Here is a 115,343-nt window from a genome sequence, read left to right on the forward strand (position 1 = left end):
GTTTAGAACAGGAACACGCAGAGCAGGAACGTCTGGCACAAGAAGCTGAAGCTCAACGCCTTGCGCAAGAAGAAGCCCAGCGCCAAGCGGAACTTAAAGCAGAGCAGGAACGTTTAGAAGCGCAACGCGCAGAGCAGGAACGTCTAGCACAAGAAGCCGAAGCTCAACGCCTTGCGCAAGAAGAAGCCCAGCGCCAAGCGGAACTTAAAGCAGAGCAGGAACGCGCAAAGCAGGAACGTTTAGAAGCGCAACGCGCAGAGCAGGAACGTCTGGCACAAGAAGCTGAAGCCCAACGCCTTGCGCAAGAAGAGGAAAACGAACGTCTCGCTATTGCGCAAGCAGAAGCTGAAGATATTGAAGCTTTACGTGAAGAAGTGCTAGCAGATAAAGTTGTTGAACAAGAAAAACCTAAGAAAGAAGGTTTCTTTAGTCGACTGAAAAAAGGTTTACTGAAAACTCGCCAGAATTTAGGTTCAGGATTTATTGGCCTATTTCGTGGTAAGAAAATTGATGATGAGCTTTTTGAAGAGTTAGAAGAGCAACTCTTAATTGCTGATGTGGGAATGGAAACCACGACTAAAATTATCACCAGCCTGACCAAACACGCAACACATAAAGATCTTAAAGATGCTGAAGCCCTTTACGGCAAATTACGTGAAGAGATGGGCGAGATCTTAACGAAAGTTGATAAGCCATTAAATATTGAAGGTAAAAAACCTTTTGTTATTTTGATGGTCGGAGTTAATGGTGTGGGTAAAACAACTACAATCGGAAAATTAGCGCGACAATACCAAGCTGAGGGTAAATCTGTCATGTTAGCGGCAGGTGATACCTTCCGTGCTGCTGCTGTTGAACAGTTACAAGTTTGGGGAGAGCGCAATAATATTCCTGTTGTCGCACAACATACAGGCGCTGATCCTGCATCTGTGATTTTTGATGCAATTCAATCAGCACAGGCAAAAGGTGTCGATGTTCTTATTGCTGATACCGCAGGACGATTGCAGAATAAATCCCATTTAATGGAAGAGCTGAAAAAAATCGTTCGTGTTATGAAGAAATTAGACGAAGAAGCACCACATGAAGTGATGCTGACGTTAGATGCAAGTACCGGACAAAATGCAGTGAGCCAGGCTAAACTCTTTAATGAAACAGTTGGGCTAACTGGATTAACATTGACTAAACTCGATGGTACAGCAAAAGGAGGCGTTATCTTCTCCATTGCTGATCAGTTTAGTATTCCTATCCGCTATATCGGGGTAGGTGAAGGAATTGAAGATCTACGTCCGTTTAAGGCCGACGATTTTATTGAGGCTCTGTTTGCCCGCGAGGAGTAGTTTTAATGATCCGCTTCGAACACGTCAGCAAGGCTTATTTAGGTGGAAGACAAGCATTGCAGGGAGTTGATTTTCATCTTCGCCCTGGTGAAATGGCTTTTTTAACAGGTCACTCTGGTGCCGGTAAAAGTACATTGCTTAAATTAATTTGTGGAATAGAACGACCCAGTGATGGTGCTATTTGGTTTGCTGGTCATGATATCAGTAGACTAAAAAATAGTGAGATCCCTTTTCTGCGTCGTCAAATTGGGATGATCTTTCAAGATCACCACTTATTGATGGACAGAACGGTTTATGACAACGTTTCTCTTCCCCTGATTATTGCTGGCGCAAGTGAAGAAGATATTCGGCGAAGAGTTTCAGCTGCTTTAGATAAAGTAGGGCTTTTGGATAAAGCCAAAAATTATCCTATTCAACTCTCTGGTGGTGAACAACAACGTGTCGGTATTGCGCGCGCGGTTGTGAATAAACCGACTGTTTTACTCGCAGATGAACCAACAGGTAACCTTGATGGTGAGCTTTCAGAAGGCATTATGCGTCTTTTTGAAGAGTTCAATCGTGTTGGCGTAACCGTGTTAATGGCGACACACGATATGTCGCTGATAGAACGCAGAAATTATCGCATTCTTACATTAGGGCAAGGCAGAATGGTGGGAGGACAAAATGGCTAAAGCAAAAAGTTCCCGTAAATCAAAGCCAACGCCAAGTGCAAAAACCAAGGCGCTAAAAGGGGGAAGACGCGAACAGTGGCGTTATGCATGGCGTAACACGATGGCAGATTTTTTACGTCAGCCGCTCTCCTCTTTTTTAACGGTAATGGTTGTTGCTATTTCTCTCACCTTGCCTAGCATCTTTTATATTGTGTGGAAGAATGTTTCAACTGCGGCAGAACAATGGTATCCAACACCGCAGTTAACCGTTTATCTTGATAAATCTCTTGATGATTCATTAGCTGAAGCCACAATCAAGAAGATAGAAGCTTTAGATAAAGTTGAGAATGTTAACTATCTTTCACGACAAGATTCGCTAGTGGAATTTCGTTCTTGGTCTGGTTTTAGTAGTGCGTTAGATATGTTAGAAGAGAATCCATTACCTGCGGTTGCGATTGTGACACCAGTTATGGAGCCTAGTGATCAACAATTGATGGTGAATTTGCGTGATACAGTAGCGAAAATACCCGGTGTTGATGAAGTAAGAATGGATGATAGTTGGTTTACTCGGCTTTCAACGTTAACTTCATTAGTTGGGCAAATCGCTTTGGTCATTGGTACATTGATGGTTGTTGCCCTGTTGCTGGTAATTGGTAACAGTGTGCGCCTCAATATTTTCAGTCGACGCGATACCATTAATGTGATGAAGCTAATTGGTGCAACTGACGGTTTTATTATGCGTCCTTTCCTTAATTGGGGATTGATCCTTGGTTTTATTGGCGCCGTATTCGCCCTAATTTTTTCAGCTTTACTGGTATGGAAACTCTCAGATGTGGTGACTCAAGCGGCGACCGTGTTTGGAACGTCATTTTCCATCTCAGGATTAGGCTTTGATGAATCTATCATTCTTATTCTTGTTGCTATGATAATTGGCTGGCTGGCTGCATGGTTGACGACAATGCAACATTTGCGTCAATTCACACCCGAATAATATTTTAGCACCTTTTTCCCTTTTTATTACGGCAGGTTGCATTATTATCGCAACCTTGCCATGTTATCACACCACTATCTTTGGCATAATAATGTTCTACACTTAATCTATACTAATTAAGTTCTGTTTTTAATAGATGAATTTGTGGTTTGCTTGGTAAAGTACAAAGATATGTAAACATAGATGCGATATGAACCTTTAGTCTTTATGCTGGTCAAATTACGTTGTAAAACATAATATCTACCTCCGACTATGACCTGTTAAGTGCTATTATAAGGTTCTTCCTACTCGCCATACAGTATTAATATTAATTATCTATTTGATTTTCATGAGGATTTGAATGACAAAAGAAATGCAATCCTTAGCATTGGTTCCGCAAGGCAGCATTGAAGCGTATATACGTGCAGCCAATTCCTATCCGATGTTAACGGCAGAGGAAGAAAAGGAACTCGCTGAACGGCTGCATTACGAGGGTGATTTGGATGCAGCAAGAACGCTTATCCTTTCACATCTGCGCTTCGTTATTCATGTTGCTCGCAGCTATTCTGGCTATGGCCTACCCCAAGCCGATCTTATCCAAGAAGGTAATATTGGTCTGATGAAAGCGGTTCGCCGTTTTAACCCAGAAGTGGGTGTTCGACTAGTCTCTTTTGCCGTACATTGGATCAAAGCAGAAATTCATGAATATGTGCTACGTAACTGGCGTATCGTGAAAGTCGCGACCACTAAATCTCAACGTAAACTGTTTTTTAATCTGCGAAAAAATAAAAAACGTTTAGGTTGGTTTAATCAAGATGAAGTGGAATTAGTCGCAAGAGAATTGGGCGTGTCAGAAAGTGATGTCCGAGAAATGGAATCACGAATGTCAGCACAAGATATGGCATTTGATATGACTGCTGATGATAGTGATGACTCACATCCTATTGCTCCAGTACTTTTCTTAGAAGATAAGTCTTCAGACTTTGCCGACGGCATTGAGGAAGATAACTGGGATAATCATGCAGCGGATAAACTGACGTCAGCAATTGAAACTCTTGATGAACGTAGCCAAGATATTATTCGTGCCCGTTGGCTAGATGATGATAACAAATCGACATTGCAAGATTTGGCGACAAAATATGGTGTATCTGCTGAGCGTGTTCGCCAATTAGAAAAAAATGCGATGAAGAAATTGCGTTTAGCGATTGAAGATTAATCACATTTCAGACCATGTACACGCTCTCATAAAGTAGAGTATGTTATAAAAGCGATATGAAAATATCGCTTTTTTATTGCCCGGAGAATATAACGTGAAAATAGTTATCGCCCCTGATTCATTTAAAGAAAGCTTAAGTGCGAAAGAAGTTGCAACAGCGATAAAACAGGGGTTTTCACGCTATTTACCAGATGCGCAATACTATTGCATTCCTATGGCTGATGGAGGAGAAGGTACAGTCACTTCATTGATTGATGCAACTCAAGGGCGATTATTTACTACGCCAGTTTGCTCACCTTTAGGTAAGCAAGTGACAGCAACGTGGGGCATCTTAGGCGATAACACCACTGCCGTGATTGAAATGGCACAAGCGTCTGGTCTTCATCTTATTCCTGCCTCTCAACGTGATCCCAATTTAACAACCAGCTATGGTACGGGTGAATTAATTAATGCCGCACTTGAGATGGGTGTTAAAAAAATCATTTTAGGATTAGGGGGAAGTGCCACCAATGACGCTGGTGCTGGCATGATGCAAGCACTTGGTCTTGGACTTAAAGATAAATTAGGCTCCTCTTTGCCTTTTGGTGGACAGGCATTAACACAGCTCCATTCTATTGATATCACAACGCTTAACCCTAAACTTAAGCAAGTCGAGATCGAAATTGCTTGTGATGTAACAAATCCGTTGTGTGGAGAAAAAGGGGCATCAGCTATTTTTGGTCCTCAAAAAGGCGCGACCAAAGATGATATTGCGCAACTTGATAAAGCCTTACGTCATTTTGGTACCTATCTGGAGAAAATGACGCAACGCAATCTTATTAATATTGCAGGAAGTGGTGCAGCGGGCGGGTTGGCACTACCGTTACTTGCCTTTACGCAAGCAACGCTTTCGCCGGGGGTTGAACTGGTTGCTAAAGCGGTTCAACTAGAAAAATATTTTATTGATGCTGATTTAGTTATCACTGGAGAAGGTCGAATGGATAGCCAATCGGCGCAAGGTAAAACACCGACAGGCGTTGCTAAATTGGCAAAAAAATACCACCTTCCTGTTATTGCGTTGGTCGGTGGTTATTTACCTGACTATGATGTGGTTCATCAGCAGGGTATTGATGCCGTTTTCTCTATTGTACCGGGCGTTTCTACACTGGATGATGCACTTCATAATGCGCAAAAGAATCTTAGTGAAACGGCTTACAACGTGGCTAGACTTTATACTACTTGTCAAATATTGAGAACATAGAGATCAGATTGTGGCGATGGGCTAAATTGATGGTGTACTAAAAAAGCGTGTGCAACATCATATCCATTTTCTTCTGCGGATAAGCTTATTGCCTGCCAATGGCAAATATCAGGATAGGCAGATAAACATTGTGTCAGTAAATAATGCCCAACACCGCGACGACGAGTTACTTCTCTGACCATAAAATCAGTAATAACCGCTTTTTTATCTGATAATTTAACCCAGCAAGCCGCTAATAATCGCTCATTAAATCTCGCCACAAAGAGTACATTCTCGTTGTTTATCTCATTTGTTAGAGCTGATTGATAACGTGGATCTTGCCAAATTTTGCCTAAATCAATACGGTCTTGTTCAGAGAGCTGTGCCAGTTTTTCAATGGTTAATTTCATTAGATATCCTGTTAGTTTGCAGTTTGTTTTTTTTCTTTTAATGAAGACATTAAGGTCTTAATGGTGAAACACAATGCCAAACTCGTTAAGATCACACAAGAATAAAAGACATGCTCATAGTTATTGTCAGTCACAAAATAGACCGAAATTATAGGGCCAGCCGCCATTCCACAATAACGAATAAAGTTATAAATCCCCATTGCAGTTGCCCTCATTGAGCCAAACTGACTTGCTAATAATGTAGTGTGCGTTGGCATGGTTAAGCCTAAAGAAAGCCCGTATAACACAGTTAAGCCAAGCATGACAGGTAATGAGATTTGCCAAAAGAGTGCAAATAACGTCAACATAGTCAGGTTGATACAAGAGGTAATAATCACACCATATTCAGCGCTAAATAGATGGCAAATTCTACGGTAAAGATAGCTACCTAAGACAAGTGCTATCGACATAGGCATATATAATCCACCTATTTCAGTGCTGTTAAGTTGATAGAGATGAAAGGCAATTAAGGGTAAGAAAACCAGTAGACAAAAATAGTTATAAAACACCATAAAACTCATGACAAATACAGATTTACCCTCAGGCGCTATAAGCACTTGTTGCATCGCTGATAAGCTTTTAAAGGTTTCCTTTTGCTCCGGACGTGTTTCAGGTAAATAAAAGAGATGTGTGATCAGTAATAGGATACCGATAACAGCCAAAAAAATAAAAATACCTTGATATTGATAATGTTGCGCTAAATATCCACCTAACAAAGGGCCACAAGCTGGTGCTAGTGCTAATAGCATTTGGTACGATCCCATTGCTTTTGCGCGATCGTTTCCTTGGTAAAGATCGCCAAGAATAGTTGCTGCAACTACGGGAATGGCTGCAATACCGATAGCTTGGATCACACGCCAAAAAATCAATAAGCCAATAGAGTCAGACCAAACACAACCCAATGCACCCACAATAGAAATGGCTAATCCACTGAGTAAAATTGGCTTTCTTCCCCATTTATCAATCAATGAACCATAAAATAGTTGCATAACAGCCATAGCAAAAGTAAATGCAGATACCGTCAGATTAACCAGTGATAACGTGGTATTAAATTGCTGCTGTATCAAGGGAAGTACAGGGGTATAAATATTTTGTGCTAAAGAGCCTAATAGTGCGCTAAAGCAAATGAGATAAAACAAACTGCGGATTGATAATTTCATTATATAGTCTCTCTTTATCTATTTTGTTTCCATGGAAACAAAATAGATAATAGCGACATTTTGATTGTTGTAAATACTTTTGGTACTATTTTTTAAAATATTTTTTCCAAGGAAACAAAATGACAAAAGAGAATGTAACAACACAAGACTTGTTAAAAGGGTTAAGTGATTTCTTGCATCTTAAAGATGAACATGTCAATGAGGAGCATAAAAAAGTATTAGAAGAGAAGGGGTTAGAGAATTATTCACTCACAGAATTGCATGTTATTCATTGTATTGGTGAGGAGAGCATGAGAAATCTAACGACTATCAGTGAATATATGGCAATGACTCGAGGAGCGGTCTCAAAAATTTGTAGTCGATTACAAAAAAAAGGTGCGATTGAAAAAATAAAATTGGCAGACAATCAAAAAGAGATCTTTTTTATTTTAACCGATCAAGGAGAGCTGCTTTTTCATGCACATGGGGTACTACATCAACAATCTCAAGCAAAATGGTCTGCATTGTTTGAACAATATGATCAGCAGGAAAGGCAAGCAATTAAACGTTTTTTTGCCGATGTTGTGGATCGTTTTCGTCATTCATAACCGATAAGCCTGAAAAGAAAACCCCCATATCATGAGATATAGGGGCGAGGTCATTATTTTTTATCTGCAGCGATGCGATTACGGATATTATCAGCACGCTCTTTTGATGGTGGGTGAGAATCAAACATACTTGAATCACCACCACCTAATTTAGCGAGCTTCTCAAAGCCTGTAACCAACCCTGCTGTATTAACGCCACGTTTTGTTAGCAGATCATAAGAGAAATTATCTGCTTCAGTTTCTTGATGTTGTGAGAATTGAGCATTAATTAATTTCTGACCCATTTCAGCTAATTGTGAGCTGCTTAATTGTGCTGCAACGCCACCCGCTGATGCTGCTGCCGTACGTGCAGCAACTGTTGCGTGAGCAACTTGAATTGCTTTACGGGTATGGCCTAAAGCAACATGACCCATTTCATGACCTAAAACGCCCTCAACTTCGTTATCTGTCATCATGTCCATTAAACCACTATAAACACGAACACAACCGTTAGCCATAGCCCATGCGTTCACATCTTTAGTCATGTAAACTTTGTAATTTACCGGAGTGCCATTAACTTCATTACCTAACGCTTTAGCGATATTATTCAAACGTTTGGTGTAAGTGCTATTGGCTGGAGCGACTTTATTTTGCGCATCCATTTCTTTACATGCATCATTTGTTAGTGCTTTGATATCATCATCGCTTAATGTTGCAGCTTGGAAAAGTTGGGTTCCTGATTTAGTCAGCATATCGGTATTGAGGTTTTGACAACCTGAGAGTAGTGCTGCTGATACCATCACTGTAGCAAGTAATTTAATTTTCATTTTTTAATTAAGTCCTTTTCTGCTTGGCAGTTTCTATAAGTGCAGATCAAATTCGAGCAGAAGAATAACAGTGCTTATCTATTGGCGCAATATAGGTATTTTATGAAAAAATATATCTCCATATATGTTTTTTTCTTTCCTTAGCAAAAATGTATTATTATTTCTTTCCTTAACATGAGTAAAAAATGGATTAATAAATTTAACTTGTTTAAAATTAAGATAATTAATTGGTAGGCTAAGTTTAAAAAGATAAGCTTTGTTGGTTAAATATTATATAAAACATTTAATTATACTTATTTTAAGTGTAAGTGATGTTGTTTTTTATTTATTTGGAATAATATCAAAAGAACACGGTATTTAGTACGGGTTTTTATTTGTTTAATTCTGACAAAGTTTATATTTTTGATATTTATTGCTTTGTTTTAAATAAATAGCGATGCTCAACACATCGCTATTCAGATTAAACTGAAAATGAAAAAAACGATATCAATATCTTATGAAACCATTAATTCACTGATGATCATAAAAGGGCGATTAATACGTTTTCCTGTTTGCTCATCAAAGAAATGTAGGTTTTCCGGATGAATAGTAAGACCTATTTTGTGACCAATATTCACACCATGATCGTTCGGCGCGCGAATAACAACAGGTTGTTTTTGTTTATCACAGGTTGTGGCATAAATTAAAACATCAGCACCTAATGCTTCAATAAATTCAACATCAACATGGAACATAGGATGCTGGTGGCTAATGAGTAAATGCTCAGGGCGTAAACCTAATTTAATCGCTTGATAAGGAAGGTGCTGAGATGAAACAGCAATGTGCCCATCAGCGACTTCAATTACACCATGATTAATGGAAGTTTCTAAAATATTCATTGCAGGAGAACCCATAAAGGTAGCCACAAACACCGAAGCTGGGCTTTCATAAATATCTAACGGTGTGCCTACTTGTTCTATATTTCCTTGATTTAGCACCACCAACTTATCGGCTAATGTCATAGCTTCAACTTGATCGTGTGTAACGTAGATCGACGTTGTGGAGAGTTTTCGTTGTAGCTTTTTTATCTCAAGGCGCATTTGTACACGTAATTTTGCATCAAGATTAGAGAGTGGCTCATCAAATAAAAAGACTTTAGGTTTACGGACAATGGCTCTGCCCATTGCCACACGTTGTCGTTGCCCACCTGATAGCTCTTTAGGTTTTCTATCAAGTAAATGGCTGATTTCCAGCATTTGAGCTGCATTTGTGACAAGTTCTTCAATCTTTGCTTTTGGTGTTTTTCGATTACGCAAGCCATATGCCATGTTGTTATAAACCGACATATGGGGATAAAGAGCGTAGTTTTGAAAAACCATGGCGATATCACGCTCACTGGGTTCGTGTTCATTAACACGCAAATTATCAATAAGTAAATCACCTTGTGTAATGGTTTCTAATCCCGCAATCATTCGCAGTAATGTCGATTTACCACAACCGCTAGGGCCGACTAATACCACCATTTCGCCTTGCTCAATAGAAAGATTTAATTTTGAAATGGCTTGATGACCATTTGGGTAACGCTTTTCTAAATCAGTGAGAGTGACGGTTGTCATGTTATTTCTCCGTATCAATAAAGCCTTTTACAAAGGCTCTTTGCATCAGAATGACGATAAAGACAGGAGGCAACATCGCAATTAATGTGGTTGCCATAATTTTATTCCATTCAATAACACCATCGGAAACCGCAACCATCTGTTTAATCCCCATCACAATAGTGTAATAGTGGGTATCTGTCGTGATAAGCATTGGCCAAAGATATTGGTTCCAGCCATAAATAAATGTGATAACAAACAAGGCGGCTATATTGGTACGTGAAAGAGGAAGTAAGATGGTGAAAAAGAATCTTATCGGGCCTGCGCCATCAATTTTGGCTGCTTCAATAAGCTCCGGGGTAATAGTAAGAAAGAATTGTCGAAATAAAAAAGTAGCGGTAGCGCTGGCAATTAATGGAATGGTTAATCCTGCATAAGAGTTCAGCATATTAAGGTTAGTAACAACCTCAAATGTCGGCATAATACGAACTTCAACGGGCAGCATTAATGTAAAAAAGATGGTCCAAAAGGCAAGCATACGGCCTGGAAAGCGAAAGAATACAACCGCATAGGCTGATAAAATTGAAATGATTAATTTTCCGATAGTGATCACTAACGCCATGATTAATGAATTCAACAACATACTGTTAATTGAGATCGCACTATTTTGTGTTGTACCCACTTGTGACAATAGGGTTTTAAAAATACTGAAACCTTCAGTGCCGAACCAAAGCGGCGATCCTGTGGCAAATTCGGTATTTTGATGTGTTGTAGCGACAAGCGCTATCCATACAGGAAATGCGACAGAAAGAATGCCAACAATGAGGATCAAGTGGCAAAAAGCGTGAAATAAAGGTCTGCGTTCAACCATCAGTAAGCCACCTTTTTCTCAACATAACGAAATTGAATAATGGTTAATATCGCGACGATAAACATTAAAATAACGGATTGTGCAGCAGAGGAGCCTAAATCTAATCCCACAAAACCATCGTTATAGACCTTATAAACCAGTGTTGATGTACTACTGCCAGGGCCACCTTGTGTCATGGCATGGATAATCGCGAATGTATCAAAAAAGGCATAAGCAAAATTCACGACCAGTAAGAAAAAAGTGGTCGGTGAAATAAGCGGAAAGCTTATTGTTATAAAGCGTTTAATAGGTCCACTGCCATCAATAGCGGCTGCTTCTAATAGTGATTTAGGTACAGATTGCAAGGCTGCGAGGAAAAACAGAAAGTTATAACTCACTTGTTTCCATGTCGCCGTTAGAATCACCATCCACATAGCATGATGGGTATTCAGTACGGGATCCCAATTAATGCCTATCTGTTTTAATAATTGGCTTAATACACCAATCGTAGGATCAAGCATAAATAACCAAAGAAAACCCGCGATAACTGGCGCAATGGCATAGGGTGAAATTAAAATTGTGCGATAAAACAGTTTGCCTCGTAAAATTTGCTCGGCAATGCCGGCCAAAACAAGTGCAGATAACATAGAGAGAAAGACAACACTGGTGCTAAAAATCAATGTGGTGATTAAACTGTCAAAATAGTAACTATTGCTAAATAAACGCTGAAAGTTTTCGAGACCAACAAACTCGCTACTCAGGCCAAACGCATCTTCTAATTGAAATGACTGAAAGAAAGCTTGCCCAGCAGGCCAAATAAAAAAGATAAGTGTGATAGCTAGTTGAGGAAAAATCAGCGCTAGAGGTAACCATTTTTGTTTAAAATAAATGGATTGAGAAGCCATACAGTATCCAGTAAATCGATAAAAACAGAAGGCGAGCACTTGGCTCGCCTAATATAAATGATTATTGTTGAGTACGTTCAAAGCGGCGTAATTGCTCATTTCCACGTGTGACAGCATTATCCAATGCAGCTTGAGCACTCTGTTTTCCTGACCATACTTTTTCTAACTCTTCATCAACAATTTCGCGTGTTTGTAAGAAATTACCAAAGCGTAATCCTTTAGAGTTTGCAGTCGGTTCTGAGGTTGTCATTTGTAATATTGCGGTGTCAGCCCCTGGATTTTGCTGATAAAAGCCTTGTTGTTGCGTCAATGCGTAAGCGGCTTTAGTAACAGGAAGATAACCGGTAGCTTGGTGCCAATCAGCTTGTACTTCAGGGCTTGAAAGATAAGTGAAGAATTTCGCCACACCGTTATATTCCGCATCTGGACGCCCTGACATAACCCATAAAGACGCACCTCCAATAATGGTGTTAGCGGGTTTTTGTACCAGCGTATCGTTATAAGGTAATTGGCTAACACCAATATCAATGCCTTTCATATTCTCTTTAATACCAGCAAAACCAGCGGATGATTCCATCACCATGGCGCACTCTTGAGTATAAAATAGAGGCATTGAATCGGATTGGCGCCCACCATATTTGAAAATACCTGATTTAGACCAATCTGCCATTTGTTGAATATGAGCCACGAAAGGGGCTTTATTAAATAGAAACGTCGTATCTAAGCCATCAAAACCATTATTTTTTGTCGCAATAGGTAAATTATTACGTGCCCCAAAGTTTTCTATTTGAGTCCATGATTGCCATGTGGTGGTAAATCCACATTTCACTCCAGAATCGAGCAGTTTCTGAGATACAGCTTCCATCTCTTTCCATGTTTTAGGCGGTTGCTCTATACCTGCTTTTTTAAATAGAACCTTGTTGTAATAAAGCACGGGGGTTGAGCTATTAAAGGGCAGTGACATCATTTTGCCATCGCTGGTGGTGTAATAGCCCGTCACAGTAGAGAGATAACTATTAGGATCAAAAGGCTCGTTAGTTTTTTCCATTAATTGATAAACCGGGAAAACGGCTTTTTTAGCGCCCATCATGCTGGCTGTACCGACTTCAAAGACTTGCACAATAGCAGGTTGGTTTTTAGCACGAAACGAGGCTACTGCACTGGTCATCGTTTCAGCATAAGTGCCTTTATAAACAGGCTTTATCTCATATTCAGATTGGCTTGCATTAAAATCAGAGGCGATTTGATTAACTTTCTGACCGAGCGCACCTCCCATTGCATGCCACCATTCAATTTGTGTTTTTGCGTGTGTAGGAGAAGTAAATAACGCCATTGCAACAGCAAGACCTGTTATTGATTTTATCGACATGCAGAATTTCCTTTTTAATCGAAAGTTAAAGGTGCAATCTAATCTGCGAATTACCCTAAATGTTGTTTATGACAAAGGGGTGACAATTAAATGAAGATATATTGATGGTATGACTGTCAAATTGCTGTCATAAATGGTTGTCATGATGTCGGCACAAATGAAAAGGAGAGAGAAATGAAGATAGCTGCTCACCGAGGTTTTTCTGGAAAAGCCCCTGAAAATACATTGGCTGCGTTTAAAATGGCAATTGATTTCGGGTGTGAATGGATTGAAACGGATGTGCAATTAACCGCGGATCATGTTCCTGTGCTTATTCATGATAAAACAGTTAATCGTTGCACAAATGGGCAAGGTGCTGTGCGTTTTCATACCTTAGATGATTTGCATCGTCTTGATGCAGGAAGTTGGTTTAGCTCACTCTATCAAGGTGAGAAAATTCCTTCTTTAAGACAAGGATTGCAATTAATTAAGCGTTCAGGAACAAAGCTTAATATTGAGTTGAAGACATGGCCTGATGATGATGTTGAGCGTTTATGTTTAGCGGTTTCTGATATGATAAAAAGTGCAGATATTCCGAATGAGCAAATTTTATTTTCTTCTTTTGATACGCATGCACTTACTGTTATGAAACGATTCCTGCCTTCTATTCGCAGAGGCCAATTATGGGATGAGATCCCTGATAATGCGTTAGAAACACTAAAAGCGATTGATGGTTTTAGTGTGCATTGTAATTACAAGTATCTTACACAAGAACAAGCACAATTGTTAAAACAGGCAGGCTATGAAATTTATTGTTATACCCCGAATAATCCTGAAGAAGTGAAAGATTTTGAGCAATGGGGTGTTGATATGCTAATTACCGATATGCCGGATGTTTATCAACCGGATATTTATGATGTAGCAAAATGAAAAAGAACTAACCATCCCGCTTACTGTATTGAATAAGGTGTTATCGATATGTTTGATGGCGCCTTTCCTCCTTTTCCTTTCGTATTTTAAGAGAAACGTTGAGTAATAGATGTTTTATTTACATTCTCTGCTATCATCCTGCGCAATTAATGAATAGATATTGTTCAACACGATAATGTTTATCTCATTAAAAATAAAAATGGGGAAAATGGTTAGCGATATGGCGACCTTATTAACCCAACCTCTAAGAGTAGAGGTGAGTTATTTCTACTTTAATTGCCAATAATATCATTGAGAGTGAAACATGAAAGAACTCGTTGTTGTTGCCATTGGAGGCAACAGTATTATTAAAGACAATGCAAGCCAGTCTATCGCTCATCAAGAACAAGCAGTACAAGAGGTTGCAGCCCATATTAGTGACATGGTGGCTGAAGGGTATAATATTGTTTTAACTCATGGTAATGGGCCACAAGTAGGGCTTGATTTACGCCGTGCGGAAGTTGCACATGTACAAGAAGGTTTACCATTAACACCATTAGCCAACTGTGTCGCAGATACACAAGGAGGTATTGGTTATTTAATACAACAAGCGTTAACCAATAAGCTTCGTGTTCAACACAATAAACAAGCAATTACCCTTATTACACAAGTTGAAGTAGATAAAAACGATCCCAACTTTGTTTCCCCAACAAAACCTATTGGTGCATTTTTCTCTGAACAAGAGATGGCACAATTAAAGCAAGAAAACCCTCAATGGCATTTTGTTGAAGACGCTGGTCGTGGTTATCGTCGAGTTGTTGCCTCTCCTGTTCCACAGCATGTAATTGAATCTAATGCAATTAAATCATTGTCAGAATGTGGCTATGTTGTTATTGCTGTCGGAGGCGGTGGCATTCCGGTCATTAAAAATGAGCAAGGTAATTACCAAAGTGTTGATGCCGTTATTGATAAAGATCTGTCATCAACGTTACTGGCAAAAGAATTACATGCAGATATTCTGATTATTACAACAGGGGTTGAAAAAGTCTGTATTCATTTCGGCAAGCCAGAACAAAAAGCGTTAGGTGAAACCTCTGTGACAGAAATGACACAATATATGCATGAGGGACATTTTCCTCCAGGCAGTATGCTTCCTAAAATCGAAGCGAGTTTGTCATTTTTAGCTGCGGGTGGAAAAAGAGTGATTATCACAACGCCAGAAAAACTGGCTTCAGCCTTAAAAGGTGAAACAGGAACACATATCGTTGCTTAATCATCTTCATAAGTAGTGTTCGATTATTATCATTGTTCAGCGCCTTATTTGTAAAAAGTAAGGCGCTTATTTTATGTGTATATTTTTATGATGATTAAATAGAATGATTGGCGGGATAGGCTTTTGCGTAATGGCGAGGGTTTAATCGTGCAAATAATCCTATCGTAATAATCACTAAAATGGCATGAAATGCCCATGCATAAGTAAAGCTTCCATCAGGTTGGCGTAATAGCACAGCAACTAATGGGCCAAAAGCGGCAATAATAAAGCCACCACCTTGCATTAAGGCTGACAGAGCACCCGCTTGCGCTGGATCTGGAATATGATCAAGCGCGACAATCATCATCATGGAAAAACATCCTCCTAAGCCACAGCCTAAGAAAATACTCCAAAGATAAGGCGAACTCATGGGGATCGTCATGATTGCGGCAAAACCGATAAATTGGCTTATTAATGTTATTGTAAGCCAAAAACGCCTGTCGTGATTTTTAGCCGCTAAGAAAGGAATAATCAACGCGGCAGAAGCTTGAAAAAGGGAAAGGATAGCGACTAGAGAGCCACTTTGGGCGCTTGGCATTCCTAACGATTGATAGAAAGGTGCTAGCCATGTTACCACTGAAGCATATCCTGCATTAACACAACCAAACCCTAAGATAAGTAACCCTGTTCTAGGACGCCAGATTAAGGTATTGAGTGATATTTTATTGGCAGAGGTGGCGCTATTTTTAATAGAAAAAAGAATAGCAACAAATGCAAAACCAGCAGGAAGTGCAAACCATGCTAAAGCATTTTGCCAATGACCATCAGGGGCGGTAAGAATAGGGGAAAGTTGAGCACCTAGTGCGCCTCCTCCCATTAACATGGCAGAATATAGTCCCATCATGATAGGCGTTCGATTTCCAAACCATCCTTTAATAATGCCAGGAAATACCGCTTGAATATAAGCGACACTTAAACCGCAGAAGAGGGCGGTCAATAATAGCTGATTGCCATCAGAAACATAAGCTCGAGAAAATGAGCCAATAAGAAGCATCAACATTGCGACTAACAGTCCTTTACGTACTTGAATGTAAGACTGTAAGAAAGGAACGACTAATGCCCCTACTCCCATTAAAAGCATAGGTAATAGTGTGAGTAATGAGACTTGGCTATAACTCATTCCTGTTGAGGCAATAATATTGTCAATAACAGGGCCAGGGCCAGTTAAGAAGGGGCGTAAGTTTATCCCCACTAGAATAATAGTGAGGACAATCTGCCATGTTTTTTTTCGTGGTAAGGCAGTCATTGTCATTCCCTGATAAAAATAAATATTACCATACTTTATGGACAATGTTGATATAAACAGATGAGGGATTTTATATCAACATAAATATCATTAGGTATTTTAATTAATCATCACACTATTTAAGAGATGTATTTTAATTTCCACTGTTTAATCTGACTTTTGGGATTAATTAACACAAACTCATAATGTTCAAAATGAGAAAGTACCTTTTTAAATTCCAGAGTTGCTTTATCTAAATCCCACGATTTAGGGAAATAAAAGCCATCAAAAGAAATATTTTCTAATCTTGCAATAAATTGATGAGTAAATTCATCAAATCCCGCATAAGTCAGTGCAATTTTACCTGTCCAATCAATATTAAAAGTATTATTGGATTGGCGTTGGAAAGTGATTTGATGATTTTTACATGCATCATGACCTAATAAGTAAATACTGAAAGCGGGGACCTCTGCTCTTTCTTCATCCTCATCGGTATCACTATCGATTTGAGGGGCAATATCAACATTAAATTGATGATTAATAAAGTTATCAAAATCAAACGGTGTATTTCCTGTGCTGAGCAAAATACCTTGGTCGTCAGACCAATAAGTTGAGGAGAGTGTACAGCAGTGATAATTATCCCAAACGATTTGAGCTTGCCAGTGTGCAAGGCTGGTATATTCTTCCTCATCATTTAATTCATCTTCATCTATATCATCAAGATAATCCTCACCTTCACTTAAATAGTAACTGTTACTTCTAAGGTGCAGATCAAACCAAAGTTGACCGTGTTTATCTAATCGACCAGACCAGACAAACTCTTTGATTGCATGCGGTTTAGGATAAGCACTATCAATAAATGTAATGGTACGTACTGGTGTGGTCATGGTTTGTTTTCTTTTTAATATAGGTTTGTTTACTAGGGTAATAGAGTGATAACTATCAGCATGATTATGATAAAAGTGATACTCACTCTAAAATACCATACATTACACAGTGTAATAGAACTCAAATAAGTGAGATAGTGATGTTAACGGCATTAAATCAGCAACTACCTATTCCTTCTGCAATACATGAAAATGGAAAAGAAGAGAAATGGCCATTAATTGATAACAAATATGCCTTTCCCAACGATTATATTGCGTTTATCACCCAATATGGATCAGGTCAGATAGCTGATTTTATAACGTTATTTAATCCCTTTAGCAAAAATGAGTACATTAATTTTTTTCAGCAAAAAGAGTGGATACTTGAAGATTTCGATTCATTAATCAATGAAGATCCTGATTACTATTCTTTTGTTCTATATCCAAAATGTAATGGGCTTTTACCCATTGGTGTTACTGATAATGGTGATACGCTTTTTTGGGTTGTTTTATCAGAAAATAGTGAGCTTTGGACAATGGCAATTATTCCCTCTAGAGGATCAGAGGTAGAATTTATTGCAGAAAACCTGACTGGATTTTTAGAGGGAATATTATCAAAACGAATACGTTGCCAGTCATTCCCTGAGGGATTCCCATCAGAAAAAATGATATTTAGCCCAGAAGTTTGATGTGTTATTTTCCTATAGGGAGTTGGGTCACAAAATAGGAAGTAGCAAGTCCAATAAAGATAGATATGCTAAAGCTAATCAGTGTACCTAACATGACATATTCTGTTAGCTTTTTATCTTGATCGTTTTGTAATTCACCAAATCTAAATATTGATTTAGCTGCTAATAGAAAGCCAATCGCTGTAAATTGATTTAAAAGAATAAAAGTTAAGATTAGAGTTCTTTCTAAATAACCAATTGATTTACCAGCTGAAATTAAAGTAGACCCCTCTTCTACAATAGGTGTCCATTTTTTCAGCAACATATAAATAAGAATGGAGACAGGTTTCCAAATAATGATATAGGAAAAAATAAATATCATATACTTGTAATTAATTTCTTTGAAACTTAATTTAACAAAAATCTGTGTATTTTCATTAATAAGAATTAACCATAAAAGTGTAATTATTAAGAAATGAAATATTTGATCGGTAATAAACCATTTTAGAGAATTATCAGTATAAGATTTTGCGAGATCGAATAAATAATGAGTGATAAATATAATAAGGCTGTAAACCAAAATAGCATTGAAATTGACTTTTGCCATTACGATCAGAACGATAAATGTGATCCCACCTTGTAGTAATGAATGAAAGTAAAGCTCTTTAGATTTGTAGTGAAGTGAATTCCGCGCTTCTATCCAGCTTTTAGGTTGCAAATAAAAATCAAAAATAATATGAGCAAGGTAAAGAGAAATAAGAAGCGTGAAATTGTACATATCAATAAGCCTTGTTAATTAAATAATTAAAGTATTGAATATATTCATCTATTAACTGATAGTGGCTAGCGTTTAATAATCTAGTAATATTACTTCTCGATTTTTTTAATTCATCAGCAATAGCATAGTGAGATTTATCTTCATTAACCATATATTTAAGTAAAACTTGCGCTTGTGCTCGAGTTATTTCTTTAAGTTGTATATCTAAGTATTTAGTCACTAAAGTAATGTTTTTTTGAAATTCTTTATCTGATGCGGATATTGTTAATATTTCACTTTTCATCTTATCTAATCCTTCACCCGATAAGATAAAGGCCTCACCCGTTGATGTTCTAATATCATTACGTAATGAATTAATTTGACCGATACCAATACTTTGACGAGCACAGATGTCTAGTTCGGACGTTTTCAATGCTAATTGAATGACAATAGCAGCTTTAATGGCATCACAAGCGTGTAAGCAAACAAGTTGGAAGGAGTCACCGCGATATCTGTCATATTTAAGTGGTAGTTGTTCTGAGAGTAATTGAACCGTCTGCTCCAAGGTATAGAGCATAACATCATAGTTTTCAGGTGTGATGTTTCTAGAGTTTATGATATCACCTGTAATCACACTTACGATGTCTTTATTCATTAGCTTGCTCTTATCATTTTGTGAGAGAAATAGAATGAGTATAGTGATCTTTTATTCAGTTATTTAATTGAAATACCAAAGAGAATGTTACTATATTTGGTAACATGATCAAATGTTACCATATTTGGTAACTTAATAATTTATGTTATAGAGCAAGCGTGAAAAATAGGCAACAAAAAAGCCTTTTCTGGAAACCAGAAAAGGCTTTTTATAAAAATAGACCTAACTGACTAGGATCAGTTCATGCCGTATTTTTTCAGTTTCTTACGCAGTGTACCGCGGTTAATGCCCATCATTTGCGCTGCACGCGTTTGGTTGCCACGGGTGTACTGCATTACCATGTCCAACAATGGCTGTTCAACTTCAGCCAATACTAGCTCATATAAGTCATTAACATCTTGACCGTTTAATTGAGCAAAATAGTTCTTCAGTGCTTGTTTAACTGAGTCACGTAAAGGTTTTTGGGTCACCTGATCTTGTGAATTTACGGTGGCAACTGTTAGTACGTCTGAATTTACGCGTTGTTCGAACATAGTTCTGTCAGCTCTTTTATTTATTTACGCAAAAAATTTTCGAAATATGCTTCCAACGCCTCCAGCTGTTCGCTGGCATCCTCTATGGCGTTGAAGGAGCGCCGAAACTGGTCATCAGGGGCATGTTCCTTGAGATACCAAGAGACATGCTTGCGTGCAATGCGAGTTCCTTTGCCTTGACCGTAAAAGTCGTGCAACTCACGCACATGCTTTTGCATTATTTGTTGTACCTCTGCAATCGGCAGAGGGGGCAACAGTTCACCTGTGTCCAGATAGTGCTGGATTTCCCGAAAGATCCAGGGTCTTCCCTGAGCAGCGCGACCGATCATTAAAGCATCGGCTCCAGTGTAGTCTAATACTGCTCTGGCTTTTAGCGGGTCTGTTATGTCTCCATTCGCAATAATGGGAATAGAAACATTCTGCTTAACTGTCCGAATGCTGTCGTATTCGGCTTCCCCTTTGAACAAACACTCGCGTGTACGTCCATGAATAGTAAGAGCCTGAATACCACAACGTTCAGCCAATTTGGCAATCTCTACACAGTTACGTTCATCAGGTGACCAGCCAGTACGGATCTTGAGAGTAACAGGTACATCTACCGCGTTAACCACAGCAGAGAGGATCTCTGCGACAAGGTCAGGATGACGAAGTAGTGCTGAACCCGCTAGCTTTTTATTCACCTTTTTTGCAGGGCAACCCATATTAATGTCGATAATTTGAGCGCCACTATCTGCGTTTATTTTCGCAGCGGCCGCCATATCAACGGGATCACTTCCTGCAATTTGTACGGAGCGGATCCCCAATTCATCACTATGTACCATTCGTAACCGAGACTTGTCAGTCTGCCAAACCTGAGGATTGGAAGAAAGCATTTCAGAAACTGTCATACCCGCACCCATATCATAGCAAAGCGACCGAAAAGGTCGGTCTGTAACGCCAGCCATGGGAGCCGCGATAAGGCAATTTTTTAACTGATACTGTCCGATTCGCATAGATGAAAAGAGGGCCAAACTGTGACTGCAAGGGCGCGTATATTACGCATTTTTTGCCAGATATGAAAGGACAAAGTTTAACCAAATTGCGAAAAAAAGTTACTCATTTATACTTGATTTTTTATAAATTGATTATTTAATTAATAAAAACATAGTCTTATATGTTTTTAAAAAATTAAAATTTGATGATGTAGAATTGATAAACAAGTGGAACTAAGTGGAGTTTATCAGGCAAAAGTGTGATTAATGCCTGATAAACAATAATTAAGTAAAATTTTAACGTAATGAGATTATCTCATTTTGGTTAATATTTGTTCGGTGTTATTTTTTCACACCGGTAATACGGCACCACTCTTCTTTTTCGGCAACAGGATCTAAGTTAAATAGCCCTTCATAGGCAGCAGCTACACCTTCTGCTTGTGTCGCTAACACACCAGAAAGCCCTAGATGTCCACCTTGACGAGGCAATGTACTGATAACAGGTGCAAGTTCACGCAATGGACCAGCTAAAATATTCGCGACCACAACATCTGCAGTGAGGTTATCAGGCTGGTCTTTTGCAAGATATAATGTGAGGGCGTCAGAAACGCCATTACGTTGCGCGTTATCACGACTTGCTTGGATAGCTTGAGGATCGATATCAATACCAATTGCTTTAGCTGCACCTAATTTTAAGGCTGCAATGGCTAAAATCCCAGAACCACAACCGAAGTCAATAACCGTTTTACCCGCTAAATCTAAACCATCAAGCCACTGAAGGCACAATGAGGTAGTAGGGTGGGTACCTGTACCAAATGCCAGACCAGGGTCTAGCATGACGTTTACAGCGTTAGGATCGGGTACTTCACGCCAGCTTGGGCAAATCCATAAACGTTCGCCAAAACGCATTGGATGGAAGTTATCCATCCATTCACGTTCCCAATCTTTATCTTCGAGTTGTTCAATTTTGTGTAGGAAGCCCTGACCGAGTAATGGCGTGTTTTCTAACATTGCCACAACGATTTTCATGTCAGTTTCTGCATCATATAAACCGATAACGTCAGTATCACCCCAAAGACGAGTTTCACCCGGTAAAGGTTCAAAAATAGGCGTATCGTGACTATCTTGGAAAGTCACTGAAACGGCACCGCTTTCAACTAATTCATCACCAATAGCTTCTGCATTAGCGGCGGTTGCATTAAGTCTTAATTGTATCCAAGGCATAATTTGTCTCTTTAAAAACGAATTCACTGTAATGATGCTGATTGAGGCAGAGTATGCTCTCCAAATCGATTAGCTACAAGAAACGCGGCTAAGCTTAATAACAGTGATGGAATAATAGGATGGAATCCGGCTATTTGGATATTAAATGTCGCTAAGGTGGCATAGAGCGTGGCACCTGTGATCATGCCAGCAATAGCACCATAACGGTTAGCTTTCTCCCAATAAAGCCCAAGAACTAGAGGCCATAAGAAAACGGCTTGTAGGCCACCAAAAGCGAGTAAGTTAAGCCAAATAATCATTGATGGTGGGTTCCATGCGGCAAACAGCAGTAGTACACCTAAAATCAAGGTTGAAAGGCTCGATAAACGAGAGATTCGTTTTTCATTAGTGATCGCATGCGGAGCGATATTGAGATAGAGATCTTTGACCAACGTTGCTGACGATTGTAACAGTTGCGCATTTATCGTCGACATAATGGCAGCCATAGGTGCCGCAAGGAAAATACCAGCTGCAATTGGCGGTAATACTTCAACCATCAATGTTGGAATAACCTGATCAGGAACAGTCAGATCAGGAATGATCGCTCGACCTAATGCACCAGCAAAGTGCATACCAAACATTAATAATGACATCACGATTGTGCCAATAATGATCCCTTTATGCATGGCTTTACTGTCTTTGTAAGAGATGCAACGTACCGCAGTATGTGGTAAGCCAATAACACCAAAACAGACTAGTACCCAGAATGATGCCATAAACGGGCCACTTAAAATCCCATCAGCCCCTTGAGGGGAGGTTAATGCAGGATCGATGGTATTGAGTTTTTGTATCGCAATATCTAATCCACCTGCTTTATAGATAATGGCAAACAGGAGAATAAATGTACCAAGCAGCATGACAAGGCCTTGTAAGGCATCGTTTAATACGCTAGCCCTAAATCCACCAATTGCGGTGTACAGCGCAATCGAGACTCCAAAAATAAGTAAGCCAAACTCATAAGGGATACCAGCTGCGGTTTCTAATAAACGTGCACCGCCGATAAATTGCACTGTCATGGCACCGATAAAAGCGACTAACAGGCTTAAACTGGCAAACCAGACGAGAAAACGGCTTTTATAACGCGCATAGAGCATGTCGTTTAAGGTAACGGCATTATAACGACGCGCTAAAATAGCAAATTTTTTCCCTAAGACCCCCAGAGAAAGCCAAATTGCAGGTAGTTGGATCATCGAAAGCAATACCCAACCAATACCATATTTATAGGCAGCACCCGGCCCACCGATAAAGGAGCTTGCACTAACATAAGTTGCAGTGATAGTCATGGCTAGCACGAAGCCACCCATTGAACGGTTACCCAAAAAATACTCGTTAAGAAACTCGCCTTTCTCGCGTTTGCGATAAGCATAAGCCGACAGCAGAAAGACCAGCAGAAGGTAGCCAATCAGTGGCACTATGACCTCAGTTTGCATCGTCATGCTCATCTCCTAACGGCATATCTTTGAAAAAATAGCGTACCATCAGATAGCACAGCAGAAAAAACAAAACAGGTAGGAATAAGCATGAAAGCTCAAACCAAAGCGGTAAACCAGTAATGCCTTGTGTGTTATCTGGTAAATAGGCGGTAATTAACCAACCCAACAAATATATAAAAGTTAAAATTAGGGCCCAAAGGGCTTCTTTGTGGGCCTGAACAAAACGTTTGTCCATCTGTTCTCCCAATCTTAATAGGGTTAAAAATGAATGGGAGGATTGTACGGGAAAGTGAGTATTGATTCAGTGAAAATTAATCACAAAGTTATAGGCTAGATTTGAGATGTGTTTATCTTATTGTTTTTAAACGTAAATAGGAATAAGCGAGGTGCGGGTTTTTAATCAAAAGACGGATCATAGGCAATAAAAAAGGCATAGTGATTAAACTATGCCTTTTCTGGTTAAGTGAAGAAAATTACTTCTCAGCTAAACCTAAACGTTTTTCAAGGTAGTGAATATTTGTACCACCTTTTTGGAAATTCTCATCATTCATAATGAACTGGTGCAGTTCAATATTGGTTTTAATACCATCAATGATAAGTTCCGCCAACGCATTTTTCATACGAGAGATCGCGATTTCACGTGTTTCACCATAAGTGATCAATTTACCAATCATTGAATCATAATGAGGTGGAACAGTATAACCTGCGTAAATATGCGATTCCCAACGTACGCCAAATCCACCTGGTGAGTGGAAGCGGGTAATCGTACCTGGGCTTGGCATGAAAGTTTTTGGATCTTCTGCGTTGATACGACACTCAATTGCATGACCATGAACGTTAATTTGATCTTGCGTTACTGATAAAGGTAAGCCAGATGCAATGCGTAACTGTTCTTTGATTAAGTCGATGCCTGTGATCATCTCTGTTACTGGATGTTCAACCTGAATACGGGTGTTCATCTCAATAAAGTAGAATTCACCATTTTCATACAGAAATTCGAATGTACCTGCACCACGATAGCCGATTTCAATACATGCGTTCGCACAGCGTTCGCCGATATTTTTACGGATTTCTGGGGTAATACCCGGTGCTGGTGCCTCTTCAACCACTTTTTGGTGACGACGTTGCATGGAGCAATCACGTTCAGCCAAATAGATTGCATTACCTTGACCATCAGCCATAACTTGAATTTCAACATGGCGTGGATTTTCAAGGTATTTTTCCATGTATACCATGTCGTTGCTAAATGCCGCTTTTGCTTCCGCTCGCGTCATTGTGATGGATTGTTCCAGCTCTTTTTCAGAACGAACAACACGCATACCGCGTCCACCACCGCCACCAGAAGCTTTGATGATAACTGGGTAGCCAATACGTTTAGCAATTTCAATATTTTTTGCAGTGTCGTTACCTAAAGGACCGTCTGATCCTGGTACACAAGGAACACCTGCTTTTTTCATCGCTTCAATAGCAGAAACTTTATCACCCATTAGGCGGATGGTTTCAGCTTTGGGGCCGACAAAAATAAAGCCTGAGCGTTCAACTTGCTCTGCGAAATCAGCATTTTCAGACAGAAAACCGTATCCTGGATGAATGGCTTGTGCGCCACTGATCTCAGCCGCTGCAATAATTGCAGGGATATTTAGGTAACTTTTTGCTGAAGCAGCGGGACCAATACAGATAGTCTCGTCTGCCAGCAGAACGTGTTTTAAATCACGGTCTGCTGTGGAGTGAACGGCAACTGCTTTGATCCCAAGCTCTTTACATGCTCTTAGGATACGCAGTGCTATCTCACCACGGTTGGCAATGAGGATTTTTTCTAGCATGGACCTGCCTCGTTATTCGATAACAAAGAGTGGAGCGTCAAACTCAACGTTGTCGCCATCTTGGCAAAGGATAGATTTAACAACACCCGCTTTGTCAGATTCAATCTGGTTCATCATTTTCATTGCTTCAACGATGCACAGAGTATCGCCTACATTGACTTGCTGACCGACTTCAACAAATTTCTTAGCTTCAGGGCTTGGTGAGCGATAGAACGTTCCGACCATTGGTGAACGAACAACATGACCGCTGATTTCTTGCGTTGGTGTAGCCGCTGGTGTTTCTGGCGCTACGGGCGCAACTGCATTTGCTAATGCAGGTTGAGGAGCCGCTGGTGCCGCAAAATATTGCTGAGGAGCCATTTGACCCTGAATACCAGAGTTACGACTAATACGTACTGACTCTTCACCTTCAGAGATTTCCAGTTCAGAAATGCCAGACTCTTCGACTAGCTCGATCAGTTTTTTAATTTTACGAATATCCATGAGTTGATTCCGTACTCTTTTTGATGTTTTTTATTAAGACAAACGGCTGACCGCTGCCTGTAAAGCAAACCGATAACCTTCTGCACCTAATCCACAGATTACGCCTGTTGCGATATCAGAGAGATATGAATGGTGGCGGAAAGGTTCCCGACTGTAGACATTGGACAGGTGAATTTCAATAAATGGAATATTCACCCCTAATAATGCATCACGCAGTGCAACACTGGTATGCGTGAAAGCTGCAGGGTTGATTAATATATAATCGACATTACCCCGAGCTGCATGAATTTTATTTATCAGCTCAAATTCAGCGTTAGACTGAAAATGACTGAGTTTCACATTTAATGCCTGAGCATCTGCTGACAAACTTTGAACGATATCATCCAGAGTTAAGTGTCCGTAGGTTTCCGGCTCTCTTGTTCCAAGCAGGTTTAGATTCGGACCATTCAGGAGCAAAATATGAAAATTTTCCGACATTATGCTTCTATCTCCGTCAATTCGTCAACGAAATGACAAAATAACCTGTGCTTTTCGTTTTGTCATCTTTTATTGTATCCAATGCTACGATACATATCACAAAGTCCGACATTATAGACATTTCACAGAAGATAACAGCAAAATACTGGTCTAATCAGGGAATGAAGGGTTTATTTTGATGAAAAGTTAAAAGTTTTTACAATATTGTAAACGTGAGAAAGCAAAATAAATAGGTGACTAAAAAATAATCATAACATCACGTTATTTATTGATGTCACTGGAAATCTGAGCTTCTTTGATGCTAGTCATCAATATATGTCATAAATGTGATTCAGATCACAATTTAACATCAGTTCGACACACAAAAGCGCTTATTCTGGCACTAATTAATGCGAATTAATGCCAAAAATAAGCAGACAAAAACGGGAGAATTAGAGTTTTACTAAGGTGCGGCCTGTCACTTGATTATCCATAATCATCTGAGCATAACGTGGAACTTCATCAAGTGTAATCTCTGTCATTGCTTGTTGATAGAACGTTTCTGGTAGTAATTTTAATAAACGTTGCCAAACTTGAGCGCGTTTTTCTGCTGGGAAATAAACAGAATCAACACCTTGTAAACGAACATTACGTAAAATAAAAGGCATGACGGTTGTTGGCAAAGAAAAACCACTCGCTAATCCACAAGCTGCCACTGTGCCGTTATAGTTTGTCTGTGACAAAATATTAGCAAGAATTTGCCCACCTACGGTATCAATTGCACCCGCCCAGCGTTGTTTATCTAAAGCTCTGCCCGCGGATTCAAACTCTTCGCGAGTGATGATATTTTTGGCACCAAGTTTGCGTAAATAGTCATGGTTGCTGGCTCTGCCACTTAATGCAGTAACTTGATAGCCTAATGCTGTTAGCAAACTAATGGCAGTACTTCCTACACCACCACTGGCTCCAGTGACTAAAATATCACCGCTTTCAGGTGTGATACCGCCTTGTTCTAAGGCCATCACACAAAGCATGGCAGTAAAACCCGCAGTTCCAATGATCATGGCATTTTTTAAAGAGAGTCCTTCTGGTACAACGGTTAACCAATCACCTTTTACACCAGCCTTTTGTGCAAGACCTCCCCAGTGATTTTCACCTACTCCCCAGCCAGTTAATAAGACATGTTGACCAATGTGGAAACGAGGATCTTCGGTGTGATGAACAATACCTGAAAAATCGATACCTGGTATCATTGGGAATTGACGCAGGATTTTTCCTTTTCCGGTGATAGCAAGCCCATCTTTATAGTTAAGCGTTGAGTAATGAATATCGACAATAACTTCATGAATAGGAAGTGTTTTTTCATCAATGCTTTGTATGCTGGCACTGAGTTTTTTGTCATTTTGTTCTACTAATAATGCTTTCATTTTGACCCCTCACCGATTTCTATTTGTGTCATGATAGGTGATTTTTTAGATTTCGTCGTGATTGTGGACAATATCTATTGTAATAATGAGACAAATAATCCTTTTTTAGTGTATAAACGGGGAGTTCTACGTTTGTTGAAGCAGAGATTATTCTGAGTTTTATATCTTGGTAATTAGATAACATCGTTAATGGGGTACGATTGGATAAAAATTAGCATTTCTCTTTATTGTTCGAAACAAAGATAATGTGTTGCCTTAAAAGTATTCGAGGTGGGTACTTTGGTTGTTATCTCAGTCAACTTTGCCAATGAAATACCATTTAATATCAATAGAGTGATTGAGCTTATATAAATGAATAAATTTTATTTGAACTTGCAACGAGACTTTTGAGTCACAGTTTGGCAACGAAGTGAGATTTTTCTTTATTGATATGAACGTTGTTTGTATTGTTACATAAGTTAAATATGAACGGCGTAGGATCGAAATTATGCGTTAATCGTTCTAATTAGCCCCTTTTTATGCAGTTTTTTTCTGCTCCAATTGGGAAAAGTAACGTAGAATATTGTGCCTTTATGATTATTTACGTGTCCACTTTAATTTAAGTAGTGAATCGCGCCTTGTCGCTGCTTATTGTGGTTGATAGAGTAGACGGATTTTTCCGTCCCGGCTTGCAGGATTATCCTTTCGTATGTTTAAAAAATTTCGTGGCATGTTTTCCAACGATTTGTCTATTGACTTGGGTACCGCCAATACCCTTATTTATGTCAAAGGGCAGGGTATTGTTCTCGATGAACCCTCCGTTGTCGCTATTCGTCAAGATCGCGCTGGCACATCAAAAAGTGTTGCAGCTGTAGGGCATGAAGCGAAACAGATGTTAGGGCGTACACCCGGGAATATCGCTGCTATCCGTCCAATGAAAGACGGTGTGATTGCTGATTTTTATGTAACCGAAAAAATGCTTCAGCACTTCATAAAACAGGTTCATAACAATAGCTTTATGCGTCCAAGTCCTCGCGTATTAGTCTGTGTACCAGTAGGAGCCACTCAAGTAGAGCGCAGAGCTATTCGTGAATCAGCATTAAGTGCGGGGGCGCGTGAAGTGTTCTTAATTGAAGAACCTATGTCTGCGGCAATCGGTGCTGGTTTACCTGTTTCTGAAGCAACAGGTTCAATGGTTGTGGATATCGGTGGTGGTACAACAGAAGTTGCCGTGATTTCATTAAACGGTGTTGTTTACTCTTCTTCTGTTCGTATTGGTGGTGACCGTTTTGATGAAGCGATCATTAACTATGTGCGTCGTAACTACGGTTCACTGATTGGTGAAGCAACCGCAGAACGTATCAAACACGATATCGGTTCAGCTTATCCTTCTGACGAAGTCAATGAGATTGAAGTTCGTGGCCGTAACCTTGCAGAAGGTGTACCTCGTAGCTTTACATTAAACTCCAATGAAATCCTTGAAGCATTACAGGAGCCATTAACAGGTATCGTAAGTGCAGTCATGGTTGCATTAGAGCAATGTCCGCCAGAATTAGCCTCTGATATTTCAGAGCGCGGCATGGTGTTAACAGGCGGTGGTGCATTATTACGTAACTTAGACCGTTTATTAATGGAAGAAACAGGTATTCCTGTGATTGTTGCTGAAGATCCACTGACTTGTGTTGCTCGTGGTGGTGGTAAAGCATTAGAAATGATCGATATGCACGGTGGCGATCTGTTTAGCGAAGATTGAGACTAATTCTAACAAGGGAGAATGGATTCCCCCTTGGTGAGAATATTAACGCCTGTTCTTTTACTTCTCCGTGTGAGTGATCTTAGAGTTTATGAAGCCAATTTTTAGTCGGGGCCCTTCCCTGCAACTAAGATTAATAATCGCCGTGGTTGTCGCTATTTCTTTATTGATTGCTGATAACCGTATTGGTGCATTTTCTAAAGTCCGCCAGTATCTTGATACTGCTGTTAGTCCCTTCTATTTTCTTGCAAATGGCCCACGTCGTTTCCTTGATCAAATTTCAGAAACATTTGCCACACGTGAGCGTTTACAATTTGAGAATCAAGCGTTAAGAAAAGAGTTATTAGTTCGTAGCGGAGAAAGCCAATTACTAGAGCAATTTAAGCAAGAGAACGCCCGTTTACGAGAATTACTTGGTTCACCACTGCGCCAAAATGAACAAATGACAGTAACACAAGTACTGTCTGGTAATAGTACGCCGTATCGAGACCAAGTGGTTATTGATAAAGGAACCAACAATGGCGTCTATGAAGGGCAACCTGTTATTAGTGATAAAGGTGTTGTAGGACAAGTCATTGCCGTAAGTGAGCTTACGAGTCGTGTGCTATTAATATGTGACACTTCTCATGCATTACCTGTACAAGTTTTGCGTAACGATATTCGTGTTATAGCTTCTGGTGCGGGCTGTGCCGATGATTTATTGTTAGAAGCATTACCTGCCAATATTGATATCCGTGTAGGCGATGTTTTAGTGACATCAGGATTGGGGGGGCGTTTCCCTGAAGGATATCCTGTTGGTGTAGTATCTTCAGTTAAAGTAGATAATCAGCGAGCTTATTCCGTGATCAATGTTCGACCTTCAGCAGAGCTACAACGTTTACGCTATTTGCTTTTGTTATGGAATACATCAGATAAAACGGGAGAGCCTCCTCTGCCTTCAGAGGTTTATCACGCGGCGAATGAGCGTTTAATGCAACTGATGCCTCAAGTTTTACCTAATTATGAACAAGCAGGGCCTCCGCTTCCTCGTTCTATGTCTCAAGAGCCGTTAAGTAATACAGCTGAAGAAACTAACGGAACTGTGACGCCAGCGACAAATACGCCAGCCAATACCAATAATACAAGAAGTAGGTAGACACGATGAATCCATATCAAAGTCGTGGGCGTTGGGTTGTTTGGCTCTCTTTTCTTGTCGCATTAGTTTTACAAATTATGCCGTGGCCAGAACAGTTGGAAGTCTATCGACCTATTTGGCCCATGTTATTTCTTATTTATTGGGTAACAGCTATTCCTCACCGTGTCAGTGTCGGAACCGCATTTGTTTTGGGGATGATTATAGATTTAGTCCAAGGAACTACCTTGGGAGTCAATGCATTGGCCTATACTTTAGTGAGTTATGTCATCGCCTTTAAATATCAGCTTTTTTGTAATCTAGCGTTATGGCAACAAGCCTTAGTGGTGATGTTAAGTATTGTCGTTGTCGATCTTGCTGTATTTTGGGCGGAATTTTTACTTTCACCAGTGACTTTTCACCCTCAAGTATTCTGGAATAGTCCAGTCAGTGGTATTCTTTGGCCATGGCTTTATTTTTTGCTTCGCAAAATCCGTCACCAGTTTTTAGTTCACTAATTTATTGGATCATGGCGGTCTCTTTTGCGTTACCGTCATGAGGACATTATCTGTGACCACGCTTTACCTTGCTTCCAGCTCACCAAGAAGACGTGAACTTCTCGCGTTATTAGATGTTGAATTTAGTATTATCACGCCAGCAATTGATGAAATTTGGCAACAAGGTGAAAAACCAGAAGAGTATGTTCTTCGTTTGGCAAAAGAAAAATCACAAGAAGGTGTAAGACAAGCACCTTATGATTATCCCGTTTTGGGCTCTGATACTATTGTGGTTCATGATGGTCATATTCTTGAGAAACCTCGGGATAAATCCCATGCTGCGCAAATCCTACGTTCATTATCAGGCGCAACACATCAAGTGATGACAGCAATTGCTATCTCTAATAGAACACACACCTTGAGTCAATTAGTCGTCACACATGTCACTTTTAGAGAGATGACAGAGAGTGAAATTAGCGCGTATATTGAGTCAGGGGAGCCAATGGATAAAGCTGGCGCTTACGGTATTCAAGGAAAAGGAGGCCGTTTTGTTCAACGGATTGAGGGAAGTTATCATGCTGTTGTCGGATTACCTCTTGTTGAAACCGAAGCCTTGATAACTCAATTTTCGTCTCTAGCTAATGAGAAGGATATTTCATGACAGCAGAGTTATTAGTGAATGTGACGCCATCTGAAACTCGAGTTGCTTATATTCGTGGAGGCATACTTCAAGAAATTCATGTCGAAAGAGAAGCGAAACGAGGTATCGTCGGAAACATCTACAAAGGTCGGGTAAGTCGCGTATTACCCGGGATGCAAGCTGCATTTATTGACATCGGGCTAGATAAAGCCGCTTTTCTACATGCTTCTGATATTATGCCTCACACGGAATGTATCGCAGGTGAAGAGCAGAAAAAGTTTAATGTTCGTGATATTGCGCAACTGGTGCATCAAGGACAAGACTTAATTGTACAAGTGGTTAAAGATCCTTTAGGAACAAAAGGCGCTCGCCTGACCACGGATATTACATTACCTTCTCGCTATTTAGTCTTTATGCCTGGTGCATCTCATGTCGGTGTTTCTCAACGAATTGATAGCGAAGAAGAGCGCGAGCGTTTAAAGCAACTCGTTGAAGAGTATTGCGATGAAAATGGGGGGTTTATTATTCGTACAGCCGCCGAAGGTGTTGGCGAGCATGAAATTAAGCAAGATGCCGCTTTTCTTAAACGCTTGTGGAATAAAATTATTGAGCGTAAGAAAAGAAATAAAACCCGCATTCAAATTTATGGTGAATTAGCTTTAGCGCAGCGTATTTTACGAGATTTTGCTGGCTCTGAATTAGATAGCATACGTGTTGATTCTAAATTAACTTATAATCAACTACAGGAATTTATTGGTGAATACATTCCTGAATTAACCGCTAAACTTGAATTGCACCAAGGGAATCAGCCTATTTTTGATCTCTATGGCGTTGAAAATGAAATTCAACGGGCTTTAGAGCGTAAAGTTGAATTAAAGTCAGGCGGTTACCTCATTATCGATCAAACAGAAGCAATGACGACGATTGATATTAATACGGGAGCTTTTGTTGGTCATCGAAATTTAGAAGAAACCATTTTTAATACTAATATTGAAGCAAGCCAAGCTATTGCTCGTCAATTACGGTTACGTAATTTAGGCGGTATCATTATTATTGACTTTATTGATATGAATAATGATGAACATAAACGCAGAGTATTGGCGTCACTAGAACAAGCGCTAAGTAAAGATAGAGTGAAAACAACGATTAATGGTTTTTCTCAACTTGGCTTAGTGGAAATGACGCGTAAAAGAACGCGGGAAAGCCTCGAGCATGTTCTTTGTGATGATTGCCCAACTTGCCAAGGGCGAGGTACGGTAAAATCAGTTGAAACGGTTTGTTATGAAATCTTGCGTGAAATAGTACGTGTACATAAAACAATTGATGCAGATCGTTTCTTAGTTTATGCCTCCTCAGCAGTTGCAGAAGCCTTAAAAGGCGATGAGTCGCATGCATTAGCTGAGGTTGAAATTTTTGTTGGTAAACAAGTGAAAGTGCAAACTGAGCTACTTTATAGTCAGGAGCAATTTGATGTGGTGATGATGTAATGGATTCGCCTTCCTAATGAATATGATGGCAGAAAGGAGACAAAAATGAAGCGGCTGCCTAAATACCTGTTAGTGATAACAGTTTTTTGCCTCATCGTTTTTGCCTTGGTGTTAAGCGGGTTTCGCTATTTTCTGCCTCGTTTAGATAATTATCGCCCTGAAATAGAAACGTATTTAACAAAACAACTTAATAGCCCTGTTTCAATAACGAAAATTAATGGGGAATGGCAGAATTTTGGCCCTGATATTCAAGTAAAAGGGCTTAATATTAAGAATAAAGATGTCAACGTTAGCGCAGAAAAAGTGACTTTTTCTTTTGATGTGTGGCGTTCATTATTGACCCTCCGTCCCCATTTTCGTGAGCTGACCTTTGATCAATTAGATGTCAATTACCAACGTCCTATTTTTACTGGGCAAAGTGGCGATATTACACTAACTGCACCTGATGATATTTCTTCGCTTTTTCTTGAACAATTCGATCACTTTAAGCTAGTCAAAAGCCGTTTTATTTTTCTAACGCCTTCAGGTGATACCAGTACATTACATATTCCTGAGTTGATGTGGCTGAATCAAAAAAAACGCCACCGTGCTCAAGGTGAAGTTACCCTTGATACACCGATTAATCACTATGGTGGTTTAAAAGTTCGCCTCGACCTCTATACCACGAATGAAGGCTTAATTGATAATGGTAAGGTGTTTCTTACCGCTGATAATATTGATATTTCACCTTGGCTTAGCCAATGGGTAAAAAATAATAGTGGATTAGGTGAAGCCAAAGCCAGTTTGTCTAATTGGATTGAAATTACTCAAGGGCGTATTACTGGCAGTCAGTTGCAAATTCATCAAGGTGAAATGGACTGGCGTAGTGAAGGCACTTCACATGTATTAAATGTTGAAGACTTAATATTACGTATGAGAAGGCAAGAAAATGGTTGGCTTGCGGATGTTCCTTATACTCGAAAAATTACCATGGATGGTGAAGAGTGGCCTGATGGTTATTTAGCGGTTCTTTATCAACCAAAAGAAAAACAGCATGATGAAGCATGGCGTATTCGTGCCAAAAATATTGAGTTAGATAGGTTATATGCTGTATTGCCACTGTTCTCTTTTTTAACACCTGATTTTGTTCGTCAATGGCAGTATCGGCAATTTTCTGGTGTGGTTAATGATTTTGCCTTAGATCTCACACCGGAAAACTTTGAGCAAAGTGCAATTAATCTTTCTTGGAAAAATGTGAGTTGGAAACGTTGGCAAGAGATCCCATCAGTGCAACATTTCAGCGGGCAATTAAAAGGGAGCATGCAAAGTGGTGAACTTAACTTTGCCCTAGCGGACAGTGAAATAGACACCGGTAAATTGTTTAAAGCCCCCCCTGAATATTGAAAAAGGGAAAGGTACGATTTATTGGACTTATTCTGGAGATGACTTATCTCTTTGGAGTGAAGGATTAGATATCCAAGCCACATCAGCGTGGGTAGCGGGTGATTTTCGTTATGAGAAACAAGGTGAGGATCAGCGGCTTTCTATACTCTCAGGTGTAAGAGTGACCAATGCGGGAGATACATGGCGTTATCTGCCAGAAGAGTATGTTGGTAAAGCGTTAACACAATATCTCTCGGATGCAATTATTGCGGGTAATATCGACAATGGAACCTTTATTTTCCATGGTGATCCTGCCGATTTTCCTTTTGATAACCACAAAGGGTGGTTCCAAGTTTATGCCCCTGTTAAACAGGCTACGTTTAAATTTGATAGTGAATGGCCCGCATTATTTGATCTCGATATTAATCTAGATTTTAAAAATGATGGGTTATGGATGTCTTCTGCTCAAGCGAAAGTGGGTAAAGCAACAGCGACAAATTTAAGTGCAGTCATTGAAAGTTATCGACAAGAAAAGATCTTAATTAATGCGGATATTCAAGCCACAGGCGATGAGCTGAAAGAGTATTTTTTAGATTCTCAAATGGCGAGTATTGGTCATACGCTTGAAGAACTGAATGTGGCAGGAAAAATTAATGGTACATTGAAACTTGATATCCCATTTGATGGCGGTGAGGTTGTGGCTTCAGGTGATATTAATTTGAAAGATAATGATGTCACTTTGAATTTTATGGATACTACGTTAAAAGGTGTGAGTGGACAGTTTCGTTACCATAATGACAAACTTGAGAGCGATATATTAACGGCTAATTGGTTTGGGCAGCCTCTCGCTTTCTCATTTACCAGTCACAATGATATAGATAATTATCAGGTTGATGTTGACTTAAAAGGCCAGTGGGATATTCAAAAAATCCAAGGGTTACCTAGCGATATTCAACAGAAATTTAGTGGTGTATTTCCATGGAATGGCAACGTTAATGTTAAGATCCCCGAAAAAGGTGATGTTGATTATCAAGTTGATTTAACCGGAAATATCAATGCATTAAGTAGCAAGTTAACAGCACCTGAAACACAAGATTTAAAAAATTCACCGCCTATTGTTATTTCTGCAAGCGGTAATAGTGAAATGTTAACTGTGAATGCAAATGCTGAAAAACAGTGGAAACTTAATAGCCAATGGGGATTAGGTAAACAGCTTCGTTTATTGCAGGGTAACCTCGTTTCTTCTAGCCTTAAATTACCAGAGTTAAGTTCACAACAACGCTTAACCATAGCGCTTAAAGGATTAGAGGGTGATAAATGGTTGCCAACATTAACCGCATTTTCATCATTAACCCCTTCTGACAATGCAATAAGTTTCCCTGATAATGTGCATATCAGTTTGCCTGATTTAAATTTTGCAGGGCAAAAATGGAATAATCCTCAAACTGAAATTATGCGCGTTAAAGAAGGTGTAAAATTTGCATTTTCAGGAAGTGAACTACGAGGTGATGTATTTATTCCTGAAGTATCAACACCTTGGAAAATAAATATTAATTATCTTTATTTTAATGGTACTTCTATAGTTCAAGAAGAGAAGCCATTAAAAATGGCAAATGTTTCTGATCCCAATATCTCGAAGTTTTCAGTGAAAGATATTCCTTCTATTGATTTTGAATGTCAGGAGTGTTGGGTTAATGGTCTGCTTTTAGGAAAAATTGAAGGTTCGTTAAAACAAAATCAGGGAGCTTTATTTTTAACTGACGGTAAATTAGAAAATAGCAGCGGCGAATTGTCGGTTAATGGAGTGTGGTCTGAAGATAAGAAGGGCAATAATACAACAAAATTAATAGGAAAATTAAAAGCCGGAGAAATTGACGAAATGGCGGCCTATTTTGGTTACATTATCCCGATTATTCAGTCCCCACTTGTCGCTGAGTTCTCATTACAATGGCGTAATACACCGTGGAACTTTGAATTGGCTACTTTGCAAGGTGATATTAAATCAACGTTGGGTAAAGGACGTATAGAAAAAGTCAATGTAGGACAAGCGGGTAAATTACTACGATTGGTGAGTTTTGATGCACTTTTACGCAAATTACAGTTTGATTTTAGAGATACTTTCAGTGAGCATTTTGAATATGATTCGATTAAAAGTGAAATTACGATTAATCAAGGTATTATGAATGCAGAGAGTGTACGTGTTGATGGTGTTATTGCTGATATAGCGATAAGTGGGAAAGTGGATTTACTTGAACGAAGCATGGATCTACAAGTTGTTGTCACCCCTGAGATTTCAGCTACAGTCGGTGTTGCCACGGCTTTCGCAATAAACCCAATTGCAGGCGCCGCAGTGTTTGCGGCATCAAAGGTTCTGGGGCCACTTTGGAGTAAGATTTCAGTTATCCGTTATCATGTGACCGGAACTATGGAACAACCCAAAATTGACGAAGTACTGCGTCAGCTTAAGGAGAATCAGGCGTTATGAAAAAAGTTAATGTCGCACTTTTGCAACTTTGTAGCGGAAAAAACACAAAAAATAATCTGGCGCAAATCGAGCAACAGATTAAGCAATTACCCGATTCAGTGAAGCTGGTATTAACACCTGAAAATGCGTTACTTTTTTCAAACTCTAAAGATTACCATAAACACGCTGAAATTCAGGGTGATGGGCCGTTACAAAATGCGATTGCAAAAATGGCTCAGCGTTACAAAGTGTGGATCTTAGTCGGTTCTATGCCTTTGATTAGTCGAGACTCTCCAGATCAAATTACCAGCAGTAGTTTGGTGTTTGATGATGAGGGGGTTATTCGTGCTCGTTATGACAAAATTCATATGTTTGATGTCAGTATTGATGACGAGCAAGGCGAATATAACGAATCTTCTATTTATCAACGTGGTGAGCGCCTAACAGTCGTTGATACTCCCGTTGGGAAATTAGGTTTAACAATCTGTTATGACTTACGCTTCCCTGGTATTTTCCAAGCATTAAGAGAAAAAGGAGCAGAGATAATCTCTGTACCAGCAGCATTTACCCGTTTAACAGGGAAAGCGCACTGGGAGCCTTTATTACGCGCTCGCGCGATTGAGAATCAGTGTATTATCTTAGCGCCTGCACAAGTGGGTACACATGATACGCGCCGGACTTGGGGCCATACCATGGCGATTGATGGTTGGGGTAAAGTGTTGAAGAAGAACCCTGATGCGGTCAGTGCGTTAACGCTCAATGTTGGTGTTGATAGTTTACACGGTATGCGTGAACAGATCCGGGTCGTGAAACATAACCGTTTTCGCCCGAAACTGACCCACTTAATCAAAAAAGTTAAGGATAAAGAAGAATTATGAGTTTAGCTGTTGTCAGCGAAAGTCTGTTGGAAGCAAACAAACTTAGTTTAGATGATTTAGCATCAACACTAGAGCAGCTTGCACAGCGTCAAATTGATTATGGTGATCTTTATTTTCAGTCAAGTTATCACGAGGCTTGGGTACTTGATGATCAGATTATTAAAGATGGCTCTTACAATATTGATCAAGGTGTTGGCGTTAGAGCAATTTACGGTGAAAAAACCGGTTTTGCTTATGCCGATCAACTCACGCTCAATGCACTGAATCAAAGTGCGCATGCTGCGCGAAGCATTGTTCAGGCTAAGGGTAATGGTCGTATCCATACTTTAGGTGCTATTCAACATTCTCCGCTGTACAGCTTAAACGATCCTCTGCAAAGCCTCTCTCGTGAAGAGAAAATTGCGTTACTGCATGAGGTAGATAAAGTCGCTCGCGCTGAAGATAAACGCGTTAAACAAGTGAATGCGTCATTAACGGGTGTTTATGAACATGTGCTGGTGGCTGCAACTGATGGTACTTTAGCAGCCGATGTGCGTCCTTTAGTTCGTCTTTCAGTTAGTGTGCTGGTGGAAGAAGATGGCAAACGTGAACGTGGTGCAAGTGGCGGTGGTGGTCGTTTTGGTTATGACTACTTCTTGATGAAAGCTGATGGTGAAAGCCACGCTGTGACTTATGCGCGTGAAGCGGTACGGATGGCATTAGTCAATTTATCAGCAATTGCTGCACCGGCTGGAACAATGCCTGTGGTACTAGGCGCAGGATGGCCAGGTGTGTTATTACATGAAGCGGTGGGTCATGGTTTAGAAGGTGATTTTAATCGTCGTGAAACCTCTGTTTTTTCGGGGCGCCTTGGTGAAAAAGTGACTTCTGAGCTTTGTACCATAGTTGATGATGGCTCAATTGAAGGTCGTCGAGGCTCTGTTGCTATTGATGATGAAGGTGTTCCGGGTCAATACAATGTGTTAATCGAAAACGGCATCTTAAAAGGTTATATGCAAGATAAGATGAATGCTCGTTTAATGGGGGTTGCGCCAACAGGCAATGGTCGTCGTGAGTCTTATGCGCATCTTCCTATGCCTCGTATGACCAATACTTACATGTTAGCGGGTAAATCGTCACCAGAAGAGATTATTGCGAGTGTTGATCGTGGTATTTACGCACCAAACTTTGGTGGCGGTCAGGTTGATATCACATCAGGTAAATTTGTTTTCTCAACTTCAGAAGCTTATTTAATCGAGAATGGAAAAATAACGAAACCAATTAAAGGGGCAACACTGATTGGTTCAGGTATTGAAGCCATGCAACAGGTTTCTATGGTAGGTAATGATCTTGCGTTAGATAAAGGGGTTGGTGTTTGTGGTAAAGAAGGACAAAGCCTTCCTGTTGGTGTAGGGCAACCTACCTTGAAGCTTGATAAGATCACCGTAGGTGGTACAGCTTAATTTTTTTTATAGTGATTTATATGTATTCATTAAACTCCATCTTTTGATGGAGTTTTTTATCTCAGCAACAGTAAAGGTGCTAATTTATGGGTAAACGTTTATTACCAGTTATTATTGTTATTGCTGTTTTATTTGGTGTTCTTTATAAAGGTTTACTTCCAGAAACGACAGTATCGTCCTCTTCAACGTCCGTTTCTGTTCCAACATCATCGAGCAATAACAGCAATAAATCAGCGCAAATCCCACTCTCTATTGATGAAAAAACACAAGCTAATGCTGTGGCTAATTATTTACAACGTCATCAACAGTTACCGAGTTTTTATCTCACTAAAAGACAGGCAAGAGAACAAGGCTGGAATGCGAAAGAAGGCAATTTATGTGAGGTTTTGCCAGGAAGAGCAATTGGGGGCGATCGTTTTATGAATCGTGAAAAACAGCTACCAGAAGAAGCGGGACGCCAGTGGTATGAAGCTGACGTGAATTATCATTGTGGTCATCGTGGTAGTGATAGATTGCTCTATTCAAATGATGGGCTGATTTATCTCACTACCGATCATTATCGTACAATGACAAAGGTTGCCCCTTAATGAAACAAGTTGTTTTTGATTTTAAGATGCTGGCAGATAGAGACGCCTTTTATCGGGATTTTGCATTGCAATTTCAGCTAGATGAGCATTTTGGTAATAACTTAGATGCATTATGGGATGTGTTAATGGGAGAAATTGAATTGCCAGTCAGTATTGTTTTTAAGCATTTTCCTCATTATTCTCGTGATTTTCAACCTTTGGTGGAATTGATGCAAGAAGCACAAAATGAGCTTGGTAAAGACGTATTGAGCTTTCATTGTGAGCATAAAATACAAAAGTAATTCAGAGTAGAATTAAGCCCTGAAAATCGCAGTGAGGCTGAGTTTACACTGCGTTTTCAGGATACTCAGGTTTTATGCTGATTCCGATAAATCTTTTAGATATTGAAACAATAAGCGGAATGATTTCGGTGGCTTATTGGCTTCTTTTTCTTTTTTTGCATTACGGATCAGTGTGCGTAATTGTTGGCGATCAGCCATTGGATAAAGCGCAACAACTTCTTCAATCACTTCATTGCCACCTTCGATAAGGCGAATTCGCAGATCTTCAAGTTTATGTAACACTAAGATCTGTTGATTGTGGCGGTTTTTTAGTTTATCGAGCGCTTGGCGGATTGGTTCTTCATCCACATTGCGCAGTAGCTTTCCAATATATTGAATTTGGCGACGGCGTGCTTCACGTTGTACTTTTTGTGCTAGTTGAATAGAAGATAATAATTTTTCATCTAATGGCACACGTTCTAGTTCTTGAGCACTTAATTCAACTAATTCAGTACCCAGTTTTTTGAGTGCTTCAGCGTCACGTTTAATTTCGCTTTTGCTGACCCAGATGATTTCGTCCTCTTCTTCCTCTTCTGACGATGTATCGTCGAATTCAGGATTGAGGTAATGCCACTCTTCAGGCTGCTTTGCCATAATAAAATTCCTGTTGCAGAGTAAGCCGGGAGTGTGATTTGGTGAATGACCAAAAGCCCGACGGGTGATAACATTCATATATCTTCTATTGTAACTGGGAAAATCGCTTGTTGACCACCTGTCAATTGATTTACTTTGCTAAAAATAAGTAAAAAGTGATGTTCTCCTTAGGAAAAATGGTTTTCAATGAATAATTCAGATCAGGTAAAACAGCTTGAAGACGCTGTCTCTCTCGCATTAGAGCTGGCATCAAAACAGTGTGATGGTGCTGAAGTCGCTATTAATAAATCAACGGGGATTAGTGTCAGTACACGTTACGGTGAAGTTGAAAATGTGGAATTTAACAGTGATGGCGCGTTAGGCATTACGGTTTATCAACAACAACGTAAAGGCAGTGCTTCTTCTACCGATTTAAGTCCTGATGCGATTAAACGCGCTGTACAAGCCGCTGTGGATATTGCACGATACACTTCAGCTGATCCATATGCAGGGCCTGCGGATCAAGATTTATTAGCGTTTGATGCGCCTTTCCTTGATCTTTACCATCCTGCCGAAATTACGGCAGATAAAGCGATTGAATTAGCATCAAGAGCAGAAAAAGCCGCGTTAGACAGTGATAGTCGTATTATTAATACTGAAGGAGGCAGCTTTAATAGCCACAGTGGGACCCGTGTATTTGGTAATAGCCTGGGTTTATTAAAAAGCTATTCATCTTCACGCTATTCTATGTCGAGTTGTGTTATTGCCCGTGATGGTGAAGATATGGAGCGCGACTATGCTTACACCATTAGTCGTCGTTTTGATGATCTTGAATCACCTGAGTGGGTAGGTCAAGAGTGCGCCCGTCGTACTTTATCACGCCTTGCACCTCGTAAACTCCCAACCATGAAAGCCCCTGTTATTTTTGCTGCTGATGTTGCGACAGGTATTTTTGGTCATTTAGTTGCAGCAATTAGCGGTAGCATGATTTACCGTGAATCTTCTTGCCTACTCGATAGTTTGGGCAAACAAATTTTTCCTCAATGGCTCAATATTCAAGAGCGTCCTCACTTAATGAGAGGTTTGGCATCAACACCATTTGATAGCGAAGGTGTGCGCACAACTGATGCTGACATTATTAAAGATGGCGTATTACAAGAGTGGTTATTAACTACCTATTCAGCAAGAAAGTTAGGTTTAAAAAGCAATGGCCATGCTGGTGGTATTCATAACTGGTATATCCCAGGACAAGGCCTATCATTTGATGCACTGCTAAAAGAGATGGGAACCGGGCTAGTTGTTACAGAATTGATGGGGCAAGGCGTCAGTACCGTGACGGGTGATTATTCTCGTGGAGCAAGCGGTTTTTGGGTTGAGAATGGTGAAATTCAGTATCCTGTTAGTGAAGTGACTATTGCTGGTAATTTAAAAGAGATGTGGGCAAACATTGCTACTATGGGTGATGATATTGAGATGCGCAGTAATGTTCAGTGTGGATCGTTGTTATTACCAGAAATGAGTATTGCCGGTGAGTAAATTTTAGATACTTATCGCAACCTTTAATCTCAGCCCGCAATGGGCTGAGATATCGCGTTTATCAGTGTGCTTTTCAATTTGAGAAGATAAAAATAAGACGCGAACCTTCAGCTCTGCTTAACGGTGTAATTCACCCGCAGCTTCAGGTTGGTATAGAATTTCTAATACTTTAACCTTAGTTTCAAGGCCATTAGGCAGCTTCCAACTGATCTCGTCATCAATTGCTAAACCCAGTAGTGCAGCACCCATTGGGGCCATGACTGAAAGTTCAGTGGCGCTATCTTTTAATGAAGCGGGATACACTAAAGTACGAGTACGCTCTTCATTATTTTTTAAGTCCATAAAGCGGACTTTGCTGTTCATTGTGACAATATTAGCAGGGATATCAGCTGGTGTAACAATGTCAGCACGATCTAATTCTTCATTCAATGCTTCAGCAATCGGGCTATCTGCAAATGCCGGTTGCTCTAGCAATGAATCTAAACGTTCAGCATCAAGTTCGTTGATGATAATTGTTGGCTTTGTCATACCATACTCCAATTTATTCCAATGCAAAACAACACCCCCACGGGTGAGGTGGGGGTGTTGTTAAACTCATATAAGAGATAATAGGCGGTTCTGTATAAAAAAGAAAGAGACAGTGATCACAGTCTCTTTCTGGTTATTTAGTTAAGAAATGCTAATCTATTGTTTTCTATTATGATTATTCTTCATCAAACCCTGATTCAAATAATGCGATAATAGCATCAATAGCTTCATTTTCATCACTACCAGTCACTTCTATATCAATTTGACTGCCTTGCTCTGAATCTAACATTAGCATAGCAATCACACTATCCGCTTGAGCTTCAACCCCTTCGTTGTTACGTAAAATGACGGTTGATTGAAATGTTTTGACTAAATCAAATAATTTCATTGCAGGTCTTGCATGCATACCGAGCCGATTTTTAATCGCAACTTGTCGATATTGGGTCATTTGCGTTTTTCTAGCGTTCTGTGACGTGATTGTACGTTTTTCCCTCTAGAGCGGAAATAATCGGCGAGTTGCTCAGCAACATAAACTGAACGGTGTTTACCCCCCGTACAACCAATTGCAACTGTCAAATAACTACGATTATTGGTTTCTAACATCGGCAACCAAAGTTCAAGATAGCTTCTAGTTTGATAAATAAAGTTATGAACTTCAGTGTGTCTATCTAAAAATGCCGCAACAGGGCGATCAAGACCTGTCATTGGGCGCAGTTTAGGATCCCAATGTGGATTGGGTAAGAATCGCACATCAAAAACATAATCCGCATCAATAGGAATACCATGTTTAAAACCAAAGGATTCAAAGACCATTGTCAGCTCACGTTCACGTTTACCTAATAAACGAGTCCGCAGCATTTCTGCAAGCTCATGAACTGACATCTCAGAGGTGTCAATGATGAGATCAGCACGTGATCGCAATGGCTCAAGCAGATCACTTTCGGTATCAATTGCCATTTCTAATGAAAGGTTTTTGGTCGAAAGTGGGTGCAAGCGTCGTGTATCACTATAACGACGAATTAAAGTATTTCTATCTGCGTCTAAAAATAAGAGTTGTGGAGAATATTCAGCGGGTAAACTTTCTAGCGCTTTTTCGAAGATCTCCGGCGACTCAGGCATATTTCGGACATCAATACTGACTGCGGCAGCAGAAGCATCACGTTCAGCCAGTGTTTTTGCGAGCTCCGGTAAAAGATCAACAGGTAAGTTATCAACACAATAAAATCCCATGTCTTCAAGCGCACGCAAAGCGACTGACTTACCTGAACCAGAGCGTCCGCTGACTATCATCAGCACCATGAGGTAGCTCCCCTATAATTTCCCAGTGATGAATATCATTCCACTGTATGCTATTCGCGTCCCATTAAACCCATAGGGGTTATTCTGTGATAATCTGATAAAGCTCTTCATCACTTTGTGCGGAGCGTAGTCGGCGACATAAATTTTTGTCTGCCAACTGTTTTGCAATTAAAGACAGTGTGTGTAAATGTTCCTTACATTGTGTCGCAGGAACGAGTAATGCGAACAACAAGTCGACAGGTTGATTATCAATAGCGTCGAAGGCAATAGGTTCGCTTAGGTGAAGAAACACACCAACTACTTTTTCTGTTTCATCACTTTCAATACGTCCATGAGGGATTGCTAAACCACCCCCAATCCCTGTTGTACCGACTTTTTCACGCGTCAGTAAGGCTTCAAATATCAGCGTTTCGGGTAAATTAAGTGCTTTTGCCGCATTTTCACTGATAATTTCTAACGCGCGCTTTTTACTCGTGCAATGTACATCATTATGTGTACATGACAGAGAAAGTACGTCGCTAATATTCATCTTTGTATCGTTGTTCATTGTCTTATTCACTTAGACCAGCAAACCAGATGCCACAAAGTGACATCTGGTTTTTCGTTACTGATATTGATTAGGCGTTGGTTTAAACCGAGTCATAAACAACGCAGTAACTTCGCCGATTGTATCCCCATTTTACAATGGGAAATGAATTAATGTTGTCTCAGTTTATCTTTGTGTTTGGTTAATTGACGAGCCAGCTTATCCATTAATCCATCAATTGCTGCGTACATATCTTCTGCTTCTGCAGAGGCATGTAATTCACCGCCATTAACTTGAATGGTCGCTTCCGCGATTTTATTCACTTTCTCGACTTTCAGGATAACCTGAACGTTATTAATTTTGTCAAAGAACTGAGGTAATTTCGCGCTTTTTGCTTTGACGGTATCACGCAGAGCATCAGTTAATTCAATATTATGACCAGTGATTTGAAGTTCCATAGTGTCTTCCTTCTCAATTATGCTCAAACCAACTCTTTACGTTGATTTGAAGGCGGGATGGATAATGACTCTCTATATTTCGCAACAGTGCGTCGAGCAACTTGTATACCAAGTTCTGCGAGCATATCAGCCAGTTTACTATCACTAAGTGGTTTCGCTGGATTTTCTGCTGCGATGAGTTTCTTCACTAAAGCCCTGATTGCTGTTGAAGAGGCTTCGCCTCCGCTATCAGTATTCACATGGCTAGAGAAAAAATACTTCAATTCGAAAATTCCTCTCGGGCAATGCAAAAATTTTTGCGTTGTCACTCGAGAAATGGTGGATTCGTGCATTTCAACCTGTTCAGCAATATCTGCTAACACAAGAGGCTTCATATGCTCTTCACCCAATTCGAAAAATGCCTGCTGTGTGTCAACAATGCAATGAGCGACTTTTAATAATGTCTCATTACGGCTTTCTAAACTTTTTATCAGCCATTTGGCTTCTTGTAAATTGTCACGAATAAATTTTCCATCGCTTTCATTTTGAGTTGATTGACCCAATGCTGCATAAGTCTCATTTATTCGTAGGCGAGGAATGCTATCTGTATTTAACTCAACTTGCCAGCGTTCACCTGATTTTTTTACCAGTATATCTGGGATAACATACTCTGACTCGCCTGTATCAATACTTAATCCAGGTTTAGGATCAAGTGATTGAATGATCTCAATAACAGATTTAAGTGTCTCTTCGCGTAACTTCGTTTGACGCATCAATTGACGAAAATCACGGTTGCCTAGCAATTCTAAATATTGGCTAATGACTAACTGCGTTTCTTTAAGATAGGGTGTTTCTGTTGAAAAAGCGGATAGCTGAATCAAAAGACACTCTTTTAAATCGCGTGCAGCAACACCAATAGGATCAAAGCGTTGAATACGTTTTAATACGGCTTCAACTTCATCAAGCTCTATCTCATCATCGCCCATTCCAAGCAGGATGTCATCTGTTGTAACAGTTAAATATCCTGTTTCATCAACTGCATCGATAATACTTATGGCAATTGCTCTGTCTGTTTCTGTAAACGGAGTGAGATCCGCCTGCCATGTTAGATAATCTTGTAATGAGGCTGTTGTTTCACCTTGATACAGTGGCAGCTCATCATCCATATAGTCATTACTGGTACCAGAAGGCGTGCCCGCAGTGTAGATTTCTTCCCATTGAGTGTCTAATGGGAGATCGTCAGGCATCTCTTTTTGTTCTAAAGCGTCCAGCGTGTCAAACTCTTCAACGTCGTTTTCAGTTGTTGTTTCTGTTGTAGAGTCAGATTGATTTTCTGTATGAGAGGTATCATCTGAAACGGGATCTTGTTGATCGTCGTCTTGTTCGAGAAGAGGGTTAGATTCAAGCGCTTGCTGAATTTCTTGTTGTAATTCAAGCGTCGAAAGTTGCAACAAACGAATAGCCTGTTGTAGCTGTGGCGTCATTGCCAGTTGCTGACTAAGACGAAGTTGCAAACTTTGTTTCATAATAATGCGATGAGTCCTTTGCTGTTGTCATCCATGACAGAGTAAAAGTGAATCAAAGATTACAGGCGGAAGCCTTCACCTAAGTAAACACGTTTAACTTGCTCATTTTCAAGAATTTCTTCGGGTGAACCATGAGCGATAAGGTGACCTTGGCTGACGATGTAAGCACGTTCACACACATCTAATGTTTCACGAACATTATGGTCAGTAATCAGTACACCTAATCCATAATCACGTAGATGCTGGATAATTTTTTTAATATCTAATACCGAAATAGGGTCAACACCCGCAAAAGGTTCATCTAATAAAATGAATTTAGGGTTTGCGGCCAATGCTCGTGCGATTTCAACGCGGCGACGTTCACCCCCCGATAATGATTGTCCTAAGCTGTTACGTAAATGGCTGACATTAAACTCTTCTAGCAGTTCTTCTGCGCGATCTTTTCGTTCTTCAGGCGTTAAATCATGGCGGATTTCTAAGATCCCCATAATGTTGTCATAAACGCTTAAGCGTCTAAAAATAGATGCCTCTTGAGGAAGATAGCCAATGCCTTTACGTGCTCGTTCATGTAACGGTAACAGCGTAATGTCTTCATCATCAATTGTAATACTACCAGCATCACGAGCGACAATGCCAACAACCATATAGAATGTGGTTGTTTTACCTGCACCATTTGGTCCAAGTAAGCCGACAATTTCACCTGAATTAACGTTCAGGCTTACATCACCGACAACGGTGCGCCCTTTGTATGCTTTTGCTAAATTTTCAGCTTTTAACAGCGCCATAAAGTGTTACTTACCTTTGTTGTTAACACCAGGGCCTTTCTCTTGCAACTGGGAAGGCAGTAAAACAGTAGTCACTTGTTTACCTTTACCGCTAAAAGCTTCCATTTGCTGAGTTGGGACGAGATAAGTGATCTTATCACCGGTGATATTACTGTCTAATTGTTCAAGATAGGCTTTACCCGTTAAGGTCATTAACTCTTTATCCATTTCATAGGTCATCTTGTCGCCACGACCTTTGATTGGTTTGCCATCATCTTGTAACTGATAAAAAGTTACGGGATTACCAAATGCTTCTATAACGATTTTTTTGGAGTCACCACCTGGGCGTGTGACAACAACTTTATCAGCACGAATGTCGATAGATCCTTGTTTGATCACAACATTTTGTGTAAAGGTTGTGACGTTCTTTTCTAGATCAAGCGATTGTTTCTCTGAGTTCACAACAATAGGTTGTTGTGTGTCATCTTTAAGCGCCATCGCAGGTACACTTATCGCTAAAAGTGTGCCGATAATCAGTGTATTACGGATTTTTTGATTCATTAGGGATCTCATAATAGGTGTTTACCTTTTCAATCAGCTCTGCACGTTTCTCGCGCAGATTGCCTCGCATTTTTAAGCCGACTGATTTCAGTCCGACGCCGATAATAGTCACTTCATCATCAGAGGAAACATCCTGTGTGTCCAAATTTGCGATAGCGTTATCTGTGCTTATTCTCTGTAGTTGAGAGTCATCCGTTAAGCTATCAATTTGAACATCGCCATAAAGATAGAGCATTTTACTGTTTGTTAGCTTGGCTTTATTGGCGCGTACCGTCCATGTTGCATCCCCTGTCGGTGAATAGGTGGTTAAGACAGGGTTAGTAAACCACGTAAACTTTTGCTGAGCATAATTTTTGACATCATCAGCAACAAGTTTATATCCGAGTATACCCGTTGGCTCGTAAACAAAAGATATCGATGATTTGGATTGATAGGTTGGCTGACCATCTTCAACAATCGCACCATCACCGAGTTCAGTGTTATTAGTGTAGTTCCAGCCAATCAGCCCAAGGGCGATAATGGCAAGAATTAAGGTAAACCAGGATTTTAATTTATTCATTCTGTGTCGTTATACGTTAAATCGAAAGACCTTTAGCGTCTTCAAGCCGACCTTGCGCTAAAAGGATTAAATCACACAATTCTCGTACTGCACCACGACCACCCGCAATGCGGGTTACATAATTAGCACGAGGTGTAAGTAATGGATGAGCATCAGCTACGGCGACAGAAAGTCCCACTTTTTCCATTACAGGTAAATCAATCAGGTCGTCACCAATATAGGCTGTTTGTTCAGGTTCAAGGTTTAGTGTATCTAACAGTTGTTGATACGCCAAAAGCTTATTATGCTGACCTTGGTAAAGATATGTAATGCCAAGGGTTTTAGCACGATCTTCTAACAGTTTAGATTGACGACCTGTAATGATAGCAACCTCAATGCCTGATGTAAGCAAACAACGGATGCCATATCCATCACGGACATTAAAGGCTTTTAATTCTTCGCCATTATTACCCATGTAAATAAGTCCGTCAGACATCACACCATCAACATCACAAATCAGCAATTGGATTTTTTCTGCTTTTTTGATGATTTGCTGACTTACCGCACCATAACAAGTTTCTATCATTGTATTCATTTTTATCCTTCGAACGTTATGAATATCTTATACAACACCCGCTTGTAATAAATCATGCATATGTAAAACACCTAACAGGATATCACTATCTTGTTCTGTGACTAATAGCGAGGTGATATGTTTTGCTTGCATTAAATTTAGTGCTTCAACGGCTAAACAATCAGGGCGAATACGAATACCGCCTTTTGTCATCACATCTGAGATTTTGGCATTGTTCAGATCTATCCCTAAGTCAAATATTCTCCGTAAATCACCGTCAGTAAAGATACCGTTGATCTGCATGCTATCATCGCAAATAACGGTCATACCTAATTTTTTACGGGTTATTTCGACAAGTGCTTCACGTAAAGTGGCATCTTTAGTGACACGTGGAATATCTTCCTCTTTATTCATTAAATCACTGACATGAAGGAGTAATTTACGGCCTAATGCACCACCAGGATGAGAAAGGGCAAAATCTTCAGCGGTAAAACCACGAGCACGTAAAAGAGCGATCGCTAGCGCATCCCCCATTACCAAGGTTGCTGTTGTACTGGTTGTTGGTGCAAGACCTAAAGGACAAGCTTCTTTAGGGACTTTGATACAAAGATGAATATCAGACGCTTTCCCCATTGTACTTTGAGGCGTGCGTGTCATACAAATCAGTGTTATCTGTTTACGTTTCAGTACCGGAATAAGTGCGAGGATCTCACTGGCTTCACCTGAGTTTGAAATCGCTAGAACGATATCTTTTTCTGTTACCATACCTAAGTCGCCATGGCTTGCTTCACCGGGGTGAACAAAAAAAGAAGGTGTTCCTGTGCTAGCGAATGTTGCGGCAATCTTATGTCCAATATGACCAGATTTACCCATTCCCATGACAATAACTCGACCTTGGCAGTGAAAAATTTTTTCACAGGCAAGAGTGAAATCATCATTAATGTATTGTTCTAGTTCAGCTAATCCATCACGTTCAATATGAAGAACCTTTTTTCCTGCTTGCTGAAAATCAAACTCGGTCATTTTTTTGTACCATTTATTTTAGGTTAAGAGAGAATGTGCGACGCACAACACCGTAATATAAATAATAAAGCAAACTAATAAGAATATCCCTTTTCCGCGGTTGAGGCGTTGCTTTCGCCCTAATGAAAAGAGAGAAAACAGTAAACTGGCCACACCAAGTACAGCAAAACTAAAATAAAAAGTGTTGATATTAAATGTGCTTGGTGAAAGTAATGCTGGCATTCCTAAAACAAATGTCAGGTTGAAAATATTAGCACCTATAATATTCCCTAAGGCTAATTCATTTTCACGTCTGAGTGCGGCCACGATAGTCGTTGCTAATTCAGGTAAACTTGTACCAATGGATAGCAAGGTTAAACCAACAAAAAAGCCACTAAAATGATACTGTTGCATTAGAATAAAGACATTGTCTAATATCATTTGAGTTGCAACTGGAATAATCAGTAACGCAATAACAACCCAAAAAAGGGCAACAGAATTACGGGGATTTGTCTGTAATTCAAAACGCGTTAAGGTTTCTAAAGGTAACACGTGGCGCTCTTGTGTTAGTGTTTTATGCATTGTTTTTATCATGAGAAAAATGGATGCAAAACCAATAAAAAAGAGCAGAGTGCCTTCTCTAAGCCCTAGCTCTCCGCTAGAAACAATAATGCCAACGAGCATGATGACGATAATCATCAATGGAAGCTCTTTTTTTAGCACTGCGGACTGAATGCTCATGGGGTAAATCATTGCGCCAATACCCGCGATAAGGAGAAGATTGGTGAGTGTAGAGCCAATAGCTGTCCCGATAGCGATATCAGGTAAATTATGAACTGCGGCATCCGTTGAAATAAAAAGCTCAGGTAGTGAAGTCCCTGTACCAACAATTAAGATACCGATAACAGCGGGGGGGGATTTTTAACGATTGCGCAAAAACACTCGCACCATAAACTAATCGGTCTGATGCATAAACGAGTAACATCAACCCAAGAATTAAAAGAGACAAAGTAATCAACATGCCATCAGTTTTCCAACAATGAGCGAATAAAGAAAAAACCAATAAGACAGGGCTGATAAAAAACATATTGTCAAAAGGTTTTGCTAATTAACCATATTTTGACTAGCCAAGCACGAAAAGTAAAATTAACCGTGCAATAAATTGCTAAATAGTGGTGATTTCTTTGTAACATAGTGAATGACCTGCCAAAATAGTGTAAAAATTCGTTTATGCAGACAGGCTTGAGGATGTTTTATTCATGAACGCACAATCTGACAATTTAATTGAAGTGCGCAATATGAACTTCACTCGCGGTAGCAGAAAGATCTTCTCTGAGATCAATCTTGTGGTACCGAGGGGAAAAGTGACTGCAATTATGGGCCCTTCAGGGATTGGTAAAACAACCTTGTTACGCCTAATGGGAGGACAAATCCTTCCAGATAGTGGTGAAATTTGGTTTGATGGCGACAATATTCCTGCGCTATCACGTTCTGCGTTGTATCAAGCAAGAAAGAAAATGAGTATGCTTTTTCAGTCCGGTGCCCTTTTTACCGACATGAATGTGTTTGAAAATGTAGCTTTTCCGCTAAGAGAGCATACAAATTTACCTGAAGCATTGATCCGTACAACGGTGATGATGAAACTTGAAGCCGTGGGGTTACGTGGGGCGGCAAACTTAATGCCTTCTGAATTATCAGGCGGTATGGCGAGAAGAGCCGCATTAGCAAGGGCTATTGCGCTTGATCCTGAACTGATTATGTTTGATGAACCTTTTGTTGGGCAAGATCCTATCACAATGGGGGTGCTTGTTAAGTTAATTGATGAGTTAAACCATGCGCTGGGTGTGACTTGTGTTGTGGTTTCCCATGATGTACCCGAAGTGTTAAGTATCGCAGATTACGCCTATATTGTTGCGGAACAGAAAGTTATTGCTCAAGGTAGTGCACAAGAATTACAGGATAATCCAAATAGGCAAGTAAGACAGTTTTTAGATGGGATCGCTGATGGCCCTGTACCTTTCCGTTTTCCTGCGGGAGATTATCAGGACGACCTATTAGGACGAGGAAATTAGTACGTGATAAATTTATTATCTCGCATTGGCACTAGAGCGTTGGCGATTTTTGCAACCTTCGGTAGAGCCGGCATTATGCTCTTTAGAGCATTAGTTGGTAAGCCTGAATTTCGTAAACAGTGGCCTCTTTTACTGAAGCAATTGTATAACGTTGGTGTTCAATCCTTATTAATTATCATGGTGTCTGGCCTATTTATTGGCATGGTGTTGGGATTACAAGGCTATCTTGTTTTAACAACCTTTAGTGCTGAAGCTAGTCTAGGTATGATGGTCGCACTTTCATTGTTAAGAGAATTAGGCCCAGTTGTCACGGCACTATTATTTGCGGGTCGTGCGGGTTCAGCCTTAACCGCTGAAATCGGTTTAATGAAAGCCACAGAGCAAATTTCTAGTTTAGAAATGATGGCTGTCGATCCTTTAAGACGTGTTGTTGCCCCCCGTTTTGGGGCTGGTCTTATTAGTATGCCATTGCTTTCACTTATTTTTGTTGCCATCGGTATTTGGGGTGGTGCCATTGTTGGTGTGGATTGGAAAGGGATCGATGAAGGCTTTTTCTGGGCATCGATGCAAGGTGCCGTTGAATGGCGACTTGATCTAGTGAATTGCTTTATTAAAAGTGTCGTTTTTGCCATCACCGTCACTTGGATAGCGCTTTTTAACGGGTATGACGCAATCCCAACATCAGAAGGGATTAGCAGAGCAACAACACGTACTGTTGTTCATTCTTCGTTAGCCGTATTGGGTTTAGATTTTGTGCTAACCGCACTGATGTTTGGGAACTAAGTCATGCAAAGTAAAAAAATTGAAGTTTGGGTTGGTCTATTTGTTCTGATTGCGTTAGCCGCTGTGATTTTCTTATGCCTAAAAGTGGCTGATATTAAAGAAATGGGTAATCAACCCACTTATCGCGTTTATGCCAGCTTTGGTAATATTGGTGGGTTAAAAGAACGTTCCCCAGTTAAGATTGGTGGTGTGGTGATTGGTCGCGTTTCTTCTATCACCTTAAAAGAAGAAGATGAAGGGAACTATCGCCCAGAAGTTGCTCTCGATATTCTGAGCATTTATGACCATATTCCAGAAAGTAGCTCATTGTCTATTCGTACATCTGGTTTATTAGGTGAGCAGTTCCTTGCATTGAATTTAGGCTTTTATGATGAAGCATTAGATTCTACTTTGTTAAAAGATGGGGGACGGATCACAAATACCAATTCAGCAATGGTGTTGGAAGATCTTATTGGTCAATTCCTTTATAAAACGGGTGATGGTGATAATTCAGCAAAATCTGAATCTGAACCGACTGAAGAACATCCAGCATTACCTTAATCATTAATTTCTATACGATGCACTTATACATTTAGCTAGATTTAGCGTAATAAATGCATCGTATTATTGAAACCCTATTTGAGGAGACGCGAACGTATGTTTAAACGCTTATTGATGGTCGCACTATTAGTGATAACGCCTTTTGCAATGGCAGTAGACAAAACCAATCCTTACGCATTAATGGAAGATGCAGCGCAAAAGACCTTTAGTAAATTAAAAAATGAACAGCCTGAAATTCGTAAAAATCCTGAAGTTTTACGCCAAATTGTTCAGCAAGAATTACTGCCTTATGTACATATTAAATATGCAGGGGCATTAGTGCTAGGGCCACATTATCGTAATGCAACACCAGCGCAACGTGATGCTTATTTCACTGCATTTGAAGCATATCTTGCTCAAGTTTATGGCCAAGCATTAGCGATGTATGAAGGTCAAGAGTACCGTATTGAGCCTGCAAAACCGTTCGCAGATAAAACAAATCTCACTATTCGCGTTACTATTATCGATACAAATGGTCGCCCACCTGTTCGCCTCGATTTCCAATGGCGTAAAAACAGTAAGACAGGTGAATGGCAAGCTTATGATATGATTGCTGAAGGTGTCAGCATGATCACAACAAAACAGAATGAGTGGTCAGATATTTTAAATTCTAAAGGTGTTGATGGTTTAACAAAACAGTTAGAAATCAGTGCTAAAACACCAATCACTCTGGATGAGAAAAAATAACATGTCAGCTTCGTTAAATTGGGAAAAAAAAGAGGATGTCCTCTATTTCCAAGGAACGCTAGATCGTGAAACGTTATTGTCTGTTTGGCAACAACGTAAAGCATTATTAGCTGATATTAATATCATTGATATTTCTGCTTTAGGGCATATTGATTCAACAGGATTGGCACTTTTTGTTCATTTAAAAGCAGAAATGGAAGAGCGAAATCGTCAATTTATTATTCAAGGTGTAAGTGAGCGTTTTCAAACCTTAATTACACTCTATGATCTTGATGAAATTATGAATATTGCCTAACACAGATTTTGAGTAACGGTATTAAAAAGCCCCCTTCGTGATACTTTTATCATTAAGGGGGTTTTTGATGGTTTAAGAGTAGGGCGGATTCCATTAGGATAGACGACTGATTATTATTTTAACGTTGAGATTAAGCAATTATGGATACAAATGAAATCAAACAAGTATTAATGGACAGCCTGTCTTTAGATGAAGTCATCGTCAATGGTGATGGTAGTCATTTTCAAGTTGTCGTTGTCGGCGCAATGTTTGAGGGAATGAGCAGAGTCAAACAACAACAAACCATTTATGCCCCTTTGATGGAATATATTGCAGATAACCGTATTCACGCTTTGTCTATTAAAGCCTACACACCTGAAGAGTGGAAGAGGGATCGTAAACTTAACGGGCTTTGATTCAGTAGGTATACAGCGTACAGCAAAATAAAAAAGAGAGTTCTACAGATGGATAAATTTAGAGTACAAGGACCAACCTGTTTATCAGGTGAGGTCAATATTTCAGGCGCAAAAAATGCTGCACTGCCAATCCTGTTCGCTGCGATCCTTGCCGAAGAGCCAGTAGAATTAACGAATGTTCCTAAATTAAAAGATATCGATACAACGATTAAGTTGCTTAATCGCTTAGGAACTAATGTTGAACGTAATGGCTCTGTTTTCGTTGATGCTCGTAATATCAATGAATTTTGTGCACCTTACGAGCTGGTTAAAACCATGCGTGCTTCTATTTGGGCGTTAGGGCCGTTAGTCGCACGCTTTGGTCAAGGTCAGGTTTCTTTACCCGGTGGTTGTGCCATTGGCGCTCGTCCTGTTGATCTTCATATTACAGGTTTAGAGCAATTAGGTGCTGAGATCACTCTGGATGAAGGTTATGTGAAAGCACGTGTTGATGGGCGTTTAAAAGGCGCGCATATTGTCATGGATAAAGTGAGTGTGGGCGCCACTATCACTATTATGACTGCGGCAGTATTAGCGGAAGGCAAAACTATCATCGAGAATGCGGCAAGAGAGCCTGAAATTGAAGATACCGCCAACTTCCTTAATACATTAGGTGCTAAAATCAGCGGTGCAGGTACTGATAGCATTACGATTGAAGGCGTAGAACGCCTTGGTGGTGGCACTTATCAAATCCTACCGGATCGTATTGAAACAGGGACTTTCTTAGTTGCTGCTGCGATTTCTCGTGGTCATGTTGTTTGTCGTAATGCGAAACCAGACACATTAGATGCTGTATTGGCAAAATTACGTGAAGCAGGCGCGGATATTGAAGTAGGTGAAGATTGGATAAGCCTTGATATGCATGGTAAACGCCCTAAAGCGGTAACCTTGCGTACTGCGCCACATCCGGGTTTTCCAACCGATATGCAAGCACAATTTAGCCTTTTAAACTTAGTAGCTGAAGGTGCTGGGATGATCACTGAAACCATTTTTGAAAATCGTTTTATGCACATTCCTGAGTTAATTCGCATGGGCGCTCACGCTGAAATCGAAAGTAATACTGTGTTATGCCATGGTGTTGAAAAACTTTCAGGTGCACAAGTGATGGCAACGGATTTACGTGCTTCTGCAAGTTTAGTCCTTGCGGGGTGTATTGCTGAAGGCACAACCATTGTTGATCGTATCTATCATATCGATCGTGGGTATGAAAATATTGAAGCTAAATTACAAGGATTAGGGGCGAAAATAGAACGTTTACGCGCTAATGACTAATCTATTTTAGTTACCCTTTTTAGCGATTTAAAACCATAGCGCATTGTTGTGCTGTGGTTTTTTTTGCGCATTATTTCAATAGAATAGGATAATTCATAAGGCATTTCTTTCGTGGCAAGATACAGTAAGAAAAATAGACCTGTTTTAGAAAAATTTCTATGAGCTAAAAGGAAGAAATGAATATGCAGGTAACAAGGAAACAAGAGCGCCTAGTTCGTCAAGCACTGGATGAATGGCAACAATCTGGTGAGATTTCAGAACAACAACATCGGCAGTTAGGAAGTACATTGCACCGAATTCCTTTTGATTGGAAACGGCTGAGTCGTTATGCATTCTGGATAGCGATGGTGTGTTTGATTATTGCAGCTGGTAGCATTTTTAGTGATAGTGCATTAATTTATTATCTCATTGAAATTTTTAGTGTTTCTGAAATTATGCGTGTGGTATCTCCTGCACTTATTGCTTCAGCACTCTATTTTTGGGGATTTAAACGTCAGCGAAGAGAAACACAGTGGCATTACAGTACTGAGTTTATTCTCTTTTTAGGTGTGATGTTTACCGCTATTTTTCTTTGGCAACTAGGAGAGTTACTGGATACCGGTAGTGGTCATATTGCTCCTCTCTTTCTAATTGGTTGTGTCATTTATGGTGCAATTGGATTTATCAGTCGCTCTTCGTTGGTGTGGTTATTCTTCTTATTGATGTTAGGAAATTGGTTTGGTGCTGAAACAGGATATGTCTCTGGTTGGGGCGCTTATTGGTTAGGAATGAACTATCCTATCCGCTTTGTTTTCTTTGGCGCGGTATTATTAGCAGGTTGTTATTTTCTACAAAATGTATTGGTACAGCGCCGTTTATTTACCATGACAAAAATAATGGGGCTCACTTATCTGTTTATTGCGTTATGGATAATGTCTATTTTCGGCAATTACGATCCTGATACATGGTATTACACATCAAGTATAAAATTGTTACCTTGGGCACTGTTATTTGTTGTTGTTTCAGTTATCTGTATTTATATTAGCCTGAAAACAGATGACGGTATGTTAAGAGGATTCGGTCTAACATTCCTTGGTATTAACCTTTATACCCGATTCTTTGAATATTTCTGGGATAGTTTACATAGTGCGATTTTCTTCTTTATTTTGGCTATTTCACTGATTTTAATTGGACGGAAAGCCGAAAAAATTTGGCATGCTGTTGAACATAATGCACTCGCGAGTAAACCGAATAAAAATGAATAAAATCTCGCTTTATTCGTTATTGTTGTAGGAGATTACTTTGATAGAGAAACGCAGTTGTCACCTTCCACTCGAAGTGAGTTGTGTCGCTTGTCATTATTTTGTCTTTAAAGACAAAGATGAGGCATTTTTTGAGATCTGTCCGGTTTGTGGCTGGCAAAATGATGGTACTAAAGAAGGACAATATAGTGGTTGTAATCACAGTACATTAGAGGACTATCGCAATACCGAAACCTTTAAAGAAAGTTGCTTACAAAGTGCGACGTTTTATATGAAATCTCCTTATTAACCAATAATTAAGAAGATTTTTTGTTAGTTATTATTCTGGCTGGTATTCAGAAATAGTCACATTAACATTAAGTTCATTACCCTCACGTAATAACGTAACGGGTAATACTGTGCCGGGGCGAGTCTCTGCAATGTAATCCATCATTTCCATTGCGGAAGTTGCTGGTGCATGATTAATGCTAAGGATGATATCACCAGTTTTTATTCCTGCTTTATCCGCTGGACCATTTGGTGTGATCCTAAAAATTCGCAATCCTTGAATTTGCTTAATATCTGTATTTGATGAGCGAATTCTTGGTAATTCTTTTGCTGTGATACCAATAAAACCACGGATAACACGACCATCACGAATTAGTTTATTCATAATTTTAACTGCAAGTTCTGTCGGGATAGCGAAGCCTAATCCTTCTGCTGTAGGGCGGTATCCGTTATAGGTCCCTGAATCAAATGTCATAGTATTAATACCGACTAGTTCACCTTCGGTATTAATTAGTGCGCCGCCAGAGTTACCTTCATTGATTGAGGCATCCGTTTGCAGGAAATTTTGGTAACGGGTTGGACTTAATCCAACACGTCCTGTAGCACTGATGATCCCTTGTGTAATAGTTTGCCCAATATTAAATGGATTACCGATAGCGAGTACGACATCACCAACATGAGAAATTCGTTTAGTATTAATCGGGATTGTAGGGAGTTTATCGGCATCAATTTTTAATACCGCAAGATCGGTTAAAGGATCCGATCCAACAAGTAAACCTTCATAAAGATCACCATTTTGGAGGGCGATAAGGATCTGATCAGCATTATTAATAACATGCTGATTCGTCAGAATATAACCACGACCATCCATAATGACGCCAGCACCTAAAGATGTTAGCTCACGCCCTTCTTGAGAAAAGCTCCCCATGGTACTGCTATAAACATTAACAACAGCAGGGGCTGCTCGTCGCACCGCAGTATTATAGCTAAAAGGCGCATTGAGAAAATCGCCATTAAGTAGGCGTTCAATAAAAATAGGGCGAATTGAAGGAACTGCAATCAAAAGAATTGCTGCTGTGAGAAGACCAATTAGAGTTGATCGCAGTAACTTAGTTAACATAAAAATCCTATATTTATGTCTGACTGTGAAATTATTCGCGTAGGAGCAGTGAGAATAACATAGTTTCACTTATGAAAGCATCGCTCAGCGCATAAAATCCCCTTTTAAGCCAATGACTCTTATCAAAAATAGCTATAAAAAAAGCCCTATAATGGAAATTATAGGGCTAAGGAAATCAATAAATTAGATAGTTTTAAAGCTTACTTCTTAGCGCGGTGCATTACGTAATAGCAGATAAATTTCTTCATTACCACGTTGAATATTCAGTGCAAGAACAGGCGGTTTAGCATCAATGGCTTTGCGTAAGTCGCCTAGTGATGTAATTGGTGTATTATTGATGCCAATAATAAGATCGCCTTTCTGTAAACCAAATGCGGCTGCTGCAGAATCTTTTTCTACCGAATCGACAGCAACAGCTTTCACTTGTTTATTCACATAGTTACTTAATGTGGCACCTTGTAGTGCAGGAGAGAAGTTATCTGCTCGTGTTGCATCAGCGGATTGTTTCTCTAATGTCACTTTAACATCCATTGGTTTACCTTGACGGATTAAGCCAATCAGAATTTCTTTACCCGGAGGTGTTGTACCCACTTTAGCTCTTAACTCAGCAAAGCTATTGATTCGTTTACCATCAACTGAAATTAAAACGTCACCCGGTTTAATGCCTGCTTTTGAGGCGGATGAATCAGGTAAAACTTCGCTGACAAAAGCACCGCGTTGTGCATCAATATTAAAGGATTTCGCCAGATCAGAATTCATTTCTGTACCACGAATACCTAAGATGCCACGTTTAACTTCACCATGAGAAATCAGTTGTTGGCTAAGATCACGCGCCATATTACTTGGGATGGCGAAGCCGATACCGATGTTGCCACCACCCGGAGCTAAAATAGCGGTGTTAATTCCGATTAACTCACCATTTAAGTTCACGAGCGCACCACCAGAGTTACCACGGTTAATAGATGCATCGGTTTGGATAAAGTTCTCTAAACCTTCCAGATTTAAACCGCTACGGCCTAATGCGGAGATAATGCCAGACGTTGCTGTTTGGCCTAAACCAAATGGGTTACCCACTGCAACTGCAAAGTCACCAACACGTAGCTGGTCCGAGTCTGCCATTTTAATTGCAGTTAAATTAGTTGGTTTTTCAATTTGCAGTAATGCGATATCTGTTTGTGGATCGCTACCAATTAATTTTGCATTAAATTCACGCCCATCATTAATTTGTAGTTGGATTTTATCTGCACCATCAACAACGTGGTTGTTTGTTAATACGTAGCCTTTTTGTGCATCAATAATGACACCAGAACCTAAGCCTTCAAAAGGGCGAATACTTTGTTGTTGTGATGGAAAATTTGGACCAAAGAAGAATTTGAACTCTTCAGGGACTTGCTGGCTTTGCACTCGTGTTCCTGAAACGTGCACACTGACAACAGCAGGTAACACTTTTTCTAACATTGGTGCAAGGCTTGGTAGCTGTTCACCTGATGGCATAACTGCAGGCAACGCGGCCATACTGGTTGCTGGAATAGTAGAGAGTGAAAGTCCGATACTCATTGCTAATGCACTAAGTAATAATTTTCTTTTTTTAGTCAACATGAATTAGAGTCTCTTGATACAGTTATCAAAATAAAAGTTGTTGCTCAAAATGAGCACGATGTCACTAAGACCTGTACTGACAGAGGAAAGTTCATTAAGACATGATGTGCTTTTCTTCCTTTTACACGGATTTACAAGACAAAAGCTATCTTTAAAACCATAGCAAATAATTGTCATTTTGTGATGTTTATTAGAAAGAAAAAACGCCACAAAATGTGGCGTTTTAAGATTAACTGTCTTTTTTCTCTGTAGGTCTGAACAATCCAGATGCCCCTTCGGAGTAATCACGAGGTGGCATTTTTATTGGGGATTGATCATTTGCAGCTTCAGATTCACTTAATCGGTAGTTAAATGGATTTTCTTGCTCAGGCATATCAGGCATGAGCTCATTAGAGCTTTTTGCCATATGTTGATAAAGCTGACGGTAATCTTTCGCCATGTTATCTAATAGTTCAGCGCTTCTAGCAAAGTGGCTGACAAGCTCATTGCGATAAGTATCAAGTTCTTCTTTTTTTGTATCTAACTCTGCTTTTATAGCATCTTGTTGGCGAAGGGTGCTGTTACCGTAACGCATTGCGAGTGCGCCGATAATAAGACCTACAACTAATCCAATCAGTGCATAAACCCAAACCATGGCAACTCCTTTTCATCTAATAGTGAGGACGATGGATTTTTATAACATCATAACCGCTAAAAGGCATGGGTGGAATAATATCCTTAAGCTTAATATGAAATTCCTGTGTTACGTTGATGTTAAAACAATTCTTAATGCTTATAATAGAGCCATTCGACAGACACAAATCAGTATGTCAGAAAATTAAGGATAAGAGGGCATTCATGACTGTTAGTACGCCGTTATCACTTTATGAAGCCGCATTGAAGCAAGGTGATTATCAACCTGATGATGTTCAGCGAAAAACTGTTCTCCATCTTCAACAGATATACCATGCATTATTAAAAGAGACTCCACCAGAAAAAAATTCGCTAACACAACGATTATTCGGGCGAATTCGCAAAAAAAACAGATTGTTGCACCAGAACGTGGGTTATATATGTGGGGCGGTGTAGGTCGAGGTAAAACATGGTTGATGGATATGTTTTATCAAAGTCTGCCGACAGAACGAAAGCTTCGCTTACACTTCCATCGCTTTATGTTACGTGTTCAAGAAGAGCTGAAAAACTTACAAGGTCATGAAAATCCGCTAGAAATTATTGCCGATGGATTTAAAGCGCAAACCGATGTGCTCTGTTTTGATGAGTTTTTCGTTTCTGATATTACTGATGCAATGATTTTAGGTACTTTGCTTGAAGCGTTATTTGCCAGAGGCATCACGTTAGTAGCAACATCAAATATTCCACCTGACGAGCTTTATCGTAATGGATTGCAACGTTCTCGTTTTTTACCTGCAATAGAACAGATCAAACACCATTGTGACATTTTAAATGTTGATGCAGGTATTGATTATCGTTTAAGAACGTTAACACAAGCGCATCTTTTTTTATCTCCACTTAACGATAAAAATCGTCAGGAAATGGAGAGGGTTTTTTCTCACCTCGTCACCAGTGAACCACAAACCGATGTGACTTTAACCATTAATCATCGGCCGATGAAAGTCAGAAAAGTCGCTAATGGTGTGCTGGCAGTTAATTTTGCAACCTTATGTGTGGAAGCGCGTAGCCAGCTCGATTACATCGAACTCTCTAAGCATTATCATACAGTTTTATTACATGAAATGACGCAAATGAACGCGTTAAATGAAGATGTTGCGCGCCGATTTTTAGCATTAGTTGATGAATTTTATGAACGTAGAGTGAAACTGATTATTAATGCCGATGTTGAAATGAATGTGATTTACCAAGGTGATTTTTTACAGTTTGAATATCAACGTTGCTTATCACGTTTACAAGAGATGCAAAGTGAAGAATATTTAGTACAACCTCATCTCGCTTAATTTTTAATTCTTGAAGAAAGTCATCTTTCGTTATGGTAGGATGACGCAGGTTAAGTTGCTTGATGTTTTTTTCTATGAAAATAGAAAGCATTAGGTAACTTACAAGCGCTCTGGATAGGAACAATTCTTCTCTTCAGGTAGCAAGAATTTATCAGTCAAATCAGAAAAAAGTGCTAAATTCGTTTTTTTCGCTGAAATATTGAAAAAGAATTCAATTGTTTTTCAATTATGACTCGATTTTTTTTTCTGACTTCTCTATAATCTTGCGACCCCACGTTGCAGCAAGTTTTTTATTTCCCAAAAAACTCGCATTTTAGAGTCAGCAGTGCTACTCGAAGGGGTAGGTTTGCTGGACACAAGAGTCGTGTGAACCTCAATAGTATTTGAACCGAGCGTTCACCAACGTGTAACTAAACATTGGGTAATTTTCAATAATGAAAACTTTTACAGCTAAACCAGAAACCGTAAAACGCGACTGGTACGTTGTTGATGCAGACGGCAAAACTTTAGGCCGTTTAGCAACTGAAATTGCTAGCCGTTTACGCGGTAAGCACAAAGCGGAATACACTCCGCACGTTGATACTGGTGATTACATCATCGTTTTAAACGCTGAGAAAGTGGCGGTAACTGGTCATAAACGTACTGACAAAGTTTACTACCGTCATACTGGTCACGTAGGTGGTATCAAACAAGCGACTTTCGAAGAGATGATCGCCCGTAGTCCTGAGCGTGTAATCGAAATCGCGGTAAAAGGCATGCTGCCAAAAGGGCCTCTGGGTCGTGCGATGTACCGTAAACTGAAAGTTTACGCAGGATCTGAGCACAACCACGCGGCACAACAACCGCAAGTTCTGGACATTTAATCGGGATAATAGGCAATGGCTGATAATCAATACTACGGCACAGGTCGCCGCAAAAGTTCTTCCGCACGTGTCTTCATTAAGCCAGGTAGCGGTAATATCGTAATCAACAAACGTAGCCTAGAAGTTTACTTCGGCCGCGAAACAGCACGTATGGTTGTTCGTCAACCGCTGGAATTAGTTGATATGCTGGGTAAATTAGATTTATACATCACTGTTAAAGGTGGTGGTATTTCTGGTCAAGCTGGCGCGATCCGTCACGGTATCACTCGTGCACTGATGGAATATGATGAGACTCTACGTTCTGATCTGCGTAAAGCTGGTTTCGTAACCCGTGATGCGCGTTCTGTTGAACGTAAGAAAGTGGGTCTGCGTAAAGCACGTCGTCGTCCACAGTTCTCTAAACGTTAATTTGTTATCTTTAGATATCAATTTGATGTTGAAAACCCGTCTTCACAGGCGGGTTTTTTATTTTTGACTTATTTGTACTTATTAATAATAAAAACATCATGTTGCTAATACATGGTACTGTTTTTCATAAAACAAGCTTTATGTAAGATAACAATGGTATCAAAAAACCCATTTTTTAGATTTTGCCTCTAAATAATTTTATTTTTTGATATTATAATCTTACTTTTAGGGTAGTATAGCATATTGTATTGAATTATTTGTATTAGTCCCCCTAAGTAACATGAATTCTGGTAGAATAGTGGGCTTTGGTGTCTTTCTTTCCATAACTTCATCATGTTGCTAATGGGCATGTTGATTGTAATATCTGTGATGAGTTTGAAAGTCATACCAAAATTATTATGACAATAATGATTGTTGAATGATTATTTTGGTATTACTTGATAATGATATGTGCCGCAAAGACAGGTAAGTTTTTAACCCTGTAAAATATGATTATCCCACGATAACACTGTTACAGGTAGTTACCCAATGCAGTTAATCACTTAAATGTTTATTTAGGTCTACTGCGTTTGTGTGCTTGTCTTTTAGGAATGGGGAAATGGAAAAGGCATCGTGCTAATTCATTTCTTTAATTGATTAACTTGGAGGTTTTCATGGCTGTCGCTGCCAACAAACGTTCGGTAATGACTTTGTTTTCCGGTCCGACTGATATTTTCAGCCATCAGGTCAGAATTGTCCTAGCGGAGAAAGGTGTCAGTGTTGAAATTGAACAGGTTGAAGCTGGTAATCTTCCACAGGATCTTATCGATCTAAACCCTTACCAAAGTGTACCGACTTTGGTGGATCGTGAGCTGACTCTGTATGATTCACGTATCATCATGGAATATCTTGATGAGCGCTTCCCTCATCCTCCTTTAATGCCTGTCTATCCTGTTGCTCGTGGTAGCAGCCGTTTAATGATGCATCGTATTGAGCATGATTGGTATTCTTTAATGAATACCATTGAAAAAGGAACTGAACAGCAAGCAAATGCTGCTCGTAAACAGTTAGCTGAAGAGCTATTGGCTGTATCTCCTGTGTTTAAAGAATATCCTTACTTTATGAGTGAAGAGTTCAGCTTAGTAGATTGCTATCTTTCTCCTCTATTATGGCGTTTACCAGTGCTCGGTGTGGATTTAAGCGGTGCTGGTGCTAAAGATGTACAAATTTATATGCAACGTGTTTTTGAGCGCGATTCATTCCTTGCCTCATTAACTGAAGCAGAGCGTGAGATGCGCTTACCTTCAAGAGGGTAATAGAATATGGAGATTATGGATATGTCTCCGCGTCGTCCGCATTTATTACGTGCGCATTATGATTGGATCATTGAAAACGATTTAACACCTCATCTTGTTGTTGATGTGAATGTTGTTGGTGTTCAAGTTCCGATGGAATATGCGCACGATGGTCAAATTGTACTAAATATTTCATCTCGTGCAGTAGATGACTTAGAGTTAACGCCGTATCAGGTTTTATTTAGTGCAAGCTTTGGTGGCATACCTCGTAAAGTACGAGTGCCTATAGCTGCTGTTATGGCTATTTATGCGAGAGAAAACGGTGCGGGAATGATGTTTGAGCCAGAGCCTGCTTATGAATCTGGTGCATCATTAGAGTTTGCTGAAGAGGAACATCAAGAGTCTTCAGAAGCACCTGTTGGTGAAGTTTTATCATTGGTGACTGAGAAATCTGTTTCTGATGATGCCACGTCACCTGATGATGATCCTGAGCCACCTCGCCCAACGGGTCGACCATCATTGCGTGTTGTGAAATAAGAAATTAACTTATTTGCATTAATGAAAAACCCAGTTCAAGTGAGCTGGGTTTTTTGTGCACAAAAAAAGCGCCCTATATTGCTATTGAGCGCTTTATTGGATTGTATTACTGAAAAACTATTTCAGCAGTTCTTCTAAACAGCCAGTATAAAGGTTAACAGCTGTCATCAATTGTTTTTCATCGAAATCAAAGCCTGCTTGATGGTGACCTGCGGTTCTATCGGCACCAACAACGAAGTACAGTGATTTACCACCACAACGTTGTACACGTTTTGCTAATACTGTTGCATCTTCACTGCCACCAAATGGGCGCGTTGCAACGGCTGTTAGTTCTGAGTGTTTACCCACAACTTTGGTCATTACATCAATCAATTCTTGGTCATTCGTTAAGTCAACGGCTTCACCCATAATTTCACTTTCCATTTCTAACTGGAAGCTATGTGCTGCACCTTCAGCCATACGTACAGCATTTGCTGCCATAAAGCTGTTGATCTCTTCGTTTTCACCACGAACTTCGATTTGCATTTCAGCATTAGCTGGGGTGACGTTACGACCTTCACCGGCTTTTAATACACCGATGTTGATACGTGACATTCCTTTACCGTGGCGAGAAATACCCAGCATTTGTGTTGCTGCATGGCAAGCGCCTGCTAATGCATTACGGCCTAATTCTGGTTCTGCACCTGCGTGAGATGGCGCACCTTTAAAACGGAAGTCATATTTAGTGGTACATAAGAAATGTGTTGGGTTAATAACAATTTCACCACTGTTTGCGATAAAGCCTAAGTGTGCACCTAAGAAGTAATCTGCATCATCTGCGATACCACTTTCAGCCATTGCTCGCGCGCCACGAACACCTTCTTCTGCTGGTTGGAATAAAATTTTAACTTTACCAACCACTTTATCTTTATTCTCAACTAACCAGTGAGCAACACCTAAACCGATAGAGATATGTCCATCGTGACCACAAGCGTGCATCTCACCCGCGTGACAAGAAGCAAAGTTTTCGGCATGAGGACGGTGTTCAGTTTCAGTTGCTTCGTTAACACCCACACAGTCGATATCAAAACGCAGTGCTACTGTTGGACCTGCTTTACCACTGTCAAAGATAGCCACACAGCCTGTGAGTTCTTTCATCTCATCAAGCAGTGCTTCATCAACATTGTGTTTTCTTGCAATAGCCAGCCCTTTCTCAACGACTTGGCGACGACGACCAAAAGCGAACTCTTGGTTGATAACTTCAGGGCCAACTTTAACTTCTAAACCTAAGCTACGTAATTCTTTAACGATCTTTGCTGTTGTAAGAAATTCAGACCAACCAATTTCTGGATATTGGTGAAATTCGCGACGCCATTTAATTAATTTTTCGAGATTAAGAGCTGACATATTCATTTCTCCACTTATAACATGAATAACGCAACAGCGATGACGCCAATAATCATACCTGGTGCAGTACGTTTTGCGATTTCCATAGGGTTAATATTTGCAAGGCCAGCACAAACAATCGCGGCGCCGGCTAGTGGTGACATAGTACGACCTAATGCGCCAGATAATGCAGCAGCCATACCCATATCAGGAATTTCATAACCAAATTGTGCAGCATGTGGTGTGACTGTTTCGTTGAATGCGAATGCTGCCGCGTCACCAGAACCAGTAATAATACCCATTAAGAATGGCCCTAAAGTACCACCCCAGCGAGCAAATTCAGGAGAATGCGTTAAGAAGTTGATGAACGCGTCGATTAAACCAGATGCTTTCAGACCTGCTGCGAATACGGCAGCTGCAATGATGATACCCAATACATCACCATAAGCATTACCCATACCTTTAAAGAACTCTTTCGTAATTTGAGCTGGGTTAGTTAACGTGATGAACAGCGCATAGATAGAACCGATTAACATTGCCGCGGGTACAGACAGTTTAAATGTACTGAAAGACTCGAAGAATGGCAGAATTAACAGGATTAATGGGACAAAAGGTGCTGTTGCATATAAGTAGTTAGGGCGAACAGCTTCTGGTGTTGCTTGTGCCGATGAAGATGATGCATCACCAGCAACAGAAGCCATTTTGAACTCTTTTTTCACTAGAGCAACAACAGCGAGCGAAACGGCAGCAATACCACCCGCCATTAAGCTGTATGGGCTATGGCGAGCGATTAAATCAACCACTTCCATATTTGCCATGTTTGCAACGAAGGCGTTATGTGACATACCTGGGCTTAGCATTGAGCCGATAGTACCACATAATACTGCACCACCAGCGATAGCTGGGTGAATGCGAGCTGCGATTAATAATGGAATGAGTGTCGCACCAACCGCTGCTGCGCAACCTGCTGCTGATGGGATCGCGATATTAATAAAATACGTTACGACAACGGTAGCTGGAATAAGGAAGAAGCCAAGACGAGTCATTACTTTTGATAATACGTGCACCAGATGCATATCACATTTGGTGTATTTCATAACATAAGCAAAACCCATACTCGAACAGATTGCTTGAATTAATGATGAAGAAACCATGCGCTCGCTAAATGCGGTAAACGCATCTAATGGGCTCAGACTTAAAATACAGAGTAATAAGCCGGCACCAATTAGCACCATTCGGGTTTCATATTTTTTTATTAGCAAATAGACAGTTACGATAATAACGGCTACTGCGATAAGTTGCATCACCATAGTGATCCCCTAGTTAATTATGACAATTTTATGAAAACGAACCTAACATCAATAAATTATATTTTTCTGTAAAGTTATTAGGTGACTCCATTATGAAGTTGGTTGGTTGACAATATTTGATTGTTATCAAATTTAATAGCTGAAATAAAATCTATTTTTTTAGACTGTGATGTTATTAACAAATGCTGTAAAGCAATGACTATTAAAAGATGACGGAAAGGTTAAGCAAAAAGAGATAAAGTAAAAAATACGAAAAAAAATTATATTTAATATAGATCCGGAGTGTTATTTTGATACAAAAAAGAATATCGATTTTTATCAAAATATTATTCTATACATTATATTAAATGCTAATGAGAATGATTTTTGTCTGATATTTGTATTATCCTTAAATACTATTTATTAATTTTACCGATAGTATTGAAAAATTATCCCACTTAAATTAAATGGGATAATAAACAGGAGAGATTGTTATTTTAAATAGCGAAAACAAAAAATGTTTAACATGATAAATATCGCAATATGCCTTCGGCAGCCTCTCTTCCTTCTGCTATTGCGGTTACCACAAGATCAGAGCCTCGTACAATATCACCTCCAGCAAACACTTTAGGGTTTGTTGTTTGATTTGGTATTTCTTTATTATCTAAAATAATAATTCTGCCTGAAGATGCATATTCAATATTATTTTCATCTAACCATGGATAATGTGCAGGTTTAAAGCCAAATGCCAGAATAACCGCATCGGCAGATAACAGGTGCTCACTTCCTTCAATCGGTGTTAATGTTTTATCGCTTTGAGTTTTAATAACACGAATACCGACCACTTTATTTTGATTATCGACTTCAATATCTATAGGTTGAAGATTAAATAAAAATTCTCCACCTTCTTCTTTAGCATTTTTTACTTCGCGTTTTGAACCCGGCATATTGCTTTCATCACGACGATAAACACAAGTCACTTTATTTGCACCTTGCCGAATTGCTGTACGCACACAGTCCATTGCCGTATCACCACCTCCTAATATCACAACATTTTTATCTTTAAGGTCAATATAAGGTGTTTGAGGATCTTCGTTATATCCCATTAAATAACGAGTATTACCAATTAAATAAGGTAGTGCGCTATAAACACCATGAGCATTTTCATTAGGAAAATGCCCGCTCAAACTGTGATAAGTGCCCAATCCTAGAAATACAGCGTCATATTGTGCGATTAGGGTATTAAGGGCGATATCTTTGCCTATTTCCGTATTAAGGCAGAACTCAATACCCATTTCACTGAATAATTCGCGACGTCGGATCATCAGTGATTTTTCGAGTTTAAAAGAGGGGATCCCAAACGTAAGTAATCCTCCAATTTCTGGATGCTTATCATAAACAACGGGTTTTACACCTTGTCGAATAAGAACATCTGCACAGGCAAGGCCCGCAGGGCCTGCGCCGATAATCGCGACCTTTTTATCGGTCATTGTGACGTGAGAAAGATCAGGGCGCCATCCTTGTGCTAAAGCGGTGTCATTGATGTAACGTTCAAGATTGCCAATTGTGACGGCACCAAAATCATCATTAAGTGTACAGGCTCCTTCACAAAGTCTATCTTGAGGGCAAACACGACCACAAATTTCAGGCAAACTGTTGGTTTGATGAGAAAGCTCAGCAGCTTCAATAATGCGCCCTTCATTTGCAAGCTTTAGCCAGTTAGGGATGTAATTATGAACAGGGCATTTCCATTCACAATATGGATTACCACAGCCTAAACAGCGATCAGCTTGCGCAGAGGCTTGCTGTGGTGAAAAAGCCTCATAGATTTCAACAAACTCAATCTTACGAATTGCTAATGGTTTTTTGGTCGGCTCAATACGATTTAAGTCGATAAACTGATACACATTCTGACTCATAATATTCTCCTATTGTGCCTGAACGCGTAATTCAGCGGATGAACGACGAGGGTGACCGAGTAACGCATTGACATCACTGGATTTGGGCTTAACTAATTTAAAGTGTTGTGACCAATATTCCCACTGTGAAAGTAACATTTCACCTTGCTGTGAGCTTGTTAATCTTACATGCTCTGCAATCATGCCACGTAGATGTTCAGCGAGAATGGCAAAGGATGCAACAGGAAGCAACTCAATAGATGAGGCATTGATCCGTTGTGATAATGTTGAATCTTCATCTAACAGATAGGCAAATCCACCCGTCATTCCCGCACCAAAGTTAATACCTGTTTTACCCAGAACGCAGACAATACCGCCAGTCATATATTCACAGCCGTTATCGCCAACACCTTCAACTACAGCTATCGCGCCGGAGTTTCTCACAGCAAAACGCTCGCCAGCTAAACCTGACGCATAAAGTTTTCCACCTGTGGCACCATAAAGGCAGGTATTACCCATAATCGTGGCGTGGTGATTTTTAAAGGCGGAGCCAATAGGCGGGGAAATAACAATACGACCTCCTGCCATGCCTTTACCAACATAATCATTAGCATCACCCACTAAGGTTAATTCAACGCCTTGAGCATTCCAGACACCAAAACTTTGGCCGGCTGTTCCTGTAAAATGAAGTTTAATCGGGGTGGCAGATAAACCACTTTCGCCATATTTTTTAGCAATAATGCCAGATAACGTTGCGCCAACAGAACGGTCAGTATTACGAATATCAAAATAATAGGTTTGGCTTTTTTGCTGCTCAACGGCTTGAAGGGTTTGAGTAACAATGCGTTGGTTTAATTCGCCCTTATCATAAGTATTATTGTTTTCCTGACAATAAAGTGCATAACCTGATGGTGACGTTGCGGTTTCTAACAATCCACCTAAAGAGAGTTTTTGTTGTTTACTGCTAACGCCTTCTAGGCATGAAAGCAGGTCGGTTCGACCGATTAAATCGGTAATTTTTCTCACGCCAAGTAATGCCATTAACTCACGAGTTTCTTGCGCAATAAAACGGAAGTAGTTAATAACGCGTTCTGGTAATCCGTGATAATGGTTACGGCGGAGCGTTTCATCTTGGGTTGCTACACCCATTGCACAATTATTTAAATGACAAATACGCAAATATTTACAGCCTAGTGCCACCATTGGCCCAGTACCAAATCCAAAACTCTCTGCACCTAAAATAGCCGCTTTAATAATATCTAGACCTGTTTTTAATCCACCATCGACTTGTAAACGAATTTTATGGCGTAGGTCGTTTGCCACTAACGCTTGTTGAGTTTCAACTAAGCCAAGTTCCCACGGGCTACCTGCATATTTTACGGAAGTTAAAGGGCTTGCACCTGTACCTCCGTCATAACCTGCGATGGTGATCAAATCTGCATAAGCTTTGGCAACACCAGTCGCAATGGTGCCTACACCGGGCTCTGAAACCAATTTCACAGAAATCAGAGCAGTTGGATTGATCTGTTTTAAGTCGAAAATAAGTTGTGCTAAATCTTCAATGGAGTAGATGTCGTGATGAGGTGGCGGCGATATTAAGGTCACACCGGGTACGGCATAACGTAGTTGTGCAATATAAGGTGTCACTTTATCTCCGGGAAGTTGTCCGCCTTCACCGGGTTTTGCGCCTTGTGCGACTTTGATTTGTAAAACATCAGCACTCATTAAATAAGAGGGGGTCACGCCAAAACGACCAGAGGCGATCTGTTTAATACGTGAAACTTTATTAGTACCGTAACGAGCTGGATCTTCGCCTCCTTCACCTGAATTTGAAAATCCTCCTAAAGTATTCATCGCTTGCGCCAGCGCTTCATGAGCTTCTCGGCTTAATGCGCCAATTGACATCGCCGCAGTATCAAAGCGTTTAAATAATTCGGTTTCAGGTTCGACTTCTTCAATTGAGATGGCTGTTGTCTTGTTATTAAGCACTAACATATCGCGCAATGTTGTAATTGGGCGTTGTTGCACAAGGTTTGCATAGTGCTGATAGTCGGTATATTCCCCACTATTTACAGCTTTCTGTAATGCTTGAACGACATCAGGATTGTAGGCATGGTATTCACCTTTATGTGCATATTTTAATAATCCACCTGCTTCTAAAGGATAACGAGTTAACCAGGCTCGTTTTGATAGATTAAATAAATCCTGTTCAAAATCACTAAAGTCAGCGCCATTAATCCGATTATCAACACCAGCAAAACAGAGGTTAACAACGTTATCGTTTAATCCGACCGCCTCAAAAAGCTGAGAGCAACGGTAAGAGGCAACGGTTGAAATGCCCATTTTGGACATGATCTTATACAATCCTTTATTTATGCCGTTGCGGTAATTCAGCATCACTTGAGCATAGCTTGCTTGCAGGATTTTTTTATCAACACGTTGCGCTAAAGATTCATAGGCAAGATAAGGATAAATAGCCGTAGCACCAAATCCGAGTAATACGGCGAAATGGTGGGGATCACGAGCGCTGGCCGTTTCAACAATAATATTAGCATCACAGCGTAAGTTATTATCGACCAACGCTTTTTGTACAGCGCCCACGGCCATAGGCGCAGGAATAGGTAGTCGCTCTTTAGTGATATTTCTATCTGATAAAACGAGTAATACTGCACCACGATGAACTTCCTGTTGTGCTGTTACGCATAATTGGCGTAATGCTGTTTCTAGGTTGTCTTCTGTGGGTTGATACGTGATATCAAGATGAACGGATTGGTAATAAGGATTTTCTTGATTAATAAGCTGTTGGAAATCGCTATAAAGCAAAATAGGTGATTTAAAACTCAGCCGATGTGCTTGACCTTCCGCTTCGCAAAACACATTCATCTCGCGTCCAATGCAGGTCGCTAAAGACATGACATGGGCTTCTCTTAATGAATCTATCGGAGGATTTGTGACTTGCGCAAATTTCTGTCTGAAATAGTCATAAATCAGGCGAGGGCGTTGAGAAAGTACAGCAAATGGGGTGTCATCGCCCATTGAACCTGTGGCTTCTTGCCCGTTCTCTGCAAGCACATGCAAAATGCTTTCAAGCTCTTCTTGGCTATAGGCAAATTGTTTTTGATAAGTGGCTAATAAAGTGTCATCAAAGGCGCGTTGCCCTGTGGCTTGTTGTTCTGGTAACTCTTCAAATGGCGTTAAGCGTTTGACATTGCGTTCTAGCCACAATTTATAAGGATGGCGTCTTTTTAAATCCTCATCAGTTTCGGCTGAGTGCAAAATGCGTCCTTGATGAGTATCAATGACCATCAGTTCACCGGGACCGACTCGTCCTTTTTCTCGCACTTCATCAGGCTGATAATCCCAAATACCAATTTCAGAAGCACAAGTGATGATGTTATCTGTGGTAATAACGTAACGAGCAGGACGTAAACCGTTTCTATCTAGCGTACATGCAGCATAACGACCATCTGATAATACAATGCCCGCAGGGCCATCCCAAGGCTCCATATGCATTGAGTTAAAATCAAAAAATGCCCGTAAATCATCATCCATTTGTGGATTATTTTGCCATGCAGGAGGAACGAGTAAACGCATAGCACGAACAATATCCATACCACCATTGAGAAAAAGCTCTAGCATATTGTCGAGTGAACTTGAATCTGAGCCACTCTCATTCACAAAAGGGGATGCACTTTGTAGATCAGGAATAAGTGGCGTATGGAATTTATAGGCACGCGCTCTCGCCCATTGGCGATTGCCTGTGATGGTATTAATTTCACCGTTATGCGCTAAATAACGAAAAGGTTGAGCAAGTGGCCATTTGGGAGTGGTATTCGTTGAGAAACGCTGGTGGAATAAACAAATTGAAGATTCCATGCGTAGATCAGCAAGATCGGTAAAAAAACGAGGTAGATCGATGGCCATACAGAGGCCTTTATAAACCGTCACCAAATTAGAAAGACTGCAAATATAAAAATCACTGTCAGTAATGCGTTTTTCAATGCGTCTACGAGCAACAAACAGTCGTCTCTCAATATCACTTATCCGCCAGCCTGCAGGTGCGTTAATAAAAACTTGTTCGATTAAAGGAAGAGAAGAAAGAGCAATACTGCCTAAAATCTCAGTGTTAATAGGAACTTTGCGCCAGCCAACAATGGAAAGCGTTTCACGTTGTAGCTCTTCTTCGACGATGAGACGGCACTGTTTGGCAATATTAGGATCTTGGCTTAAAAATAGCATACCTACGGCGTAATTTTTTGCTAAACGCCAGCCTTTTTCTTGTGCAACTAATTGGAAAAAACGCTCTGGTTTTTGTAAGAGTAATCCGCAACCATCACCGGTTTTGCCATCAGAAAGAATAGCGCCACGATGTTGCATTCTGGCGAGACCATGTATGGCATTTCTGACAATCTTATGGCTGGCTTGTCCTTCAATATGCGCGATCAACCCAAATCCACAATTGTCTTTTTCCTGTGTCTTTTGATAGAGCATTTTTGCTTCCTACTTGGTTTACTGGGCACCTCAAAAAAAGAGCGCAAAAGGAACGTTTTGGCTCAAAGTATGTAGGTAAATTTATGGGTGTTCAGTTGGGTGATATTGTGTTTGCCTAGCTTGGTGTGTTTTTTATATTGCTCTGCTATGCCTTTTAAACTTATCGATAAATAAAAATCAGGTCAATGTGTAGAAAGATTTGACTGAGATAAAATAGGTAAGGAGTGTTTTATTCTAACATATTGATTAATAGGTAAATTATTCTATTTTAAAATGGTGTGGGAACGATTTTTTAATGTGAGCTATATCACTTTATTTGAGCTATTTAGCTTTATCTCATCCTTTAATGATAAAAACGAGCAGTGAGTTATTCTGACGAATGTATTAAATTTGGAATTTTATTGTTTTTATACATTTTGTATAAAAAAAGACAAATTGCATTTTTTATAATAAGGTCTACTTATCGAGGGTATAGCTATCGATTATGTTACTTGGTTTTGTATTATCCTTATGAATGTACATGTCCTAGATAGGCTTGTTGAGAGAAAATAGAGGTAAATCAAACAAAGTAATGAGAAATAACTGTTCGTAGCAAGATTTCTGAATGTTCGCCACTGCGCCAATTCATTTTTGGGTTATCATTCCATAGATTCAATATATTGGAGTTTTCAATGAAATTGCTCAAAGGGCTTGCCCAATACTACGTTGACTTAATGATGAGGCTGGGGCTAATTCGCTTCTCATTGTTGTTAGCTTCTGCATTAGTTGTTTTAGCGATGGTTGTTCAAATGGCGGTGACATTCTTGCTTGCCGGTGATGTTACCAGTATTGACCTTGTTCGCTCTATTTTCTTTGGACTGATTATTACGCCTTGGGCTGTCTATTTTCTCTCGGTTGTCGTTGAACAACTGGAAGAATCACGACGTCGTTTATCTCGTATGGTGGATAAACTAGGCGTAATGCGCCAGCGAGACTTAGAGCTTAACTCTCAATTAAAAGAGAATATTGAGCAATTAAACTTGGAAATTCAAGAGCGTGAAAAAGTTGAAAAAGCGCATCTTGAACTACTAGAAAAACTAAAAAGTGAAATGAAGCGTCGTGAATTGACGCAAATCGAGCTTGAACAACAATCCTCACTTTTACGCTCATTTCTAGATGCTTCTCCTGATTTAGTTTATTACCGTAATGAAGATAATGAATTTTCAGGATGTAACCGCGCAACAGAATTACTGACAGGTAAAAGTGAGAAGCAGCTTATTGGTTTAACACCGCTTGATGTGTATGACGAAGATATTGCGATAAAAGTGATGGAAACCGATGAGAAAGTTTTTCGTCACAATGTCTCACTTACCTATGAGCAGTGGCTGGTTTACCCTGATGGGCGAAAAGCCTGTTTTGAATTACGTAAAGTGCCGTTTTATGACCGTATTGGTAAGCGTCATGGCTTAATGGGTTTTGGACGTGACATTACAGAGCGTAAGCGCTATCAAGACGCGTTAGAGAATGCGAGTCGTGATAAAACCACCTTTATCTCAACCATCAGCCATGAATTGCGTACACCGCTAAATGGTATTGTTGGATTAAGCCGTATCTTATTGGATACCGAGCTTTCACCAGAACAACTCAATTACTTAAAAACTATCCATGTGAGTGCGATTACGTTGGGTAATATTTTTAATGACGTGATTGAGATGGACAAAATTGAGCGTAGAAAAATTCAGTTAGATAACCAGCCAATTGACTTCACTGAATTTATTTCTGATTTAGAAAATCTGTCTGGGCTGTTAGTACAGCCAAAAGGATTGAAATTCACGCTTGAAGCAGAAGAAACGCTACCGCATAAGATAACTTCTGATGGGACCCGATTACGCCAGATTTTATGGAATCTCATTGGTAACGCGGTGAAGTTTACTCAAGAAGGTGAAATCAAAGTACGTATTTGGCAAGAAGCGCCAGATAAGTTGTTCTTTGAAGTGAAAGATAGCGGGATTGGTATTCCTAAAAGTGAGCTTGAGAAGATCTTTGCCATGTACTATCAAGTCAATGATAGTCAAGGTGGTCGTTCTGCAACGGGAACGGGTATCGGACTTGCTGTCTCAAAACGCCTAGCACAGCATATGGGCGGTGATATTCGTGTTGAGAGTGAGTTAGGTGAGGGGTCTACCTTTACCCTCTCTATCGTCGCTCCTGCTATTGAAGAACATCACAATATCGATAGTGATGATGAGCTCTTATTACCTGCTTTAAATATTCTGCTTGTTGAAGATATTGAACTTAACGTGATCGTGGCCTGTTCTGTTTTAGAAAAACTGGGTAATACCGTTGATGTAGCAATGACAGGGCAAGAAGCGTTATCGATGTTTAAGCCTGATGAATATGACTTAGTGCTATTAGACATTCAATTACCCGATATGACAGGGTTCGATATTTCAAGAAAATTACGTCAAGAATTCGACAGCAATGAACTTCCTCCTCTTATCGCTTTAACAGCAAATGTTTTGAAAGACAAAAAAGAGTATTTGGATGCGGGAATGAATGATGTGCTAAGCAAACCACTTTCTGTGGACGCACTTACCGCGATTATCAATAAATTCTGGGGAGATGGTGCGGTTTCTATGCCATGTAATGAGTCATCGGAATTGTTGAATAAAAATGAAGAATTATTAGATATAGACATGCTGAATCAGTACATCGAACTCGTAGGACCTCAATTAATCACTGATGGTCTAGATGTTTTTGAAAAGATGATGCCAAGTTATATGTCTGTTCTTGAATCTAATCTGACCGCGCGCGATCAGAAAGGCATCACTGAGGAAGGACATAAAATCAAAGGTGCAGCAGGCTCTATTGGTTTAAAACATTTACAGCAACTCGCTAAACAGATCCAATCACCGGAATTACCTGCTTGGTGGGACAATGTGCAAGAGTGGGTAGATGAGCTAGGAAAGGATTGGAGAAAGGATGTGGAAAGTTTAAGAAACTGGTTAGCAGGGGCTAGAAAAAAATAACCCCAACCGAAGGTTGGGGTGCGCGAATACTGCGCCAACACCAGGGAAACTTTTCTATCCGCTTTTTTTGATTCTCATTACATAGGCGAATAGGATGAAACTATTCCATACATCATACATGCAACAAAATAGCAAAGATAAGTTTTTTTGTTACAAGAAACATTTAAATATGTGATGCCGATTGGTGTTTACACCTATAAATGGGTAACTAGTAATCTACTACAAACGGAGAAAGATATGAAATCAATTGCGGTAATTTTAAGTGGTTGTGGTGTATTCGATGGGAGTGAAATCCATGAATCAGTGCTCACAATGCTTGCTTTGAGCCAAAATAATGCTGAAGTTCATTATTTTTCACCTAATGAATTACAACCAACTGTAATTAATCATATTACAGGTGAAGAAAAATCAGAAAAAAGGAATATGATGGAAGAATCTTCTCGTATTTCTCGTGGTAAAATATCCCCTTTATCAGAGGCAAAGGCTGAAAACTTTGATGCTGTTATTATTCCTGGTGGTTTTGGTGCTGCTAAGAATTTGTGTAATTTCGCAACAAAAGGAAGTGACTGTGAAATTAACAAAGATCTCTTAAGATTTGTACAAGCGATACATCAGCAAAATAAACCATTGGGGCTAATGTGTATTGCGCCTGTAATGTTACCAAAAATGTTAAATTCTCCAGTAAAATTAACAATTGGAAATGACGTGGAGACCGCTCGTACAATTGAAAAGATGGGGGGTGTCCATATAGATTGTCCTGTTGATGATATCGTTGTCGATGAAAAATATCGTGTTGTCACTACGCCTGCGTATATGCTTGCACAATCTATAGCACAAGCACAGGTGGGGATTGAGAAACTGGTTAAGAAAGTCCTTGAGATGGCATAAAGAGTAGGTAAAAACAGCAGATGGTACTGGTGAGAAAGTTAAAGAAACTATTAATTATTTTAATTGCTTTATGGTTGTTAACAGTTGTGCTGTTTTCTTTTTTACCTGTGCCTTTTTCTGCTGTTATGGCTCAAAGACAAATTTCTGCTTGGAGTGAGTTTGATTTTTCTTATGTATCACATTCCACTTGGGTCAGTGAGAAAGAGATAGCTCCTGTGATGTATTTAGCCGTTATTGCATCTGAAGATCAAAATTTCCCCAAACATTGGGGATTTGATTTTGATGCTATTGAGAAAGTTTTCAAAAAAAATTATAACAATGGTAAAACATTACGTGGAGCATCGACTATTTCTCAGCAAACGGTCAAAAATCTTTTTTTATGGGATGGTCGTAGTTGGATTAGAAAAGGTCTCGAGACCGGAATGACGCCAGTTGTCGAGCTTATTTGGTCAAAAAAACGTATTTTAACGGTATATCTAAATATTGTTGAGTTTGGTGATGGGATCTTTGGCGTAGAGCAGGCTTCTCAACACTATTTTAGAAAGCCCGCAAAACAACTTACAAGTTATGAAGCTGCATTATTAGCCGCAGTATTACCTAATCCGCATATTTATCATGTAAATAAACCTTCTGCTTACACCCTAAAACGACAACAGTGGATCTTAAATCAGATGCGACTAATGGGTGGAATTAGCTTTTTAAAGAAAAATAATTTGTCATAACTCTATAAGGTTTGAAATATTTTTCTATTAGGTTCAGCAATCTTTTCTGATAGCTTCGTTATTGCAGAAGGATCGTTAGATTGGCGAGACTGCACGCGAAATTGTGAAGGTGTCATGCCGTATTTGCGCTTAAAAGCATCGCAAAAATAGGCATTACTGCCAAAACCACAGCGATGACTTATTTGAAAAACAGTGTAATTAGAAAACGTGAGATAATTTAATGCAATCCCCATTCTGACATCAAGCAATAACTGGCAGAATGAAACGCCTTCTTTGCTTAAATGTCGGCGTAATGTTGATGGCGTTGTGAAAAGCGTTTTAGCGACATCTTCTAAATGCCATTTTTTTTGCGGATCTTGCGTAATTAAATGCGTAATTGCCTGATTTTTAGGCTCATCATAGTTAAATCGGAAGATATTTAAAATATCGATACCTTCTTGATATACCGCCATCAAAATAAAAAATAAACATTGCTGCATAAACATGGTTTCTTGAGATGGAGAGCCATGTGGTAGTGGTAAGCATTGTTTTAAAATTCCAAAATTACTTTTTATCACTTCAGGCGTCGATAAATGGTAAGCAGGAAGATGGCTTGTCAGTGGTGAGCTAGATTTTATTAAAGGTTTTAGTAAAGAGAAAACAGATTGAAGTTCTGTTTCACATAATACAAGAGTGTGTAGTTCAATCGATTTATGCGTAAATTGATTCACTATATCGCAAGACACTTGACTGTATTTCGGAATAATAAGCGTTAAATGACTAGATACATCAATAGATTGCCCATTGATGCAAATCGTACCTTTTGCGCCACTAACCATCGCTATCATCGGGTTTTCGATGTAAAACGTTTTTAAAGACATTTGGTTAGAGGACAGGATGTGTTTGTATTCCATGATCTTCGATATACCGTAGGCAAGTTAAGCATTCATCTTGCTTAAATGAACAATACTCAAAATTAGCTCATTAGTTGTATAAACTGATAAGCCACGTCTAGAATAATAAATAGAAAGATTATTCTAGTTTAAATTAGTGTTGTCATGCAAAGCAGAATAAGAGTGAAACAGAATATAATCTTGTTGATAAAACAAGACAATATAGATATTTGTTCATTTTTTACATTTATTTTAAACAGTGTTATTTTTTCTAAATAAATTGTTATTTATTCAAAACGCATTTTTCTTAATAAGGTGTAGAATCGCGCGTCACAGACAAAGGCGATTATTCTGTTCTTAGGATATCACTGTTTGTCTTTTATCCACACCCTATCCAACATTCATTAGCTTATTTTCTATTTGTTTTTGAATGACTCAATCTTATGGATAGCGCTGTATTATTCACACATTTTCCTGATTTATTGATAATTTTGCCGAGTTGGCAGGAGTGAGTATGTCTGACTTTTCAGGGAAGGGTTGGCTTGCTGAAATCGCTTTACGCTATGAAGTGAAACGCGGAGTCACGCGTCTTACAGAAAAGCGTCATATCGGCCCATTAATGGTTCAGCGTCCTTTTTATCCTGAGCAAGGTATTGCACACACTTATTTACTTCATCCCCCAGGCGGTGTGGTTGGTGGCGATAACCTATTGATTAATATTGATGTGCAATCCCAAGCGCACGCATTGCTCACAACACCTGGGGCGACTAAGTTTTACCGTAGTGCTGGTGGGGTGGCTCATCAGATTCAAACATTAAAGGTCGCACCGAATGGTTTTTTAGAGTGGCTTCCTCAGGAGAATATCTTTTTTCCTGAAGCCCAAGTTCGCCTAGAAACGCATATTCATATTGCAACTACGTCGAGATTTATTGGCTGGGAAATCCAATGCTTTGGCCGCCCTGTTTTAAATGAATGGTTCGAAAATGGCAGTGTTAAAGGACGTTTTAATTTCTATATTGATGAAAAGCTGACATTAACAGAATCGCTTTTTGTTGATGGTTTACAAAAAAGATCGGCCGCAATGCGTGAATTTCCCATGTTGGGGTCGCTTTATATTTATCCCGCAACGGACGAATTAAAAAACAGTATTCAACAAAGTATCGAGGCTTTCTCAGCTTCTTACGATCATGCCATTGAATATGGCTTAACAGATATAGACGGTATTTTAGTTTTACGGTTATTAGGCTCTCAAACAGAGCCGATGATGGCGTGTTTTGTTCAAGTTTGGCAAACCGTCAGACAACACTGGTTAGGGTATTGCCCTGAGCCGCCTCGTATATGGGCGACATAATCGTTAATTTTAGGAGCAGAAATGGAATTAACACCAAGAGAAAAAGATAAATTACTGCTTTTTACAGCGGGCCTTGTTGCTGAAAGACGTTTAGCGAAAGGGCTCAAGCTTAATTATCCTGAAGCGGTTGCACTTATCAGTTGCGCCATTATGGAAGGGGCGAGAGAAGGTAAAACGGTTGCCCAATTAATGAGTGAAGGACGCTCAGTTTTGGCAGCAGAACAAGTCATGGAAGGTGTACCAGAAATGATAAAAGACATTCAAGTGGAATGTACATTCCCTGATGGTACAAAACTTGTTTCTATCCATGATCCTATTGTGTAGGTAACAACATGATACCCGGTGAAATTAGAGTTAACCAAACGTTAGGCGATATTGAGCTTAATGCTGGCCGAGAGACAAAAACAATACAAGTTGCTAATCACGGTGATAGACCCGTGCAGGTGGGTTCTCATTATCATTTCTATGAAGTAAATGATGCGCTGAGATTTGAGCGAGAAGGTACATTGGGTTTTCGTTTAAATATTCCAGCAGGTATGGCGGTTCGTTTTGAACCCGGTCAAAGCCGTACCGTTGAATTAGTGGCTTTTGCAGGAAAACGTGAAATTTATGGTTTTCACGGCAAAGTGATGGGTAAATTGGAGAGTGAGAAAAAATGAAAACTATCTCACGTCAAGCTTATGCAGATATGTTCGGGCCAACAACAGGTGATCGTCTGCGATTAGCTGATACTGAGCTCTTTCTTGAAATTGAAAAAGACTTCACCACTTATGGCGAAGAGGTCAAGTTTGGTGGTGGTAAAGTTATTCGCGATGGTATGGGGCAGAGCCAAGTCGTTAATGCTGAATGTGTCGATGTACTTATCACTAACGCCATTATTTTAGACCATTGGGGGATCGTAAAAGCCGATATCGGTATTAAAGATGGTCGTATTGTGGGGATTGGTAAAGCGGGTAATCCGGATGTACAACCTAATGTGGATATTGTTGTAGGGCCGGCCACAGAAGTGGTTGCGGGCGAAGGTAAAATAGTTACCGCTGGTGGCGTTGATACACATATTCACTTTATCTGCCCTCAACAAGCACAAGAAGGTTTAGTCTCTGGTGTCACCACATTTATTGGTGGTGGTACAGGGCCTGTGGCTGGAACGAATGCAACGACAGTAACGCCAGGTATTTGGAACATGCACCGCATGTTAGAAGCCGTTGATGAATTGCCTATTAATGTGGGGTTATTCGGCAAAGGTTGTGTCAGTCAACCAGAAGCGGTTCGCGAGCAAATTGAGGCGGGTGCTATTGGTCTAAAAATTCATGAAGATTGGGGTGCAACGCCGATGGCAATTCATAACTGCCTTAATGTTGCCGATGAAATGGATGTGCAAGTTGCTATTCATTCTGACACCTTAAATGAAGGTGGTTTTTATGAAGAAACTGTAAAAGCGATAGCGGGCCGTGTGATCCACGTTTTCCACACAGAAGGGGCGGGTGGTGGGCACGCACCCGATGTAATTAAATCAGTCGGTGAGCCGAATATTTTACCTGCTTCAACAAATCCAACAATGCCTTATACCATTAACACGGTAGATGAACATCTCGACATGTTAATGGTTTGCCATCACCTTGATCCTTCTATTCCTGAAGATGTGGCCTTTGCTGAATCTCGTATTCGTCGCGAAACTATTGCTGCGGAAGATATCTTACATGATATGGGTGCTATTTCTGTTATGTCGTCAGACTCACAGGCAATGGGGCGCGTAGGTGAAGTTATTCTTCGTACTTGGCAATGTGCGCACAAAATGAAATTACAACGCGGCATATTAGAAGGTGACACTGCTGAAAGTGATAACTGTCGCATTAAACGCTATGTGGCGAAATACACTATCAATCCTGCTTTAGCGCATGGTATTGCACATGAAGTGGGGTCTATTGAAAAAGGGAAGTTGGCTGATCTGGTTTTATGGGATCCTGCTTTCTTTGGTGTGAAACCCGCATTGATCATGAAAGGTGGCATGGTGGCTTATGCCCCAATGGGGGATATTAATGCGGCTATTCCAACGCCTCAGCCTGTGCATTATCGCCCAATGTATGCGTGTTTAGGTAAAGCGAAATACCAAACGTCAATGATCTTTATGTCAAAAGCGGGCATTGAAGCCGGTGTGCCAGAAAAGCTGGGCTTGAAGAGCTTGATTGGCCGTGTCCAAGGTTGTCGTAGCGTGACAAAAGCATCGATGATCCACAATAGCTATGTGCCACATATTGAGCTAGATCCACAAACCTATATTGTGAAAGCAGATGGTGTGCCATTAGTGTGTGAACCCGCAACACAATTACCGATGGCACAACGCTATTTCCTCTTTTGATGCAGATTTATTGAGAATATAGAGAATGAAAAGATTTACTCAACTTATTGATCAACAAAAAGCAGTTGAAATAGCAACACCTGAACAACCGCCTCTTATTCTGTGCTTAACGATGGATGAAAGAACCAAAAGTCGTTTAAAAGTGACATTAAGTGATGGGCAAGAAGCAGGGTTATTTTTACCCCGTGGTACGGTGCTAAAAGAGGGCGATATTTTACTGTCAGAAGATAATACGCTAGTCACAATTGAAGCCGCAAAAGAGCAAGTTTCAACCGTGTATAGTGACGATCCGCTGCTATTGGCTCGAGTTTGTTACCACTTAGGCAATCGTCATGTTCCATTACAAATTGAAGCGGGTTGGTGTCGTTATTTTCACGATCATGTTTTAGATGATATGGCGAGAGGCTTGGGCGCCAATGTGGTTGTGGGGTTGGAAAAATATCAACCTGAGCCGGGTGCTTATGGTGGATCGTCTGGTGGACATCATCATCACGCTCATGACGATCACCATCATCATCACTAATTATTTGAATAAGGGAGCCTATTGATGCTTGCAGATCTACGCTTATATCAATTAGTCAGTCCTTCTTTACCGGTGGGATCGTTTACTTATTCTCAAGGGTTAGAATGGGCAATTGAAAAAGGTTGGGTTTGTTGTCCTCAAACGTTAACGGCTTGGTTAAGTACTCAAATGACAGGTACTTTAGCGACGTTAGAGCTCCCTATCTTACGGCGATTACAAGAAAATTTAGCACAAGCCAAAATGAGTGAAGTGAAGTATTGGTGTGATTTTATTATCGCAAGTCGTGAAACTAAAGAATTACGGCAAGAAGAGCGCCAACGCGGTATTGCTTTCGCTCGTTTACTTCCTCAATTAGATATTGAGTTAGATGAAACCTTACAAGCCTGTGTAAAACAGACACAACTGATGGCATTTGCGTTAGCGGCTGTGAAATGGAATATTTCCGTTGAAAAGTTATGTTGTGCTTACGCTTGGGGGTGGCTTGAAAACACGGTGATGTCAGGCGTGAAATTGATCCCATTAGGGCAAAGTGCGGGGCAGAAAATACTGTTTACATTAACAGAACAGATCCCTGAGATTGTTGAGCAGTCTGCATATTGGCCCACTGAAGATATTGGGAGCTTTACACCCGCGCAAATCATTGCCAGTAGTCGTCATGAAACACAATACACTCGACTTTTTCGTTCATGAGAAATCTATATGCAAGAATATAATCAACCACTACGTATTGGTGTTGGTGGCCCTGTTGGATCAGGAAAAACAGCACTGTTAGAAGTTCTTTGTAAAGCAATGCGCGACACTTATGAAATCGCGGTTGTAACTAACGATATTTATACCCAAGAAGATGCCAAGATCTTAACGCGTGCTGAAGCATTAGATGCCGACCGTATTATTGGTGTCGAAACAGGAGGTTGTCCTCATACTGCTATCCGTGAAGATGCCTCAATGAACCTTGCTGCGGTTGAAGAGTTAGCAATGCGCCACAAAAATCTTGATATCGTTTTTGTGGAAAGTGGCGGTGATAACTTAAGTGCGACATTTAGTCCAGAGCTTGCTGATTTAACCATTTACGTGATTGATGTGGCCGAAGGGGAAAAAATTCCACGTAAAGGAGGCCCTGGTATTACTCATTCTGATCTGCTGGTGATCAACAAGATCGATTTAGCACCTTATGTTGGCGCCTCATTAGAAGTGATGGAAGCTGATACTGCTAAAATGCGTCCTGTGAAACCTTATGTTTTCACCAACTTAAAAGAAAAAGTAGGCTTGGAAACTATTATCGATTTTATCATCGATAAAGGGATGTTAAGACGCTAACAGCTTGTTGAGTAAAGGCGAGTTTTAGTCGAGAAAGAAACTGACAGTGTCGGTCATTATTCACAAAGACCGATACTGTCAGAATAATACAAAAACGAGATTAGTAATGTGATCAGTTAAGGTAAGTAAATGCGGTGGTAACTTTAACAACCCCTTTGGTTTCACTGGCTATTTTCGCAACAGCCGCTCCTTCTTGGCGAGTTAAAATACCAAATAAGAACACTTCACCATTTTCAGTGATCACTTTTACTGACGATGATTTGACTGAATCACTGCCTAAAATTTGAGAGCGAACTTTGGTTGTTAACCATGTGTCTGAAGACGCAGTGCCTAATGTCACAGGCTCGCCTTGGCGAACTTCGTTATAGACGTTATTCACCCCTTCAACCTTACTTGCGACTTGTTTAGCCGTATTGGCAACAGACATATCAGGGCTTTGACCTGTTAACAGAATATTGCCTTGATAAGCGGTAGCCACAATACGTGAATTGCTTTTCTTGATCTGTTCGTTTTTGTTTAGAGCACCAGAAACACGTGCTTCCAAGGTACCATCGTCAACTTGTTGCCCTAATGAGCGAGGATCGGTTGCAGTTTTACCCGCAACTGCGGCAGTGCCGACAACAGCTGCGCCGATACAACCTTGCAGTAAAAGTGCAGAACACAGCACTGCAGTGATAGGAAGCAATTTCATAGTAACTCCTTAGTCATCCTGATGTGGGAATAATGTATTATCAATTAAATCGCAGAGACAATTGACTGTTAGCATCTGAACTTCCTGTATTCTGACGGTACGTTGAGATGGAATACGAATTTCAACGTCTTGAGGGCCTAATAATCCGGCAAGCTCTCCGCCATCATAACCTGTTAATGCAACAATGGTCATATCTCGTGTAACAGCGGCTTCAACGGCTTTAATAATGCTTCGACTGTTACCGTGTGTCGAAATAGCAAGCAGTACATCTCCAGCTTGTCCTAATGCGCGCACTTGTTTAGCGTAGATTTCATCGTGTTGCTGATTCCCCATAATTGCAGTCATCACAACGCTATCTGTGTTTAACGATAATGCGGGCAAGCTAGGGCGCTCTGTTTCAAAACGATGGATCATGCTTGCGGCAAATCGCTGTGCTGTTGCTGCTGAGCTACCGTTTCCACAGCTTAATATTTTATGGCCGTTTAATAACGATTGAACCATCATCATGGCGGCTCTGGAAATGGCATCTGGTAATGCTTCTGCTGCTGCAATTTGAGTTTGGATACTCTCTGTAAAGCAGACTTTGATTCTATCAAGCACGTTAAGACCTATATAATCTAATTTAACGAATAAATTCCGTATAATCGAGAATGTTTTTTAACCATATTAACTGGCGTTGATTAAATGCACAAACATCAAATCGACAGTCTGAAGTCTCGATACTTTCTTGGCGTTGTGCTAACCAACACGTTGCTGTCCGCCATAAACGACGCCGTTTTGAGGTAGTAATAGAGCTTATTGCATCACCAAATGAGGTGTTATATCTAAAGCGAACCTCAACAAATACCCATGTCTTGTTTTCTTGCATAATAAGATCAATTTCGCCACAGGGATATCGGACATTACGCGCAATTAATATTAATCCTTGTTGGCGTAAATATTTTAGCGCTTTTTGCTCATAGTATAGTCCTAAAAAATAAGGACTTTTAGAAAAAATCATCCATGATTTCCTTCTTTCTCTTACTCATAAAATAAACCGCCTTTATGGCGGTTTATTTTAATGATAATTAAATACTTTTATTACTGTGTAACAGGTTCAATCTTACCTTGTTTAAATTGCATCCAAGGAAGTTGTCTATAAACAGTACAGTTGTTTTCAACATGTAATGAACCTGAAATACCATTAAAATGTAATGTGCCTTTTGTTAGATCATTGTAATTGTTTGCTAATGACCATGCATCAATTCCCATCGCGTAAAGACGCATTAATGAGTAATCGTTCGCAAATTTACTGGATGCTTTTTGCATTAACGGCAAATTAGCGCCAGTCATCAATGGAATATCACTAAATTGAATGCCATCCATCTCCATACGGAAATCAGGACCAGTTCCACCTTGGTTACTGCGTGAGCTAACATAAATGGGTGGACGCTTTTGGGTACTGATCGCCATATCAATCATTGGCTTAATTAAGGTTAATTCATCGCTAGTCGCAATGATGTAAACCGAATCAATCGCACCACCCGCAGATGGAATAGATTGAGTCTCTAATGGTAAAGGTGCATTAGCAGTTGGTAAAACCGGTGTGCCTGTCATGCGAATACCGACACCGCGATTAATCGATGCTTTTAAGCTTTCAACAGAACTAAAGGTTTGTTGTAAAACAGTACCGCCACCTGTACGTTGCCATTCATCAGCAAAAGTTTGTGCCATTCTTTGACCAAATTTATTATCTGGAACAATAATTAATGGATTTGCTTTTTGTTGCTGACGCAAATGCTGTGCCGCATTACGAGTTTCATCTTCTGGCGAAAGAGAGAAGAAACAGACAGTAGTTGCAGAAGGGATCGTATCTAACTCATTTAATGCTAATACGGGTAAGCCACTTTGAAGCTCAATGGTTTTCATGACTTCAGGTTTTAGTAGTGGACCGACAATTAAGTTGGCACCATCTTGTTGTGCTTTTTTCAGTAACACATCAATAGGCTGACTATTGGTATCATAAACAATCACTTGGCGAGAGTTTTGAGCAATAGGGTCAAGCTGAACGCTCATATTACTTGAAAAAGTATCCGTTCCTTTTTCTTCTTTTACTTGATTGGTTTCACTATTGTCAGTGGATTCTTTCGTTGTATCTGAATTTGTTGCAGAAGTTTCAGTATTGCTAATGCCTAATTCTTCTAAAATTGAAGCTAGGCTATCATCGTTTTTAGGTGTTTGAGATTCAGGCATCGCTTGTGGTTGTGGTAAGCCACTTTGCGCATCAAGGAAGCCTTGACGAATGGCTTCACCAAAGACTTTCGCTTGCCCTGTTAAAGGTAATAATAATGCGATTTGGCTATTCGTACTTACAGAAGGTTGTGAAAGACGTAATAATGAAGCTGGAAGTGTTAATGCAGCTGGATTACGAGGATAGCGAGTCTGCCATTCTCTGACTGCTGTTGATAATTTATCAGCATCATCTTTGTTGTATTCATAGGTATTGAGTAAATCTAACCAACCTTGCAGCGTATTTTCATCTGCTTTGATAACCACACTACGGCGTTGCTCTGGTGTGAGTTTGGTTAGTGTGAGCCATGTATCATCAATATTTTTTTGACGCAGTTGAGGATCAGTAATTAATGTTTCTAACCCAATATAGGCTCTAATAACATCTAAAGATGCTAGCCCTTGAGCATCATCAATTACTTTTTGATATTGTTTCATCTCCATTTCTGCTTTTGCAGCTGGAGTGAGAGGTTGTTCTTGTTGCCCCGTCAGGGTACAACCTGACATAATCAGCGCAGAGAGTATCGCAGTATAGGATAAACCTGTTTTAAAACGCACAAAAATTGAGGAAAGCATACTGTACCCAGTGATGTTTTATAATTATGCTCAATTTTAAATCGGTCATTCGGAATAAACAATGAATCAACCTAATCGAGCAGCGGTAACGACATCCACACTGTACATAGTACCCACACCTATTGGTAATCTGGGCGATATCACCCAGCGGGCACTTGATGTGCTGTCTCATGTCGATTTAATTGCTGCAGAAGATACCCGTCATACAGGGCTTCTATTACAGCACTTTGCCATTAACGCACGTTTGTATGCGTTACATGATCATAATGAACAGCAAAAAGCAGATCAATTAATTAGCAAATTACAACAGGGGCTAAGTATCGCATTAGTCTCTGATGCAGGTACACCATTAATTAACGATCCTGGCTATCATTTAGTCAATCAATGCCGTAAAAATGGCATAGATGTAGTGCCACTGCCTGGCGCTTGTGCTGCTATTACGGCACTTTCTGCCGCAGGGCTTCCTTCTGATCGTTTTTGTTATGAAGGTTTTTTACCAGCCAAAACAAAAAGCCGCCAAGATTGCCTACGTGAATTGTTAGAAGAACCTCGCACATTGATTTTTTATGAATCAACACATCGATTGCTAGATAGTTTAGCTGATATGGTGACAGTTTGGGGTGAAGATCGCTATGTAGTATTAGCGAGAGAACTCACAAAAACGTGGGAAACTATTCAAGGTATGCCTGTAGGGGAATTACTGAAATGGGTGCTTGAAGATGAAAACCGCCGTAAAGGTGAAATGGTATTAATTGTTGAAGGGTATGAAAAACCGGTTGATGATAATTTTTCACCAGAAGTGTTACGAACACTCGCGATTTTACAAAAAGAGCTACCACTGAAAAAAGCGGCGGCAGTCACTGCTGAGATTTATGGTGTGAAGAAAAATGCACTCTATAAACATGTCATTGAGCAAAATGGTGAAGCTCAAGACGAGTAAAGTGATTTTTTAGCTTCTTTCGCTATACATTTTCTCCCAAAATCCCTATAATCCGCACCCTGAGTTGACTAGACAACCGCTGCTTTATCGTTGTCCCTTCGGGGGAGACGGATAGAGGGGAGGAAAGTCCGGGCTCCACAGGGCAGGGTGCCAGATAACGTCTGGGAGGCGCGAGCCTACGACAAGTGCAGCAGAGAGTAAACCGCCGATGGCCTGTTTACAGGATCAGGTAAGGGTGAAAGGGTGCGGTAAGAGCGCACCGCGCAACTGGTAACAGTTTGTGGCATGGTAAACTCCACCCGGAGCAAGACCAAATAGGGGTTCTTATGGTGCGGCCCGCATTGAACCCGGGTAGGTTGCTGGAGCCAGCGCGCAAGTTCTGGCCTAGATGAATGGTTGTCCACGACAGAACCCGGCTTAACGGTTAACTCACCTCATAAAAAACCCTCGATTCACATTGTGTTTCGAGGGTTTTCTGTTTTTAAGCCAATCTAAATCAACTATCACGAAATAATATCAATAAACAAGCCACGAAATTCAGCCGAGCTTTTTAACGTGATGCTGTGGCTATCTTGAATAAAAGCGCCATCGCCACACTGGATTTGCCCATTTTCTTGTGTTGACGTTTGCAAATAGGTACCACCTTTTATGGATTGTAAAAAGCCTTTCTGTCCTTTTATTGGCAGTGTGATTTCATCGCCTGTTTGCAAATGAATATGATAAAGCCAAATGGTTTGCCTTAACATTAACGAGCCATCATCACCGGTTGGTGAAGCTAATAATTGATATTTTAATTTTTCATCTAATACCAATTTTTGTGAGGTTAAACTTTCTTGTTGTGGACAAGCATTTAACCACAACTGAATACGGGTTAATGGCGTATCAGGACTACTGTTTTTCTCTATATATGTATCAGTATTATGCGGTGAAATAAGTAAGCACTCATTTTCTTTTGCCGTCACAGTACGTCCCATATTATCAAGGTATGTTGCTTCCCCTTGAAGAATAAGATTAACCACATCAACATGAGGGTAAGTCTTTGCTTTAAACTCAGAATTTGGTGCAAGCATCTCTTGGTTGAGAACTCTTAGCGTGCCATAGTCTAAAAAATGAGGGTCAAAGTAGTGGCCAAAGGAAAATGTGTAGCGAGCTTGTAGCCAACCATAATCCGCTTTACCACACTGTTGTGCTGTTCTGTATTTTATCATAGCGGTATTTTTCGAGTAGGTTATCAATATATTTATCATAGAGGTATGGACTGTCTATTGTTAGCAAGTTAATCTGGTGCCTATAATCAAATTATTTGATAGAGATAAGTATAATGAGTAAAGACAAAGCCATTACGTTGGAATCTTTACGAGTGATGGATGCCATTGATCGTAGAGGGAGTTTTGCAGCGGCTGCTGATGAACTAAATCGAGTTCCATCGGCGCTCAGTTATACCATGCAAAAATTAGAAGAAGATTTAGATGTTGTTCTTTTCGACCGTTCTGGCCATAGAACAAAATTTACTAATGTCGGTAGAATGCTACTTGATAGAGGGCGTATATTACTTGAGGCTGCTGACAAATTAACCTCAGACGCTGAAGCCTTAGCAAGGGGTTGGGAGCCTCATATCACTATTGTTTGTGAAGCGCTTACTCCAGCATCTAGACTCTTTCCTTTGGTTGATAAACTGGCTGAAAAATCAAATACGCAACTTTCCTTAGTTACTGAAGTATTAGCGGGGGCATGGGAAAGTTTAGAAAGTGGTAAATGTGATATTGTGATTTCGCCCGATATGCATTTTCGTACTTCATCAGAAATTAATTTCCGCCCTTTATACAATACCACTAGCGTTTACGTTGCCAGCCCAGATCATCCCATCCATAACGAACCTGAGCCATTAGCCGAAGAAACTCGCTTGAAATATCGAGGCATTGCGATTGCAGATACAGCAAGAGAACGCCCTGTATTGACAGTATTGTTGTTAGATAAACAGCGCCGTTTAACGGTCAGTTCGATTGAAGATAAACGCCGAGCATTAATTGCAGGTTTAGGTGTCGCGACAATGCCGATTGATTTAATTGAAGATGACATCAAAGAAGGGCGCTTACGTGTTGTTGGCCCTGAATATCATCATGAAAATAATATTATTATGGCATGGCGCAGAGACAGCATGGGCGAAGCTAAATCGTGGTGTCTACGTGAAATACCTAAACTCTTTGCGAATGATAAAAAATAGTTTTGTTATTAGATAATTTTTATGTTTAGAGATAATCGCTCACAGAGTAATTGTGGGGATAACAGAAAAGAAGTTAATGAAAAATTATACTAATATCGTTAAAAAAGAACCCTATGCCTAAAACATAGGGTTCCTTATTGAGTTTAAGATCCCCTAAGGGATCTTTTTTATTTCTAAACTTATTATTACCAGTTTTTATTGAGAATACGATCTAAGCTCCATTTACCTGGGCCTGTGATAACGAGTAATAAATATCCGCCGGCAATGGTCATATTTTTCATAAACATTAATTGGTTCATGCCTTCAGCAAAATTACTGTGGAACAATAATGCGGTTAAGAGAGTAAAGACCGCGGTAAAAATTGCTGTGGTGCGAGTTAAGAAACCAAATAAGATGGCTAATCCACCACCTAACTCTAATAGAATAGTCAGTGGTAATAAGAAACCGGGAACGCCCATTGCTTGCATATATTGTTGTGTACCTTCGTAACCACCAATTTTTCCGTAGCCTGCGCTGATAAATAAAATCGGCATTAAAATACGGGCAATTAATAACGCAATGTCTTCAAATTTTTTCATGATGTTTATTCCTAATCAAATTCTATTATCTGCAATGTATATCTGTTTATATTTGTATTTTCGTTGGTTAATTTTCTATTTTTAGAATTAATAACCACGGCTACGGTGTGAGATATACAATAATGTGAATTGAGCGGAGAGGATATTAAGAAGAATTAACATTCTTGGACAAAAAAATTGAAGATTAATCAGAGGTTTTTTTGAAGGACTTTTGGATCGTACGAATTAAGCCAATTGCACCGATCGCGCGTTGCCCTAATCGTATGATTTTTTTAGGATGCTTAATGCTGTAAAGAGAAATAAAACAAGCTCCCACTAAAAGCGCCGGTTTTAAGGAAACTAAAATTCGCCATGCTTTATCATAAGGCTCTGTTACATCAAGCCAAGTTTGTGTGCTTTGTCCTAAGTCAGAGCGCTGTTGCTGAATTTTATTCAACAACAGCTTTTTACGTCTTGCGAGGATCGCCTGTTTATTTTGTCTGTTCATCATGATATTGCTCCAAAAGGCGTTTATCTAATTCTAATTGCTGGCGAGTATCGCCTAACAAGGTAGAATTTCGCGCTTTTCTTAATGTCATGATGCCGCCAATGAGCGCACAGAGAAGTAAAGTCGCCGTTGTGATGGCTAAAGCATAGACTCGATATTCAGGTGGAATAATCCAAAAAATCAGAATAAGTAGGCTCATTAAGCCAAAGGCGGTGAGCAACAAAGTAACACCAGCCATTAAAATAAGCTGGATCAGAGTGGTTTTTTCTTCTTCCAGTTCTATGGCGATTAATCGTAGGCGAGTTTCAACCATGCCTATCATGATAGCGCCAATCTTACTGAGAGAATTCAGAACCCCGGATGCGGGGCCCTGTGGTCTTTGAGTATCACTCATTATAAATTAGCGTTTTGCTAGTAAAACACCAAGAACAACACCAACAGCCGCACCAATACCGATACCTGTCCATGGATTTTCACGAACATAGTTATCTGCTTTTCCGGCGATTTCTTTGGTGTTATCGACAATTTCTCTACCTGCATCACTGAGTTTTGCACGAGAACCTTTTATTGCCGATTCTGCTTTGGCTCGTAGACTTTGGAGCTCTTCTTTGGATTTATCTGCAGAGGAGTTCAGTACTTCTTCTAGAGTATCAGCAAGAGATTTCAATTCACTGCGCAGATCTTCATTCGAATGTTGATGAGACATAAGTAACTCCTTTAATAGATATCGATGTGATACTTATAACAATAGACCAATTTTACCGCTTAATGAAATTAAATAACGACTTATTGGTAAAAAAAAGAGATAAATCTTAATGGATATCCACAGTTAAAGGGATGAGACGATGTTAAGGCGAGTATATAGCAAAATGAAGTAAAGGCCTGTTCAAATAAATGAAGTAGGCCTTTGTCATTTTTCTTACTGTTTTTTATGTCAGTAGGAAAATCTTTATATTATTTGATAGATCTTATGCTTTCACTTTTTTCTTTTTGATGACAACCCAGATGCTACCAATTAATCCTATTACTAATAGGCAAACAGGTAATAGCATAAGGATATTCATTAAATGATGTTCATACTGACGAAATAGTGGGCTATTACCTAACATATAACCCAATGTGGTCAGTATGCCGACCCATAAAAGTCCACTTAACCAGTTGAAAATTTGAAAGCGAGTATTGTTCAATCCAGCAAGGCCTGCAATTGTTGACAACAATGTCCTAACGAACGCTAAAAAGCGACCAATAAGTAATGCGGCTAAGCCATGACGATGAAAAAGTCCATGTGCACGCTGGTGGTAATGTTCTGGTAGATGTGATAGCCAACTGCGTACTAATTTAGTATTTCCAAGCCATCGACCTTGAAGATAGCCCAACCAACACCCTAGGCTCGCTCCTGCCGTCAAAATGAGTAAGGTCAATGGAAAATCCATTGTACCTTTAGCAATTAACACGCCCACTAAAATTAGCAAACTATCTCCAGGCAAGAAAGCTGCAGGCAATACTCCGTTTTCTAGGAATAGTATGGTGAATAATAAAATGTAGATAATCCATATTAATGAAGGATTAGCTAAGGTTTCGTAATCTTGGTGCCATAGCGCCAAGAATAGCTCTCTTACGATTTCCATATAAAAGGCTTCCTAAAACTGAGTCATTTGGGGGTAAATATAAAATCAATAGGTGTTGTAATCTACTTACCCATTTTCTACTTCATAGGGTCTATTTTTCATTGTTTAAAACAGCAACACTCTAACAAAATCAGGAAAAACTAGACAGAAAATTTTTTAACTCAATAACGATATTACTTACACATGGATATTGGATCTCGAAAAATAGACATTAAATCTCTTTTTGAGTTCAGAATAGGGCGTTTTTAAAAAGAAAAACTCAAGAGGATGGATAATACAATGGGGTGTTTTCTATTTTATAGCGATCATAAAAGATAAATTTTTAATATTAATTGAGAGAAATAAAACGTTATCTTGTTTGACTTTCTTGTTTATTATTTATTCAATTCAAAGATGAGCACGGTGGATAATTGTTAGTGATAATGTTAATAAAAAAGAGGGATGGTTGATTAAGAAAATCAAAAAACAGAGAAATAAAATAAAAAACAAGTAAGATGACTAGGTATAACTTACTGATAATAATAATTTCTTTCATTTCCGATCGGTATACTAAAAAGAACAAAATCCTATTATGATCACAGATATGTTATTTATTTGTTAACAATAACGGTTAATGCTGTATATTTTGCATAATCAGCTTTTCAGCGCGATTCAATTCCTTATACTGGCATTGCAAACACTCAAAAATGCCTTTTTTAAATATTATTTTAAGTAATGGAATAGCTATGGATAAACAACAATCCAGAGTCTTCAGCCTGTTCTTTAAGGGAAGTCTCGTTAAACAAATACTCGTTGGTTTAGTTGCAGGGATCTTACTGGCTTGGTTAGCACCAGAAGTTGCCAAGATGATGAGTTTATTAGGTACTCTGTTTATTAGCGCACTGAAAGCTGTAGCGCCTATCTTAGTATGGGTACTCGTTATGGCTTCGATAGCTAATCATCGTCAAGGGCAAAAATCGAATATTCGCCCCGTATTAGTTTTATATCTGTTAGCAACATTCTTTGCTGCATTAACCGCTGTTGTTGCTAGTTTTGTGTTCCCATCAGTTTTAACGTTAGTTGTTAGTGAATCACAATTGTCACCACCTGAGAATATTGCTGAAGTGCTTAAAGGCGTATTAATTAATGTGGTCGCAAACCCTGTTGATGCGCTTATCAATGGTAACTATATGGGCATTTTAGCGTGGTCTATCGGTTTAGGTCTGGCATTACGCCACGCAAGTGATACCACTAAAGCCTTAACGCAAGATTTAGCGGATGCAGTGACAAACTTAGTCCGTGTTGTTATTCGTTTAGCACCTATCGGTATTTTTGGTTTAGTGTCATCAACTATCGCAACGACAGGCTTTAAAGCTTTAGCAGGCTACTTGCATGTCCTTGCTGTTCTGATTGGTTGTATGCTGTTTGTCGCTTTAGTCGTGAATCCAATAATTGTATTTTGGAAAATTCGTAGTAACCCATATCCATTAGTATGGGCATGTTTGCGTGAAAGCGGTGTAACGGCTTTCTTTACACGCAGCTCTGCGGCAAATATTCCTGTGAATATGGCAATGTGTCGCCGTATGAATTTAAACGAAGATACTTATTCTGTTTCAATTCCATTAGGTGCGACCATCAATATGGGTGGCGCGGCAATTACTATCACTATTTTGACATTAGCCGCAGTAAATACATTGGGTATGCCTGTTGATGTGCCAACCGCATTGTTATTAAGCCTTGTTGCTGCGATTTGTGCTTGTGGTGCATCGGGTGTTGCGGGCGGCTCTTTACTGTTAATTCCACTGGCTTGCGGCATGTTTGGTATTAGCAATGATATCGCTATGCAAGTGGTTGCAGTGGGGGTAATGATTGGTGTGTTACAAGATTCAGCAGAAACAGCATTGAATTCAGCAACGGATGTTCTCTTTACTGCAACAGTCTGTATTGCTGAAGATAATCGTATTTCAGATAATCCATTAACTGAAAAAAATAATGGGTAAAAAGGGTAAGTAGTAAGACAGGAAGAGCTGTAAAAATAATAATCAATAATAAAAAATAGAACCCCACATTTATGTGGGGTTTCTTTTTGCTCAAGCACTGGAAAGGATTAAATATTGAGAGCTAATTCTGTACCTTGCCTAATAGCGCGTTTCGCATCTAATGCGCGTGCATCTTTTGCTCCGCCAATAAGATGAACAATTTTGTTTTCTTTTTCTAAAGGTGCGAATAGAGGGTGATAAGCGCGTTGCCCCGTACACAATATAATATTATCAGCCATAAGAAGCTGTTGTTTTCCATCTTGTTCAATCACAAGACCTTCTGGTGTGATTTTTTGATAATGACAATGTGTTAAGAATTTAACGCCTTTTTTCTCTAATGTTAGCCGATGTATCCAACCCGTTGTTTTACCTAAATTCAACCCTATCTTTCCGGCTTTACGTTGAGTCATAACAATCTGTTTATTATCATCTTTTAAGTGATTTTCTGGTTTTATACCACCACGATATGAAAGCGTTGGATCAATGCCCCATTCTTTGTTAAAAGCACAAGGACTTAGGCTACTGCATTGCCCTTTTTGAGTAAGATAGAGACCCGTATCAAAGCCAATACCTCCGCTACCAATGATCACTACATTTTTACCCACTGGTTGATGGTGTTTTAAAACATCAAGGTAAGTTTTAACTATCTCATTATCTTGCCCTTCAATGTCAGGGCTGTGGGGCGTAACACCACTGGCTAAAATAACTTCGTCAAAGTGCTCAAGATGATGAGGAGTCGCTTCGGTATTATTTTTAACAATCACACCAGTGAGTTGTAGCTGTCGTTTAAAGTAGCGTAAGGTTTCCTTAAATTCTTCTTTTCCGGGAATTTGGCTAGCAATATTCAACTGCCCACCAATAACATCTTCTTTTTCAAACAGTGTTACATGGTGACCACGTTTAGCCGCTGTTATAGCAAAAGATAATCCCGCAGGTCCTGCGCCAACAACAGCTAACTTTTTGGGTTGTTGAGTTGGAGTAACCAGAAGTTCGGTTTCTCGACACGCGAAAGGGTTAACAAGACAAGATGCTGTTTGCCCCGAAAATATTTCATCAAGGCACGCTTGATTGCAAGCAATGCAAGTATTGATTTCATCTTCGCGCCCCTGTTGTGCTTTAAGTACAAACTCAGGATCAGCAAGAAAAGGGCGAGCCATTGAAACCATATCGGCACAACCTTCTGCCAAAATAGCTTCTGCGGTTTGTGGTGTGTTAATTCGGTTGGATGTAATCAGTGGAATATTCACTTTACCCATTAATTCACGCGTTACATTCGCAAATTGGCCTCTCGGTACCATGGTCGCTATTGTTGGAATTCGTGCCTCATGCCAACCGATCCCTGTATTGATCATTGTGGCGCCGGCTTTTTCAACGGCTTTGGCAAGATAAAGTACCTCTGATGCATCTGAACCATTTTTAATTAAATCCAACATAGAAAGACGATAAATAATAATAAAGTGATCACCAACAGCTTTTTTTATGCCTTCAAGAATGCGTAAAGCGAAGCGACAACGATTTTCAATATTACCACCCCATTGATCGTCTCGCTGATTGGTGTGGCTGACTAAAAACTGATTAATTAAATAGCCTTCAGAGCCCATTATTTCAACACCATCATAGCCCGCCTTTTGGGCTAATTGAGCACAGCGAATGTAGTCATTAATAGTTTGTTCAATTTGTTCATGACTCATTTCTGTTGGCATAAAAGGGGTTATTGGCGATTGAATAGCCGAAGGGGCAACTAAGTTAGGTTGGTAACTATAACGACCTGTATGCAAGATCTGTAAAGCAATTTTGCCTCCTTGCTGATGAACGGCATCAGTAACAAGCTGATGAGTCGCTAGTTGGTTTTCAGACATTAATGTTGCAGCGTGTGGTAATAACACGCCTTGTTTATTAGGAGAGATCCCCCCAGTCACTATTAATGCAACACCAGCAGCTGCGCGTTGGGCATAAAACTGTGCAAGTTTTGGGGCATCATTCGGATTTTCTTCAAGTCCAGTATGCATAGAGCCCATAAGAATGCGGTTTTTAAGTACAGTAAACCCTAAATCAAGAGGCGAAAATAGATGAGAATAATGTGCCATCAGATACCCTTTTCAGACTGGTCAGATGAGATATCTATTAGCATAACGAGAAGTGAGTGATTAAGAGTTTATTATGTTAACAAGTTGTGATCTTAATCATGGAAAAGGTGAGTAGAGGGCGATAAAGCAATAATAATCTAAGTGATTACTTAATGAGAACAAATAGTGATAATAAAAATCACACTCATTCATAATATTTCATCATATAATATAGTGTACCTACAAATACGTATTAAAAACACACATCACTATTTTGAATTTGGAGACGTTATGATTAATAAATTTAATCAACTTGTTGACTGTTCTGACTTAGGTAAATTGGTATTACGTGTTTCTCTTGGAGTTTTAATGTTATTACATGGGCTTCATAAAATGGAACCGGGTGGGTTAGCAGGTATTCAGGGGATGTTAGCTAATTTTAATCTACCCGCCTTTATTGCCTACGGTACGGTGATTGGGGAAGTCGTTGCACCTATCTTACTGATCATTGGCTTATTTACTCGTGTTTCAGCATTTGTTTTAGCCGGTACGATGTTTGTTGCTATTTTGATGGTTCATTCTGGTGATCTATTTGCATTAAACCCTAAAACAGGGGGATGGGCTCCTGAAAGTGCAGGCTTTTATCTCTTTGCCGCGATTGCGGTGATGTTTTTAGGTAGTGGTCGTTTTGCAGTTAAAAAAGATTAATAAATCTAATAGTCAATAAATTTGAATTTAATTACTATAATTTGATTAAAATTGATGAATAAACGCCCAGTTGGTTATTTAAACTGGGCGTTCTCTTTTTAACGAGATAAGACTTATTTTTTGTTGGCAGGAGTTAATTTAAATACCTTTTCATTCTCACCTAACCATTGACGAGCCACTTGATTTATATCGTTAACAGTTAATGTTTTTATCATGGCAGGCTCAGTGAGTAAACGCTGATACTGTTGGTCATCAGTTGCAACTTGTGCAAGAGCTTCTGTCCAATAACTTGCACTGTTATTTACCTGTGAATTTTCAGTTAGCCAGATATTTTTAGCCTCTTGTAACTCTTTATCTGTAATGCCTGACTGTTTTACTTCATTCACGACTTTACGAGCAAGAGTAATTAATTCATCAGCGCGCTCAGGTGATGCCGTAAAGTTTAAACGACCAGTATAGTAGCTTGTCGGCACTTTCGTTAACATTTCAGAGAACCCAAGTGAATAAATACCACCAGCTTTTTCACGTAGGTTGAGTCTTAAACGTTGACTGATCACGGTATCGAGTAAATTTAGTGCTAATACGCGTTGTTGTGACCATTGAGCAGGTGCTGCATATTGAATGCTAATCATGCTCTTATCACTACTTGCAATAGGATATGTTTTGCTAAACGAGGTAAGTTTAGGGTTAATCGCAGGATCTGCCCAAAATAAGCGTTGCTCTGAACGTATTGGCAAACTCGCAATCCAACGTTCAACAAGCGGTTTAACTTGATTTAGATTGACAGGGCCACTGATAACTAATGTCATATCAGCAGGTTGTCCTAAGATCATTTGGTTTGTTTGTTGTAATTGTTGGGCTGTAAATTGTTTCCAAGTACCTTGAGGTGAAACGACAAGGCGTTCACCATTTTGATAACTTTCTTTATTGATATTATCTAAGAATGTACGTTCAACGGGGGTTTTTGAAAGACCTAATGCCATTGCTTGCTTTTATTGCTCTAACTTCTCGCCATTAAACCGTGGAGAAGTCACTTTTAGATGCATTAATGTGAGTAAGGTTTCAAGTTCATCAATTGGCGCTTCGCCACGAAAACCATGGAATAACAGTTCGCTATAAGGGCGCAAGCTAATTTGGTGTTGCTTGGTAAATAATGCTAATTCACGCGCATTATAATTTCCATATCCACTGACTTCAGGTAGTTTTAACGCCCATTGCACCATCCCTAAGTTTTGATTGGTTTCAAGTGAAGAACCTCCCGGAATACGCAGTGAAACTTGAATATTATCTTTGAGATAACTGTCATTTTTCACAATCACTTTTACGTTATTGCTCAGTGTCCACTGTTGCGTTTTTTCAATAGGGAGTGATTGCGTGGAAACAATTGAACCTGTGAGTTCAGGTTTAATATCTAATACAACAGCTTGCGTTTTTAGGGTAAATGCGCCTGGATTTGACTGTCTAATTTCTTGCCAACGTTGTGCTGCTTTAGTTGCATTAAACAAACTAGCATCATTATCCGGACCAATCACAGCAACGCGTGGCGAAGATTGTTTTAGATATTGAGAAAAATAAGCTGACAATGTTTCAGGGGTCACTTTATTGATTAATTGATAGCTTAAATTGAGTGCCTGTTTTTTAGTTTGAATTGGCATTTCCAATTCAATGGCTGTGGTGATTTGGTTGGCTAAATAATCGTGCTCATAACGCTCTTCCCCCGCAGCTTGTTGGCTTAGGCGTTTTAGCATTGCGTTGCGAGCATTATCTAATTCTTCTTGAGTAACGGGTACAGAGGCGAGGCGTTGAACTTCTGTAAATAAGATATCTAATGCGCCTTGGTAATCATTACCTTTAGGATGTGCAATCATCAATTGTTGTGAACGACGAGCATCTAACATTGCACCTTGAGTATTGGCGCTAATAGACGCAATTAATCCATTATCAACGATAGTGGAGAAACGTTGATTTAAAATTGATAGCCATAATGAATCCATTAAATCTTCATATTGACCTTGGCGGCTATTTAAAGGTGCTGGCAAAGTCCGTTGCAAGGTGAACTGTAAAATACGTGAACCTTGTTCTTTGTCGAAAATTGTTTTAACCAGTAGATCTTTATGGTCGATAAAATTGTGCCAAGCAGGATCATCAATTCCTTTGTTTTCGCTATTTTTCGCATTAAACAGTTGCTTAATATCGGCAATGGCATCGCCCTGATTGAAGTTACCGACCAGTACTAACGCCATTCTTTCTGGTTGATACCAAGTATCGTAATAGCGTTTTGCATCTTTCACATCGCCATGTTTAACAATTTCTAAATCGCCAATAGGATCACGATCTAGATAACGGCTACCGTAGTAACGCAATTCTTCTAACTGGCGGTTAATACGAAAACCAATACCTTGGCGTAAACGCCACTCTTCAACAATAACAGGGCGCTCTTTATCAAACTCAATAGGGTCAAATGTCATTTCAAATGCCCAATCTGATAAGATTTTTAACCCCGTCTTAATTTGGATCGGGTTTGCATTCGGTAATGACAGCTTATAAGTCGTCGCATTTAAACTTGTTACGGCATTGACATGACTACCTAATTTCATGCCTAGGCTTTCAAGTTGTTTAAAGCCCGTTGTTCCTGGAAAATGTGTTGTACCTTTAAATGCCATATGTTCAGTAAAGTGTGAAAAACCAAGCTGTTTTTCATCTTCTTGAACAGAGCCACTTTTTACCAAAAGACGCATTTCAACACCGGATTGTGGGCGTTGCAGTAAGTAGACGTCTAAACCATTATCTAGGGTAAAATGGCGAACATCAGGACGCAGTAATAACGTACTTTTGTCATTTTGATTAGGAGTGCTTGCCGCACACCCTAAAAGTGAAAGGCTGACTGAAATAATCAGTAATTTACGATACATATTCGGTAACTCCAACAGGTTGAGAGGAGGACACGGTAGGGGATTTGAGTGAAATCACATTATCTGCAATTAGATGTGTAAAACGCTGGTGGCTCACTAAGGCAATACCTGCGGTTGGCAGATGTTGTTTTAGCAACTGCAACATGTTCAATGCATTTTGTTCATCAAGTGCAGAAGTGGTTTCATCTAATAAAATAAGCTCTGGTTTATTGAGTAATAAACGGGCAAAAATAAGACGTTGTTGCTCACCGCCTGATAGACGTGTTGTCCAATCTGTTTCCAGTGAAAGTTGATTTTTTATTTTGTCTAAGCCCACCAAATGAAGGGCTTCTTCATACTCTTTAGCGGAGAATTGATTAGGCTGACAAGGATAAGCGAGCAAGCTGTCTAAACGTGCAAAAGGCAGGTACATACGTTGTGGGAGCCAACACACATTTGGCGAGCGTTGAATTTCCCCTTTGAAATAAGGCCAATGCCCACTTAATGCTCTAAGCAGTGTTGATTTACCTAAACCAGAGCAACCTTCAATAACGGTTAACTCACCTGCTTTTACCGAGAAATTAATATCTTGGATTAACAGGCTGTCATCTTGCATAAACAGAGAAAGATTAGCCTTCAATTTAATCAGTTTATCATTTAAATCTGCGACTTCTGGCTCATGATCGTGCTCTAAAAGCACCACAAAATTATAAAGACGGGTCACCGTTGCTTGCCATGCAGCAATCTCTTTATATGAGAAGATAAACCAACTTAATGCACCTGCAACACTAGAGAAGGCTTGTCTTAATTGCATTAATCCCCCTAGCATTAACTCGCCAGCAAGGAATTTAGGTAAGGCAAAAATAATCGGTGCCATCGCAGTGGCTTGTTGATAACCGACAGTAAAGAAGGCCAGGTTTCTTTCGTAGCGAATGAGGTTGTTCCAGTTACGAATGACCCCTAAAAAACGCCCCATTAATTCATTACGATCACTTATTTCACCACGCTGACCTGCAATCGCATCACCATGTTGTTTACGGGTGATGAGTGCTGTACGGTAATCAGCTTCTTTGCGTTGCTTATCCATATTAATTTTACGCAATGGTGAGCCAATAAACTGCGTAATGGTTATCCCGATAATGGTATAGATAATACAAGCCCAGAACATATAGCCGGGAATTGTCCACTCACTACCACCTAATGTGAAAGAGATAGTGCCAGACAGTGACCAAAGAATGGTGGCAAAAGAGATAAGCGTGAGTAACGAGTGCAAGAATGTCACAGTTAAACGCATTGTTGATTCGATCAGTAAACGAATATCTTCTGCAATACGCTGATCTGGGTTATCAGGCTCTTGAGAAGTCAGTCTTAACATATAGTGTTTACTGTTTTTTGATAACCAGCGATCAAGCACTTGTTCAGTCATGCCTTCGCGCCAGCGAATAACCATTTTTTGGCGTAAGAAATCGCCCATGACTACGACAGTAATTAATCCTGCAATAATAATGACAAATTGTTGAAGAAGCTTGTAGAGTGCTTGTCCATCAAGTTGTTGTAATGCGTTATAGAAACTACCATTCCATTCATTCATTTTGACGTTAAACCAGACGGATGACAGGGTTAAGGTCAAAGAGACAATCAATAGAAACCAGCAGTAAAGGGCGGCACGCCGCCCCCAAAAAGGTGAAACTAAATAGAAAAATTGTTTTATTGTTTTCATTGCTTATTGGTCATATTTTTATTGTGTATCGACTTGGTTGCTCACATTAACTTCGTCAATTTATTAATAGTCGTAGCTGACTTGTAACCAGAACTGACGACCTGGTTCATACGATTTGTATTCTTTGTCTTTGTAAGTGAAGTGATCAGCAACGTTTCGAGTATTAAGAACGTTATTCACTTCAACAGAGATACCCACACCATAAGCAAACTCAGGTTGCCAGCTTAGTTTGGTATTCCATGTAAAGCGGCTGCTGTAATTTTGTTTTTTATAGGCATAAATATAACCAGCATCATCTGTTTTGATCGGGTTACCGTTATTGGTTTTTTCTGCTTGAGAGCGCCAGCTATTCCATTGCAATTGGTTAAACCACGTCACATTCCATTCATCCCAAACGCTAGTGAGATCGGCTGTGATTTTTAATGGCGAGTTGAAATTACCAGAGGGTAGATCTTTGGCATCAATGATTTTTCCATCATAGAACACTTTGTTTCGGTTAACGTTTTGAGTGTTTGGACTAAAATCGGCATAACCTGAATCTTTAGGGGTATTCGTTTTGCTTTGTTGCCAACTGATTGAAGCATTGAAAACATGATCTGCTTGCGCCAATTCCCACGGCTGGCTATTTTTCACCGATAAAGTCACGGAATCGTGTGAACTACGACCATTGTTATTAAATGCACGAATATTCATTTTTTCGTAATCGGTGCTATCAGGATATTTTGTATCACTACGCACTTCATCACGACCGTTACGATGAACGTATTGTAAACGCCAAGTGGTTGAGGCGATTTCTTGTTGTAAACCTAAAGTAAATTCATCGTTGTACGGTGTTTTTAACGAATCTAGGCCGTCAAAATCAGTACGGTTATACCAGCTGGCATCAGAGGATTCAAAATCAAAGTAACAGTGTTGCAAACCTGCATTTTGTGCCCCATACAATGCATACGTTAACATGGAGCGACCGTAGTAACGGTTTACACCACCAATCAAGAGGGTATTGCCTGTGCCCCAAATATCATAGGTACCACTTAAACGCGGTGAAATATTGTTTCTTTGAACAAAATCATCTCTATCTAAACGAATACCAGGACGCAGGGTTAAGCGTTTATATTGAATATTGTCATCAAGATAGATTGCATAATTTGTATAGGTTGCACTATGGCTCCCTGATTGGAAGCGTGTTGTATTTGAACGTCCGCCACTCCACTCGTTTGTATCAGGATCAGTCATTCCCGTATAGAAGTAACTATAAAAATCTTTATCTCTGATATAAGAGCCTTTGGTTCTTGCAACTTCAAAACCGGTTGTAGGTTGGTGTATGGTTGAACCTAAGTCATAAGAGTTAAAACGCATTATCGCTTTAGTACTTACAGTTTCTTGATTACTCTTTAGATCACCCTGACCACCACTGTTATAACTTGTTGGTGTTGACCAACCAGTAATTGCATCATCTAAACGAATAAAGTAATTTTGATCATTCGTTCGTTTATCTTCTAATTTTTGATAACCCGTTGTTAATTCTAAAGTACCAAGATCTAATTTATGTTTATAAAGTGCAGTAAAACTTAAACCATTATGCTCATTATCATAGCCTGAGTTATAGACTGAACCTGAGAATAGATAGCTTTTATAACGCGCAATATTACTTGATAAATCAAGAGATTGAGTATCTGAAATATCCCAAGAGTATTTAATAAAATAGTTATCTGAGGTACGAGTTTGGTCGCGATAACCTGCGGTTTGTTCAACTTGTTCTAATTGATAGTCAGGTGTATGGATAAAGCCACCAGCACTACTGATCATCATAGGAATGGTTGATTCACGGCGAGATGCAGAGAATATTAAACCGGTATGCTCAGTTAATCCTGTTTCAAACCAACCACCAAAGTTTTGTTTATCGTATTTTTTCTGGAATCGGGCTGGATTACTGACATCATTATTGGCGGTATCAAAATTTAGTTTTGGATCGGTGAAAATATTGTTCCAGCTTGAACGTGTCGTACGGTAATAGGCATTAGCATGGGTTTCGCCAGACCAACGACGACTCTGTACATCAACGGTACCGCCTGTAAATCCACCAAATTCCACCGGAATATTGTTATCGTAAACAGTAACACTATCAATTAAGCGACTATCAAGGTACATCCCTTGTTCATCACTACTAACACGCGTGTTGGTTTCACCATTACCTGAGTTGGCTGGGTCAAAGTCATTGTTAAAACTGACACCATCAAGTTTGTAAGAGTTTTGATAACTACTAGAGCCGTGAATAGAAATTCGTGAAGGTTTAATTTCACCCTGATTCATTGATGTGCTGTCATTATTGGAAAATTGAACAGCAGGGTTACTTTTGAGTAAATCAGTGATGTTACCATCACCCGTATTACGCTGTTTTATCTCTTCTGAAGTAATGTATTGTGGGGCTGAAACCACATCAGTAGCTGGGTGATAACTGCTACCAACACCCGTGACTTTAACTTCAGGAATAACAATCGCGTTAGTCGTGGCGAGAGGACGAATAACAAATCCACTGCCTTGCGGAATAATTTCTAACCCACTCCCAATTAAGACTTTTTGTAATGCAGTGTGGGTTTCAAATTGACCCGAAAGTGCTGGAGCACGTAGGTTTTTGACCGAACTTGCATCAAATAAAATTTGGACTTGTCCCTGTTTTGCAATAGCGCTCAATGAATCAGCCAAAGACTGTTCTGGTAAAGCCACAGAAATGGTAGATGCATAAGCACAAGGTGCAGCAATAGTGGTACTTATTAGCAATGCTAGCAGAGACCTCTTAAGGGCCCCTTTTTTGTTATTCATTTTCATTTCACCAATCCCATTCACTAACTTAATAATTGTTGTTACTAAGGAAGAGGGTGAAATGAGAATTATCCTCACCTGTAAAAAAGAATATTTTTCATATTTCTTTTTACTTATTGATAATTAACGCATTATTTTTATCGGTAAAAACAACATTAACCGGCAATATAAGTGGAATTGCGGTAATAAACTCTTCGGCATCATTAATGTTAGCGATCCCTGAGATTTTCATTTTGGCAATTTCGGGGGAGGAAATGTGAACATTGATATCAAGATAAGGTTTGAGTTTGGTTATTACTTCATTCAATGGGCGTTCAAAGAAATGCAGTTGACCAAAACGCCAACTTCCCACGGAATCAATATTGACCGAAGAGATAACCAAACTGTCACTGGCTAATGTGCTGGTGGCTTGAGAGCCTGCATACAAATAGGCTGGAGAAGATTTGGGTGTGGCTTTTACTTCGACAATCCCTTCATGGACAGCAACGTTAACTTGATTGTTATCATAGTGACTCACTTCAAATTCAGTGCCAACAACTTTAATTAATTGGCTATCAGCATGAACATAAAAAGGACGATACGGATTTGATTTGACTTTGAAATAGGCTTGTCCTTTATCTAGCCATAATCGTCTTTCTTTTTGTACGTAAGCCACTCTGACCTGTGTATTTCTATCTAAATAGACTTTAGAGCCATCAGCTAAGGTCATTTCTTTTGGTGAATTGCTGGTTGCAAGCGTCATATTATCCATCAGTAATGCGGGTAAATGACTATAAGGGAGATATAAAACGGTGAGTAAACAAAGCGCAGCCGTGGTGTGGATCATCGGGCGCCAAGGAGAGTGTTTTTTCTTTTCAACCGTGGTTATTGTTGGTCGTGGTAATGTATCGCATTGACGCCAGATACCTGCAATGTCCTGATATGCTTGCCGGTTTACATCATTTTCTATCCACACTTTAAACGCTTGGCGTTGTTTTGGGGTTATCCTTTGACTGTGTTGTCGGGTAAACCAAAGAGCTGCTTGCTCATCAGGTGATCCACTGAGTAATTCATCATCCGTTTCTAAAAAAAGAAGATCTGCTCCCTCATCTGTGTGAGGTTTAGTTTCCGGTATATTTTTTTCCGGCTTACTCATCATTCGTGCATTTCTCCTGTCCTGCATCGACATATCTTTTGCAATATAATAGGGCTGCTGCAATATGTTTTTCCACCATACTGATTGAAATATCCATCTGCTCTGCAATTTCGCTTTGTGATAAACCATCAAAACGATAAAGAACAAACGCTTCTCGGCGGCGTGGGGGCAACGTGGCAATTGCTTCACTAAGTAGATCTAAACGTTGTTGATGCTCAAGGACGTATCCCGGATCAAGCTCAGTAGTATAATTCTGAGCGGCATCATCTAATTCATAATCATCCTGGTAGATATCTTTCTGCTTTTGATTTTTTCTCCAATGGTCAATCAAAACGTGGTTCGCTATTTTAAACAGAAAAGCACGCTGTTCTTGTACAGGTGTTTGTTCTTTTCTGTTTAGCCATAGTGTAAACACATCTTGAGACAAATCATCTGCATCATGGTAATTACCCGTACGTTTGTGGAAAAAAACGCACAAGTTGTCCATAGGTTGATTGATAGGCACAACTAATTTTTTGTGCCAATGATTTATTGCTAGCCATAATCTCTGGTGTTTAAAAAAGAGTGAAATAATAAGCTCTTACTGCTTCTCAAGCGAACAAGTTATGATAATTATCAAGCTAATTTTTTATTGTATTATTAATAATAAGCAATATCATTTGTGTTTGTATTATGCCTATAATTCATTAGAAAGAAAATCAGAGGCAAGAATTATGAGTAGTATGTCGGCGACTTTCCCACGCCGTTGGTCGTTTTCTATTGGTGGATTAACTGCCAGTATTTTATTTCATGTAACGCTAGTTGTTGTTGCTATTGGCTGGATAACTTCTAAAGAGGAACGTTATGGTGTTTTACCACCCGCAATGACAATGGATCTTGGTATCTATCAATTGGCTCAGACAGAAACAAAAGACGTTCCGGTTGGGCCTGAAAAAGTGATGTCTGTTCCTGAGCCAGCAGAAACCGAACCAGAGCCAATTAAAGAAGTATTGGATCTGCCAAAAATGCCTGTGGTTGAACAAGGTACTTATGAACGCCTTCCTGAAAAGCCAAAAGTAAAGCCAGTGGTTAAACCAAAACCTGTTGCGGTAAAAGTACCTGATGATCTTCCTGTCTCAGAAGCTCCATCAGATATAACGAGTGCACCAGCTTCTGGCTCTAATACAAGCAGTAGTGCTCAATTTAATAGTTTATCTTCCTCTTCTGTGAGTGGACAAATAGGGTGGGAAAGTTTGGTTCATAGCCATATTAATACCTATAAACGCTATCCACGAACAGCATTGCGTTTTAAAGCAACAGGCGTGACACAAGTTTCTATTATGTTAAATGCAAAAGGTGAGTTATTGGATGCAAAAGTGGAAACATCCTCAGGTAATCGTATTCTTGATAAAGAGGCTTTAAATACAATTAAACGCGCTTCGCCATTTCCAGCACCTGAAAGCTATCGTTTGGTCAATGGAAATATTTCGTTTACCGTACCTTTAGGTTTTGATTATAGGCAAGAGAGTTAATTATTAATGTTTTACAATTAGTTATTAAATTTTAAACTAATAAAATAGAAAAAAGCAGAGAATAATCTCTGCTTTTTTGTTATCGAATGGAGTAAATAAATGCGATTATTTGCTCATACGTTTGTACTTCATGCGACGAGGCTGAATAGCATCGTTACCTAATGTACGCTTTTTATATTCTTCATATTCGGTAAAGTTACCTTCGAAGAATTCCACTTTACCTTCATCTTGGTAATCGATGATATGTGTGGCAATACGGTCAAGGAACCAACGGTCATGGGAAATAACCATGGCACAACCTGGGAACTCTAACAGGGCATTTTCTAATGCACGTAAAGTTTCAACATCGAGGTCGTTGGTTGGTTCATCGAGCAGTAACATGTTACCGCCAACTTGTAGCAGTTTAGCTAGGTGTAAACGACCACGCTCACCACCAGAAAGTTCGCCAACACGTTTACCTTGGTCAACGCCTTTAAAGTTAAAGCGACCCACATAGGCACGGCTTGGAATTTCAAAGTTACCAATACGCATAATATCTTGGCCACCTGAAACTTCTTCCCAAACGGTTTTACTGTCATCCATGCTGTCGCGGAACTGATCAACAGAGGCTAACTTAACAGTATCACCTAGCACTAAAGTACCTGAATCGGGTTGTTCTTGGCCGGAGATCATCCGAAATAGTGTTGATTTACCTGCACCGTTAGGGCCGATAATACCAACAATAGCCCCTTTAGGAATAGAGAAGCTTAAATCATCAATCAGAACGCGATCACCATAAGATTTTGTTAGATTATTAATTTCTAACACTTTATCCCCTAAACGCGGTCCAGGTGGAATAAAGAGTTCACTGGTCTCATTACGTTTTTGATAATCAACGCTATTAAGTTCTTCAAAGCGAGCCAGACGAGCCTTACCTTTTGCTTGACGGCCTTTAGGATTTTGGCGGATCCACTCAAGTTCTTTTTGGATTGATTTATGGCGAGCTGCTTCAGTTGCGGCTTCTTGTTCCAGACGTGCGTCTTTTTGCTCTAACCATGAAGAGTAGTTACCTTCCCATGGAATACCTTCACCACGGTCAAGTTCTAAGATCCAACCCGCTACGTTATCTAGGAAGTAACGGTCGTGCGTGATTGCCACAACAGTACCTTCATAATCGTGTAAGAAGCGTTCTAACCACGCTACAGATTCTGCGTCTAAGTGGTTAGTAGGTTCATCTAATAACAGCATATCTGGTTTTTCTAACAGAAGACGACAGATAGCGACACGGCGGCGTTCACCCCCTGAAAGTTTCTCAATTTTAGCGTCCCACTCAGGTAAACGCAGCGCTTCTGCAGCACGCTCTAATTGGTTTTCAAGGTTATGACCATCATGAGATTGAATAATCGCTTCTAACTGACCTTGTTCTTTTGCTAATTTATCGAAATCAGCATCAGGATCGGCATAAGCCGCATAAACTTCATCAAGGCGGTTTAATGCGTTTTTCAGTTCGCTAACGGCTTCTTCAACGGCTTCACGTACGGTATGTTCAGGGTTTAATTTTGGTTCTTGTGGTAAGTAACCAATTTTAATGCCTGGTTGTGGACGTGCTTCACCTTCGATATCAGTATCAATACCTGCCATGATGCGTAGTAATGTTGATTTACCGGCACCATTTAGACCAAGCACACCAATTTTCGCGCCCGGGAAGAAGCTGAGTGAAATGTTTTTAAGGATATGTCGCTTTGGTGGGACAATTTTCCCGACACGCAACATACTATAAACGTATTGAGCCACTATAATTACCCTTTGATTATAAAAGAGATTTTCTCTGAGGTGCCATTTTTCGCGATAAAAACAAATTTTTTGTAATTAAGCCGCGTTTTTAGAGCACCTAAATGAACAATAGCAAAGTCAATGTCAGTAATTTGCCAAAGACCCGAAAATGATGAAAGTCGCCAGTATACCCGATTTATAAAAGAAAACCTTAGTCAAAAGAGAGGTTTTTCTCAACCTTTCGTGCTTCTTCTGAAAGTGAAGAAAATTTCTGTTAAAGAGGGGAACTTACATTGTTAATGATTATCATATTAGCTAATGTATTCACTCTTTGGTGGTTTTATTTGAGGTGGGAGAAATAACGTGGTGAAGCAAAAGTGGTCGTTAACATTCGCAATAGGGGCATTGTGCTTTTCTGCATGGGCACATGCTGACTCATTAAGTGAACAACGTGCTCGTTATCAAGAAATTAAAGCAGCGTGGGATCTAAAAAAAACAGATGAAGTCGAAAAACTACTGCCTACATTGCAAGATTACCCACTTTACCCCTATTTAGAATATCGTCAAATCACAGATAATCTTGATATTGTGGCACCGGCGGTTGTTTCTGAATTTGCTGAAAAATACCCGACACTCCCTCCTGCAAGAGCGCTTCCATCGCTGTTTGTGAATGAATTAGCGAAGCGCCAAGAATGGCAAAATTTACTGACTTTTAGTCCAAATCCACCTAATCCTAAAGCAGCAAGATGTAATTACTATTATGCAAAATGGGCAACAGGTGATATTCAAACAGCATGGATTGGGGCTAAAGAAGCATGGCTAAATGGTACTTCAATGCCATCAAGTTGCGATCCTCTTTTTGATGAATGGCAAAAAGCGAATCAATTAACACCAGAATTAGTATTAGAAAGAATTCATTTAGCGATTAAAAATGGTAATACAGGGCTGGCGGCTTATTTAGCAAGACGCCTTCCAGAAAATTATCAAACCATTAACGATGCCTTGGTTGAATTACAAGACTATCCAAACTTAGTTGGGCGCTATGCAACCGCGCTTTCACCAACCGATTTCACTCGTTCTATCATACAATCGGCATTTTCACGTTGGGCAAGAAAAGATGCAGATGCGGCTAGAGCGCAACTGGATAATATTGCACATGCCCAAAAAATGACGGCGAGTGAACGCCAGTTAATGCGTGATACTGTGGCATGGCAATATATGCCTTATGCCACACCTGAGCAGGTGAAATGGCGTGATAGCGTTATTCAAGATACTGCATCAGATACACTGCGTGAACGTCGTGTACGCCTAGCATTAAGCCAAAACCAACCAGCTGAATTGGCATTGTGGTTAGAAAGACTTTCTCCTGAAAGTAAAAATAAGGAAGAGTGGCGTTATTGGCGTGCAATGGTATTGCAATCTCAAGGTAAAAATAGCGAAGCTCAAGCTATTTTAGAAGCGCTGACGCAAAATCGTGGTTTTTACCCAATGGTTGCCGCGACCAAATTAGGTAAGCCTTATGTGATGGTGATAGATAAGGCACCAAGTGTTTCATCAAGTATCTCTAATCAGCCAGAAGTACAACGTGTTCGTGAATTAATGTATTGGCAAATGGACAACTTAGCGCGCTCAGAGTGGGCAAACTATGTTGCTTCGCAACCCGCACAAATACAGTCTGAATTAGCACGTTATGCATTTGAACAAAAATGGGCTGATTTAGCCGTGCAAGCCACCATTACAGGAAAAATGTGGGATCACTTAGAAGAACGTTTTCCTCTTGCCTGGAAAAATGAGTTTGAGCAATACACGAAAGATAAATCGATAGACCGTAATTATGCGATGGCGATAGCCCGTCAAGAAAGTGCGTGGAACCCACAAGCACGCTCTTCAGCGGGTGCAACAGGTTTAATGCAGGTAATGCCAAAAACAGCAGAATTTACGGTAAAACAAGCCGGTATTACGGGGTATGTAAGTAGCGCACAGTTAACCAATCCTGTGAAAAATATTGAGATTGGTACGGCTTACCTTGATTCTGTTTATCAACGTTTTAACCAAAATCGTATTTTAGCAAGTGCTGCGTATAATGCAGGACCTGCACGTGTTGATCGTTGGTTATCTGATGCAAATGGCCAACTAGATGCGATTGCGTTTGTTGAAAGTATTCCTTTTGCTGAAACACGAGGCTATGTCAAAAATGTGCTCTCTTTTGCTGTTTTCTATAGCTATTTTGCCGGTGAACAGCAGCCGGTTTTGACTGAAAATGAGTGGAATAGTCGTTATTAAGGGATAAAAAGGCGATTTGTCGTGGGAGCCTCTTGGTACATTAGCAAAGTATGATATAGTTTGTACTAGTTAATGAGTGTGGCAAAAGAGGTTTTCACGATGCAAGATCCTGCATTATCACCTGAAGAGAATGAGCACTGGCTAAGATTTGTTGAGTTATTACAACATGCATTTGAGCAAGATGTGCACTTTCCTATTTTACAACTTTTAATGACACCTGATGAACGTAGTGCTTTGGCAACACGAGTTCGCATTGTGCAAGAGTTAATGCGAGGGGATTTAAGTCAGCGTGAGTTAAAAGAAGAGTTAGGCGTTGGTATTGCCACCATCACTAGAGGCTCTAATAGCTTAAAAACAGCACCACATGAAGTGAAGTTATGGCTTGAAAAAGAGCTAATGACGAAAAAATAGTTGCATTATAATAATGTGAGCTAGAAAGATAAAAAGCCATTTAATCAAATAATTAAATGGCTTTTTGCTTTCTTTTCTACCTAAAAAAAACACATCAGATTAATAATTAATCTTCTTTTTGATTGAGTTCTTTATAAATATCGTGAGTGACAGGTACTAATGCCAGAACTAATGCTTGTTGATACACAGAGGTGCGACTGAGTAAGCCATCGGTAAAATAACCAATCGCACCGCCACGCTGTTTAATATTGTCAATTTTTGTTAAGAAAGCCATTTCATCGCCAAGCTCACGACCTTCACGGATCCCCTTTAAGATCTGTTCGGGTAACATAAGACTTGCTGAGCGTGATTCCCCACGAATTTGTCCATGTTCGACAACAATCCAAGCAAAGGTCATATCATCTTCAATACCGGCTTCGACGCCAACCCAAAAATCAGCTTCAGGGCGAACTTGACGAGCAGCCATCACACGTTGGCGTGCGCCAGTTCTCGTTTCTGTATTTCCGATAGGTTGCTGTGGAACACGACTATCGACATTAATATCTTCAATATCAAAGGTATCTTTACCGAACACTTGCTCAAAAGCGAGTTTTATCGCGTTGATTTTTGCTGGATTCGTAGTGGCTGCAATGACATGATACATAATGAATTAATCATCCTTTGAAAAATTAGAGCAGTATAACGGAAAAAATGTATGTTACAGGTCTATCTTGTTCGCCACGGTGAAACTGAATGGAACGTGGCGAGACGTATTCAAGGGCAATCTGATAGCCCGCTAACAGCGAATGGTGTGCGTCAAGCACAGCAAGTTGCTGAAAAAGTAAAATCAGCAGGCATTACCCACATTATCTCAAGCGATCTTGGTCGTACTCGTCAAACGGCAGAAATCATTGCACAAGCTTGTGGCTGTGAAGTGATAACTGACCCACGTTTACGT

Annotated in this window: 109 protein-coding genes, 1 other RNA gene and 3 pseudogenes (1 of these 113 running past the window's edge); 54 read left to right on the top strand and 59 right to left on the bottom strand. The window is 39.8% G+C overall.

Annotation, left to right across the window (positions count from 1 at the left end; genetic code table 11):
- The 5 genes from ftsY to CUB63_RS14745 form a co-directional block, all read left to right on the top strand.
- Positions 1-1,334 (top strand): signal recognition particle-docking protein FtsY (gene ftsY, locus CUB63_RS14725; RefSeq protein ID WP_109848397.1); only part of this gene is annotated, 1,334 nt, incomplete at its 5' end.
- Between the two features lie 5 nt (positions 1,335-1,339).
- A complete protein-coding gene (gene ftsE / locus CUB63_RS14730) occupies positions 1,340-2,005 on the top strand; it encodes a cell division ATP-binding protein FtsE (RefSeq protein ID WP_023583735.1) in 666 nt (221 codons plus the stop codon).
- Complete coding sequence (gene ftsX / locus CUB63_RS14735) at positions 1,998-2,975, top strand: permease-like cell division protein FtsX (protein ID WP_006535409.1); 978 nt, start codon at positions 1,998-2,000, stop codon at positions 2,973-2,975. Before ftsE ends, ftsX begins: the two co-directional genes overlap by 8 nt.
- 340 nt (positions 2,976-3,315) lie before the next feature.
- Positions 3,316-4,170, top strand: a complete 855-nt coding sequence (gene rpoH, locus CUB63_RS14740) for an RNA polymerase sigma factor RpoH (protein WP_072063808.1) — start codon at positions 3,316-3,318, stop codon at positions 4,168-4,170.
- Positions 4,171-4,264: 94 nt separating this feature from the next.
- The gene (locus tag CUB63_RS14745; RefSeq protein WP_109848398.1) at positions 4,265-5,410 is read left to right on the top strand and encodes a glycerate kinase; all 1,146 of its coding nucleotides are present in this window, start codon (positions 4,265-4,267) and stop codon (positions 5,408-5,410) included.
- Here CUB63_RS14745 and panM read toward each other — a convergent pair.
- Together panM and CUB63_RS14755 are read right to left on the bottom strand one after the other, a co-directional pair.
- Positions 5,392-5,799, bottom strand: a complete 408-nt coding sequence (gene panM, locus CUB63_RS14750; RefSeq protein ID WP_109399378.1) for an aspartate 1-decarboxylase autocleavage activator PanM — start codon at positions 5,797-5,799, stop codon at positions 5,392-5,394. The two genes, CUB63_RS14745 and panM, sit on opposite strands and share 19 nt — an antisense overlap.
- 11 nt (positions 5,800-5,810) lie before the next feature.
- Complete coding sequence (locus CUB63_RS14755; RefSeq protein ID WP_109399377.1) at positions 5,811-6,998, bottom strand: MFS transporter; 1,188 nt, start codon at positions 6,996-6,998, stop codon at positions 5,811-5,813.
- Between the two features lie 119 nt (positions 6,999-7,117).
- Here CUB63_RS14755 and CUB63_RS14760 point away from each other — a divergent pair, with 119 nt between their 5' ends.
- A complete protein-coding gene (locus tag CUB63_RS14760) occupies positions 7,118-7,585 on the top strand; it encodes a MarR family winged helix-turn-helix transcriptional regulator (RefSeq protein WP_109848399.1) in 468 nt (155 codons plus the stop codon).
- A gap of 53 nt (positions 7,586-7,638) precedes the next feature.
- Here CUB63_RS14760 and loiP read toward each other — a convergent pair whose 3' ends face one another.
- From loiP to ugpB, 5 genes are all read right to left on the bottom strand, one after another.
- Positions 7,639-8,391 (bottom strand): metalloprotease LoiP, encoded by a 753-nt coding sequence (gene loiP, locus CUB63_RS14765; RefSeq protein WP_006535402.1) that lies wholly within the window; start codon positions 8,389-8,391, stop codon positions 7,639-7,641.
- A 494-nt stretch (positions 8,392-8,885) separates the two neighbouring features.
- Positions 8,886-9,986 (bottom strand): sn-glycerol-3-phosphate import ATP-binding protein UgpC, encoded by a 1,101-nt coding sequence (locus CUB63_RS14770; RefSeq protein WP_006535401.1) that lies wholly within the window; start codon positions 9,984-9,986, stop codon positions 8,886-8,888.
- 1 nt (position 9,987) lies between these two features.
- Positions 9,988-10,836 (bottom strand): sn-glycerol-3-phosphate ABC transporter permease UgpE, encoded by an 849-nt coding sequence (gene ugpE, locus CUB63_RS14775; protein WP_109848400.1) that lies wholly within the window; start codon positions 10,834-10,836, stop codon positions 9,988-9,990.
- The gene (gene ugpA / locus CUB63_RS14780) at positions 10,836-11,720 is read right to left on the bottom strand and encodes a sn-glycerol-3-phosphate ABC transporter permease UgpA (RefSeq protein ID WP_006535398.1); all 885 of its coding nucleotides are present in this window, start codon (positions 11,718-11,720) and stop codon (positions 10,836-10,838) included. The genes ugpE and ugpA overlap by 1 nt, the downstream gene beginning before the upstream one ends.
- A 61-nt stretch (positions 11,721-11,781) precedes the next feature.
- A complete protein-coding gene (ugpB, locus tag CUB63_RS14785; protein ID WP_109848401.1) occupies positions 11,782-13,089 on the bottom strand; it encodes a sn-glycerol-3-phosphate ABC transporter substrate-binding protein UgpB in 1,308 nt (435 codons plus the stop codon).
- A 174-nt stretch (positions 13,090-13,263) separates the two neighbouring features.
- Between ugpB and CUB63_RS14790 the strand changes: the two genes are divergently transcribed.
- Together CUB63_RS14790 and CUB63_RS14795 are read left to right on the top strand one after the other, a co-directional pair.
- Positions 13,264-13,998 carry a glycerophosphodiester phosphodiesterase family protein gene (locus CUB63_RS14790; RefSeq protein ID WP_072063800.1) on the top strand — a complete coding sequence of 245 codons (735 nt, stop codon included), beginning with the start codon at positions 13,264-13,266 and terminating at the stop codon, positions 13,996-13,998.
- 304 nt (positions 13,999-14,302) lie between these two features.
- Complete coding sequence (locus CUB63_RS14795) at positions 14,303-15,250, top strand: carbamate kinase family protein (protein ID WP_109399372.1); 948 nt, start codon at positions 14,303-14,305, stop codon at positions 15,248-15,250.
- 94 nt (positions 15,251-15,344) lie between these two features.
- On the opposite strand, the gene CUB63_RS14800 is transcribed toward CUB63_RS14795, so the two are convergent.
- Together CUB63_RS14800 and CUB63_RS14805 are read right to left on the bottom strand one after the other, a co-directional pair.
- The gene (locus CUB63_RS14800) at positions 15,345-16,535 is read right to left on the bottom strand and encodes a cyanate transporter (protein ID WP_109848402.1); all 1,191 of its coding nucleotides are present in this window, start codon (positions 16,533-16,535) and stop codon (positions 15,345-15,347) included.
- Between the two features lie 119 nt (positions 16,536-16,654).
- The gene (locus CUB63_RS14805; protein WP_109848403.1) at positions 16,655-17,401 is read right to left on the bottom strand and encodes a hypothetical protein; all 747 of its coding nucleotides are present in this window, start codon (positions 17,399-17,401) and stop codon (positions 16,655-16,657) included.
- Between the two features lie 140 nt (positions 17,402-17,541).
- Between CUB63_RS14805 and CUB63_RS14810 the strand changes: the two genes are divergently transcribed.
- A complete protein-coding gene (locus tag CUB63_RS14810; protein WP_202609010.1) occupies positions 17,542-18,069 on the top strand; it encodes an SMI1/KNR4 family protein in 528 nt (175 codons plus the stop codon).
- A 4-nt stretch (positions 18,070-18,073) separates the two neighbouring features.
- Here the strand turns inward: CUB63_RS14810 and CUB63_RS14815 are convergent, their stop codons facing one another.
- From CUB63_RS14815 to acuI, 11 genes are all read right to left on the bottom strand, one after another.
- The gene (locus CUB63_RS14815; RefSeq protein ID WP_109848405.1) at positions 18,074-18,826 is read right to left on the bottom strand and encodes a DUF3307 domain-containing protein; all 753 of its coding nucleotides are present in this window, start codon (positions 18,824-18,826) and stop codon (positions 18,074-18,076) included.
- A 1-nt stretch (position 18,827) separates the two neighbouring features.
- Positions 18,828-19,460 carry a hypothetical protein gene (locus CUB63_RS14820; RefSeq protein WP_006535386.1) on the bottom strand — a complete coding sequence of 211 codons (633 nt, stop codon included), beginning with the start codon at positions 19,458-19,460 and terminating at the stop codon, positions 18,828-18,830.
- Between the two features lie 236 nt (positions 19,461-19,696).
- The gene (gene fis, locus CUB63_RS14825; RefSeq protein ID WP_004245342.1) at positions 19,697-19,993 is read right to left on the bottom strand and encodes a DNA-binding transcriptional regulator Fis; all 297 of its coding nucleotides are present in this window, start codon (positions 19,991-19,993) and stop codon (positions 19,697-19,699) included.
- 20 nt (positions 19,994-20,013) lie between these two features.
- Positions 20,014-20,985, bottom strand: coding sequence for a tRNA dihydrouridine synthase DusB (dusB, locus tag CUB63_RS14830; RefSeq protein WP_072063792.1), 972 nt, complete (start codon positions 20,983-20,985; stop codon positions 20,014-20,016).
- 321 nt (positions 20,986-21,306) lie between these two features.
- Positions 21,307-22,188: a 50S ribosomal protein L11 methyltransferase gene (prmA, locus tag CUB63_RS14835; RefSeq protein ID WP_006535384.1), complete on the bottom strand. Its 882-nt coding sequence runs from the start codon at positions 22,186-22,188 to the stop codon at positions 21,307-21,309.
- Between the two features lie 23 nt (positions 22,189-22,211).
- Positions 22,212-23,657, bottom strand: coding sequence for a sodium/pantothenate symporter (gene panF / locus CUB63_RS14840; protein ID WP_072063863.1), 1,446 nt, complete (start codon positions 23,655-23,657; stop codon positions 22,212-22,214).
- A complete protein-coding gene (locus tag CUB63_RS14845) occupies positions 23,647-23,895 on the bottom strand; it encodes a YhdT family protein (protein ID WP_072063791.1) in 249 nt (82 codons plus the stop codon). Before CUB63_RS14845 ends, panF begins: the two co-directional genes overlap by 11 nt.
- A 238-nt stretch (positions 23,896-24,133) precedes the next feature.
- Positions 24,134-25,483 carry an acetyl-CoA carboxylase biotin carboxylase subunit gene (gene accC, locus CUB63_RS14850; RefSeq protein ID WP_006535380.1) on the bottom strand — a complete coding sequence of 450 codons (1,350 nt, stop codon included), beginning with the start codon at positions 25,481-25,483 and terminating at the stop codon, positions 24,134-24,136.
- A 12-nt stretch (positions 25,484-25,495) separates the two neighbouring features.
- A complete protein-coding gene (gene accB / locus CUB63_RS14855) occupies positions 25,496-25,966 on the bottom strand; it encodes an acetyl-CoA carboxylase biotin carboxyl carrier protein (protein WP_072063790.1) in 471 nt (156 codons plus the stop codon).
- 33 nt (positions 25,967-25,999) lie between these two features.
- A complete protein-coding gene (gene aroQ, locus CUB63_RS14860) occupies positions 26,000-26,443 on the bottom strand; it encodes a type II 3-dehydroquinate dehydratase (protein ID WP_006535378.1) in 444 nt (147 codons plus the stop codon).
- Positions 26,444-26,874: 431 nt separating this feature from the next.
- A complete protein-coding gene (gene acuI, locus CUB63_RS14865; protein ID WP_072063789.1) occupies positions 26,875-27,849 on the bottom strand; it encodes an acrylyl-CoA reductase (NADPH) in 975 nt (324 codons plus the stop codon).
- A 688-nt stretch (positions 27,850-28,537) separates the two neighbouring features.
- Between acuI and mreB the strand changes: the two genes are divergently transcribed.
- The 11 genes from mreB (at position 28,538) to CUB63_RS14915 (ending at position 40,330) form a co-directional block, all read left to right on the top strand.
- The gene (gene mreB / locus CUB63_RS14870; RefSeq protein ID WP_023582893.1) at positions 28,538-29,581 is read left to right on the top strand and encodes a rod shape-determining protein MreB; all 1,044 of its coding nucleotides are present in this window, start codon (positions 28,538-28,540) and stop codon (positions 29,579-29,581) included.
- Positions 29,582-29,672: 91 nt separating this feature from the next.
- Positions 29,673-30,716 carry a rod shape-determining protein MreC gene (gene mreC, locus CUB63_RS14875; RefSeq protein ID WP_006535375.1) on the top strand — a complete coding sequence of 348 codons (1,044 nt, stop codon included), beginning with the start codon at positions 29,673-29,675 and terminating at the stop codon, positions 30,714-30,716.
- A gap of 5 nt (positions 30,717-30,721) precedes the next feature.
- Entirely contained in the window at positions 30,722-31,210 is a 489-nt protein-coding gene (mreD, locus tag CUB63_RS14880; protein ID WP_006535374.1) for a rod shape-determining protein MreD, read from the top strand.
- Between the two features lie 52 nt (positions 31,211-31,262).
- A complete protein-coding gene (locus tag CUB63_RS14885) occupies positions 31,263-31,850 on the top strand; it encodes a Maf family protein (protein ID WP_072063788.1) in 588 nt (195 codons plus the stop codon).
- Entirely contained in the window at positions 31,847-33,316 is a 1,470-nt protein-coding gene (gene rng, locus CUB63_RS14890) for a ribonuclease G (protein ID WP_072063787.1), read from the top strand. The genes CUB63_RS14885 and rng overlap by 4 nt, the downstream gene beginning before the upstream one ends.
- A 45-nt stretch (positions 33,317-33,361) precedes the next feature.
- On the top strand, positions 33,362-34,699 hold the full coding sequence (locus CUB63_RS17805) for a YhdP family phospholipid transporter (protein ID WP_232240062.1): 1,338 nt from the start codon (positions 33,362-33,364) through the stop codon (positions 34,697-34,699).
- A gap of 16 nt (positions 34,700-34,715) precedes the next feature.
- Positions 34,716-37,163, top strand: coding sequence for a YhdP family protein (locus CUB63_RS17810; protein ID WP_232240072.1), 2,448 nt, complete (start codon positions 34,716-34,718; stop codon positions 37,161-37,163).
- Positions 37,160-38,020, top strand: a complete 861-nt coding sequence (gene nit1 / locus CUB63_RS14900) for a deaminated glutathione amidase (RefSeq protein ID WP_072063785.1) — start codon at positions 37,160-37,162, stop codon at positions 38,018-38,020. Before CUB63_RS17810 ends, nit1 begins: the two co-directional genes overlap by 4 nt.
- On the top strand, positions 38,017-39,462 hold the full coding sequence (tldD, locus tag CUB63_RS14905) for a metalloprotease TldD (RefSeq protein ID WP_006535366.1): 1,446 nt from the start codon (positions 38,017-38,019) through the stop codon (positions 39,460-39,462). Before nit1 ends, tldD begins: the two co-directional genes overlap by 4 nt.
- 86 nt (positions 39,463-39,548) lie before the next feature.
- Entirely contained in the window at positions 39,549-40,049 is a 501-nt protein-coding gene (locus tag CUB63_RS14910; RefSeq protein ID WP_006535365.1) for a ribonuclease domain-containing protein, read from the top strand.
- A complete protein-coding gene (locus tag CUB63_RS14915) occupies positions 40,049-40,330 on the top strand; it encodes a barstar family protein (protein ID WP_072063782.1) in 282 nt (93 codons plus the stop codon). The genes CUB63_RS14910 and CUB63_RS14915 overlap by 1 nt, the downstream gene beginning before the upstream one ends.
- Before the next feature lie 72 nt (positions 40,331-40,402).
- Here the strand turns inward: CUB63_RS14915 and yjgA are convergent, their stop codons facing one another.
- A complete protein-coding gene (gene yjgA / locus CUB63_RS14920; protein ID WP_072063781.1) occupies positions 40,403-40,963 on the bottom strand; it encodes a ribosome biogenesis factor YjgA in 561 nt (186 codons plus the stop codon).
- A gap of 186 nt (positions 40,964-41,149) precedes the next feature.
- Between yjgA and pmbA the strand changes: the two genes are divergently transcribed.
- The gene (pmbA, locus tag CUB63_RS14925) at positions 41,150-42,478 is read left to right on the top strand and encodes a metalloprotease PmbA (protein ID WP_072063780.1); all 1,329 of its coding nucleotides are present in this window, start codon (positions 41,150-41,152) and stop codon (positions 42,476-42,478) included.
- Positions 42,479-42,595: 117 nt separating this feature from the next.
- Here pmbA and rnk read toward each other — a convergent pair whose 3' ends face one another.
- From rnk to CUB63_RS14985, 12 genes are all read right to left on the bottom strand, one after another.
- On the bottom strand, positions 42,596-43,006 hold the full coding sequence (rnk, locus tag CUB63_RS14930) for a nucleoside diphosphate kinase regulator (protein WP_006535360.1): 411 nt from the start codon (positions 43,004-43,006) through the stop codon (positions 42,596-42,598).
- 175 nt (positions 43,007-43,181) lie between these two features.
- Positions 43,182-43,454, bottom strand: a complete 273-nt coding sequence (npr, locus tag CUB63_RS14935) for a PTS phosphocarrier protein NPr (RefSeq protein WP_006535359.1) — start codon at positions 43,452-43,454, stop codon at positions 43,182-43,184.
- Positions 43,451-44,305 carry an RNase adapter RapZ gene (rapZ, locus tag CUB63_RS14940; protein ID WP_023582880.1) on the bottom strand — a complete coding sequence of 285 codons (855 nt, stop codon included), beginning with the start codon at positions 44,303-44,305 and terminating at the stop codon, positions 43,451-43,453. The genes npr and rapZ overlap by 4 nt, the downstream gene beginning before the upstream one ends.
- 79 nt (positions 44,306-44,384) lie before the next feature.
- The gene (gene ptsN / locus CUB63_RS14945; protein ID WP_072063779.1) at positions 44,385-44,852 is read right to left on the bottom strand and encodes a PTS IIA-like nitrogen regulatory protein PtsN; all 468 of its coding nucleotides are present in this window, start codon (positions 44,850-44,852) and stop codon (positions 44,385-44,387) included.
- Positions 44,853-45,001: 149 nt separating this feature from the next.
- The gene (gene hpf / locus CUB63_RS14950; protein ID WP_036913954.1) at positions 45,002-45,289 is read right to left on the bottom strand and encodes a ribosome hibernation promoting factor; all 288 of its coding nucleotides are present in this window, start codon (positions 45,287-45,289) and stop codon (positions 45,002-45,004) included.
- 23 nt (positions 45,290-45,312) lie between these two features.
- Complete coding sequence (gene rpoN, locus CUB63_RS14955) at positions 45,313-46,794, bottom strand: RNA polymerase factor sigma-54 (RefSeq protein WP_072063777.1); 1,482 nt, start codon at positions 46,792-46,794, stop codon at positions 45,313-45,315.
- 59 nt (positions 46,795-46,853) lie between these two features.
- Positions 46,854-47,579: an LPS export ABC transporter ATP-binding protein gene (gene lptB, locus CUB63_RS14960; protein ID WP_006535352.1), complete on the bottom strand. Its 726-nt coding sequence runs from the start codon at positions 47,577-47,579 to the stop codon at positions 46,854-46,856.
- A gap of 6 nt (positions 47,580-47,585) precedes the next feature.
- The gene (lptA, locus tag CUB63_RS14965; protein WP_006535351.1) at positions 47,586-48,119 is read right to left on the bottom strand and encodes a lipopolysaccharide ABC transporter substrate-binding protein LptA; all 534 of its coding nucleotides are present in this window, start codon (positions 48,117-48,119) and stop codon (positions 47,586-47,588) included.
- The gene (lptC, locus tag CUB63_RS14970) at positions 48,100-48,678 is read right to left on the bottom strand and encodes an LPS export ABC transporter periplasmic protein LptC (RefSeq protein ID WP_006535350.1); all 579 of its coding nucleotides are present in this window, start codon (positions 48,676-48,678) and stop codon (positions 48,100-48,102) included. Before lptC ends, lptA begins: the two co-directional genes overlap by 20 nt.
- Positions 48,679-48,694: 16 nt before the next feature.
- Positions 48,695-49,252 carry a 3-deoxy-manno-octulosonate-8-phosphatase KdsC gene (kdsC, locus tag CUB63_RS14975; protein ID WP_109848406.1) on the bottom strand — a complete coding sequence of 186 codons (558 nt, stop codon included), beginning with the start codon at positions 49,250-49,252 and terminating at the stop codon, positions 48,695-48,697.
- 27 nt (positions 49,253-49,279) lie between these two features.
- On the bottom strand, positions 49,280-50,254 hold the full coding sequence (gene kdsD, locus CUB63_RS14980) for an arabinose-5-phosphate isomerase KdsD (protein ID WP_072063775.1): 975 nt from the start codon (positions 50,252-50,254) through the stop codon (positions 49,280-49,282).
- A gap of 18 nt (positions 50,255-50,272) precedes the next feature.
- Complete coding sequence (locus CUB63_RS14985; protein ID WP_338133899.1) at positions 50,273-51,136, bottom strand: calcium/sodium antiporter; 864 nt, start codon at positions 51,134-51,136, stop codon at positions 50,273-50,275.
- A 356-nt stretch (positions 51,137-51,492) separates the two neighbouring features.
- On the opposite strand from CUB63_RS14985, the gene mlaF reads away from it, so the two are divergent.
- From mlaF to CUB63_RS15030, 9 genes are all read left to right on the top strand, one after another.
- Positions 51,493-52,305 carry a phospholipid ABC transporter ATP-binding protein MlaF gene (mlaF, locus tag CUB63_RS14990; RefSeq protein WP_006535345.1) on the top strand — a complete coding sequence of 271 codons (813 nt, stop codon included), beginning with the start codon at positions 51,493-51,495 and terminating at the stop codon, positions 52,303-52,305.
- A gap of 3 nt (positions 52,306-52,308) precedes the next feature.
- On the top strand, positions 52,309-53,088 hold the full coding sequence (mlaE, locus tag CUB63_RS14995) for a lipid asymmetry maintenance ABC transporter permease subunit MlaE (RefSeq protein ID WP_109848407.1): 780 nt from the start codon (positions 52,309-52,311) through the stop codon (positions 53,086-53,088).
- Positions 53,089-53,091: 3 nt separating this feature from the next.
- Positions 53,092-53,628 (top strand): outer membrane lipid asymmetry maintenance protein MlaD, encoded by a 537-nt coding sequence (mlaD, locus tag CUB63_RS15000; protein WP_006535342.1) that lies wholly within the window; start codon positions 53,092-53,094, stop codon positions 53,626-53,628.
- A gap of 96 nt (positions 53,629-53,724) precedes the next feature.
- Positions 53,725-54,354, top strand: coding sequence for a phospholipid-binding protein MlaC (mlaC, locus tag CUB63_RS15005; protein ID WP_072063771.1), 630 nt, complete (start codon positions 53,725-53,727; stop codon positions 54,352-54,354).
- A gap of 1 nt (position 54,355) precedes the next feature.
- The gene (gene mlaB, locus CUB63_RS15010; protein ID WP_072063770.1) at positions 54,356-54,649 is read left to right on the top strand and encodes a lipid asymmetry maintenance protein MlaB; all 294 of its coding nucleotides are present in this window, start codon (positions 54,356-54,358) and stop codon (positions 54,647-54,649) included.
- A 140-nt stretch (positions 54,650-54,789) separates the two neighbouring features.
- Positions 54,790-55,044, top strand: coding sequence for a BolA family iron metabolism protein IbaG (gene ibaG / locus CUB63_RS15015; protein ID WP_006535338.1), 255 nt, complete (start codon positions 54,790-54,792; stop codon positions 55,042-55,044).
- A gap of 48 nt (positions 55,045-55,092) precedes the next feature.
- A complete protein-coding gene (murA, locus tag CUB63_RS15020; protein ID WP_072063769.1) occupies positions 55,093-56,355 on the top strand; it encodes a UDP-N-acetylglucosamine 1-carboxyvinyltransferase in 1,263 nt (420 codons plus the stop codon).
- Between the two features lie 182 nt (positions 56,356-56,537).
- Positions 56,538-57,599, top strand: a complete 1,062-nt coding sequence (locus CUB63_RS15025) for a DUF2157 domain-containing protein (RefSeq protein ID WP_109848408.1) — start codon at positions 56,538-56,540, stop codon at positions 57,597-57,599.
- Positions 57,600-57,636: 37 nt separating this feature from the next.
- Entirely contained in the window at positions 57,637-57,885 is a 249-nt protein-coding gene (locus CUB63_RS15030) for a CPCC family cysteine-rich protein (RefSeq protein ID WP_072063767.1), read from the top strand.
- Positions 57,886-57,915: 30 nt separating this feature from the next.
- Here the strand turns inward: CUB63_RS15030 and degS are convergent, their stop codons facing one another.
- From degS to zapG, 3 genes are all read right to left on the bottom strand, one after another.
- Positions 57,916-58,983: an outer membrane-stress sensor serine endopeptidase DegS gene (gene degS, locus CUB63_RS15035; RefSeq protein WP_072063766.1), complete on the bottom strand. Its 1,068-nt coding sequence runs from the start codon at positions 58,981-58,983 to the stop codon at positions 57,916-57,918.
- A gap of 207 nt (positions 58,984-59,190) precedes the next feature.
- Positions 59,191-60,582 (bottom strand): serine endoprotease DegQ, encoded by a 1,392-nt coding sequence (degQ, locus tag CUB63_RS15040; RefSeq protein ID WP_109399356.1) that lies wholly within the window; start codon positions 60,580-60,582, stop codon positions 59,191-59,193.
- A 229-nt stretch (positions 60,583-60,811) separates the two neighbouring features.
- A complete protein-coding gene (zapG, locus tag CUB63_RS15045) occupies positions 60,812-61,216 on the bottom strand; it encodes a Z-ring associated protein ZapG (RefSeq protein ID WP_072063764.1) in 405 nt (134 codons plus the stop codon).
- A gap of 203 nt (positions 61,217-61,419) precedes the next feature.
- Here zapG and zapE point away from each other — a divergent pair.
- From zapE to sspB, 5 genes and pseudogenes are all read left to right on the top strand, one after another.
- Positions 61,420-62,534: pseudogene (zapE, locus tag CUB63_RS15050) on the top strand (cell division protein ZapE).
- 434 nt (positions 62,535-62,968) lie between these two features.
- The gene (rplM, locus tag CUB63_RS15055; RefSeq protein ID WP_006535327.1) at positions 62,969-63,397 is read left to right on the top strand and encodes a 50S ribosomal protein L13; all 429 of its coding nucleotides are present in this window, start codon (positions 62,969-62,971) and stop codon (positions 63,395-63,397) included.
- Between the two features lie 15 nt (positions 63,398-63,412).
- Positions 63,413-63,805 (top strand): 30S ribosomal protein S9, encoded by a 393-nt coding sequence (gene rpsI, locus CUB63_RS15060; protein ID WP_004245284.1) that lies wholly within the window; start codon positions 63,413-63,415, stop codon positions 63,803-63,805.
- A gap of 653 nt (positions 63,806-64,458) precedes the next feature.
- Positions 64,459-65,100 carry a stringent starvation protein SspA gene (gene sspA / locus CUB63_RS15065; RefSeq protein WP_072063762.1) on the top strand — a complete coding sequence of 214 codons (642 nt, stop codon included), beginning with the start codon at positions 64,459-64,461 and terminating at the stop codon, positions 65,098-65,100.
- 6 nt (positions 65,101-65,106) lie between these two features.
- Positions 65,107-65,616, top strand: a complete 510-nt coding sequence (gene sspB, locus CUB63_RS15070; RefSeq protein ID WP_006535323.1) for a ClpXP protease specificity-enhancing factor — start codon at positions 65,107-65,109, stop codon at positions 65,614-65,616.
- A 117-nt stretch (positions 65,617-65,733) separates the two neighbouring features.
- Here the strand turns inward: sspB and CUB63_RS15075 are convergent, their stop codons facing one another.
- The 4 genes from CUB63_RS15075 to gltB form a co-directional block, all read right to left on the bottom strand.
- A complete protein-coding gene (locus CUB63_RS15075) occupies positions 65,734-67,002 on the bottom strand; it encodes an amidohydrolase (RefSeq protein ID WP_072063760.1) in 1,269 nt (422 codons plus the stop codon).
- Between the two features lie 14 nt (positions 67,003-67,016).
- Positions 67,017-68,291 carry a C4-dicarboxylate transporter DcuC gene (gene dcuC / locus CUB63_RS15080; RefSeq protein WP_006535321.1) on the bottom strand — a complete coding sequence of 425 codons (1,275 nt, stop codon included), beginning with the start codon at positions 68,289-68,291 and terminating at the stop codon, positions 67,017-67,019.
- 500 nt (positions 68,292-68,791) lie between these two features.
- Positions 68,792-70,189 (bottom strand): FAD-dependent oxidoreductase, encoded by a 1,398-nt coding sequence (locus CUB63_RS15085; RefSeq protein WP_006535320.1) that lies wholly within the window; start codon positions 70,187-70,189, stop codon positions 68,792-68,794.
- Between the two features lie 9 nt (positions 70,190-70,198).
- Positions 70,199-74,659: a glutamate synthase large subunit gene (gene gltB, locus CUB63_RS15090; RefSeq protein ID WP_109848409.1), complete on the bottom strand. Its 4,461-nt coding sequence runs from the start codon at positions 74,657-74,659 to the stop codon at positions 70,199-70,201.
- 671 nt (positions 74,660-75,330) lie between these two features.
- Here gltB and arcB point away from each other — a divergent pair.
- The 3 genes from arcB (at position 75,331) to mtgA (ending at position 79,277) form a co-directional block, all read left to right on the top strand.
- Positions 75,331-77,667, top strand: a complete 2,337-nt coding sequence (gene arcB / locus CUB63_RS15095) for an aerobic respiration two-component sensor histidine kinase ArcB (RefSeq protein ID WP_072063756.1) — start codon at positions 75,331-75,333, stop codon at positions 77,665-77,667.
- A gap of 237 nt (positions 77,668-77,904) precedes the next feature.
- Positions 77,905-78,555 carry an isoprenoid biosynthesis glyoxalase ElbB gene (gene elbB, locus CUB63_RS15100; protein WP_109399352.1) on the top strand — a complete coding sequence of 217 codons (651 nt, stop codon included), beginning with the start codon at positions 77,905-77,907 and terminating at the stop codon, positions 78,553-78,555.
- Positions 78,556-78,575: 20 nt separating this feature from the next.
- Positions 78,576-79,277: a monofunctional biosynthetic peptidoglycan transglycosylase gene (mtgA, locus tag CUB63_RS15105; RefSeq protein WP_072063754.1), complete on the top strand. Its 702-nt coding sequence runs from the start codon at positions 78,576-78,578 to the stop codon at positions 79,275-79,277.
- Positions 79,278-79,279: 2 nt separating this feature from the next.
- Here mtgA and CUB63_RS15110 read toward each other — a convergent pair whose 3' ends face one another.
- Positions 79,280-80,170, bottom strand: coding sequence for an AraC family transcriptional regulator (locus tag CUB63_RS15110; RefSeq protein ID WP_072063753.1), 891 nt, complete (start codon positions 80,168-80,170; stop codon positions 79,280-79,282).
- Positions 80,171-80,663: 493 nt separating this feature from the next.
- Here CUB63_RS15110 and CUB63_RS15115 point away from each other — a divergent pair, with 493 nt between their 5' ends.
- Genes CUB63_RS15115 through ureG form a run of 7 tightly spaced genes read left to right on the top strand, consistent with a single transcriptional unit; the run spans position 80,664 to position 85,699 of the window.
- On the top strand, positions 80,664-81,500 hold the full coding sequence (locus CUB63_RS15115; RefSeq protein ID WP_006535309.1) for an urease accessory protein UreD: 837 nt from the start codon (positions 80,664-80,666) through the stop codon (positions 81,498-81,500).
- Positions 81,501-81,521: 21 nt separating this feature from the next.
- On the top strand, positions 81,522-81,824 hold the full coding sequence (locus CUB63_RS15120; protein WP_006535308.1) for an urease subunit gamma: 303 nt from the start codon (positions 81,522-81,524) through the stop codon (positions 81,822-81,824).
- Between the two features lie 8 nt (positions 81,825-81,832).
- The gene (locus tag CUB63_RS15125) at positions 81,833-82,159 is read left to right on the top strand and encodes an urease subunit beta (RefSeq protein ID WP_006535307.1); all 327 of its coding nucleotides are present in this window, start codon (positions 81,833-81,835) and stop codon (positions 82,157-82,159) included.
- Positions 82,156-83,859, top strand: coding sequence for an urease subunit alpha (ureC, locus tag CUB63_RS15130; RefSeq protein ID WP_006535306.1), 1,704 nt, complete (start codon positions 82,156-82,158; stop codon positions 83,857-83,859). The genes CUB63_RS15125 and ureC overlap by 4 nt, the downstream gene beginning before the upstream one ends.
- A 25-nt stretch (positions 83,860-83,884) precedes the next feature.
- Positions 83,885-84,382 carry an urease accessory protein UreE gene (gene ureE / locus CUB63_RS15135; protein WP_006535305.1) on the top strand — a complete coding sequence of 166 codons (498 nt, stop codon included), beginning with the start codon at positions 83,885-83,887 and terminating at the stop codon, positions 84,380-84,382.
- A gap of 24 nt (positions 84,383-84,406) precedes the next feature.
- A complete protein-coding gene (locus CUB63_RS15140; RefSeq protein WP_006535304.1) occupies positions 84,407-85,072 on the top strand; it encodes an urease accessory protein UreF in 666 nt (221 codons plus the stop codon).
- 9 nt (positions 85,073-85,081) lie between these two features.
- Positions 85,082-85,699, top strand: a complete 618-nt coding sequence (gene ureG, locus CUB63_RS15145; protein WP_109848411.1) for an urease accessory protein UreG — start codon at positions 85,082-85,084, stop codon at positions 85,697-85,699.
- Between the two features lie 112 nt (positions 85,700-85,811).
- Here ureG and dolP read toward each other — a convergent pair whose 3' ends face one another.
- The 4 genes from dolP to CUB63_RS15165 form a co-directional block, all read right to left on the bottom strand.
- Positions 85,812-86,390 carry a division/outer membrane stress-associated lipid-binding lipoprotein gene (dolP, locus tag CUB63_RS15150; protein ID WP_036933029.1) on the bottom strand — a complete coding sequence of 193 codons (579 nt, stop codon included), beginning with the start codon at positions 86,388-86,390 and terminating at the stop codon, positions 85,812-85,814.
- A gap of 9 nt (positions 86,391-86,399) precedes the next feature.
- The gene (diaA, locus tag CUB63_RS15155; protein ID WP_004245257.1) at positions 86,400-86,990 is read right to left on the bottom strand and encodes a DnaA initiator-associating protein DiaA; all 591 of its coding nucleotides are present in this window, start codon (positions 86,988-86,990) and stop codon (positions 86,400-86,402) included.
- 22 nt (positions 86,991-87,012) lie between these two features.
- Positions 87,013-87,390, bottom strand: a complete 378-nt coding sequence (locus tag CUB63_RS15160) for a YraN family protein (protein ID WP_109848412.1) — start codon at positions 87,388-87,390, stop codon at positions 87,013-87,015.
- Between the two features lie 80 nt (positions 87,391-87,470).
- Positions 87,471-89,234: a penicillin-binding protein activator gene (locus CUB63_RS15165; protein WP_109848413.1), complete on the bottom strand. Its 1,764-nt coding sequence runs from the start codon at positions 89,232-89,234 to the stop codon at positions 87,471-87,473.
- A gap of 61 nt (positions 89,235-89,295) precedes the next feature.
- On the opposite strand from CUB63_RS15165, the gene rsmI reads away from it, so the two are divergent.
- On the top strand, positions 89,296-90,174 hold the full coding sequence (gene rsmI, locus CUB63_RS15170) for a 16S rRNA (cytidine(1402)-2'-O)-methyltransferase (protein ID WP_006535297.1): 879 nt from the start codon (positions 89,296-89,298) through the stop codon (positions 90,172-90,174).
- A 60-nt stretch (positions 90,175-90,234) separates the two neighbouring features.
- Positions 90,235-90,610: RNase P RNA component class A (rnpB, locus tag CUB63_RS15175), an RNA gene on the top strand.
- 67 nt (positions 90,611-90,677) lie between these two features.
- On the opposite strand, the gene CUB63_RS15180 is transcribed toward rnpB, so the two are convergent.
- On the bottom strand, positions 90,678-91,382 hold the full coding sequence (locus tag CUB63_RS15180; RefSeq protein ID WP_109848414.1) for a pirin family protein: 705 nt from the start codon (positions 91,380-91,382) through the stop codon (positions 90,678-90,680).
- A 113-nt stretch (positions 91,383-91,495) separates the two neighbouring features.
- Between CUB63_RS15180 and CUB63_RS15185 the strand changes: the two genes are divergently transcribed.
- Positions 91,496-92,398, top strand: coding sequence for a LysR family transcriptional regulator (locus tag CUB63_RS15185; protein ID WP_006535295.1), 903 nt, complete (start codon positions 91,496-91,498; stop codon positions 92,396-92,398).
- 185 nt (positions 92,399-92,583) lie between these two features.
- Here the strand turns inward: CUB63_RS15185 and CUB63_RS15190 are convergent, their stop codons facing one another.
- The 5 genes from CUB63_RS15190 to CUB63_RS15210 form a co-directional block, all read right to left on the bottom strand.
- Positions 92,584-92,976: a DoxX family protein gene (locus CUB63_RS15190; protein WP_072063747.1), complete on the bottom strand. Its 393-nt coding sequence runs from the start codon at positions 92,974-92,976 to the stop codon at positions 92,584-92,586.
- 184 nt (positions 92,977-93,160) lie between these two features.
- Complete coding sequence (locus CUB63_RS15195) at positions 93,161-93,466, bottom strand: YqjK-like family protein (protein ID WP_232240061.1); 306 nt, start codon at positions 93,464-93,466, stop codon at positions 93,161-93,163.
- Positions 93,447-93,857 carry a phage holin family protein gene (locus tag CUB63_RS15200; protein WP_006535291.1) on the bottom strand — a complete coding sequence of 137 codons (411 nt, stop codon included), beginning with the start codon at positions 93,855-93,857 and terminating at the stop codon, positions 93,447-93,449. Before CUB63_RS15200 ends, CUB63_RS15195 begins: the two co-directional genes overlap by 20 nt.
- Positions 93,858-93,863: 6 nt before the next feature.
- Positions 93,864-94,169 carry an ElaB/YgaM/YqjD family protein gene (locus CUB63_RS15205; protein ID WP_006535290.1) on the bottom strand — a complete coding sequence of 102 codons (306 nt, stop codon included), beginning with the start codon at positions 94,167-94,169 and terminating at the stop codon, positions 93,864-93,866.
- Between the two features lie 262 nt (positions 94,170-94,431).
- Entirely contained in the window at positions 94,432-95,091 is a 660-nt protein-coding gene (locus tag CUB63_RS15210) for a DedA family protein (RefSeq protein WP_109848415.1), read from the bottom strand.
- Positions 95,092-95,816: 725 nt separating this feature from the next.
- On the opposite strand from CUB63_RS15210, the gene sstT reads away from it, so the two are divergent.
- Positions 95,817-97,070 carry a serine/threonine transporter SstT gene (gene sstT, locus CUB63_RS15215; protein WP_072063746.1) on the top strand — a complete coding sequence of 418 codons (1,254 nt, stop codon included), beginning with the start codon at positions 95,817-95,819 and terminating at the stop codon, positions 97,068-97,070.
- Positions 97,071-97,177: 107 nt separating this feature from the next.
- On the opposite strand, the gene CUB63_RS15220 is transcribed toward sstT, so the two are convergent.
- The gene (locus CUB63_RS15220) at positions 97,178-99,196 is read right to left on the bottom strand and encodes an NADPH-dependent 2,4-dienoyl-CoA reductase (RefSeq protein WP_109848416.1); all 2,019 of its coding nucleotides are present in this window, start codon (positions 99,194-99,196) and stop codon (positions 97,178-97,180) included.
- 270 nt (positions 99,197-99,466) lie between these two features.
- Between CUB63_RS15220 and CUB63_RS15225 the strand changes: the two genes are divergently transcribed.
- On the top strand, positions 99,467-99,883 hold the full coding sequence (locus tag CUB63_RS15225) for a DoxX family protein (RefSeq protein WP_109399343.1): 417 nt from the start codon (positions 99,467-99,469) through the stop codon (positions 99,881-99,883).
- A gap of 113 nt (positions 99,884-99,996) precedes the next feature.
- On the opposite strand, the pseudogene CUB63_RS15230 reads toward CUB63_RS15225, so the two are convergent.
- The 5 genes and pseudogenes from CUB63_RS15230 to CUB63_RS15250 form a co-directional block, all read right to left on the bottom strand.
- A pseudogene (locus CUB63_RS15230) lies at positions 99,997-102,795 on the bottom strand (M16 family metallopeptidase).
- The gene (locus CUB63_RS15235; RefSeq protein ID WP_109848417.1) at positions 102,785-104,494 is read right to left on the bottom strand and encodes an ABC transporter ATP-binding protein/permease; all 1,710 of its coding nucleotides are present in this window, start codon (positions 104,492-104,494) and stop codon (positions 102,785-102,787) included. The pseudogene CUB63_RS15230 and the gene CUB63_RS15235 overlap by 11 nt, the downstream one beginning before the upstream one ends.
- A gap of 63 nt (positions 104,495-104,557) precedes the next feature.
- On the bottom strand, positions 104,558-107,320 hold the full coding sequence (locus CUB63_RS15240; RefSeq protein ID WP_109848418.1) for a TonB-dependent receptor: 2,763 nt from the start codon (positions 107,318-107,320) through the stop codon (positions 104,558-104,560).
- Positions 107,321-107,423: 103 nt separating this feature from the next.
- Positions 107,424-108,452 (bottom strand): FecR family protein, encoded by a 1,029-nt coding sequence (locus CUB63_RS15245; RefSeq protein WP_229096476.1) that lies wholly within the window; start codon positions 108,450-108,452, stop codon positions 107,424-107,426.
- Positions 108,442-108,991: pseudogene (locus CUB63_RS15250) on the bottom strand (RNA polymerase sigma factor). The gene CUB63_RS15245 and the pseudogene CUB63_RS15250 overlap by 11 nt, the downstream one beginning before the upstream one ends.
- Positions 108,992-109,162: 171 nt before the next feature.
- On the opposite strand from CUB63_RS15250, the gene CUB63_RS15255 reads away from it, so the two are divergent.
- Entirely contained in the window at positions 109,163-109,960 is a 798-nt protein-coding gene (locus tag CUB63_RS15255) for an energy transducer TonB (RefSeq protein WP_006535271.1), read from the top strand.
- A gap of 105 nt (positions 109,961-110,065) precedes the next feature.
- Here CUB63_RS15255 and ettA read toward each other — a convergent pair whose 3' ends face one another.
- Positions 110,066-111,733 carry an energy-dependent translational throttle protein EttA gene (gene ettA / locus CUB63_RS15260; protein WP_036932999.1) on the bottom strand — a complete coding sequence of 556 codons (1,668 nt, stop codon included), beginning with the start codon at positions 111,731-111,733 and terminating at the stop codon, positions 110,066-110,068.
- 342 nt (positions 111,734-112,075) lie between these two features.
- Between ettA and sltY the strand changes: the two genes are divergently transcribed.
- Both sltY and trpR read left to right on the top strand, forming a co-directional pair.
- A complete protein-coding gene (gene sltY, locus CUB63_RS15265) occupies positions 112,076-113,995 on the top strand; it encodes a murein transglycosylase (RefSeq protein ID WP_006535269.1) in 1,920 nt (639 codons plus the stop codon).
- Positions 113,996-114,067: 72 nt separating this feature from the next.
- Positions 114,068-114,406: a trp operon repressor gene (gene trpR, locus CUB63_RS15270; RefSeq protein WP_229096474.1), complete on the top strand. Its 339-nt coding sequence runs from the start codon at positions 114,068-114,070 to the stop codon at positions 114,404-114,406.
- A 106-nt stretch (positions 114,407-114,512) separates the two neighbouring features.
- On the opposite strand, the gene yjjX is transcribed toward trpR, so the two are convergent.
- Positions 114,513-115,049, bottom strand: a complete 537-nt coding sequence (gene yjjX, locus CUB63_RS15275) for an inosine/xanthosine triphosphatase (RefSeq protein WP_023580954.1) — start codon at positions 115,047-115,049, stop codon at positions 114,513-114,515.
- 51 nt (positions 115,050-115,100) lie between these two features.
- Here yjjX and gpmB point away from each other — a divergent pair, with 51 nt between their 5' ends.
- Positions 115,101-115,343 carry the start of a 2,3-diphosphoglycerate-dependent phosphoglycerate mutase GpmB gene (gpmB, locus tag CUB63_RS15280; RefSeq protein ID WP_006535266.1) on the top strand. The gene runs 405 nt beyond the window's last position, so 243 of the gene's 648 nt are visible here — the first part of the coding sequence; the start codon lies at positions 115,101-115,103; the stop codon falls past the right edge of the window.

This window comes from Proteus penneri (genome assembly GCF_003144535.1).
Classification (GTDB): domain Bacteria; phylum Pseudomonadota; class Gammaproteobacteria; order Enterobacterales; family Enterobacteriaceae; genus Proteus; species Proteus penneri.

Bases quoted from the DNA above. Each gene is read 5' to 3' on its own strand.
- ftsE (WP_023583735.1), top strand. From the start codon at position 1,340: ATGATCCGCTTCGAACACGTCAGCAAGGCTTATTTAGGTGGAAGACAA.
- ftsX (WP_006535409.1), top strand. From the start codon at position 1,998: ATGGCTAAAGCAAAAAGTTCCCGTAAATCAAAGCCAACGCCAAGTGCA.
- rpoH (WP_072063808.1), top strand. From the start codon at position 3,316: ATGACAAAAGAAATGCAATCCTTAGCATTGGTTCCGCAAGGCAGCATT.
- panM (WP_109399378.1), bottom strand. From the start codon at position 5,799: ATGAAATTAACCATTGAAAAACTGGCACAGCTCTCTGAACAAGACCGT.
- CUB63_RS14755 (WP_109399377.1), bottom strand. From the start codon at position 6,998: ATGAAATTATCAATCCGCAGTTTGTTTTATCTCATTTGCTTTAGCGCA.
- CUB63_RS14760 (WP_109848399.1), top strand. From the start codon at position 7,118: ATGACAAAAGAGAATGTAACAACACAAGACTTGTTAAAAGGGTTAAGT.
- loiP (WP_006535402.1), bottom strand. From the start codon at position 8,391: ATGAAAATTAAATTACTTGCTACAGTGATGGTATCAGCAGCACTACTC.
- CUB63_RS14770 (WP_006535401.1), bottom strand. From the start codon at position 9,986: ATGACAACCGTCACTCTCACTGATTTAGAAAAGCGTTACCCAAATGGT.
- ugpE (WP_109848400.1), bottom strand. From the start codon at position 10,836: ATGGTTGAACGCAGACCTTTATTTCACGCTTTTTGCCACTTGATCCTC.
- ugpA (WP_006535398.1), bottom strand. From the start codon at position 11,720: ATGGCTTCTCAATCCATTTATTTTAAACAAAAATGGTTACCTCTAGCG.
- ugpB (WP_109848401.1), bottom strand. From the start codon at position 13,089: ATGTCGATAAAATCAATAACAGGTCTTGCTGTTGCAATGGCGTTATTT.
- CUB63_RS14790 (WP_072063800.1), top strand. From the start codon at position 13,264: ATGAAGATAGCTGCTCACCGAGGTTTTTCTGGAAAAGCCCCTGAAAAT.
- CUB63_RS14795 (WP_109399372.1), top strand. From the start codon at position 14,303: ATGAAAGAACTCGTTGTTGTTGCCATTGGAGGCAACAGTATTATTAAA.
- CUB63_RS14800 (WP_109848402.1), bottom strand. From the start codon at position 16,535: ATGACTGCCTTACCACGAAAAAAAACATGGCAGATTGTCCTCACTATT.
- CUB63_RS14805 (WP_109848403.1), bottom strand. From the start codon at position 17,401: ATGACCACACCAGTACGTACCATTACATTTATTGATAGTGCTTATCCT.
- CUB63_RS14810 (WP_202609010.1), top strand. From the start codon at position 17,542: ATGTTAACGGCATTAAATCAGCAACTACCTATTCCTTCTGCAATACAT.
- CUB63_RS14815 (WP_109848405.1), bottom strand. From the start codon at position 18,826: ATGTACAATTTCACGCTTCTTATTTCTCTTTACCTTGCTCATATTATT.
- CUB63_RS14820 (WP_006535386.1), bottom strand. From the start codon at position 19,460: ATGAATAAAGACATCGTAAGTGTGATTACAGGTGATATCATAAACTCT.
- fis (WP_004245342.1), bottom strand. From the start codon at position 19,993: ATGTTCGAACAACGCGTAAATTCAGACGTACTAACAGTTGCCACCGTA.
- dusB (WP_072063792.1), bottom strand. From the start codon at position 20,985: ATGCGAATCGGACAGTATCAGTTAAAAAATTGCCTTATCGCGGCTCCC.
- prmA (WP_006535384.1), bottom strand. From the start codon at position 22,188: ATGCCTTGGATACAATTAAGACTTAATGCAACCGCCGCTAATGCAGAA.
- panF (WP_072063863.1), bottom strand. From the start codon at position 23,657: ATGCAAACTGAGGTCATAGTGCCACTGATTGGCTACCTTCTGCTGGTC.
- CUB63_RS14845 (WP_072063791.1), bottom strand. From the start codon at position 23,895: ATGGACAAACGTTTTGTTCAGGCCCACAAAGAAGCCCTTTGGGCCCTA.
- accC (WP_006535380.1), bottom strand. From the start codon at position 25,483: ATGCTAGAAAAAATCCTCATTGCCAACCGTGGTGAGATAGCACTGCGT.
- accB (WP_072063790.1), bottom strand. From the start codon at position 25,966: ATGGATATTCGTAAAATTAAAAAACTGATCGAGCTAGTCGAAGAGTCT.
- aroQ (WP_006535378.1), bottom strand. From the start codon at position 26,443: ATGTCGGAAAATTTTCATATTTTGCTCCTGAATGGTCCGAATCTAAAC.
- acuI (WP_072063789.1), bottom strand. From the start codon at position 27,849: ATGAAAGCATTATTAGTAGAACAAAATGACAAAAAACTCAGTGCCAGC.
- mreB (WP_023582893.1), top strand. From the start codon at position 28,538: ATGTTTAAAAAATTTCGTGGCATGTTTTCCAACGATTTGTCTATTGAC.
- mreC (WP_006535375.1), top strand. From the start codon at position 29,673: ATGAAGCCAATTTTTAGTCGGGGCCCTTCCCTGCAACTAAGATTAATA.
- mreD (WP_006535374.1), top strand. From the start codon at position 30,722: ATGAATCCATATCAAAGTCGTGGGCGTTGGGTTGTTTGGCTCTCTTTT.
- rng (WP_072063787.1), top strand. From the start codon at position 31,847: ATGACAGCAGAGTTATTAGTGAATGTGACGCCATCTGAAACTCGAGTT.
- CUB63_RS17805 (WP_232240062.1), top strand. From the start codon at position 33,362: ATGAAGCGGCTGCCTAAATACCTGTTAGTGATAACAGTTTTTTGCCTC.
- nit1 (WP_072063785.1), top strand. From the start codon at position 37,160: ATGAAAAAAGTTAATGTCGCACTTTTGCAACTTTGTAGCGGAAAAAAC.
- tldD (WP_006535366.1), top strand. From the start codon at position 38,017: ATGAGTTTAGCTGTTGTCAGCGAAAGTCTGTTGGAAGCAAACAAACTT.
- CUB63_RS14910 (WP_006535365.1), top strand. From the start codon at position 39,549: ATGGGTAAACGTTTATTACCAGTTATTATTGTTATTGCTGTTTTATTT.
- CUB63_RS14915 (WP_072063782.1), top strand. From the start codon at position 40,049: ATGAAACAAGTTGTTTTTGATTTTAAGATGCTGGCAGATAGAGACGCC.
- yjgA (WP_072063781.1), bottom strand. From the start codon at position 40,963: ATGGCAAAGCAGCCTGAAGAGTGGCATTACCTCAATCCTGAATTCGAC.
- pmbA (WP_072063780.1), top strand. From the start codon at position 41,150: ATGAATAATTCAGATCAGGTAAAACAGCTTGAAGACGCTGTCTCTCTC.
- rnk (WP_006535360.1), bottom strand. From the start codon at position 43,006: ATGACAAAGCCAACAATTATCATCAACGAACTTGATGCTGAACGTTTA.
- npr (WP_006535359.1), bottom strand. From the start codon at position 43,454: ATGACCCAATATCGACAAGTTGCGATTAAAAATCGGCTCGGTATGCAT.
- rapZ (WP_023582880.1), bottom strand. From the start codon at position 44,305: ATGGTGCTGATGATAGTCAGCGGACGCTCTGGTTCAGGTAAGTCAGTC.
- ptsN (WP_072063779.1), bottom strand. From the start codon at position 44,852: ATGAACAACGATACAAAGATGAATATTAGCGACGTACTTTCTCTGTCA.
- hpf (WP_036913954.1), bottom strand. From the start codon at position 45,289: ATGGAACTTCAAATCACTGGTCATAATATTGAATTAACTGATGCTCTG.
- rpoN (WP_072063777.1), bottom strand. From the start codon at position 46,794: ATGAAACAAAGTTTGCAACTTCGTCTTAGTCAGCAACTGGCAATGACG.
- lptB (WP_006535352.1), bottom strand. From the start codon at position 47,579: ATGGCGCTGTTAAAAGCTGAAAATTTAGCAAAAGCATACAAAGGGCGC.
- lptA (WP_006535351.1), bottom strand. From the start codon at position 48,119: ATGAATCAAAAAATCCGTAATACACTGATTATCGGCACACTTTTAGCG.
- lptC (WP_006535350.1), bottom strand. From the start codon at position 48,678: ATGAATAAATTAAAATCCTGGTTTACCTTAATTCTTGCCATTATCGCC.
- kdsC (WP_109848406.1), bottom strand. From the start codon at position 49,252: ATGAATACAATGATAGAAACTTGTTATGGTGCGGTAAGTCAGCAAATC.
- kdsD (WP_072063775.1), bottom strand. From the start codon at position 50,254: ATGACCGAGTTTGATTTTCAGCAAGCAGGAAAAAAGGTTCTTCATATT.
- mlaF (WP_006535345.1), top strand. From the start codon at position 51,493: ATGAACGCACAATCTGACAATTTAATTGAAGTGCGCAATATGAACTTC.
- mlaD (WP_006535342.1), top strand. From the start codon at position 53,092: ATGCAAAGTAAAAAAATTGAAGTTTGGGTTGGTCTATTTGTTCTGATT.
- mlaC (WP_072063771.1), top strand. From the start codon at position 53,725: ATGTTTAAACGCTTATTGATGGTCGCACTATTAGTGATAACGCCTTTT.
- mlaB (WP_072063770.1), top strand. From the start codon at position 54,356: ATGTCAGCTTCGTTAAATTGGGAAAAAAAAGAGGATGTCCTCTATTTC.
- ibaG (WP_006535338.1), top strand. From the start codon at position 54,790: ATGGATACAAATGAAATCAAACAAGTATTAATGGACAGCCTGTCTTTA.
- murA (WP_072063769.1), top strand. From the start codon at position 55,093: ATGGATAAATTTAGAGTACAAGGACCAACCTGTTTATCAGGTGAGGTC.
- CUB63_RS15025 (WP_109848408.1), top strand. From the start codon at position 56,538: ATGCAGGTAACAAGGAAACAAGAGCGCCTAGTTCGTCAAGCACTGGAT.
- degS (WP_072063766.1), bottom strand. From the start codon at position 58,983: ATGTTAACTAAGTTACTGCGATCAACTCTAATTGGTCTTCTCACAGCA.
- degQ (WP_109399356.1), bottom strand. From the start codon at position 60,582: ATGTTGACTAAAAAAAGAAAATTATTACTTAGTGCATTAGCAATGAGT.
- zapG (WP_072063764.1), bottom strand. From the start codon at position 61,216: ATGGTTTGGGTTTATGCACTGATTGGATTAGTTGTAGGTCTTATTATC.
- rplM (WP_006535327.1), top strand. From the start codon at position 62,969: ATGAAAACTTTTACAGCTAAACCAGAAACCGTAAAACGCGACTGGTAC.
- rpsI (WP_004245284.1), top strand. From the start codon at position 63,413: ATGGCTGATAATCAATACTACGGCACAGGTCGCCGCAAAAGTTCTTCC.
- sspA (WP_072063762.1), top strand. From the start codon at position 64,459: ATGGCTGTCGCTGCCAACAAACGTTCGGTAATGACTTTGTTTTCCGGT.
- sspB (WP_006535323.1), top strand. From the start codon at position 65,107: ATGGAGATTATGGATATGTCTCCGCGTCGTCCGCATTTATTACGTGCG.
- CUB63_RS15075 (WP_072063760.1), bottom strand. From the start codon at position 67,002: ATGTCAGCTCTTAATCTCGAAAAATTAATTAAATGGCGTCGCGAATTT.
- dcuC (WP_006535321.1), bottom strand. From the start codon at position 68,291: ATGGTGATGCAACTTATCGCAGTAGCCGTTATTATCGTAACTGTCTAT.
- CUB63_RS15085 (WP_006535320.1), bottom strand. From the start codon at position 70,189: ATGAGTCAGAATGTGTATCAGTTTATCGACTTAAATCGTATTGAGCCG.
- gltB (WP_109848409.1), bottom strand. From the start codon at position 74,659: ATGCTCTATCAAAAGACACAGGAAAAAGACAATTGTGGATTTGGGTTG.
- arcB (WP_072063756.1), top strand. From the start codon at position 75,331: ATGAAATTGCTCAAAGGGCTTGCCCAATACTACGTTGACTTAATGATG.
- elbB (WP_109399352.1), top strand. From the start codon at position 77,905: ATGAAATCAATTGCGGTAATTTTAAGTGGTTGTGGTGTATTCGATGGG.
- mtgA (WP_072063754.1), top strand. From the start codon at position 78,576: ATGGTACTGGTGAGAAAGTTAAAGAAACTATTAATTATTTTAATTGCT.
- CUB63_RS15110 (WP_072063753.1), bottom strand. From the start codon at position 80,170: ATGGAATACAAACACATCCTGTCCTCTAACCAAATGTCTTTAAAAACG.
- CUB63_RS15115 (WP_006535309.1), top strand. From the start codon at position 80,664: ATGTCTGACTTTTCAGGGAAGGGTTGGCTTGCTGAAATCGCTTTACGC.
- CUB63_RS15120 (WP_006535308.1), top strand. From the start codon at position 81,522: ATGGAATTAACACCAAGAGAAAAAGATAAATTACTGCTTTTTACAGCG.
- CUB63_RS15125 (WP_006535307.1), top strand. From the start codon at position 81,833: ATGATACCCGGTGAAATTAGAGTTAACCAAACGTTAGGCGATATTGAG.
- ureC (WP_006535306.1), top strand. From the start codon at position 82,156: ATGAAAACTATCTCACGTCAAGCTTATGCAGATATGTTCGGGCCAACA.
- ureE (WP_006535305.1), top strand. From the start codon at position 83,885: ATGAAAAGATTTACTCAACTTATTGATCAACAAAAAGCAGTTGAAATA.
- CUB63_RS15140 (WP_006535304.1), top strand. From the start codon at position 84,407: ATGCTTGCAGATCTACGCTTATATCAATTAGTCAGTCCTTCTTTACCG.
- ureG (WP_109848411.1), top strand. From the start codon at position 85,082: ATGCAAGAATATAATCAACCACTACGTATTGGTGTTGGTGGCCCTGTT.
- dolP (WP_036933029.1), bottom strand. From the start codon at position 86,390: ATGAAATTGCTTCCTATCACTGCAGTGCTGTGTTCTGCACTTTTACTG.
- CUB63_RS15160 (WP_109848412.1), bottom strand. From the start codon at position 87,390: ATGATTTTTTCTAAAAGTCCTTATTTTTTAGGACTATACTATGAGCAA.
- CUB63_RS15165 (WP_109848413.1), bottom strand. From the start codon at position 89,234: ATGCTTTCCTCAATTTTTGTGCGTTTTAAAACAGGTTTATCCTATACT.
- rsmI (WP_006535297.1), top strand. From the start codon at position 89,296: ATGAATCAACCTAATCGAGCAGCGGTAACGACATCCACACTGTACATA.
- CUB63_RS15180 (WP_109848414.1), bottom strand. From the start codon at position 91,382: ATGATAAAATACAGAACAGCACAACAGTGTGGTAAAGCGGATTATGGT.
- CUB63_RS15185 (WP_006535295.1), top strand. From the start codon at position 91,496: ATGAGTAAAGACAAAGCCATTACGTTGGAATCTTTACGAGTGATGGAT.
- CUB63_RS15190 (WP_072063747.1), bottom strand. From the start codon at position 92,976: ATGAAAAAATTTGAAGACATTGCGTTATTAATTGCCCGTATTTTAATG.
- CUB63_RS15195 (WP_232240061.1), bottom strand. From the start codon at position 93,466: ATGATGAACAGACAAAATAAACAGGCGATCCTCGCAAGACGTAAAAAG.
- CUB63_RS15200 (WP_006535291.1), bottom strand. From the start codon at position 93,857: ATGAGTGATACTCAAAGACCACAGGGCCCCGCATCCGGGGTTCTGAAT.
- CUB63_RS15205 (WP_006535290.1), bottom strand. From the start codon at position 94,169: ATGTCTCATCAACATTCGAATGAAGATCTGCGCAGTGAATTGAAATCT.
- CUB63_RS15210 (WP_109848415.1), bottom strand. From the start codon at position 95,091: ATGGAAATCGTAAGAGAGCTATTCTTGGCGCTATGGCACCAAGATTAC.
- sstT (WP_072063746.1), top strand. From the start codon at position 95,817: ATGGATAAACAACAATCCAGAGTCTTCAGCCTGTTCTTTAAGGGAAGT.
- CUB63_RS15220 (WP_109848416.1), bottom strand. From the start codon at position 99,196: ATGGCACATTATTCTCATCTATTTTCGCCTCTTGATTTAGGGTTTACT.
- CUB63_RS15225 (WP_109399343.1), top strand. From the start codon at position 99,467: ATGATTAATAAATTTAATCAACTTGTTGACTGTTCTGACTTAGGTAAA.
- CUB63_RS15235 (WP_109848417.1), bottom strand. From the start codon at position 104,494: ATGAAAACAATAAAACAATTTTTCTATTTAGTTTCACCTTTTTGGGGG.
- CUB63_RS15240 (WP_109848418.1), bottom strand. From the start codon at position 107,320: ATGAAAATGAATAACAAAAAAGGGGCCCTTAAGAGGTCTCTGCTAGCA.
- CUB63_RS15245 (WP_229096476.1), bottom strand. From the start codon at position 108,452: ATGATGAGTAAGCCGGAAAAAAATATACCGGAAACTAAACCTCACACA.
- CUB63_RS15255 (WP_006535271.1), top strand. From the start codon at position 109,163: ATGAGTAGTATGTCGGCGACTTTCCCACGCCGTTGGTCGTTTTCTATT.
- trpR (WP_229096474.1), top strand. From the start codon at position 114,068: ATGAGTGTGGCAAAAGAGGTTTTCACGATGCAAGATCCTGCATTATCA.
- yjjX (WP_023580954.1), bottom strand. From the start codon at position 115,049: ATGTATCATGTCATTGCAGCCACTACGAATCCAGCAAAAATCAACGCG.